Below are 115,343 nucleotides of genomic sequence, written 5' to 3'. Positions count from 1 at the left end.
AGTGTTAATTGGTTTGCAGTATCGGACGCGGGCACTGAAGTTTGTGCTGAGCTGATACTTGAGCTGATACTTGAGCTGATACTTGAGCTGGTATTTGAGTTGCGCTGCGAGCTGACGGTAAGCGGCGCAAGGGCGTTTATTGTGATACTGCCAAGGCTCACATCGGCATGTTTAGCCGCATTGTTATCTTGAGCGCTGAGCTGTTTAAGCTCGCCCACAGTGAACTGCAGCGTGTCGCCGGCATTTTGCTGTGTTTGGGTGGCAGCGCCGATAGGCGTGGTAATGAATTGCCAGTCGGTTGAGCTTGGCGTTTGATTAAAGCTCAATTTGCCCGCAGTGGTCAACTGGCTGATATTCCAGCTGAGATCTTGGGGCGTATTCGCCCATAATTCAGATAATTGCAGTGAGCTGGTTTGTTTAGCGTTAAGGCGCCAATCTGTATTGAAGGACAGCGCTTCGGCGGACTTGACCACTTCAACATTGGCCAAATCGATTTGAGTATCGAGTTTACTGCCTAAGGTTTTTAGCTGAATTCGGGGAAGCTTGAAGCTAAGCGGCTTATTATCAAGCGGCTCATTCTTAAGCGGTTGACTCTGTGCATATTGCTGGATTGGTGTCAGCGGATAATGCAGGGCTTCAGTTAATGTCAGTGCGATCCCCACTGGTGCATCTGTGCTTTTGAGCCCTGACAGAAGCTTAGCGATTTGACCTGCTGTTTGACTTGCAACTTGTTCCTGCACTTGCTCCGAAGCGGGCTTGGCTGCCGAGTTGGATGGAGGCTGAGTTAAAGGTTTAGCCAGCGTCTCATCGAGCAGCTGCATCAATCGCTGTTGCTGCGCGGCATTGGGGCTCACAGCTAAGGTAAAGGGCTCAAGGTTTAGGTCAAGTTCGGCTAAATGCCCAGCAATCTTAAATGCGAGCTCAGGTTTAGGCGCAAGTTCTAGCGCCGCCAACTGATTAAAGGTCAGCTTAGGGTCAATTAACTGGTGCTGGCTGATAAGCTCGCCCGAAGTTAATGTAATACGGCTGTCGGACACTAATTGACCTTGCAAATCAATCGCTAACGCTTGCCACTCTTTATCAAGCTTAGTTAACGGACTTAGCACACTGTCTTGCGCTTGCCTCAGGCTGATTTGATGCAAGCTTGTAAGCAGCGGCGCGAGTGCAATTTGACTTGCCAGTTGCCACTGTTGGGCTGCGAGTGTGGCTTTGAGTTTGGCGATGCTTTCACCTTCGTGGCTAAACTCGCTGTTGATTTCCCCCGCGCCGTTAAGGCTCAACTTGTCCATCACCAAACGATAGGCGGGTAAATCATTTTGGGTGTCGAGATGGTGAGCTTTGAGAATAAGGCTGGTTTTGCCGATATCGATGAGGGGTAATGATTTGATATCTAAGGCCAAGGCGGGGCCTTGTTCATCGATGGCATTTCGATTGGGTAAAAATAGCGATTGCCCTAACTCGACTTCAATATCACCCGTGGAGATTTGGATGATTTTTTGAGTGAGGTAAGCGATTTGGCTGAACTGTTTCAGCTCGGCAAAGCTCTGCGGCCAGTCAAGTTTTAGCTGGATACTCACATCATTAAGCGTGATATGGCTGTCATGCACCCTAAGGTTGGCAGAAGTAATGCACCAATGTTCTAACTGACTTTCCCCTAATTCAATGTCAATCAGTTCGCTGTCCATGCCTACGAGGGCAAAGTTTGCCGCCTGCATGATCAGTTTTTCAGCCTGGGTATTCACAATCCAAACAGTTAACGCCACCCCCGCCAAGATGCCCGTTAAGCTGGTCGCCAATAAAGTCTTTTTCAGGGGGAATTTACGGCGGCTTTGTGTTGCAACATGAGTATCCGTCCCAGAACCTGCAGCACCTCTGTGAGGGCCAGCGGATGTCTCCGTTGCCTCGTGTTGAGGTGCCTTGCTATCAGAAGCACTGCTACGGCTTGGCTTGTTGTGGATTGGCATTGGGTTCGACTTCTTTCCTTATTCACTGAGCCCTGATCAAACTCGTGCCTTAGCATTGCACAAATACACTCACGCCTGCTTTGCATCGGTATCTTGCTGAGGTACTTTTTTAGTCACTGACTCTAGGAGCCGTCTTCTTAGCCGCTATCGCAGTGCGCATGAGCATCAGAGGCAGTTTAACACTCAAGGGCTTAGCTGACTAATGTGAAAGGATCATCGAATAGACAAGAGCCTGCTGTCAATAGTTGAAGCTTTACAGGCTCTTGTACCTAATCTTTTATTCGAGCTAGCTAACTTTTAGTTAACTCACTCTTGGTGAGTGAATTGGAGCTAGCTAAACATCTGCGCGGCGATCACCACGATTCCGCAAAGTGTGGCGAGCAGTAGGGCAAACTTACCGCCCGCGACCCGATATCCCGTCGGCAGATTGGCAGCATCTCGCATCTTGCGCTGTGTCCACACCATGGCCACAGGTAAAAAGATGGCGAGGATCACCAGCGCAATCGCCGCGTAACCTAGGGCTGTGATAAAACCTTGGGGGTAGAAGAGGGCAAAACCTAAGGGCGGTAAAAAGGTGATGGCAGCGGTTAGGCTACGACCAGAAAAATTATCCTCTCGTCTTAAGGTTGAGGCCATAAAATCAAACAAACCTAAACTCACCCCTAAAAACGAAGTCGCAAGAGCGAGATCGGCAAACAGACTAATCGCGCTGCTTAAGTATTCGCTGTGTAGTACGCTTGCCAGTTGATTGATAAAGCTCGATAAACTTTGGTTTTCGAGCAATTGGCTTTGGCTCAGTACGCCTTGGCTACCTATTTGCCACAAAAGGTAAATGACCAGAGGTAAGGCCGAGCCGAGCAGCATGATCCTGCGCAGGGATTTGACCTCAACGCCTAAGTAGCGCACCACTGATGGAATCGAACCGTGGAAACCAAAGGAGGTAAAAATCACCGGAATAGCCGTGATAATTAAACCTTGGTTAAGTGGGAGTTCGAGTAAATGTGGGCTTTCTACCTGCGGCAGTAACAAGGCCAACATAAGCAGTAATGCCAATAGCTTAAGGGCAAACAAACCGCGGTTGATAAGGTCCACACAGTGAGTTCCCATGCCCACAATCGCCCCAATCAGCAGGGTAAACAGGATGGCGCCCGCCTGTGGTGGCAAACTTAGTCCTAGCCAAGTGCTCAGCTTTTGGTTCACTTGCTCACCGCCACCGGCTATGTAGGCGGCGCAGAGGGCGTACAGTAAAAACATCAAGGCGCTATTGGCGATCAACTGGCCTTTACGGCCCAATAAGCGTTGTGCCAAGTGATTAAGGCTGGCATCGCTGGGGGCGAATTGATGGATTTCCACCATAAGCAGTGCCGTGTAGGCCATTAGCGCCCATAGGATCAACATGATGGCGGAGGACGTACCAAAACCAAGTCCCGCCGAAGCGATAGGCAAAGCCAGCATACCCGCGCCGATTGTGGTGCCTGCGATAAGCAGCAGACTGCCGAAAATTTTATTCTGTGTCATAACATGATCTCAAAAGCGTGTTGCAATAAAATGAGCTAAAGATTTGATCCTAAAGCAACTGTCTTAAAGGATTTTGATGCGATTCAAGCACAAAATGATTTAAGCAAATGAGACAGTGGCGTTCAGTGGATCCGAAAGGATATGGCCACAATGGAAGGTCAGGCGAGGGAGCCTATCTATGCCATTGCGGCTACAGATAGGGATAATAAAAGGGTGTGAAACACATAAAACTTGCCTTAGCGTGTGTTGAGTAAAAACGGATAAGTGTTTTCATGCCTTGCCTTAATAACCTAACGGCAACGGAGGCTACCATAGGGAGTTGAAGTGTACTTGTCAACCATTACAACAGTATTTTGTCACAGGATTAAGGTGCAAGATATTCATTGATCACATTGCGGCAATGGCACTTGAGGGAATCGCGTGATAAAAAATGCCGCAGACTTGGCTTAAGTGTGCGGCATTGCTTGGTGTAAGCGACTAGCTTGAAATCAGAGACAGTGAGACGTTTATGCTTTGCTCTGCAGTGCCTTTTGATGTCTTGCCAGCAGGTTTGCTGTGATGTCACTGAGGCTTAAGTCTTGATCTTCAAGCAATACCAACAAGTGATAGATAAGATCTGAGGCTTCGTTAACCAGTTCTTCTTTATCGTGGGTCGCAGCGGCAAGGGCGGTTTCAAGACCTTCTTCCCCGACCTTTTGGGCTATACGTTTAGTGCCGCGCGCAAATAAAGACGCTGTATAGCTTGAATCGGCACTTTGCCCTTTACGCGAGGTGATTAAGCTGGCGAGATTGTTCAAGAAAGGGTGTGCATTGTCATCTAACCAGCAACTTTCGGTGCCTTTGTGGCAGGTTGGGCCGTTGGGGATCACTTGCACTAAAAGGCTGTCGTTATCGCAGTCTTTATCGATAGCCACCAACTTTAGCGTATTCCCCGAGGTTTCACCCTTGGTCCATAAGCGCTGTTTTGAGCGGCTGAAAAAGGTCACATCACCTGCGCTTAAGGTTTTTTCTAGCGCGGCTTTATCCATATAACCGAGCATTAATACCTTGCCCGATAAGTGATTTTGGATAACGGCAGGAATAAGCCCATCCTGTTTGTCCCAATCCAGTTCATTAACTTGAAAAGGGCTAAAATCCGACTTAGTGTTTGTTTGCGTTGACATAGTGTTCACTCTTAATCCGTTTGTAGAACCTAGAACTGCTCTAGCGTCTAATCGCGATCCCTTCGGCCGCTAAATAGGCTTTTAATTCACCAATGTTGATAATCGCCTTGTGGAATACGCTCGCTGCCAGCGCCGCATCGACCTTGGCTTCAATAAACACATCGCGAAAATGCGCCATAGTCCCAGCACCGCCCGAGGCAATTAAAGGCACGTCGCAGATGGCGCGAACAAGGCTTAACTGCTTGATATCGTAGCCGCCGCGCACGCCGTCTTGGTTCATCACATTGAGCACGATTTCACCACAACCTCGTTTTTGTACTTCTTCAACCCAGTCTTGGGTGAACCACACCGTATCCTTAGTCGCCGCTTCATCGCCGGTAAATTGCTTTACCTTATAGCTGTTGCTGGTGGCGTCGAAAAAGGAGTCAATGCCAATCACAATACACTGGCGGCCGAACTCGTCCTGCAGGCGCGAGATCAAACTCGGATCGGTTAAGGCGGGCGAGTTAATTGAAATCTTATCCGCCCCAAAGGCTAATAATTCACGGGCATGGCTAATGGTTTTAATGCCACCTGCCACGCAGAAGGGAATATCAATCTGCTCGGCCACGCGGCTCACCCAAGATTTATCGACCACACGTTCGTGGGCGCTGGCGGTAATGTCATAAAATACCAGCTCATCGGCGCCTTCTTCGGCATAACGCGCGGCTAAGGGCACGATATCACCGACAATTTCGTGGTTACGAAACTGCACGCCTTTCACTACTTTACCGTCTTTCACATCTAAACAGGGGACTAGTCGTTTGGCCAGCATTGGATTGCCTCCACCACGTTAAACTGATTGATAAGCAAGGCTTTGCCTATAATGATGCCCGCCGCGCCGCAGTCACGCACGGCGGCAACATCCTCAAGAGTTGCAATACCGCCGGAGGCTTGCCAAGCGATATCGGGATAGGTTGCAGCAATTTCTTGATAAAGCGCGGTATTTGCGCCCGTTAAGGTGCCGTCACGGCTAATGTCTGTCACTAGCGCATGCTTTAAGCCGACAGCGCTAAAGGTTTCCACGAGGGATTCTAAACTCTTACCGCCGCCACTTTGCCAACCGGATACGGCGACAATTTTCTCACCGTGCTGGTTGATATTGACATCGAGTGCGAGGCAAATTGCCTCGCTGCCGTACTTGATAAACCATTGTTTAACTAACTCAGGTTCTTTCACCGCCAGTGAGCCAATTACCACACGTTTTACGCCGATAGCTAATAATTCAGTGACTTGCTCTTCTGTGCGAATGCCACCGCCCACTTGAATATTAGCGTTTAGTCCCGCCACGAGTTCACTGATGAGGCGAGTTTGGCGTTTAGCGGGATCTTTCGCGCCTGTTAAATCAACGATATGCAACCACTTCGCGCCTTGAGCCTCGTAGGATCGCAGCTGCGCCAAAGGACTTAAATCAAAGGTGGTCTGCTGGCCGTAATCACCTTGATAGAGGCGGACGACATTGCCATCAATTAAATCAATTGCAGGAATAATCATAAGCTTAGATCCTTGATTGATTTGTTTATAAGTGATTTATTAATAACTGGTTTTTTAATGAGTAATTTATTCATTGGTCTGCCTTCTTTGCACCCGCTTGGTTATCAGCAGAGCTGCTTTGCAGCGCTTTGTTCATCAGAGCTTCGGTCATCAGAGCTTTGTTCATCTGTAACTCGTCCATCTGTAAAAAGTTACGCAGAATTTGCGCGCCCACGGCGGCACTTTTTTCGGGGTGGAACTGCACGCCCATAAAGTTGCCTTTGCCAATGGCGGCGCTAAAGCCTTCACCATAGGTACATTCGGCTAAGGTAAATTCGCTTAACGGCGCGCGGTAACTGTGGACGAAATACACATAGCTGCCATCTTCAATATCCGCAAACAGCGGGTGAACGTTAGGGCTGTTGGCGCCTTGTGAGTTTGTCGTTAGCTTAAGTTGGTTCCAGCCCATGTGCGGCAAAGGTAGGCTTTCAGCTTTGAGTAACTGCGTATCCAGTTCACAAATGTCGGTTGGGATTATGCCTAAGCACTCGCAATCTTGACCTTTTCCGCCGCGCTCCTTAGAAATTGCCGCCAACATTTGCATGCCAAGGCATACGCCCAGCACAGGTTGAGTCAGGCCTTGGATGAGTTCGACTAAGCCTTTTTCATGCAAGGACGCCATGGCGGCACCCGCTGTGCCCACACCCGGCAGTACCACACGTTTTGCCGCTTTGATTTTGGCTTTATCGTCTGTGACCAATACCTTAGCGCCTAAACGCTCGAAGGCGAAACGTACTGAGCTTAAATTGGCGCAGCCCGTGTCTATGATGACTGTTTCAGCATCTGGCGATTCATTTGCTGTTAATTGCGGGCTAGCTGTTAATTGCTGACCAGCTGTTAATAGAGTGTCTTGTTGCATCCTAACCTCTTAAACGATTTATGCTGATGCCTTAAAGTACGCCTTTGCTCGATGGCAGAATATCGCCTTCAACTTTAACTGCTTGGCGTAGCGCGCGGCCGAGCACTTTAAACAGGGCTTCAACCTTGTGGTGGTCGTTATCACCTTCGGTCGACACATGCAGCGTACAGCGCAGGCCATCGGCAAAGGAGCGGAAGAAGTGTGGCACCATTTCTGTGGCCATTTCGCCTACGTGCTCACGCTCAAAATCGGCTGAGAACTTGATAAAAGGACGGCCAGAGATATCCAGCAGGCATTCGCCCTTGGCTTCGTCCATCGGCAGACTAAAGCCGAAACGGGCAATGCCGCGTTTGTCACCGAGCGCTTGGCGCAGGGCATCACCTATGGCCAACGCAGTGTCTTCGACGCTGTGGTGATCGTCGATTTCTAAATCGCCATTGACTTTCACATCCATTCTAAAATTACCGTGGGTGGCAATTTGATCGAGCATGTGGTCGAAAAAGCCAATGCCAGTGTCGATTTTGCCTTTAACGGGGCTGTCGAGATCCACCGTCACACGAATATCGGTTTCTTTGGTGGTGCGCACGACCGTCGCGGTGCGGCCTTTATTGAGCAGCGCATCGGCGATGGCGTTCCAGCCTAACATGTCGCGTTGATATTTCAGGCTTTTAATGCCCATGGCATTGCCCAGTTCCACATCAGTTTCGCGATCGCCAATCACAGCTGATTGGGTGAAATCGATACAGCCTTGGGTGAGATAGTCTTTTACTAGCCCAAGCTTAGGTTTACGGCAGCTGCAATTTTCATCGTTAAAGTGCGGGCAAATCACCACATCTTCAAAGTTCACCCCTTGGCTTTTGAGGATTTGCATCATCATATTGTGGGGGGCGTCGAAATCTTCCTGCGGGAAAGACGGTGTGCCAAGGCCGTCTTGATTGCTGACCATGACTAAGCGAAACCCAGCCTTTTGCAGACGCAGCAAAGCGGGGATAACCTGTGGCTCAAACACTAATTTAGCCAGACTATCGACCTGTTTGTCGGTGACGGGTTCTTCAATCAAGGTGCCATCGCGGTCGATAAACAGAATTTTTTGTGCAACGTTCGGGATAAATTGTGGGTTCATGGCTCTACCTTCAAATTCAATTCGTTTAGCTAATGCTTAACCTGATGTTACCTTCAGCGAGGCATTCGCTTTTTATTGGTTTTATTAGTTTTATGTTCAGTTACTTATTATTCGTTTCTGGTGATTGCTCAGTGTGTTGCGATTCAAATAAATTCACTAACACATCGGTATCCGCCTTTGAACTGAAGCTAAAGCGGATAGCCTTGGCAAGCCTTGGATCTTTGTAGGCGCGAGCGACAACGCCGCTGCCTTGCAGTAACGCCGCGACCTTGGTGACATCATCAAATTCAGCCAGTACATAATTGCCGTTAGGCTTAAGCACGCGGGCGCGAGAATCTGAGCTATTCGATTTTGAACAATAAGCGCTGATCGCCGCTGTGAGTCTGGCGCCTTGCTCATTTAATTCAGCAACTTGCACTTTCATCCGTGCAACGCCAGCACTTGATAGCGCCTGTGTGGCGACCTCACTCACTGGCAGCGGCACAGGATAGGGCGCTATCACGCGCATAATAATTTCGACTACGGCCTCGTTTGCTAGCATAAAACCACAGCGTGCGCCGGCGAGTGCAAAAGCTTTTGATAGGGTGCGCAGTACCACCAGATTCGGATAGCTTTTCAGTAAATCCGCCACACTGTATTCAGGGCAAAACTCAATATAGGCCTCATCGATAACCACAAGCGAATCGGGCAGGGCTTTGATTGCTTGCTCGATAATGGCTTTGTCGATCACTGTGCCAGTCGGATTATTGGGATTGCAGATAAACACCAGTTTTGCGCTGCGAACGTCCTCGGCATAGTTTGTCGGCAAGCTATATTCCGCGCTGAGATTTAACGCTTTAACGCCCACATTAAAGGTGTTCGCGCTGATGGCATACATGCCGTACGTCGGGCCAAAGCAGGCGATGCTGTCGACACCTGGAATACAAAAGGCGCGAATTAACAGTTCAATCGCTTCATCGGCGCCGCGGCTGGCGACTATCTTGCTGGCGCTCACGCCGCTGTATTCGCTGTAGGCATTGATAAGCTGCGGCGGTTGGCATTCTGGGTAACGATTCAATTTCGATAAATCGAGCGCTGCCGTATCGACATTATTGAACGGCGATTCGTTGGCATTGATCCAAATATCACCACGACCGCCCAGTCTGCGGGCACTCTGGTAGGGCGTTAAATCCAGTAATTCAGGGCGCGCTAGGCGCTCAGCTAAATTTAGCGGCGCCGATTGCGCTACCGTTAATGGTGCTAACGTCGATGCTAATGCTGCGGGTTCTGCTGTCTTTTCCATGCTGCTCACTTGGCTCATTTTCTTCACTCACATCTCATTAAGCGGATCATTTCTCAAGGCTAGCTAAACGTACTGCGACGGCATTTTTGTGCGCATCGAGCAATTCGTTACTGGCTAACGTCATGACCGCTTGCCCCAATCCGATTAAGCCCTTAGCGCTGAGTTCCTGCACGGTAAAGCGGCGGCTAAAGTCTGCTAATGACAGGCTCGACACGGCGCGGCTGTAACCGTAAGTCGGCAGCACGTGGTTGGTGCCACTGGCATAATCGCCAACAGATTCAGGTGTATAGGGGCCTAAAAACACTGAGCCAGCGGCGCGAATGTTTTTCAGCACCTCACGGGGTAAGCGCGTTTGAATGATCAAGTGCTCAGGCCCATATTGATTGGAAACCTGCGCGGCTTGCAGCATATTGCCCACAACCAAAGTACGACTGCTCAGTAGCGCCGTTGCCGCGATATCACAACGCGGCAGGACGGCGAGTTGTCTCGTCAGCGCATCATTCACACTATCGGCGATAGCTTGCGAATCCGTCACTAAAATCACTTGTGAATCAGGGCCGTGCTCCGCTTGTGAAAGCAAATCGGCGGCGATAAATTCGCAATTGGCGTCGCTATCGGCAATCACTAACACCTCAGAAGGGCCAGCGGGCATATCGATACACACAGTGCAGCGACCATCCTGTGACACTAAGCGTTTAGCTTCAGTCACATAGCGGTTACCTGGGCCAAAAATCTTATCGACCGCCGGAATCGTTTCCGTGCCAAAGGCCAGTGCTGCAATCGCCTGCGCGCCGCCCACTTGATAGATTTCAGTGATCCCACAGGCATTGGCGGCATAGATAATGGCATCGTTGATGGGCGGTGGGCTGACTAACACTCTTTGTTCGCAGCCGGCAATTTTGGCGGGCAGGGCAAGCATCATCACGGTCGAAATCAATGGCGCGCTGCCACCGGGGATATATAAACCCACTTTTTCAATCGGTTCGCTACGTAGCTCGCAGCGTACTCCCGCCTCGGTTTCCATATCAATCGGGCGAAATTGCTGGGCGCTGTGAAACACATCTATGTTCGCCATGGCTTTGGATATCGCCGCTTTCAGCTCTGGCGATACCCGTGCGCTTGCCGCAGCTATTTCGGCTTCGCCCATACGGAGTTCACCAATCTTAGCGCTATTGAAGCCATCAAATTTTTGATTAAATTCTTGAATGGCGGCATCACCCCGCGTCGCCACCGCATCGAGAATGGCGCGAACGCTTTGCTCTAAGCCACTGTCACCGATTAAGGGTGAGCGTTTCAGCGCCGTTTTTTGCTCGGCGGTTGATAAGGTTGACCAAGTTAGGATTTCCATACATTACCCCATCATTTTTTCGATTGGCATCACCAGAATCGAGCTGGCACCGAGTGCGGTTAGCTGTTCCATAGTATCCCAGAACAAATCTTCAGTACTGACGGCGTGGATAGCGACGCGGTTAGTATCATCATTTAATGGCAATACGGTGGGGTTTTCAGCACCGGGCAGCAGGGCGACGATTTGGTCTAAGGTTTCGGTTGGCGCGTGCAGCAGGATGTATTTGCTCTCACGGGCGCGGATAACGCCGTTGACGCGGGATAGAATTTTGTCGATGAGTGCTTGTTTAGTCGGCGTTTGGGTTTGGGTCGACTGAATGATGCAGGCCATAGAGCGGTAAATCACTTCGGTTTCGTATAAACCGTTGGCTTCTAAGGTGGCGCCCGTCGACACGAGATCACAAATTCCATCGGCAAGGCCAGCGCGTGGGGCGACTTCAACCGAGCCTTTTAACATACAGTCGCGATAATTTATGCCTTTTTGTTGCATAAAACGGCGCAGCAGGTTCGGGTAAGACGTGGCGATGCGTAATCCTTCTAAAGAGGAGGCATCCGCGTAACTGAATTCTGTGGGTACGGCTAACGAGAGGCGACATGAGCCAAAATCTAGCTGACGCAGTTTGAGGCAATCTGCGGGCTTGTTAAGTGTTTGACGCTCGATTTGTTCTTCTTCGAGCACGTTTTCACCGATAATCCCCATATCAACCACACCATCCATCACCAGTCCTGGGATATCATCATCACGAACGCGCAGTAAATCGATAGGCATATTGTCAGCGTGAGCGATAAGACGTTGTTCATTAATGGAAAATTTAACACCGCAGCTTTTTAAAAGTTGCTGAGAGTCAGTAGAAAGGCGGCCAGATTTTTGGATGGCGATGCGTAAACGGTTCGATTCAGTCATAGTGTTATCTCGCTCAAAAGTATCAAAATTAAAAGATTCAAAAGTGTGTTGTTTAATCGGTTTAATACGCCTGCCGTTCAATGGGCTCTAGTTAAGATCTCTAGTTAAGTGCTCTAGCTAACGTATTGATAATTTATAAAATATCTAAAATTTATTATTAAATTAAAATCAAAATTAAAATTAAAATTAAAATCAAAATTAAAACCAAAATTAACGTCTAAAAGCAAAAACCCCCGGAATTCCTTCCAGGGGTTTATGATCATCTTGAATCAGTCCGCCAGAAGGATATAGTCCTCCGGCAGTGAGCGTCCGAAGGCTACCGCATATGGTGGTGATGGTGGTGGATAGCGTTCAGTAGTGGGCTCATTTTACTCTCTCGGTATTTAACTTTATTGGCTCAGCTGCTCGAAATACAGTGAAGCGTTGAATGCGTTGTTACGGACGTCTATCCGTATAAGTGTATTTAAACTAACCGCTTTTATGAGCCTTTGCAACAGCAATTTTGAATTAAACGAGAATATTTATGCGTTTTTGTGAAAGGCAGAGGGTTATCGCTAAATAAAGCGATTGAGTCTATTTGTTGGCGGAATGTTGAAAGTGGGCCGAAATGTGTTGGTAAGTCGTGCCGAACTAGCATCAGCGTAATCTGTTCCAATGACCGAGAAAGTCGTGAAGTCAATGTGTATGTAATCATTAAGCACAGTCATTCCAGTAACACGCCGTGAATATATCCATATATGCCGCCGTCGAGCCTTCAGCGACGAGTTTATGGCGAGTCACTGGGGAAACAATGGCAATTAATGCTGCGCGTACTCAAGTATTTTGTTTTGGGAGCTTTGTATCAAAACTGACGATCCATAAAATGAACAGCTTGAAATGGCGGCTCATGTATGGCGCGAGGGAAAGAACCCGAGAAATTATTTTTGCTAACTTGTAGTCTTATCTTAAATCAGCATAATGCTTCGAGCCGTTAAGCTTAACGCTATCGTTTACGGCCGTGGTTTGCGGTACTAACCAGTGCATGTGGCTAAAAAAACATCACAATGCACTCGCTCAGCAGCCTAGCAGCAGCTTATAGTGTGGCCTTACTACATGGTTTCTATAACATTTCCTAACACCTTGATAAAGGATTGATTCTCCCTTTGACTCGCTCCCGCCAACCGACATCAAAGCATGCTCCCTCTAAAGAAATAGTGGCTAAGCCTGCTGCCGCAAAAGGCGCTGCTGCGGTGAGCCGACTTGCGTCTGAAGTGCAACGCGCATTTTTGCCCGATGGAGTATTGTCTAAGCACATTCAAGGGTTTAGTGCGCGAACAAGCCAAATGCAAATGGCGCAGCAAGTGAGTGAGGCGATAGCGGCGAAGAGTAATGTGGTGATTGAGGCGGGCACAGGGGTGGGTAAAACCTTTGCGTATTTGATCCCTGCGATATTGAGCGGCAAGCAAGTTATCGTCAGTACGGGCAGTAAAAATCTGCAAGAGCAGTTGTTTTTTAAAGATTTACCCGCGCTGGTTGCCATGTTGGGAATTGAGCCCAAACTGGCGCTGCTAAAGGGGCGCAATAATTATCTGTGCCAGTGGCGACTCGATAAGCAAATGAGCGAGGCGACGCATATCGATGCGCGTTTATTGGATGATTTGTTGAAAATAAATCAGTGGGCGAGCACCTGTAAAGATGGCGATATTGGCGGCTTGACCTCAGTACCTGAGAATTCCTCGGCGCTGCCGCTCGTGGTCAGTACCAAAGAAAGCTGTATTGGCAAGCGTTGCGATTTTTATGATGCCTGCTTTACTCGCAAGGCGCGCAGCCGAGCCATGGATGCCAAAATCATTGTGGTTAACCACCATTTGTTTTTCGCCGATAGCGTACTCAAAGACACGGGCTTTGCTGAGTTACTGCCCGATCCCGACGTAGTGATTTTCGATGAAGCGCATTTATTACCCGATATTTGCGTTAACTATTTTGGCCAGCAATGTTCTAGTCGCACTATCGATGATTTTATTCAAAAGCTACTCGCTATTTATCAGACCGAACTCAGCGATACGGGGCAACTCGCCCAATTTTGTCAGCGTTGCCTTACCAAATTAAGTGACTGGCATAATCAGTTATATTCCTGCGGTGAATCCGACTGGCGTTTAGTGCTGGGCAATAAAGCGCTCGCGGCGGCGTCATGGGATTTATTAGCGGAATTAACTGCGCTGCAGAATTTATTAATGGCCCATATTGGCCGCAGTGAATTGTTAGATGATATCGCCATCAAGTTGGCGGAGCTGAATAACAAGCTCAGTGTGTTTTTTAACTGTGATAATAATCTGGCTGCCTACAGCATTGAATTTGGTAGTCGTTTTGTGGTGCTGCGAATTTCACCCATCAATATTGCCCGTGAGTGCCAGCAGTTATTTGTGCCTGAAACCAGCTGGATATTTACCTCGGCAACCTTGCAGGTTAATCGCAGCCTTACCCATTTCGCCCGAGAAATGGGCATCGTCGATGCGCAGCAAAGCATTCTCGATAGTCCCTTTGATTATCCCCGCCAAGCGGTATTTTGTGTGCCGAGACAACTTGGCAGCGTGACCAATCAACAGCAAGCATTAAAACAGCTGGTGGAGGTGTGCGTGCAAGCGATAGACGCAGCGCAGGGGCGGACTTTTATTTTATTTACTAGCCATAAAATGCTCGAACAAGCAGCGTTGGCACTGCGAACTCGCACTCAGTATCCGCTGCTGGTACAAGGCCAAGCGGGTAAACAGAGTCTGCTGACGAAGTTTCGCCAACTCGGCAATGCGGTGTTGCTCGGCACCAGTAGTTTTTGGGAAGGGGTGGATGTGCGCGGCAAATTGTTAAGCTGCGTGATCATCGACAAATTACCTTTTGTGTCGCCCGATGAGCCCCTGTATCGAGCCCGAGCCGATAATGTGAGTCGTCAGGGACTCGATCCCTTTACTGAAGTGTCGTTACCTCAGGCAATTATTGCGCTGAAACAAGGGGTTGGCCGTCTTATTCGCGATGAAAAAGACCGCGGTGTGCTGATCCTTTGTGATAATCGCATTGTGAATCGCTATTACGGTCAAGCCTTTCTAAATTCACTGCCGCCAATGGCGCGTACCCGTGACCTAGATAAAGCGCTGGAATTTTTAAGACAGATCCCTTAAAGCCGATCCCATAAGACAAATCCCTTAAGGCTGCTCGCTTGAGGAAGTGTTCTAAAAGTTCGACAGCTTAAAACTGAATTCATAAAAAACGGGCTGGCGATAGTTTCGCAAGCCCGTTTTTACCTAGATAAACCCATGTGTGTGGCTGATTGCTATTAGAAACTTGCCGTCACGCCCGCATAAATACTGCGGCTCTTTTGAATGTAATCAAGATCGGTAGCCACTTGGTCGCGCTCAGCATCCGTTAGGTTAGTGACGCCGAGTTTGACTCTGAACATAGGATTAATTTGGTAATTTGCCCCTAGGTCGAGTGAACCATAACCCGTCGATTTTACATTGGTGCGCAAATACTGATCGCCAGTATAGTGGTAGGCGATAAAGGTAGATAAGCCCTCCAATGCCTGCCATTGCAGTTTCAGGTTGTAGCTGTCATCCGGCGTTAGGGTAAAAGGCGCGCCATTTTGCTTATCTTCGGCATCGGTTTTACTGTAATTACCGCTAAAGCTGACCGTGTCGGTTACATCGTACCAAGCCTGTAGTTCCCAGCCGGTGATCTTGGCTTCGTTCACGTTTCGGTAAGTTAACACTGCGCCTGGCGTTCTATCCCAGGTTTCTGTGATGATTTTATTTTCTACATCATTGTGGAAGTAGGTGATTGAGCCGCCAAAATCAGTGGTTTGATATTGGGTCGATAACTCGTAGTTCACTGAGGTTTCGGGCTGTAGATCGGGATTCCCCGCAACGGTGCAGGCGCCGCGACAAGCTGGGATAATATAGTCGGCTTGGGACTGCGACATATTTGGCGCTTTAAAGGCTTTGCCACCGCCACCTTTGATTACCCATTCAGAGCTTAAGTTATACACTAAATACACGCGTGGGCTAAATTCGGTGCCGTACACATCGTGGTGATCGACGCGCCCGCCTAAGGTGATATTGAGTTCGCCTAAGCTAAATTCATCTTGCAGATACAAGGCCGATTGACTGTCGTCTAAGGTGCCATCGCCCAAAATGTTGCGGCTGTTTTCAAGCTGAGTCCAACGGTATTCTGCGCCGCTGGTTAACATGTGATCCCCAAGTAGTACTGTGGTTTGTCCGTCGAGATTGTGGTTGGTTTGGGTGATATTACCAATTTCGGCGATTAACGCTGAGTCGTCAGTTACCTCAACATTTTCATAGTAATAGCGCAGGCGAGTATCGCCCCAATTCCAGTGGCCATTGTGGGTTAAACCTGAGCTTATCCGCTCGGCTTGTTGGTTATTGGTGAGAATCGTGCCGTAGTTATTCCAATCTGATTCACGTTCGTCATTGGCGTAACTTAAATCAAATTGCAGATCTTGCTGACTATCAATCAACCATTGCAGGTTAGCGAGGGCGCTGATTTCATCCCTGTCTTCTAACGCATCAATGGTGGGTTTTAAGTCTGAACGCCATGCATCGCGTTTATTGCTGTCGATGATTAAGTTTGCCAGTAATTTATCTTTGATCAGTGCGCCGCTGGTGTAGAAATTGTACTTAGTGCTGTCTCCACCTTTGCCGCTGGTGGGCGTATCGTATTGCACGCCAACACTGGTCTGCCAGTCGTCAGTGGGTTGGCGCAGTATGACGTTAACCACACCGCCTAAGGCTTCGGAGCCGTAGAGGGATGACATGGGCCCGCGCACGACTTCGATACGCTCAATTGCAGACATTGGAATGGATGATAAGTCAAAATCGTTGCCATAACCGGAGGTTAGTGCTTCGCGGGAGTTGACTCGGCGGCCGTTGATTAAGATCAGCGTGTAGTCCGAATCCAGTCCGCGCAGGCTAATTTCATTGCGACCATAGGGCGTGCCTTCGCTGATGTTCACACCCTGTAAATAACGCACTGCGCTGGCCAGATCGTCAATCACTAGCGCTTCAAGTTCACTGCGGTTTATCACAGACACAGATGCGGGCGCCGACAGTTCCGAATGCTGAGTTTGCGTTGCTGTGATCACCATACGTTCCATTTCTGCTGTGGCATCTTGGGGAGCTGCGGCAGTTGCCCATGCAGCGGGTAACAACAGGCTTAAGCCAATGGCGCGCGATAGGCGGTTCAGCGTAAGAGTCGATTTTGTGGCAGATGCGTGACAGATTAGGCGAGTACGGCGGATAAATCGGGACATATCATTCTTCCTTGGGTAATTTCGGCGAATGATAATTATTCTTAAATAGTGCATCAAGAGCGCAGATCCCGCTTTTGTGTAAAGACTATGTAAATTTTACTCTTTAATAACAGTATGATAGCGGGTATGTCTGTTGAGGGGGCTGCTTGCACTACCAAGCTGATGTTGCTGAGAAACAAATATGAGAAAGCGAGTGTGATCAGCGAATACGAAATAGCTAATGCGAAAAGGCTAAACGCTGAGGTGGGGTAAATCGCGAAAAGATAGTGAAACTAGCCATAAATTGTCTGCAGATGCTGCAGGCAAATTCAAGTTTTAATTATATTGTTCTGATTTAAAAGGATAATAAAATTGGCATACGCTTTGCTGATACTTCTACTGCAGATGTGTGGCGCTATGCAGGTTTGTGATGTGGAGCGTCGCCATAAAAATTTACAGCCAACATTCACGGAGAGAATATGAATCCAGCATTCTATAGCCTAGCCACAGTCGCCGTTTTAACTTTGTCACTCGCCACTACCGAACCCGCTGTTGCCACAGATGCGCCCGCATTAGCTAATGCAGTATCAGTTAAAACCGCTGAGGCTGCACATGCAGGCACTGTGCAACCCGCTGCCTTAGAAGATACCTTATCGACTCAAATTGCAGCAGTGGATTTTGCCGTGTTCGACAGTTTCAATAAGTGCGCAGCCCCCGCTGAACTCAAGAAACACGCAGCGTTTTTCACTGAAGATGTTGAGTTCTACCACGATACAGGTGGCGTAACATGGAACCGCAAGGACATGATCGCCAATACCGAAAAATACGCCTGTGGCCATTACCGCCGCGAGTTAGTTGCGGGTACGATGAAAGTGTTTCCGGTGAAAGAGTTTGGCGCGATAGAGCAAGGCGTTCACCGTTTTTGCAGCTTTGAAACCGGCAGCTGCGATGGCCTAGCCGACTTTGTGATTGTATGGCGCAAACAGGACGAGCAGTGGAAGGCCACCCGAGTGCTGAGCTATGGACACAGAACCGCCGAGGCCAAAACGGACTAAACCATTAAACTAAAGCTAGCTTTTAACAAGAAACGAGCCTTTAACAAAAACTAGCCCCTAACAAAATGCTAGCCTCTATAAAAATGCAGCAGTCGATTATTGGCGGGCATAGCCACATCTTGCTTCAGTGTTAAACCTTGCTCGCTGGCTAAACTGCAAATCCATTCAATATCGCGAATGCCGCTGGCGGGATCGCGCTGTTTTAAAAAGGCATCGAATTGGCGATTGCTGTCACTGCTGAATTCGCCTTGGTAGTTGAAGGGGCCGTAAATGCACAGTGTTTTGAGTTGGGGGAGATACAGACCAAGGCCAGTAAAAAACGCTTCAACCATATTTTTGCTCATAATATGCAAAGTGTTCGCAGTAAATACGCCATCAATATCAGGTGTTAATTCCTCCACTGGCCATGGCGCGGTAACATCAAGGATAAGCGGTAAGCCTAGATTTGCCGCTGCATTGGGTAGCTTGCCTTCATGCATACACCTTGCGGTAATTACCTCAATATATTCAACTTGATCGCTGGTTTGCCAGATTAAATGGGGAAGATTGGCTGCAAAAAATACGGCATGTTGGCCCGTACCACTGCCGATCTCGAGTACATGTTGGTTGAGTGAGAATGCCTGCGTTAATACGGCTAAAATCGGTGCTTTGTTGTTTTCGCACGCTTGGGAAAACGGCAGTTGGCTAAGTGGCTGGGCAATGGGTAATAGTGACATAATGGACTCGAGGTTGCTGAGATTAAAAGAGGATGACGCTGCACAAGCCTATCTTAAACCAGCAAAAAGCATAAGGCTTAAAAGATAAAATGAGCCCGCCTTAATATTCGGCGCCTAAGCTCATGTTCTTAATCTCTGGCTCCTTAATCTCTAGCTCCATAATCACAGGGCCGCCATTTCAGATACTTTCATCTCAAGCTTTTCGATTTCAGGCTCGTCAAGCAGGAGCCAGCCCAACTCCCTTTGTTATGTCCAGCAAGCGGTTAGCACAATCCGCTGTTGACCTCGATCTCAACTCAGATATACTCTCAAATTCTGAACACTTGTAAAAAATATAAAACAACATCGACGGGTAACGTGTTAACGCTAGCGCTCATAAACTAAGCCTTAATACCCATTACCAGCACACAGCTTTTAGTACTTAACGTTCAACACTCAACTTTTAATATTTAACTTTCAACACTTAACTTTCAACATCAAGGAATGACTATGCCAGCAGAGCGTTGCGCCTCCTACTACAATGCCACCATTAACCAAGAGTCGGATTATCCTGCGCTTGAAGGCGACATTCGCGTCGATGTGGCGATTGTCGGTGGCGGGTTTACCGGTGTAGCAACGGCGCTTGAATTATCCGAGAAGGGCTACAAGGTGGCACTTATTGAGGCTAATAAAATTGCGTGGGGCGCAACCGGACGCAACGGTGGGCAGGTGACCGGCAGTTTGTCCGGCGATGCCGCGATGACAAAACAACTGCGCCGCCAAATCGGCACTGAAGCTGAAGATTATGTGTGGAATTTACGTTGGCGCGGTCATGACATTATTAAAAATCGGGTGGCCAAGTACGGCATAGAGTGTGATTTAAAGTTTGGTCATATCCAAACCGCTTACCAGCCAAATCACATGCACGAGCTTAGGGCTATGCATGATGAAGCGCAGCGTCGCGGCATGGGGGAGTTTATGACCTTGGTCTCCGCCGATGAAATGCCCGCCTATTTAGGCTCGCCCTTGTATCACGGCGGTTTAGTCAATCGGCGCAACATGCATTTGCACTCAGTCAATCTATGCCTTGGTGAAGCTCGCGCCGCAGCAGGTCTTGGGGCGTTGATCTTTGAACACTCGCCCGTGCTCGATATTGAGGAGGGCGATCTTGCTACCGTTGTCACAGCCAAGGGGAAAGTGCGCGCCAATAGCGTGCTGATCGCGGGGAATGCCTACCATAAACTTGCGCGTCCTCAACTACGTGGCATGTTATTTCCAGCGTCCTTAGGCAATTGTGCCACGGCGATTCTGCCCGATGAGATCGCTTCGCAAATCAATCCGCAGGATTTAGCCGTGTACGATTGTCGCTTTGTGCTGGATTACTATCGCCTGACCGCAGATAAACGGTTGATGTTCGGCGGCGGCACTAACTACAGCGGCCGCGATCCTAAGAATGTGGCGGCGGAACTGCGGCCCGCGATTGAGCGTACGTTTCCACAATTAAAGGGCATTAATATCGAATTTGCCTGGGCCGGAATGGCGGGAATTGTGATTAACCGTATCCCGCAGCTCGGCAAAGTGTCGCCTAACGTATTCTATTGCCAAGGCTATTCTGGGCATGGAGTGGCGACATCGCACATTATGGCCGAGATCATGGCCAATGCGATGGACGGACAATTGCGTGAATTTGATCTGTTTGCCGGCATGCGCCATATCCGTATTCCGTTAAATGAATGGTTCGGCAATCAAGCGTTGGCGTTAGGCATGTTGTATTACACTTTACGGGAAAACTGGCGCTAGTTTGCGGCGTCTTGTCTGTTATCGCTTTGTTTGTTCGAACTGAGTAATCCGCTCAACAACAGGCGGCTCCAGAATAAACCTCTCAGCAATAGATTTTTTAGCAACAGACTGCTCCACAAAATACTGCTCAACAACCAGCTGTTCAGAAAAAGATTAGTCCTGTTCGACGAGTTTTTCGGCGAGGTAATCGACCAATACGCGGATCTTGGTCGATAAATGGCGGTTTTGCGGATAGAGCGCCCAAATGCCTTCTTTGGCTTCGCGGTGACCGTCGAGTAAGGACAGCAAACGTCCCGCATTTATATCATCTTCAATATAATAATCAGGCAGTTGTACTATACCAATTCCCTTTAGCGCCGCATCCCTTAATGCGTAGCCGCTGTTACAATTGAGATTGCCGCGCACTTTGATATTGCGCTCGCGGCCATTTTCCACAAAGCGCCAGTAATTGTGATTACCAATCAAGCAATTGTGCTGGCTAAGTTCAGATAAGGTATGGGGCTGGCCGTATTTTTCAACATAACTCGGTGAGGCGGCCACATAGTGAGTACGGCTGCTTAAGGGTTTGGCCATTAAACTCGAATCGGCGAGTTTGCCGAGGCGAATCGCTAGATCGTAACCGCCTTCAATCAAGTCCAAGGTACGATTGGTCAAGTCGACGCTAAATTCAACACTGGGATATTGCACCATAAAATCATTGAGTAACGGCATGATAAATTTTTCGCCATAGGCCACGGGAGCCGTGAGTTTGACTAAGCCTTGGGGTGAGTCCTTTAGGTTTGAGATGGCGCGCTCGGCTTCTTCTAACCCGGTTTGTAATTGGCGGCAATGACGATAATAAATGGTGCCTTCTTCGGTTAGCGACACTTTGCGAGTAGTGCGGTAAAACAGCTTAGTGCCGAGGCGATTCTCTAAGGCGCTGACTTGGCGGCTCACGTGGGCGGTGGAGATATTCAGCCGCTGCGCCGCTAAGGTAAAACTTTCGGCTTCGGCCACTGCGACAAACTCAGAAATGCCATCCCAGAGATACATTGTTGTTACTCAGTAAAAATGAATTGCTTGAATACTAGATTGTCTCTCGCTGAGAAACAAATACAATCTTACTATTCATTAGCATCAGTGCAGTAGCATCAGTGCTATCGGTATCAGGGTATGCTGAGTCGGTATGTTTGAGCCAATATGTTTGAACCAAGATGCTTTAGCTTAAGTAGAAGCGATTACAACAATAATTTTCTCCTATTACCTATCAAGGGACGGTAACAATGTCGAACGAAAAACCGCAGTTTATTAAATCAAAGGCCGCTGTTGCTTGGGGACCAGGACAACCACTGAAGATTGAAGAAGTGGATGTGATGTTACCTAAAGCAGGGGAAGTCTTAGTGCGCATTGTGGCCACAGGCGTGTGTCACACGGATGCGTTTACCCTTAGCGGCGACGATCCAGAAGGGGTATTTCCAGCGATTCTAGGCCACGAAGGCGGCGGTATCGTTGAGCAAGTGGGCGAGGGCGTGACCAGCGTGCAAGTGGGCGATCATGTGATCCCACTTTATACCCCAGAATGCGGCGAGTGTAAGTTCTGCCTATCGGGCAAAACTAACCTGTGCCAAAAAATTCGCGCGACCCAAGGTAAGGGCTTAATGCCCGATGGCACCACGCGTTTTTATCTCGATGGTAAACCTATTTTCCATTACATGGGTTGCTCGACTTTCTCTGAATATACTGTGTTGCCTGAAATCTCATTGGCGAAAGTCAATAAGAGCGCGCCATTAGAAGAAATTTGTCTGCTGGGTTGCGGTGTAACCACAGGCATGGGCGCTGTGATGAATACGGCCAAAGTGGAAGAAGGCGCGACCGTAGCGATTTTCGGCCTCGGCGGTATCGGTCTATCGGCAATTATCGGTGCTACTATGGCCAAAGCCAGTCGCATTATCGCGATTGATATCAACGAATCTAAGTTCGAGTTAGCCAAAAAGCTCGGCGCGACTGATTGCATCAACCCTAAATTACTCGATAAGCCCATCCAAGAGGTGATCGTTGAAATGACCGACGGCGGCGTAGATTACTCATTTGAGTGTATCGGCAACGTCAATGTGATGCGCAGCGCCTTAGAGTGTTGCCATAAGGGCTGGGGTGAGTCGGTGATTATCGGTGTTGCCGGTGCTGGTCAAGAGATTTCAACTCGTCCATTCCAATTAGTGACTGGCCGCGTGTGGCGCGGTTCTGCCTTTGGCGGTGTGAAAGGGCGTTCTGAACTACCCCACATTGTTGAGCGTTACTTAGCTGGTGAGTTCAAGCTCGATGATTTTATCACCCATACTATGGGACTTGAGCAAATCAATGAAGCGTTCGAGTTGATGCACCAAGGTAAAAGCATCCGTAGCGTGATCCATTTTGATAAATAAGCGATTTTGCACGCTAAGTTGATGCTTCAGCTTGATGTGACAAACCGGCAGACAGGTGCAAATCTGTCTGCCGTGTTGCCAAATGATCAGATAACTAACGCTAAAACTAACTCTAAGACAAGCGTTATGACCAAGCGCTAAAAGATTGAGCTTAAAAGGACTTGTATGACCATAGAAAATATCAGTTGTAACAAGAGTTTCGGCGGTTGGCATAAGCAGTATCGCCATCAATCTCAGTCGTTAAACTGCGAGATGCGCTTCGCGATTTATCTGCCGCCCGAAGCGGTGAATAAACCTGTGCCTGTGCTGTATTGGCTCTCAGGCCTAACCTGCACCGATGAAAACTTTATGCAGAAGGCGGGCGCACAGCATATGGCGGCTGAGCTTGGGATGGCGATTGTTGCCCCTGATACTAGCCCTCGCGGTGACGATGTGCCCGATGCGGCGGACAAAGCCTACGATTTAGGCTTAGGCGCGGGGTTTTACCTCAATGCGACCAAAGCACCATGGAACCGTCATTATAAAATGTACGATTACATAGTCCACGAGTTGCCAGCCTTGATTGAAGCCCATTTTCCTGTGACTACACAGCGCGCCATCTCTGGCCATTCGATGGGCGGCCATGGTGCTTTGGTGATTGGCCTGAGTAATCCGCACAGATATAGCTCAATTTCGGCCTTTAGTCCGATTTCGAATCCGAGTAATGCGCCTTGGGGCATTAAAGCCTTCAGTGAGTACTTAGGTGAGAATCGTGAACATTGGCGCCAGTACGATGCCTGCGAGTTGCTTAAGCTCGCGATTAGCGAAGTGCCAGTACTGATTGACCAAGGTGAAGCTGACAGCTTTTTAGACACCCAATTGATGCCACAATCGCTGGTGGATATCGCCCATACCAAGGGTTATCCCTTGGATGTGCGGATGCAGCCGGGGTACGATCACAGCTACTACTTTATCGCGAGCTTTATTGAAGAACACCTTAAGTTCCATAGTTTGTACTTTAAGCCCTGAATCGTCGATTCAGCATTCATGCCGATCAGCTAAAACAAAAATGCCGCAACTCAGTGAGTGGCGGCATTTTTTATTGTGTAGTTTAAGCGATTAGTGGGAGTGAATTAACACTCAAAGCGGTTATCTAGAGTGAATTAGCACTCAACTATGTTGACCGCTAGACCGCCTTTGGCGGTTTCTTTGTATTTGCTGCGCATGTCTCTGCCGGTATCCATCATGGTTTTGATCACTTTATCCAGTGAAACCTTATGGTTACCATCACCACGTAGAGCCATACGAGAGGCGTTGATCGCCTTGATCGCGCCCATGGCATTACGTTCGATGCATGGCACTTGCACTAGGCCGCCCACAGGATCGCAGGTTAAACCTAAGTTATGTTCCATGCCGATTTCAGCTGCGTTTTCAACGTGCTCAACCGTGCCGCCCATGATTTCAGTCAGGGCGCCAGCAGCCATAGAACAGGCTACGCCGACTTCACCTTGACAACCCACTTCGGCGCCAGATATTGAGGCATTTTTCTTGTACAAAATACCAATTGCGGCGGCGGTTAATAGGTAACGGGCGCAGACATCAATATCCACTTCTTGTACGAAAGTATCGTAGTAGCATAATACTGCTGGGATAATTCCCGCTGCGCCGTTTGTGGGTGCTGTCACTACGCGATCGCCGGCTGCATTTTGCTCGTTGACCGACAGGGCGAATAAATCGACCCAATCCATAGCGGTTAATGGATCGACATTGTTACGGCCTTCGGCTTTCAAACGACGGTACAGGGCAGGGGCGCGGCGACGCAGTTTTAAGCCGCCAGGTAAAATGCCTTCTTTTTGATAGCCGCGTTCGATACAGGTTTTCATGGTCTGCCAAATGTTCCACAGCTTGGCTTTGACTTCATCTTCGGTGGCTAAACTCAGTTCGTTCGCCATCATCAAAGAAGAAATGCTCAGACCTTGTTCGCCACACAATTCTAATAATTGCGCTGCGCTGCCAAAATCAAAAGGTGCCGCTTCGATTTGTGATGCAGGGGATGCGTTACGTTGGCTGATTTCGTCTTCATCTAAGATAAAGCCGCCGCCGACAGAATAATAAGTGCGCTCAAAAATACACTCATCTTTACAATAAGCGTATAAGGTCATGGCGTTGGCGTGTGCTGGCAAGGTTTTGCGTCTGTGGTAAGTAATGCCTTGCTCGCGGGTAAATTTAACCACTTTGCCACAGTGCAGGGTTAAGGTTTCGTCCTTAGAGACGTGCTCTAAAATGCCGTCGATACTGTCAGTGTCTACGGTTTCTGGATCTTCACCCATTAAGCCTAAAATCACTGCTTTGCCCGTGCCGTGGCCTTTGCCTGTTTGGCCTAGGGAGCCAAAGAGCTCGGCTCTTAATTCATCAATCTGGGTCACGAGTCCTGAGTCAGTCAGGTTTTGCATAAAAATTTTGCCCGCTTTCATTGGGCCGACAGTATGTGAACTCGATGGACCTATGCCGATCTTGAACATGTCAAATACGCTAATCATGATAGAAGTCCTGTTGTGTCTTGTTTATTATTTTAGTCTGAGTGCATGGGATTGCTCGCTCTGCAGATTGAAGCACGCTAATCTTCAACGTGAACTCTGGTCAATGGCGGCGCTCTTTCATGCGAAATCTGCTTGTGTGATACTCTAGCTTCAGTATCCCATAGATTAGCGTGACAATTCACATTAGTTTTTTTAATTCATTATAGTTCGGATAAGCTGAACTTAATTGGGACTTTTTTGTTGACCATTTTATGGCCAAGAATACAGGCTTTAAAAGCGCTACAAGGGCAGATGGTTCGCTTTTTTGGGCTTTTTTGTGAGCGCGACCCACTTATGGCTTGAGTGGTTATTTTTTGAGTATTAATGAAAATTTTTAGGGAGAAGTATGAGCTATTTAATGTTGGACCTACTGTCGTTGGACGTCAGTGAGGCAGAATCTGAGATGCTACGCCATCCACAGGTGGGTGGTTTAATTCTATTTTCCCGCAATTTTTCAAGCCGTGATCAGTTGATCCGTCTGGTACAACAGATACGCCAAATCCGCCCTGAACTATTAATTGCCGTCGATCATGAGGGCGGTCGAGTACAACGCTTCCGCGATGGCTTTACCGTTATTCCTGCCATGGGCGACATTTTACCTGCGGCAAAAGGTGATATAGCGTTAGCCAAACGCTGGGCCTGTGAACTGGGTTTCTTAATGGCGATTGAACTACTGGCCTGCGATATCGATTTAAGTTTCGCGCCCGTGTTGGACTTAAACGGCGTTAGTCAAGTCATAGGTAAACGCAGCTTTAGCCCAGAGCCTGCCGAGGTGATTACACTGGCCGAAAGCTTTATTGCGGGCATGGCCGCCGCAGGCATGGGCGCCGTAGGTAAACATTTCCCCGGACACGGCAGTGTAGTGGCGGATTCGCACTACGAGAAACCGATTGACGAGCGTGATGCCGAGGCGATTTTTGCAAAGGATATTCTGCCGTTTAAAGAACTGATCGCAAAAGAGAAGTTATTAGGCGTGATGCCCGCGCACGTGGTTTATCCTAAAGTCGACCCCAACTCTGCGGGCTTCTCAGAATACTGGCTAAAACAAGTGCTGCGCAAAGAGCTTGGCTTTAACGGGGTGATTTTCTCCGACGATCTCGGCATGCAAGGCGCAGGATTTGCGGGCGATTACCGTGCAAGGGCCAGCGCTGCCTTAGCCGCCGGTTGCGATATGATTTTAGTGTGCAATGACAATGCGGGCGTGATGTCGCTACTCGATGGCTTTACTTGGCCAGAGAGCGCGCCGCAGTATCCTGCAAGTTTACTCAAGCCCAATGCCGCACAAACGGCCGCAGCGCTCGATAATACCGCCCGTTGGGAAAACGCGAAACAGCTTGCGGAGCAAATTTGTTTGGCCCAACAGGCGAAAGTTTGATGTAGCGCAAGGTGTGAGATCACTCTTTTGCTAGGGTTAGTTAATTCACTGTAATCAAAAATGATTAAAAGGCCTTGATATGATTTTCTATCTTCATGGATTTGATGCGACTAGCCCAGGTAATCACGAAAAAATGCGTCAGTTGCAGTTTATCGACCCTGACGTACGTTTGATCAGTTACAGCACCTTGCACCCTAAGCACGACATGCAACACTTGCTCAAGGAAGTCGCTAAGCAAATGAAGCATAGCGACGATCCCGTGCCGTTAATGGTTGGCGTAGGACTCGGCGCTTATTGGGCCGAGCGCATTGGTTTTTTAAATGGGCTTAAATCTGTGCTGATTAATCCTAATTTGCACCCAGAAGATAATATGCAGGGCAAGATTGATCGCCCAGAAGAATATGCCGATATTGCCAATAAGTGCGTGTCGCAATTTCGTGAAAAGAATACCCACAAGGCCATGTGTATATTTTCAGTGAATGATGAGATGTTCAATAATCAGCAACTCGCTAGTGAATTAAGCGCCTATTATTCGATTGATTGGGATGACGTTCAGCCCCACAAATTCCACCAACTCGCCGCCCATCTCCCCAAAATAAAAGCCTTTAAATTGGCTTAATTGATATCGATTGAATAAAAGTAACACTCCTCTTTTTATATATAAGGGGGAGTGGATTTATCTTATCGGCTATTCCGCCTTATGGTTTTGGCTTTCGTACTTCATGTGGCGCACATTGCGACTTTGAATATGACTGTGGCTATTAGGAATATTTTTAAGTAGAGCATATTGAGGGCTCTAGATTATAAAATCGACTGTATTGGTTTTGAACTTAAATGTGTAGGAAAGTAGTCTCGAGTGGCTGCGACTTTTGGTTTTTTTTTAGGGGATTAGTGTTGGCTGGTATCTACTTGCATAGGCTTACCATGGCATTGACTCACCGACACGCAGCCAGTCCGTCCGTGGATGCTCGACCGCCCCGTCCATGGGGCGGACGGTCGTCTCGCTAATCACCATGGCTCGCCTTTCGAGCGCATGCGTAACCTCTAGGTTTTAAAGACTAGATCTAATCTTAACGATTATTAGGCACCACTCTTATTGGACAAAAACGTGCTATGTTTTGCGCGGAATTATCTTCATTTCGGATCAACAAAAATAATTCCAAGCGCTGAATCGTGGACAATAATGAACTTAAGGATGTAACGCTTGGCTTGAGGCTTTACCTTTACACCATTTGCCGCTGTTGTGCTGCTTTTTAAACTCGCACATACTATCCCATCGACCACTTATGCCACTGTATTGACGTCGAAACTCTTTAGCTGAAGTGAGCCACGCATCGGGCGAAATTCCTAATTCATTGAGTAGTTTTGGCCGTTGATTATCGATATAGCCTTTTTTATCAAGGCGTATAGCTCGTCCCGTCCAATCTATCAACTCAAGATAATCTGCAAAATGAAACGGAATGCCTGTTTGCTGGCTCAGAAGTGTTGAACCATCAAATTTTGCGAGGGCTTTAGATAGGACTGGCTGTAGGTTATCTGCGGTAGTTTTGACCAGTTGGGGCGAGTTGATATGAGGATTAAGCGCATTCACGCGCTCCTGAATCGATGTAAAATCAGAGGATTGCACGGAGTCGGCAATCCCTGCTCGAATAGGATTTAAATCGACATACATCATGCACGCCAGCAGTGCTTGCTCATCTAACAACGCTTGTGACTTAAAACGGCCTTCCCAAAAAGCGCCTTTACACTCATCTTCACGATTGGCCTTACGGGCAATTTCTTCATTTAAACAGCGCATAAACCAAGAGATACTGCTCAGTCGCTCATGCCACTCGGCGAGTAATGCATCAAGTAACATCACTTCACCGTCGATTAAATCATCACCATTTATATACTTAGTGGCGACAACATGGCCCTTAGTGATTTGACACCAGCAACTAATAATATCTTTTTGCGTTAGCGATTTCGCCTTGTCGACATCAATTTTAAGCACTAAATGATAGTGATTACTCATCACCGCATAGGCGCAAATATCAATGCAGAAAATCGCAGATAATGCCTTGATTTTATCAACAATCCAGCCGCGACGATGCTCATAACTGCGGCCCGTGAGTTTATCCTCACCACACAAAAAAGCCTTCTAACACAGCGATTTATCACATGATAGAAAGGCGTTGTATTGGCATCAATTAACTGTCTTCTGGCTGAGGTCATAAGACACTCCGAAACGACAAAAGCAAGATAATGTAAAGCCTAGTCAAAGAAGCTAAAAAACACTAAAAGATATGGCTGTCCTTTAGATTTCACTAAAATCTGTAAAAAAGTCTTTATGGGTGACATAAAGACAATGGCTGAGATGGAGTTGGGTGGCACTTAAATGTCTAAGCGCTATGATAGGCCTTTAATAGCAACTGATATATTCTTCCCACCGTTTCCAGCCAGAACTTACTATTTTTTTGTTGGATAAGTCGGCTACGATTCGCATCGTATCAGTAAGTATCACCCATTTTAACGATTCTAATTCGCAAAATTCATCTATAAATAAATGTTCCCAGTATGTACCACTAAAGTTAATTGTTTTAAGTTTTGTAGAACCATGGAATGGCAGTGAATGGAAGTTACCTATATCGTGACAATACACAGCACAAAGTAATTCTAGATTCTGTGCCATTTCGACTGAAAAATTTAGTTCACAAGCCGGTAAGCCTTTTAAAGAGAGCTCTTTAAGGGTTAAGTGCTCTAACTTGGATAACTCAAAATTAACTATGTTTCCTGAAATAGTTAATTTTTGTACACTAGGAGGTAGGCACTCGAGCGATAAGTCCGTTTCGCTACTGAACTCAACTGTTACATTTACCAGCTTTTTCAAACCAACAAGTTTTTTAAATAAATCGCTCCCTCCTATAAAGTAAATAACAAGTTTTTCTAAATCCGAGTCTTGTAATACTGAAAAATCTAACTCCTTATCTGTTGTTAAATGAAGTTCTTTCAATGTCCGACATTTTCCGATATCGTTCAAATTTTCTTGAGTTAAATATAACGATTTGTGAAAAATAATTGACTCTATGTTTTCAGAGCAAGATAGATTCGATAGATTAAGTTCAGTTAAATAATGTTGAGAATTAAATTCTTCATTGTCGAGTCTAAGAACTCGTGTTTTTTTCGTGATACTTTTTTTGTACTCACAACCATCATTTAACACACCTGTAATATATGGCATAGTTTCTCTTATTCCGCTTATGTAAATATTTTCTAATATAGAGAATATCATTATCATTAATCGTACACTTGTTCGACACTCAAGGTCAGTCAACGCTTACAGCTAACTAATTATACAATATATTCATTTACATTCAAATGGTTAGGTGCCGATTCCTAGCGGGTAGGGACACTTTTTTATTAAATATAAGGACGACGAGTCACTGGGGAAACAATAGCAATGGATGCTACACATGTGATTAAGGATGATTTAAAAGATGTTGCTAGCCGAGCCATGATGAATTTCCTATGAACTCCTTATAAATTATGTCCGCGCTGGCATGGGGGGATATCACCGTAAAAGCGGTAATCCTGTTGTGCTGAACTGGCATAAATAGCAAAGCATTTTATTTACTGGGCATGAAAGGGCATAATGCGGCGCTTACTATTTGTTTGAGATACAAGGAATAACCATGAAGTACTTGGTTAGCGTAGTTGCATGCTGTTTATTATCGGCCTGTTCTTTTGGGGATGCAGATGTTGAGTTCACACCTGAGAAAGGGGAGGAGCGCTCGTATCAGCTTTATAGCACCACCAACATTACTGTAGATAATGGTCAGCGTACCGAAACGGTGAACACTAGCTCACATCAATTGCTGCGTTATAAAGTCCTCGAAACGGGCAATAACAGTCGGTTTCAAGTGTACGTCGATTACATGAACATGCGCGATGGCCAAGGGAGTGGCGTCAGTAGTGGTCAGCGAGCCGATCGTAATCCTGAAATGCACGCTATTTTCTCGCAGGGGTTTGAATTTACGTTAAATCTAGACGATGGCAGCGTTAAAGAATTCAGTGCATTAAACAAACCTGTGTGGCAGGCGCTGCTGGCTGAACGCGGCGCAGAGCTGGAGCAGGAGCTGAAAAAGCTCTTTAGCTCATCGGCCTTTCTTAACACTATACCCGCCAAAGCGGGGGCGGTCGTCGCGCTTCCTGCTTATCAAGGCCACGCCAATGCCAAACTTACTGTATTGCAAGTCACTGATACGCATGTGTTAGCCAAAGTTGAAAGTGACGGCGAGCAAGCCAAAATATACGGTCAATTGATGTTAGAACGTGAGCGGGGTTGGTTAGCGCAGTTAGCTCTAGTGGCAGAAGCGCCGTTTGAGCGCTACGGCTATAAGGGCACGTTGCGCAGCAACGTTATTATGTTGCCGCAGCAGCGCCAGTTGGGCGATCTGACGCAGCGTTTAGGTTTTGATTATGATTTCCCAGCCTTTGAGTATCAAAAACAGCCTGACTTTGTGCTGGATGAGATCAATAAGACCTTAGCCATTGATGCCGTATTTGCCTATGATGCGGGTTACTTTTACCAGCAAGATGACCTATTAAATCTAACCTATCAGCATGACTTTTCAGGTTTTAAACCCGAAGGCGGGTTTAGCTTAACCGATATCACGGCACACAGCGCGGATGGTACTGTGCTGCCGCTGCAACTAAGCAAGGTGGGCAGTTACAGTTATCCAGAACAGGATGGTTTCCATCAATCTGTGCAGCAAAATTTGCTTATTGGCTGGAATGCACCAAATGACCTCTTAGCTCAAGTCGCTGAGTTTCGCGCGACGGCCCATTACCACGCTGCAAAACTGGTCAAACTTAACCTGACACCCGATCCCAGTAAAACCGTGAGCGTGCAGTATGAAGATTTACAGCTCGAACTCTCGCCAATTCCTGACAAGCCATTCAGTTATCTGCTGAAATCGCGAGGCGGCGCTGACAAAACGTGGTTATACCGGCGCTATGATGGTGCCGAAGGCGCTATGGTGCACTATCTTTCACCGCCAGCCACTGGACCGGATTGGTTAACCCCAGCAGAGCAAAATATGCTGGCGCTGACTTCATCGGCGCAATATGAAACGATTACACAGTTTACCTTTGCCGCCGCGTCGTTGACACTGACACTCTATGTGAATACTGAGACTGACAGCGGCGAACTGACTAAGAATATTCGTTTTATTCCGACCCTAGATTACGCGCAAAATATGGCTTATCCGCCGGCGCAGCAGCAACTGCTTTATAGTGATGATATGTATGCGTCCTATGATAATCAGCCGCAACCTAGCACAACCGTCGATCCCGCCTTACTTGAGCCGCAAATCGTCGCCAAATACGGCGTCAGTATGCTGTTAACGTCTGAGCAGGCAGCGGTGTGCACCCTTAGTGTGGTCGATGCCCCTAAGGTCAACGGACATACACTGCAATGGACAAACACCAGCGCAAGCAACAACACGGGTTTTGGTGCTGGGCTAGATAAGTTTGTGCTGCACCAACTGAGCAGCGCCGATGGGATCCGCCGCAATTTTTACGACATCAAGGTCAGCAGCACCTTGGCCTGTACTGGTACGCCCAAATGGCAAGCGCTAGCGTATCAACCTGAGCAAAGCTGGTTGATTGATATCAGTCAGCTGCCGAATCTTGATACCACTCAAACCGTGGCCGAATTTATGCGGCGCTATCGTTTTTTAAATGCGCAGAATTTACCCCTTGCGCCTGCTATGCAAGGTGACAGTGACTTTTATCAGCGTCCGTTGCAGCAAGTATTACGTGAGCAACGCTGGTTTGTATTGGCGGGGCGCGCAGCACAAATAGAACAGCTTTCGATAAGCGGAAAACCTGTTAATAAACAGTGGGTTAATATATTCCCTGCGTTACCTTAAGGAGCAGAAAATGCGAGTCTTATTACTATTATCTGCGCTACTTATGTCGTTTAATTTGTTGGCTGAGCGAATTTTACTCGACCAAGAATGGCGGCTTAACGATGTACCTGGCGAAGCCATTTATTATCTGGAGCAAGCGCCGACAGAACAAAATGGCGAGTGGCCATTGCAGCTATTTTATTTAGAAACGGATAAACCGGTTTTTAAGGGCAGTGTCAACAATCCCAATTTAGTCGAGAGTTTTATCGTTGGCGATTTCGAGTTTTTCTACCCCAACGGTCAATTGTCTCGCAAGGGCAGTAGCGATGCGCAAGGACATTATCAGGGCACGCATCTGCATTATTGGGAAGACGGAGCGCTTTCGGGAGAGTACCACTACCAGAATGGCCAGTTGCATGGAGATCAGAAAAGTTACCATACCAATGGTCAATTGCGGGAACTTCAGCATCGCGTGGATGGGGCTGAATTAGGCTTATCGCAAAGTTATCATGCCAACGGCCAGCTGGCATCGCGCGCAAACTATGGCGCAAACGGTATGGAAGGGCGATATGAAAGCTTCTATGACAATGGTAAGCCAGAACAAAGCGTGAATATGGTGGCGGGAAAATACCAAGGTGAACGACTGTATTGGGCCAAAGAGGGCTGGTTATACACCAAAGAGTTTTACCTGAATGGAAAAATGCACGGAGAAGTGTTGATTTATCAGGCCGCAGATATTCTGCAAGAGCTTAAACATTATCAGCATGGCAAGCAGGTGGGTTTACAGCAGCGTTTTAAAGGGCCAGGGCTGTTAGCCATGCAGCAAGAGTACGATAATGCTGGCCGCGAAATACAGAATATTACCTATGATAATGCTGGCAATGTCGCCACTCAAACCGATACTCAATATCTTGCAAAAGGCCGGATTAGCACTGAACAGCGCTTCGATGGCACTGGAAAGTTAACCCATCAATATCAGCGTGATACTGCGAAAAACTGGAGTTTACGTCAGCGCTTCGACTCTGCAGGTGAATTGATTGAACGCGATGAACAACTCAAGGGGCAATACGATGGCTTGTATATTGGGATTGGCTGGAATGGCGCTGTCCAACGTGCGAGCTATAGCAAAGGTCAAATGCACGGTGCCTATCGGGAAGATAATGTAGAGGACGGCAGTTTTGTCAGCGGCCAATACCACTTAGGTTTAAAGGTCGGCAAGTGGGTCACGCAAACCCGTGACACGACGCGCAATGAGCAGTTTAACCAACAAGGTCAGCTGAGTGGCGAACAAATAGAAATCGCAGTCGATGGCACGATAATGCGCCGAGAATTTTATAAAAACGCTAAGTTACATGGCGCGTATTTACTGCGTGGCTTTGATAAACAACTGCAAGCCCAAGGTCAGTATGTTAACGGTCAGCGCGAAGGCCAATGGCTGCTGCAAGATGAAAGCAGCTACAGCATGGTTAAGCTCTGGCATGGTCACTATAAAGCAGGACACGAAGTGGGTCACTGGCAAGCCTTTTCCGCCAACGGCCATTTATTAGGGCAGACGCAATATGATGATAAAGGTCAATTGCAGGGCAAAGGCTATAGTTTTAACGAAGATGGCAGCCTGCTGCAAAGTGATGAGTATCTTGATAATCAACTGCACGGCAGGTCGGTGTATTACTTTAATGGCGAACCCTCATCCGAGTATCGCTATCAAAATGGTCAGATGATCAGCGAGTAGCAGGTTATCGCGTAATCAACTTATCGCGCAATAAAACAGAAACCGGCAGACTATGCCGGTTTTTTGCTTTTGTCTTTTGAATGTTTGGCTGGTATATTTTTGCTTGTCTTGCTGTAACGCTTCGCCATACACAGTACCCGTTATTAGCGTGGCATAGCGACACTTCAATTCTACAACCCTCACTTCTCCCTTACTTCCCAAACCCTCGTTTCGCAATTGCGAGCTGGCCTGAACAAGCACAATCTCAGCGTTGAACGTCAATGCGCCCTCATGTTTCTGCGATTTTCACAGGGGTGTTTTTTTTAATGAACAATGCAGGCAGAGGTAGGAGCCGATTTTCAGCTAAAAGCATTATATTCGCTGGGGAGGGATAGTTTTACTTTTCAAACTCTTGAAAATAATTATTTATTGTGTAAAGTAGCCAGTCTTGCTATTTTGTAACAAAATGATACAGAGTTGCTGTTGTATTTGTCCATTTATTGGATATCCCTTTGCGTATGTCGCCCGACACAGCTAACTGCAGTCTTGTTAGCTGTTTTTTTTGCCTAAAATAAAATATCGTTTGTTTTTTGCTCTATAGATCCATAGGTTAACACTTAGCCTTCGGATAATTGCGGCTATGCTTAATCCAATAACAGGCTTGTGTGCAAAAGGGGCGTGAGATGAAGCGTGTATTGATAAGTTTAACGGGTAAAGTGCAAGGTGTGGGTTGTCGGCATGCGACCTTGACTAAGGCCAGAGCTTTGGGCGTGACAGGCTATGTCACCAATTGCCGTGATGGCAGTGTCGAAGTGTTAGCCCAAGGCAGTGATATTGCGGTGAATAACTTGATTGCTTGGTGCGAAGTGGGCGTGCCTTGTACCGAGGGATTAACTGTAACTGTGGGAGAAGACGAAGCCGATGATATCTACCTCGACTTCTCCATAGTACAGTCTTAAACAGCTGCACAGTCTAAGTCATTCATTTTAGAGTACGACTCAAGTCTTTTGTTGTTTACTTGCTGACTCAGTATTGCCCAACCGTTTGTATCGATTCGGCATTCTGACTTTTTTGCTGTGCACTAGGTTGTGCCATCTTACGAATTTGGATCACCATGCCCATTTCGGGGTGATCTAAATAATGGATTTCCTCACTCTTCACCCGGCGGTTTTGCTCCAAAGGCACTGACATTAAAAACGGTGTCATGACTTTAGGCGCCGTGAGTGTTGCGCTGGTATCGGCGGCATCGCTTGGCATTGCTGGTAATAGCTTTCTACCTTCTTTGCGCATATTCAGTGCGGTTTCAATATACAAATAGTGGCTCAAGTAGATATTTAACGTGCCATCTAATTCCCAAACCGGCGAGACCACAGGCGAAAGCATAGGCGTGCCATCGGCATTGATCATAGGTTCAGTTTGAGTTGGCGTAACGATTTTTCTGCCATCAAAATGATAGGTATCCGAGAAATCTTTACCCGCAAATAAACGAATAGGCACTGAACCACTTTTGCCGCGCATCGGTTGTTGCCACGCCATGTGCAGTAAACTGCGCGTGCCGCGTTCACGGGAGATGCTATTGATAATGCTCGCGAACTGGCTTTGGCTGCGTGCTAATAACACTGGGCCACCATTGGCGCTGGCATAGCTGGTCGTTGCGCTGCTGATTTCTGATGGGATCACTGGCGGATAGCGATATTCGACACTGGTCGGCGCGGCGGCTACAGGCTCAGACGTTGGATCACCGTTTAAGCTTTCAGCGCAATGGCTATTGGCATCGGCATCAAATACTAAGGTACAAGGCGCCGACTCACTCGCCATTGGGGTAACGACTTGTGCAACCGCTGGAGAGATCAAGTCTATCGCTTTATCGGTTTTTGTCTTGATCGGCGTATCTGGCCATTGCTCAGTTGACTGACTTTGGCGTTCAAATACATAGACTTCAACTTCGAACCAAGCTTCAGCTTGGACCACCTGACTGTGCGATAGTGCAATGAGGGTAGCGATAGAGACCGCGAGTTTACGTAACACTATTTATTATCTCCAAGACGATGTTGCGATAATTGTTCGAGCAAGAGTTTCACTAAAGCGAGCCTGTCTTTGCTGGTTTCGGCCGCAAGGCTGAACTTTAACTTATTCGGTCCTTCCATTCGATAGATTTGTGGCTGGCTTTGGAGTAATCCAATAATAAACATAGGATCGATGACGTGATCATGACTAAATTCGATGCTGCCACCTTTACTGTGCACTTCTATTTTAGTCGCCCCTAAGCGAGTCGCCTCATGTTTATAGAGGGTCATTTCCATTAAGTTGCGCGTCGGTTCGGGCAATAGGCCAAAACGGTCGATCAATTCGACTTTTAACTCATCCAGCGCCGATTCGGTTTCGCAACCTGCGATGCGTTTATAGAGCGATAGACGAATATTGACGTCGCTCACATAGGCCTCAGGCAGCAGGGCGGGGATACGCAGTTCAATTTCACATTGTTGATTCAGCATTTGCGCCAGCGATGGCTCTTTGCCTTGTTTTAAGGCTTTGACTGCCGCTTCGAGCATTTCCATGTATAAGCTAAAACCAATTTTCGAAATATGGCCGCTCTGCTCATCACCTAAGAGTTCACCTGCACCGCGGATCTCTAAATCTTGGGTCGCCAGCATAAAGCCTGCACCGAGATCCTCAAGGGCATCAATGGCTTCTAAACGCTTACGCGCATCGGGAGTCATACGTTTAGGATGTGGCGTCATCAAATAGGCATAAGCCTGATGGTGCGAGCGTCCGACGCGGCCGCGTAATTGGTGTAACTGCGCCAGACCAAAGGTATCGGCGCGCTCGATAATAATGGTGTTGGCACTCGGAACGTCGATACCGGTTTCGATAATAGTGGTACAGACTAACACGTTGAATCTTTGGTGATAAAAGTCAGACATCACCCGCTCAAGGTCGCGTTCACGCATTTGACCGTGGGCGACGACTACCCGCGCTTCTGGCAGTAAATCGATAATGCCTTGGGCACATTTCTCAATACTTTCAACATTATTGTGCAGGTAATACACTTGGCCGCCACGGAGGATTTCCCGCAAAATGGCCTCGCGCACGGTTGCAGGATCGGATTCGCGCACAAAGGTTTTTACCGCTAAACGTTTGGCGGGCGGGGTGGCGATAATCGATAAATCGCGCATGCCCGACATGGCCATATTTAAGGTACGCGGAATGGGCGTCGCGGTTAGGGTTAAGATATCCACGTTGGCACGCAGCGCCTTGATTTTCTCTTTTTGACGTACACCGAATCTGTGTTCTTCGTCGATGATCAGCAGGCCTAAGTTTTCAAACTTGGCCTCAGATTGCAGTAACTTGTGAGTACCGATAACGATATCGACTTTGCCTTCTTCCAATTGCTGCAGCACTTGAGTCTGCTCTTTAGCGGTGCGAAAGCGTGACATCACTTCGGTGACCACGGGCCAGTCGGCAAACCTGTCTTTAAAGTTTTCATAGTGTTGCTGGGCAAGCAATGTGGTCGGGACCAGCACGACCACTTGCTTGCCGGCGTTGACGGCCACAAAGGCGGCGCGCATGGCCACTTCGGTTTTACCAAAGCCCACATCGCCACAGACTAATCTGTCCATTGCGGTCGGCGATTGCATATCGGCTAACACGGCGATAATGGCGCTTTCTTGATCAACGGTTTCTTCGAAGGGGAAGCCGCGGGCGAATTGAGCGTATTCTTCTTCGTCAATTGCGCAGCTTTCGCCGGGACGCGCTTGGCGACGGGCATAGACATCGAGCAGCTCGGCTGCGACGTCGCGGATTTTTTCAATCGCCTTTTTCTTGGCTTTAGCCCAGGTCTCGTTGCCGAGTTTATTTAAGTGGGCGTCTTCATCGGCGCCAACACTGTAGCGGCTGATAAGGTGCAATGAAGACACTGGCACATACAGTTTATCGCCGCCGGCGTATTCCAATTGCAGATATTCGGCGATCAGTCCACCCGTATCTAAGGTGACTAAGCCTTTGTAGAGGGCAACACCGTGTTCTAAATGCACAATGGGCTGGCCGACTTTGAGTTCGGCCAAGTTTTTAATCAGGGCATCGTTGCTGATCTGGCGCTGTTTTTCACGGCGACGTTGCTGGGAAATACGATGGCCGAAGAGTTCAGTTTCACAAATGATACTGATGCCATCTTTGGCGCTGATCTGCAGCAAACAACCGCGTGACAGCGGCGATACGATAAGGCCTAACTTGGCATCACTTTGAATAAATTCATCAAAATGGTTAAACAGCGCAGGTTTAAGCTGAATTTTAGCGAGCAATTCAAGCAGCGCTTCGCGGCGACCCTCGGACTCAGCGCTAAACAACATGCGTTTGGCGCTGCTGGCGTAATCTTGCAGCGCTAACAGTGGTTGCTTTAATTTATGGTTGGCGCTGATATCGGGCAGGGTGCTGGCAGGAATCACCACAGCTTTCGTCGTTCCGGTGCCATCTGTCGGCACGTGCATTTGATAACGTGGCAGCGGTTTAAAGGCGGCAAATAACTCTTCGATGAGTAGATACAGCTCTTTAGGCGCCAGTAGCGGCCGCAGTGGATCGACTCGTCTGTCTTGATAGCGATGTTCGACTTCTTGCAAATGCGCGCGCGCCGACTTTTCGATATCGCCTAAGGTGACGAGTTGAGTGTCCTTGGGCAAGTAATCGAATAGGGTGGCTGTGTCATCAAAAAACAGCGGCAGGTAGTTTTCGATTCCCGCCGGCATCAAGTTACGGCTCACCAGCTGATAAACTGACTCTGGCTCTTTGACTATGACCTCAAAACGGCGACGGTATCTTTGTCTAAAGCCTTCGATGGCCGAGCTGTCGGTCGGAAATTCCTTCGCGGGCAATAAGCGAATCGAGTCAACAGGTTGCAATGAACGTTGGGTTTCGGGATCAAAATGGCGGATGGTCTCCACTTCTTCATCGAATAGCTCGATGCGCAGCGGCATATTCATTCCAGTTGGGAAGATATCCAGAATCGAGCCGCGAATGGCAAACTCGCCGTGTTCATACACTTGTTCAACTGAATGGTAGCCTGTGTCGGTTAAATGCTGGCGTACATCGTGTAATTTGTAGCTATCACCTTTTTTCAGCACAAACACGTTAGCGCTTAAATAGGCCTTAGGTGGCAGGCGCATCATTAAGGTCGTGACGGGCACGATAACAATGTTTTGCTCAATTTGAGACAGCTGCGACAGGGTTTCGAGTCGCTGGGAGATCAAATCCTGATGGGGCGAAAAACTGTCGTAGGGCAAGGTTTCGCGGTCAGGGAATAATCTGACCTTAATGCCTGTTTTACTGAGCAAATAACTCAGTTCTAGCTCTAAGCTTAAGGCGCTCGGCGTATCACTGGTGACAACTAAGGTCGTCCCCTTATGTTGACGCGCTAAACTGGCGAGTGTAACGGCTTGGCAAACGCCGCCTACGGTGGACAGAGTCTGAATTTGATTGCCATTTTTGACGGCTGGCGGCGTTAGGGCTGATATGTGAGTCATTGGCGTGCGATAAACTGATTCATTCACAAAGAGTTGCAGACATTGTAGAGACTTGATGGCGCAGGTGCCAGTGAAAAGTCAGCGGCTATTGACGCTCGTCTCTGGCGAGTTTACGTAACTTGAGTTGTTTCTGCTGCACATTGAGGCTGGCTTTGACTAATTGCTCCACGTCAGCTTCGAGAATTTGACTGAATTCAAAGTCGGTTTGCCATTGCGGGGCAGGAGAGTGAAGTTCCGCCTGAGTATGTTGTTCGGCATTTTGTGTGTCGCCGCTATTTGTATCGCTATCGGCGCTGCACTCGGTGGATAGCGTTTTTTGCGCGGTAGAGGCGGTCACTTTGCCAAAACAAAGAATGGCGACTAACTCGTCATGAATAAACAGGGTGATTTTATAGTTTGAGCCGATGTCCAAGGCTGTGGGTGTGAGTAGTCTTAGGCCACTGCCACCAAACTGATTGCCAATGCATTTTTCGCCTTCTTGGGTTTCTTTCTCTAATACATGCTGCAGCACTAAATCCACTTTGCGGGATTGCAGCTTTAAAAAGTCCACCACCACCTTAGCGTCGTTGTCTAAATGGCGCAGTTGCAGCAAGCAATTGGCTTCGAGCGTTTTCACTTCGCTGAGTAGCTGAATACCCAATGATTGCATTGATCTTAATGCCATTTCAGAGGGTAATGGCTCGGAACTCGGCCACAGACTTAAGTAGGCGGTAAAAGGGTGAGGCACACTAAAATACGGATTGGTGTCAGTGAACAAGGCTTGCCTCTTTATTTATAGGACCAATACCCCTATTATCGTGCCCATCTTCATGATTTAGCAAGTTCAGCACACAGGACGCAACCCTCTTTCAATGAATCCAGGATTTCCTTTCTATATTGGTTACCGTTATTGGCGGGCCAGAAAAGCGAACGCGTTCGCGTCGTTCATTACTCTATTTGCCGTTTCAGGCATTTTTTTAGGCGTTGCCGCGCTCATTGTCGTGAGCTCTGTGATGAATGGTCTCGAAGGCCAACTCAAGCAACGTATCTTAGGCGCAGTACCGCAATTAACTCTTTATAGTGAAGCGCCTTTAGTCGATTGGACTGAGCAGGCGAGTGCGCTTAAAGCCTTACCTGGCGTATTAGGCGTGACGCCGAGCGTGTCGACGCAGGCCATGGTGCAATCGGCGGCGAGTATTCGTGCTGTACAGGTTTATGGCGTGTTCCCCGAGTTAGCGGAAAAGTTATCTTCGGTTGCCCAGCACACTTACTCAGGTGCATTTGAGCAGCTGACGAGCGGCGACTACAAGGTGATTTTAGGCTCTGAGCTGGCAAGGCAACTTAAAGTCGCCCCTGGTGATACGGTGCGATTATTGAGTGGCGATGGTGTGGTGTATTCGCCCTTAGGCCCAGTGCCGAGTCAACGTAAGTTTTTAGTCTCAGGGATCTTTGAAATGGGCTCTCAGGTCGATGCGGGCGTGGCGTATATCCATTATCAAGATGCGAAACGGCTGATGCGCCAACCCAGTGAGGCTATTGATCAGCTCAGACTCTATTTAGCCGATCCCTTTAGCGCACCGGCTTTAGCGCTTAAAGTTCAGGATATATTGGCTAAACAAGGTGTAAAGGCGACAACCAGCGATTGGCGTGATACCTATGGCCACTTATTTGGTGCGGTCAAAATGGAAAAGAACATGATGTCGCTGATGTTGAGTCTGATTGTGGCCGTGGCCGCATTCAATATCGTCTCGGCGCTGGTCATGATGGTGGTCGATAAAACCACAGATGTGGCGGTACTCAAAACTCAAGGCGTGACCACACCCGCCGTGATGGGCATTTTTGTGGTGCAGGGGTCGCTCAATGCGGTACTTGGTTTAGTACTAGGGCTGGCGGTCGGGATACTCATTACCTTGAATCTGAATGGCATTATGACCACCTTAGGGATTTCCATTTTAGGCGTAGGGCAAAGTTTGCCGGTGAAACTGGAATTGATGCAGTTGTCTGTGATCGTGATTGGTACGTTATTGGTCACCCTGCTGGCGACCTTATATCCCGCACTGCGCGCCGCCAATGTGCAACCCGCGACTGCGCTCAGATACGAGTAACGGGATACGAATAAACCTGTCGCTGCGACTGAGCGGCGATGGAATAGCGATTTCAATATACGAATAATTAAATGCATTGATTTGATGACATAAATCGATGCCAATGCCTGTTTAAGAGAGAACTTCAATGCAAGACGTGTTACTGCAAGTGCAGAGTGTCAGTAAGAGTTATCATGATGGCGCCGTGACCACGCAAGTGTTGTCTAATGTCGATCTGCAAGTGTTTAAGGGCGAGCAGTTGGCGATTGTTGGCAGTTCAGGCTCAGGTAAGAGTACCTTGCTGCACATCATGGGCACGTTGGATGAACCAACAGCGGGTAAAGTCTTGCTGTTAGGCGAAGATTTATATCAAGTGTCCAGTGCGCGCCAAGCGCAGATCCGTAACCAAGACTTAGGTTTTATCTATCAGTTCCATCATTTATTGCCTGAATTTACCGCGCTAGAAAACGTCGCTATGCCAGCATTTATTCAAGGTAAAGATCGTAAACTGGCGCTCGCCGATGCTAAAGCCTTATTGGAGCGGGTCGGGTTAGGGCATCGGATGACGCACATTCCCGCCGAGCTATCGGGCGGCGAACGTCAGCGTGTGGCTATCGCAAGGGCCTTGATTAATAAACCTAAATTAGTGCTGGCCGATGAACCTACGGGTAACTTAGATGCCAACAGCGGCGATGCGGTTTATGAGTTGATCCGCGAACTCGCCGAACAACTGGGTACGGCGTTTGTGGTGGTGACCCATGATCATAAATTGGCTGCCCGTATGGACCGTCAGCTGATGATGAAGAACGGCTTCCTGCAATTAGCGGCGGAAACCCAAGTATGAAAGGACCGTTAGCCTTATCCATTGGTTGGCGTTTTTATCGCGCCCGCCAATCCAACAGCTTTATTAGCTTTATTTCCTTCGCATCGACAGCGGGCATCGCCTTAGGCGTGGCGGTATTGATCATCGTTCTGTCGGCGATGAACGGTTTTGAGCGCGAGTTAGAACATAGATTGCTTGGCGTCGTGCCGCAGGCGGACATAGTCGGTGTGAGCGAGCCTATCGCGAACTGGCAGAGTGTTGCAGAGGGTGCGCTATTAATTGAAGGTATTCGCGGCGCGGCGCCTTTTATCCGCATGCAAGGTTTAGTGCAAAAGCCCGGCGGTTTTCAAGGCTTAGCTGTCGTGGGGATCGATCCAAAAGAAGAAATCAAGGTCTCGGCACTGGCGCAATTTATGAGCGATGCAAGCTGGCAGAGTCTAGGCCAAGATGAAAATCACATCGTCCTTGGGCAGAGTTTATTGACTAAGTTGGGGCTTGAGATTGGCGATACGTTGGCCTTATATGTGCAGGATATGGATCCAGAAGCGGCGGGCAGTTTACGCGCGGCGAAGAGCCATCGTTTTGTGGTGTCTGGCGCCTATAATCTTGGCGGCGAGCTTGAGCTGACCACGGCTTATATTCCTATTCAGTATGCGGCGCAGATCTTGAACATGAAGAGCGGCGTGACTGGCGTGCGTATTAGCGTCGATAAAGTGTTTGATGCACCCGTCAAAGTGCGTGAACTTGGTTATGCGCAAAAGCAGTCGGTGTATATCAGTGACTGGACCCGTACCCAAGGGCATTTATATCAAGACATTCAGTTGGTTCGCACAGTCATGTACTTAGTGCTTGTGCTGGTGATTGGTGTCGCCTGCTTTAATATCGTTTCCACCTTAGTGATGGCAGTGCGGGATAAAGCCTCTGAGATTGCGATTTTGATGACTATGGGCCTGAGTCGTGTTGCTGTGATGGGGATTTTCATGGTGCAAGGCGCCTTGAATGGTCTGCTTGGCTGTGGTCTTGGTGGGATTATTGGCGTGAGTGTGGCACTAAATTTAAGTGCGATTGCCAGTACTATGGAGCAGTTACTTGATATTCAACTGCTGTCAGCCGATGTGTACTTTGTCGACTTTTTACCGTCTGAGTTACATGGCTCAGATGCAGTGTTGGTGATTGTGATGGCGTTTGTGATGAGCTTAATCGCCACACTCTATCCTGCTTGGAAAGCCAGTCAGATTGCGCCAGCGCAAGCCTTAGCGGGTAGATAACGCAATCAGTGGTTGTGCGTCCTGTTAGCCGATTGGTGCTGAAATCAGTACTGACGCTTGCAGGACACTCCTTTTATTCTTAAGCACTATTTCTCAGATACTATGTTTTGGCGACTGAGGATGTGAGGACTTGATGGTTCGAGTACTGAAGGCTTTAGAATGAAAGCCACATAAACAAAAAGGCCAGTGGGCGCTCTTAGAAGAGACTGCCACTGGCCTTTTTTCTGTCTAACGTTTTGTATCTATGCGTTTTTGAATCTAGGCGCGATAGAAAGCTAAGTTCTAAAGCTAAGTGTTAGTCGAGACTAACGCTTCGAGACTAACACCTACAATTAACGCTTTAAACCTTCGTTCAATAATGGACGCATGATTTTAACTAATTCTGTGGTCACTTTAGGTGAGCCTGCAACTATGTTACCAGAAATCAAATAGTTATGGTTGCCAGTGAAATCGGTAACTGTACCGCCCGCTTCGCGGCAGATAAGATCGCCAGCAGCGATATCCCATGGCTTTAAGCCGATTTCGAAGAAACCGTCTAAACGACCCGCAGCAACATAGGCTAAATCTAATGCGGCAGAACCTGCGCGACGTAAGTCAGCACATTGGCCGAAGACTTCGCCGAAAATAGCCATATAAGTTTCAGTGTGTTGACGCGCCTTGAATGGGAAGCCAGTACCAATCATGGTAGGCGCTAATTCATTCACGTTGGTAACACGCAAACGGAAATCATTGAGTTTTGCGCCTTTACCACGGACGGCGGTAAAGAGTTCTTCACGGACAGGATCGTAAACAACCGCAACTTCAGTTTTACCTTTATGTTGCAGAGCGATAGAAATCGCGAAGTGGGGAATGCCTCTAACAAAGTTGTTAGTGCCATCCAGAGGGTCAACTATCCAAACGTAGTCGTTATTCTCACCGCGGTTTTCGCCTTTCTCTTCACCCACGATAGTGTGATCAGGGTAAGATTTACGAATTTGGTAAGTAATAGTCGCTTCTGCTTCCTTGTCTACACTGGTAACAAAATCGTTGATACCTTTTGAACTGACTTCAATACGGTCAAGTTCGGTATAGGCGCGCATAATATTTTGGCCGGCCGCGCGGGCAGCGCGTACAGCAATCGTCAGCATCGGATGCATTGCAATCCCCTGGATGTTAAAGAACGTTAAAATAGCGGGCGGCATTATACTCGATTTGATAGTTATATCAAATACCGATTTTCATATAAGCATTCGGCAATGGCTGTGATAATATTCGTCCCCAACGTTTTATGAATTAAATTAAGTTGTTTCATGCTAAGTAATATTCGAGTGGTTTTAGTGGGGACTTCGCACCCCGGCAATATTGGTTCCACTGCCAGAGCGATGAAGACTATGGGTCTGTCAAATCTGTACCTTGCAGAACCGCGTGTTGAACCCGATGGGCATTCCATTGCATTAGCCGCGGGTGCATCGGATATTCTGAAACATCTTGTGAAAGTGGATTCACTCGCTGAAGCGATTGCTGATTGCAGTCTCGTGATTGCAACCAGCGCACGCAGCCGAACCTTAGACTGGCCAATGTTAGAGCCAAGAGAAGCAGGGGTTAAATTAGCGACCGAGGCACTTAAAGGCCCCGTTGCCATAGTATTTGGCCGTGAGAACCACGGCTTAAGTAATGAAGAGTTGCAACAGTGTACTTATCATGTGGCGATTCCTGCGAATCCTGAATACAGCTCGCTCAATCTTGCACAAGCCGTACAAATCATTTGTTATGAAACCCGTGTTGCCCACCTCGCACAAAAAGAAGTGGCCGAAGAAGAGCTAACCGAGTATCCCTTGGCCGCCGATCAGGAACGTTTCTTTGCACACCTTGAGACGACGCTGCTATCAACCGGATTTATCATTAAGAATCATCCCGGACAAGTGATGATGAAACTGCGCCGCTTGTTTAGTCGTGCGCGGATTGAGAGTCAGGAGATGAATATCCTCAGGGGAATCTTGACCTCTATTGATAAAGTCACTGGTTCTAAAGATAAATAGCCAAATCCTCATCATCAATAATCACCGTATAGAATGACTGCAAAGGGATAAACAATGGGCGTGATAGCTAGGCTAAAAGAAGACATTGAATCTATATATCACCGTGATCCTGCGGCGCGCAGCGCGTTTGAGATCTTGGTTAACTATCCGGGCATGCATGCCATTTGGTTGCATCGGATAAGCCATAAGCTATGGAAGCGCGATTGGCGCTTAACGGCACGTTGTTTATCGACTTTTTCCCGTTGGTTGACGGGTGTAGAAATCCATCCCGGCGCCACCATAGGTCATCGATTTTTTATCGACCATGGCATGGGGGTGGTGATTGGTGAAACGGCTGAGATTGGTGATGATTGCACTCTTTATCATGGTGTCACGCTTGGCGGAACCACATGGCAGGCGGGGAAACGTCACCCGACGTTAGCCAATAACGTGGTGGTGGGCGCGGGGGCAAAAATCCTCGGTCCTATTACCATGCACGACGGTGCGCGTGTGGGTTCAAACTCGGTTGTGGTGAAAGATGTGCCAAAAGATACCACAGTAGTCGGTATTCCTGGGCGCGTGGTGGCATCACCGTCACCGCAATCGAAAGAGAAAACTGAACGCCGCAGCGCGATGGCGAAAAAATACGGTTTTGATGCATACGCAGTATCACCGGATAATCCCGATCCTGTTGCCAATGCGATAGGGCAGATGCTGGATCATATGCATCTGATGGACTCGAAAGTTCAAGAGTTGTGTCAAGCCATTCAAGGGCTGGGTGGTAATGTCTGCACCGAAAAACTACCAGAGCTTGATATGGGCGAGTTTAATGATGCAGAAAAAGCGGCAGCGGAAAAACGCCATAGTGCATTAGATGAGTTTGATCCGAGTATCTAAATTTTAACGAAATGGTTCAAGAAATGGTTCAACGAAACCATTTAACTTAGTGGCCTAACTTGCTTAAGGGCTGACCCTCGCAAGGGGCTCGTTTAGCGTTTTACTTTAGCTTATCCTGTTGTAAAGGCGCATGTTGCGATCAAACCTGAGTTTGATCGCGTCACAGTGCAGCGATGACTTTTATTGTGGGTTTATATCGTGCTAGAAGTCGATTAATTGGCGCTCTAGCATTGAATCTTAAGCTAGAAAAAGGTTAAATACCCCACCAAGATGAAAGGGTATTGGTTATTTGCACACTCATATACTTGAGTGTTTTAGTAGGTTTTAATACTTGACTGAATTACTCGGGTATGTTGAAATAATGCATACCTGTTCGGGAGCTATGGTAGTTATGAAACTTACATCAAAAGGTCGTTATGCAGTAACCGCTATGCTAGATGTGGCAATCCACTCAGCATCGGGACCAGTTCCCTTAGCGGATATCTCTGAAAGACAAGGGATTTCGCTTTCCTATCTGGAACAACTCTTCGCTAAGCTAAGAAAACACGGCTTAGTTGCCAGTGTACGTGGACCGGGCGGTGGTTATCGCTTAGGCCTAGAAGCCAATGATATTTCAGTCGGCATGGTTGTCCATGCTGTAGACGAGTCTGTCGATGCGACTCGTTGCCAAGGACTTGGCAATTGTCAGAGTGGAACTCGCTGCTTAACCCATTCACTTTGGGGCGATTTAAGCAAACAAATTTCAGATTTTTTAGATGGTATCAGTCTTGCTGGCTTGATGCAGAAACGAGATGTGCAATTTATCTCGCTTAAGCAAGACACTATGCAAAAGGAACAAAGAGTCAGTTTATAACGGCCTTTGTTATATATAAAAATAATTTTTGTACGTTGTATGTAGCCTCTACCAGAGACTGCTCAGTACGGAGTGTGTTATGAAGCTTCCTATCTATTTAGATTACGCCGCCACCACGCCTGTTGATCCAAGAGTCGCGGAAAAGATGTTCCAATGTATGACAATGGACGGCATCTTTGGTAATCCGGCATCACGTTCACACCGCTACGGCTGGCAAGCTGAAGAAGCGGTGGATATTGCTCGCAATCAAATTGCTGAGTTAATTAACGCCGATCACCGTGAAATTGTGTTTACTTCTGGTGCAACTGAATCAAACAATCTTGCGATCAAAGGTGTTGCTCATTTCTATCATAAGAAAGGCAAGCACATCATCACCAGTAAGACTGAACATAAAGCGGTTCTCGATACTTGTCGCCAATTAGAGCGCGAAGGTTTCGAAGTGACTTATTTAGAGCCTGCGGCTAACGGCATCATTCCGATGGAACGTTTAGAAGCGGCAATGCGTGACGACACTATCCTTGTCAGCATCATGCACGTGAATAACGAAATCGGTGTGATCCACGATATCGATGCAATCGGTGAGTTATGCCGTTCAAAAGGCATTATTTTCCACATGGATGCAGCGCAAAGTGCAGGCAAAGTGCCTATCGATGTGCAAGCCACTAAAGTGGATTTGATCTCGATTTCTGGTCACAAAATGTATGGCCCTAAAGGTATCGGCGCGCTATATGTTCGTCGTAAGCCACGCATTCGCTTAGAAGCGCAAATGCACGGTGGTGGTCATGAGCGTGGTATGCGTAGCGGTACGTTACCAACGCATCAAATCGTAGGTTTAGGTGAAGCGGCTGCAATCGCAAAAGCGGAAATGGCCTCTGATGACGTCCGTATCGGTGCATTACGTGACAAATTATGGAATGGCATCAAGCACATTGAAGAAACCTATATCAATGGTGATGCGATTGACCGTGTTAGCGGTAGCCTCAACGTCAGCTTCAACTATGTTGAAGGCGAGTCGTTAATGATGGCACTGAAAGATTTAGCGGTTTCATCGGGTTCGGCTTGTACTTCAGCCAGCCTAGAGCCTAGCTACGTATTACGTGCACTTGGCTTAAATGATGAAATGGCACATAGCTCGATTCGTTTCTCTATCGGCCGTTTCACCACCGAAGAAGAAATCGATCACGCTATCGAAGTAATTACTCAATCTATTGATAAATTAAGAGAAATGTCTCCTTTGTGGGAAATGTTTAAAGATGGGATCGACCTGAACCAAGTTCAATGGGCACATCATTAATTCTGACCTTTACAATAGATAATTTTGGAGCAGTACCATGGCTTACAGTGAAAAAGTGATAGATCATTATGAGAACCCACGTAACGTTGGTTCTTTTGATAAAAACGATCCTTCGGTCGTGACCGGTATGGTAGGCGCGCCTGCTTGCGGTGACGTGATGAAACTTCAGTTGAAAATTGGTGCTGATGGCATCATTGAAGACGCTAAGTTTAAAACCTACGGTTGTGGTAGCGCGATTGCATCTAGCTCACTGGTAACTGAGTGGGTTAAAGGCAAAACTATCGAACAAGCTGCGGCGATTAAGAACACAGATATCGCTGAAGAATTGGCATTGCCACCGGTGAAAATCCACTGTTCAATTTTGGCTGAAGATGCCATTAAAGCTGCTATCGACGAGTACAAATCGAAACAAGCTAAGTAACATCTGGAGTTAAGATGGCGATTACAATGACCCCAGCGGCAGCCGATCGTGTCAGATCTTTCTTAGTCAACCGAGGCAAAGGTGTAGGCCTGCGTCTCGGCTTAAGAACATCAGGCTGTTCTGGTATGGCTTATGTACTTGAGTTCGTTGATTCTTTAAATGATGATGATGAAGTGTTTGATATCGATGATGTGAAAATTATCATCGATGCCAAGAGCCTCATCTATCTTCAAGGGATCGAGCTGGATTTTGTTAAAGAAGGGCTGAATGAAGGCTTCCAATTTAATAATCCTAACGCAAAAGGTGAGTGTGGTTGCGGTGAGAGTTTCACTGTTTAACCGCTAAAGTTGACGCATGAATTATTTCGAGCTGTTTAAATTTTCCCCTGCCTTCGATATTGATACCGCCTTACTTGCAGAACGCTATCGCGAACTGCAACGGGCGGTTCATCCCGATAAATTTGCCAATGATACTGAGCAGCAGAAATTGTTGTCGGTGCAGCGCACGGCGCAAGTCAATGATGGTTTTCAAACCTTAAAAGATCCCATTCGCCGCGCTGAGCATATGTTGTCGCTGCGTGGCATTGAATTAAGCCATGAAACTACGACAGTGAAAGATACTGGCTTCTTGATGCAGCAAATGGAATGGCGCGAGGCGTTGGAAGATATACGCGATAGTGCCGATCCTCAAGCGAGTATTGACGAGCTATATCAATCTTTTGCAGAGTACCGCGCGCAACTCACTCAGCAATTGACTCAACTGTTAACCAGTGAGCAGGCTGAAGATGCATTGTTAGCGGCGGATCAAGTTCGCAAACTCAAATTTATGGCAAAATTACACGACGAGTTGACCAGAGTCGAAGACGCTCTGTTAGATTGATTTTCCGTGTTTATGTTACTTTGCTGACTCAAGCACGCTTGAGTTGGCATTACTAAGTTGGATATATATGGCCCTTTTGCAGATAGCTGAGCCCGGTCAAAGTGCCGCGCCGCACCAACATAGACTTGCCGTTGGCATCGATTTAGGTACGACCAATTCTTTGGTGGCGGCTGTTCGAAGTGGAGAGACGGCAACCCTGCCGGACGAACTTGGACAGCATTCATTACCTTCTATCGTGCGTTATACCCAAGATTCAGTCGAAGTCGGCGCCCTTGCGGCGTTGAGTTCGGCGCAGGATCCGCAAAACACGATCGTTTCGGTTAAGCGTTTTATGGGCCGCAGCCTGGCTGATATCAAAGCCGGCGAGCAATCATTCCCCTACGAGTTTGCCGAAAGCGAAAACGGTTTACCTTTATTCGTGACTCCCCAAGGCCAAGTAAATCCCGTGCAAGTGTCTGCGGAGATTTTACGTCCGCTGATTGCCCGTGCTGAAAAAACCTTAGGTGGCGAGCTGCAAGGTGTCGTAATAACCGTACCGGCCTATTTTGATGATGCCCAGCGCCAAGGCACGAAAGATGCCGCAGCTTTGCTGGGTGTTAAAGTGCTACGTCTGTTGAATGAACCGACGGCTGCTGCGATTGCCTACGGCTTAGACTCTAAGCAAGAGGGCGTAATTGCCATCTATGACTTAGGCGGCGGCACCTTCGATATTTCTATTTTGCGCTTGAATCGCGGCGTATTCGAAGTGTTAGCCACCGGCGGTGATTCTGCGCTTGGCGGCGATGATTTCGATCATTTACTCCAAGCACATATGCAACAAGTGTGGCAGCTTAGCGACATCGACTCGCAATTAAGCCGTCAACTGTTGATTGAATCGCGTCGAGTCAAAGAGGCCTTAACGGATGCTGTAGAAACTGAAGCAAAAGTGATCCTTGCCGATGGGACTGAACTGACGCAAATCGTTACTAAAGCTGAATTTGATGCCATGATTGCGGCGTTGGTTAAGAAGACCATTGCCAGCTGTCGCCGTACCCTGCGTGATGCGGGCGTGACAACGGATGAAGTGCTTGAAACTGTGATGGTTGGCGGTTCAACGCGCGTGCCATTAGTGCGTGAACAGGTCGAAGCTTTCTTCGGCAAACCACCGCTGACATCTATCGATCCCGATCGTGTTGTTGCCATTGGTGCGGCTATTCAAGCCGACATTTTAGTGGGTAATAAACCTGAATCGGATTTGTTATTGCTTGATGTGATCCCTTTGTCATTAGGCATAGAGACCATGGGCGGCTTAGTGGAAAAAGTGGTATCGCGTAATACCACGATTCCGGTTGCGCGAGCACAGGAATTTACCACCTTTAAAGACGGTCAAACGGCCATGGCATTCCATGTGGTGCAGGGCGAGCGTGAGCTGGTTGACGATTGTCGCTCACTGGCGCGTTTTACTTTAAAAGGTATTCCGCCGTTAGCCGCTGGCGCTGCGCACATTCGGGTGACATTCCAAGTGGATGCCGATGGTTTACTTAGCGTGACCGCTATGGAGAAATCCACCGGCGTGCAGTCAAGTATTCAAGTTAAGCCATCATTTGGTTTATCGGATACTGAAATTGCCACTATGCTGAAAGATTCGATGAAGTATGCCAAAGACGATATCACTCGTCGTATGCTGGCCGAACAGCAAGTGGAGGCGGCGAGGGTACTCGAGTCTTTACATGCCGCGTTAGCGAAAGATGGCGACTTGCTGAATGCCGATGAGCGTGGGCAAATTGACGCCATCATGGCCAATGTGGCGCAAGTGGCCGCGGGTGATGATGCCGATGCAATTAAACTCGCGATTGAAAAACTGGATGAGCAAACCCAAGATTTTGCTGCCAGACGTATGGACAATTCTATTCGAGTGGCATTTAAAGGCCAGTCGATCGACAACATATAGGTGATGTAATGCCCCAATTAGTCTTTCTTCCCCATGCCGAGTTGTGCCCAGATGGCGCAGTGCTTGAGGCGAATGTTGGTGAGACCATTCTTGATGTTGCGCTGCGTAATGGCATCAATATCGAGCATGCCTGTGAAAAGTCCTGTGCTTGCACCACGTGTCACTGTATTGTGCGTGAAGGCTTTAATGATCTTGAGCCAAGTGATGAGCTGGAAGATGACATGTTAGACAAAGCTTGGGGACTTGAGCCCGAAAGCCGTCTATCTTGTCAGGCGAAAGTGGTCGACACTGACATGGTGATTGAGATCCCTAAATACACGGTTAACATGGTCAGCGAAGGCAATTAATGCTGCCGCGATAATTGTTAAAACCAGTCCATGTGACTGGTTTTTTGCTTTTGGCGTTGAGCATTTGTGCAACTAATCTTGTCTATGCCTCTAGTTGTTTGATTTATCCCTGCGCAGGCGTATTATGCGCTCAAAATTAATGGTTGCCGGAGACCAAATGAGAATAGCGATCTTATCGCAAGGGCCTGAGCTATATTCAACGAAGCGACTCGTTGAAGCGGCTCAATTACGTGGTCATGAAGTACACGTAATTAATCCCCTTGAATGTTATATGAATATCAACATGCGGCAATCGAGTATCCACATTGGTGGGCGAGAGTTACCCGCATTTGATGCCGTGATCCCCCGTATTGGGGCGTCGATTACCTTTTATGGTTCGGCGGTGTTGCGTCAGTTTGAGATGATGGGCGTCTATGCTTTAAATGATTCTGTAGGGATCTCGCGCTCACGTGACAAATTGCGTTCTATGCAGTTGATGTCACGCCGCGGCATTGGCTTGCCCATTACTGGATTTGCCAATAAACCGAGTGATATTCCCGACTTAATTGATATGGTGGGTGGCGCGCCTCTGGTGATTAAATTACTCGAAGGCACCCAAGGTATTGGCGTGGTATTAGCCGAGACCCGTAAAGCGGCTGAGAGCGTGATTGAAGCCTTTATGGGCCTTAAAGCCAACATTATGGTGCAGGAATATATCAAAGAGGCTAATGGCGCAGATATTCGCTGCTTTGTGCTCGGCGATAAAGTGATCGCTGCCATGAAGCGCCAAGCTATGCCCGGAGAGTTCCGCTCTAACTTGCACCGTGGTGGCACGGCAAGTTTAGTCAAATTAACCCCAGAGGAACGCTCAGTCGCCATTCGTGCGGCTAAGACTATGGGGCTTAATGTGGCTGGTGTTGACTTGCTACGCTCAAACCACGGTCCTGTGATCATGGAAGTGAACTCCTCACCCGGTCTTGAAGGAATTGAAGGCGCCACCACGAAAGATGTGGCGGGTGCTATTATTGATTTTGTTGAAAAAAATGCGATAAAAGTAAAAAAGGTGACGCAAGCACAGGGTTAATGCTCTTGCTGTCGAGTATTGACTGCGGAATATCAACACTTGATTCACCTCCTTATGGGTAACGCCGTTTAGCAAGAACTTACCCATTAAAGCGAACTGAATAGGGGTAAACGATGACATTAACTTGGATAGATTCGTTAGATATTGCGTTGGAATTACTCGAAGCACACCCAGAAGTGAATCCCACTCAGCTGCATTTCACCCAATTGTATGAGTGGGTGTTAGCCTTGGATGATTTTGCCGATGATCCTAAGCACTGTAATGAAAAAATACTGGAAGCGATTCAGCAGTGTTGGATTGAGGAAAAGTAGTGAGCACAGTGGCGATACGGTTTTTTATGTGAGGCATCTTGTCCTTTTGACGTTTAACTAAGGTGATTTACCTCACGTATCTGCAGCGGCGCAGAGAATATTTGGCGAGAGTTTGATCACAGTCAAGTTCATTTTTAGCGGATATCGTACCTTGCTGTATATTGGTTAAGGCATTTAAATGGCTTAACTTTGTTATCGCAACTGCAAGGATGTTCACATGAAACTTTTGCTTGTATTGTTATGTATGCTTGTCCCTTCAATGGCTTGGGCTCATCCAGGGCATGGCGGTGTCGGTTTATTCCATCACTTGTTAGATCTTGCTCCCGCAATCATTTTAGTCGCTTTGATTGCTTGGGCAGGTATTTGGGCTAAAAATAGAAAATAATCCCATTTTTTAACGAGTTAATGAACCCTGCTGAGGATTTATTTTCCTAGCGGGGTCTTTTGCGTGATCAAGCTGATTACGAATAAAGCGAATGTGCGCAATATCTCAGACTAATTTGCTATAAAGATAGGATTTAGCTTTTAAATTTCGTATAATCCGCGCGAATTTTTTAAACTTGCTGACAAAGGAAGCTAGTTATGGCGATCGAACGCACATTTTCTATTATCAAACCTGATGCTGTTGCAAAAAACCACATCGGTGCTATCTACAATCGTTTTGAAACTGCTGGTCTTAAGATCGTTGCATCAAAAATGTTACACCTGACCAAAGAACAAGCTGAAGGTTTCTATGCTGAGCATAGCGAGCGCGGCTTCTTCGGTGCTCTGGTTGCATTCATGACTTCTGGTCCTATCATGGTCCAAGTATTAGAAGGCGAAAACGCTGTTTTAGCTCACCGTGAAATTTTAGGTGCAACTAACCCAGCTCAAGCGGCTCCTGGTACTATCCGTGCTGATTTCGCTGAAAGCATTGACGAAAACGCGGCTCACGGCTCTGATGCTGTTGAATCTGCTGCACGTGAAATTGCTTACTTCTTCAGCGCTGAAGAACTGTGTCCACGCACTCGTTAATTCGATGCTAAGACTGAAAAAGGAGCCCTAGGCTCCTTTTTTATTGGCTGCAATTTAGCGAATACAGATTGCCGTGCGCAATGAATCTAATGCCGCGATACCAATTACATCTCGATTCACCGTTTTAAAGCGGTATTAGCGTTTGTTTTTATTGCTCTTTTAAAATTCTGCACATTTTTTTAATTTTCTTGCTTGAAATTTTCTCTCCCGTCCTTATATCTATTTCAGGATCGCTCGATGAGGGTCCTAGTGTGAATTCTGTGCCGTAAGGACAGAAGATTTAATTCGGCAGACTCTACAAACGTTTTCATCCTGAAAACAGTCCGCCAATTCTCCATATTGCTTAAGACAAGGATATGAATATGCGTACTTATGATTTAACACCACTTTACCGCAGTGCCATTGGTTTTGACCGTTTAGCGCAATTGGCAGAACATGCCGCCGCCAATAATGGCAACTCAGGTTATCCTCCATATAACATCGAATTACTCGGCGAAAATCGTTATCGCATAACGATGGCCGTAGCCGGATTCTCAATGGATGAACTTGAGATCAGCAGTGAAGGTGAAAAATTACTGGTGAAAGGCAATAAAGCCGAAAGCCAAACCGAGCGTAAATACCTATATCAAGGCATAGCTGAACGCGGTTTTGAGCGTACTTTCCAGCTGGCAGACTATGTCACTGTGCTCGGTGCAAGTTTAGAAAATGGCTTACTCAATGTTGATTTAGTGCGTGAAATTCCTGAAGCATTGAAACCACGCAAAATTGAGATCACCTCATCGCGCTTGTTAGACAGCCAGTCATAATTGACGCTGTGATAACCGCCTAAAAATAAGGGGAGCATTATGCTCCCCTTGATGTTTTGTATTGATGCGAATAATGTCCGCGAGATTTCCGTGAGAAAGCTAGGCCTTCATGGCCTTTTCGCCGCGGGCCAAACCCACCACGCCGGAGCGTGAGACTTCGACCAATTTGGTGACTTCCCCCAGCGCATGAATAAACGCATCGAGTTTATCTGACGTGCCCACCATTTGGATGGTGTATAAATTCGCCGTCACATCGACAATCTGTCCGCGGAAAATATCCGCCATACGTTTTACTTCTTCCCTAAATTCACCTTGGGCACGGACCTTAACAAGGGCGAGTTCGCGTTCAATATAAGCAGACTCGGTAATATTCGATACTTTTAACACATCGATTAACTTATGTAGCTGCTTCTCTATCTGCTCTAACACCATTTCATCGGCAACGACTGTGATGTTAAGCCGCGACAGGGTGATATCGTCCGTTGGCGCCACCGTTAAACTTTCAATGTTATAACCGCGCTGTGAAAACAAACCGACCACACGAGACAGGGCGCCGGACTGGTTTTCTAATAATACAGATATAATTCGACGCATTAGCATTTCTCCGTCTTGGTCAGCCACATTTCATTCATCGCACCACCGCGGATCAACATGGGGTACACGTGCTCAGTTTCATCCACCATGATATCGATAAAGACCAGCCTGTCTTTCATCGCCAGTGCTTCAGCCATTTTTGACTCAAGTTCGGCGGGATCGCTGATCGTCATTCCAACATGACCATAGGCCTCGGCAATTTTGGCAAAATTTGGCACTGAATCCATATAGGAATGTGAGTGACGGCCAGAGTAAATCATGTCCTGCCATTGTTTTACCATGCCAAGGAAACGATTGTTTAAGTTGATGATTTTTACTGGCGTATCATATTGCAGTGCGGTCGAAAGCTCTTGAATGTTCATCTGGATAGAACCATCACCCGTGACGCACACAACGGTGGCATCCGGCATCGCCATTTTAACGCCCATTGCGGCGGGCAGGCCAAAACCCATAGTCCCTAAGCCACCTGAGTTGATCCAGCGGCGCGGCTTATCGAACGGATAGTACAAGGCGGCAAACATTTGGTGCTGGCCAACATCTGATGCGACATAGGCATCACCATTGGTTAGCTTATACAAGGTTTCAATCACTTGCTGTGGTTTGATACGGCCACTGTTTTTGTCATAGGCCAGACAATCGCGGCTGCGCCATTGTTCAATGTCATTCCACCAAGTGGCAATGGCATCGTTGTCGTTGTGTTCGTTCGATTCATCTAACAGTGCCAACATGCTGTCTAAAATACTGTCGGCCGAACCCACGATAGGAATATCTACGTGGATAGTTTTCGAAATAGAAGAGGGATCGATGTCGATGTGCAAAATGGTCGCGTTCGGACAGTATTTTTCCACATTATTGGTGGTTCTATCGTCGAAGCGTACACCAATACCGAAGATCAAATCGCAGTTATGCATTGTCATGTTGGCTTCGTAGCGACCGTGCATCCCAAGCATGCCTAAACTGTTTTTGTGAGTGCTTGGAAAAGCGCCAAGCCCCATCAGCGTGCTGACGACGGGAATATTTAATCTCTCAGCTAATTGCAGAATTTGCTTATCACAACCTGAGATAATTGCGCCGCCACCGACATAAAGTACCGGTTTTTTCGCGGCTAATAGAGCTTGAAGACCACGGCGGATCTGACCTTTATGGCCTGATGTCGTTGGATTATACGAGCGCATTTTGACGCTTTCTGGGTAGCAATATTCGTGCAGCAGGGCGGGGTTTAAACAATCTTTTGGCAGATCGACAACCACAGGGCCGGGACGGCCAGTAGAGGCAATGTAAAAAGCCTTTTTAATAATTTCAGGAATTTCAGTCGGATCTTTAACTAAAAAGCTGTGTTTCACCACAGGGCGAGAGATACCTATCATGTCGCATTCTTGGAAGGCATCGTTGCCGATAAGATTGCTCGGGACTTGACCCGATAACACCACAAGGGGAATAGAATCCATGTAAGCGGTAGCAATACCGGTAATCGCGTTGGTCGCGCCTGGGCCTGAGGTGACTAATACCACGCCCACTTTACCCGTGGCACGGGCGTAGCCATCGGCCATGTGTACGGCGGCTTGTTCGTGGCGAACGAGTATGTGTTCAATACCGGGGATAACGTGCAGGGCGTCGTAGATATCTAAAACTGAACCGCCAGGATAGCCAAAAATGTGCTTTACGCCTTCATCGATCAAAGAACGCACTATCATGCTGGCGCCGGATAACATCTCCATGTGGAACTCCTATTGCATAGTACCGTTACGGTAAACAGTATCTTGTTACAGCGACGGTAATCGCTCTAAAAATTAAGCCTGAATGGTAATTCAGACTCCGAAATGCTGAACTGACTTCGTCGAAGACAAGTGACTCATCCCTTAGGATGCAGCAACTGTTGCAATGAACAGAATTTCATCATATTCAAAAAAAACAACATTTCAAGCCTTTTATGTAAAAAATAACCAACTTGAAACAATTTCACGTTTGAATGACTCGATAACTTGCTTGAATCGCCAAGTAACCTAGGCTGGTTTATGGGCTTATCTTATATTTTTCAGATTGTTAGATGCTTAAAAAGCAAAAACGGCACTAAAAGTGCCGTTTTGGTGTTGGAGGTTAGATAAGCAGATACTTAACTGTCGCGATTAAATATTACTTATTTGCTACATCTGTGAAAGCCAATGCGCTGTTTTATGCGATCAAACATGTGTTGCCTATGTGGCATTGGTATCCATGGCTCTTAGAAATAGACCCTTAAAAATAGATCCTTAAAAATAGCTCCTCAAACCGTCGGCGGTATTTGATGCTTTGGACGATTGAATTGGCAAATACCGACTAACACAATAGAACCTAACATGAGGGCAGAGAAGGGCACGGCTGTGCCATCGTAAAACACTGCCAATAACGGGCCCGCCAGTGCGCCACAGCCAAATCTTAAGGTGCCAATAACTGCGGTTGCGGTTCCTGTTTCTTGTTTAAACTTCATCAGTACTATCGCATCGGCATTGACTGACATCACCCCTAGGCTACCCATCAAAGGAATAAGCATGATCACGGTAAAGTGATAGCTCATATCCAGCAGGTTTACGGTTAATAAACCGACACCAGCAATCGCCCCGAAAAAGGTCGACACATGCAACATACGTAGCGAACCATAACGGCCCACGATGCGCGTATTAATGATATTGGCCAACATCAACGCGCCGACGTTAGTGCTAAACAAGATAGCAAAATAGGATTTATCTAAGGCAAAGACTTCCATGTAAACGAAGGGCGATGCGGTGAGATAACAGAAAAATGAAAAAGACGTTAACACGCCACTGGCAATGTTTAACTTAACGCCAGGGCGGGAAAATACGGTCGCATAGGCGCCAAGAAACGATTTTTGGCTGCGGGTATCCATATCTTTATCGCTGGGCATTTTTAGCGCAAATAGCACCAGTAATAACAGGGTTGCGGCATAGGCGGATTGAATGAAGAAGATTAAATGCCAATCACCGAGTTCGAGGATCACGCTGCCAATGCTAGGTGCGAGTAATGGTGCTAACATCATGATTAAACTCACGTATGACATACCCTTGGCGGTATTGTCACCATAGACTTCTTTGATGTATCCCGGCACCACCACAGTCGCAGCCGCGCCGATAAAGGCCTGTAAAAAACGTAGTCCAAGAAAGACTTCGACTTGACCCGCAAACCCAATCAGTAAGCTGGTGAGCATAAATCCACTCAGTCCCAATATCACCATAGGGCGACGACCAATGCGGTCGGCTAGGGGGCCGAAACATAACATGCCCAGTGCGTAACCCGCTAAGTAGATACTCAGGGACTGTTGTACTGTCGTGACATCGGTATGAAAACTGAGTGCCAATGTCGACATCGCAGGTAAGTACATGTCGATGGCCAATGGCGTGATCGCGACAATCGCCGCAAGCATGGGAATAAGCAGCGCTAAATTCGGTATACGTCTGCCGTTATGGGCAGAAGGTTGTGATTGTGGGTCCACTGTTACCTCGGGTGGCGAAAGAATTGAAAGCGTATTTCACAGGTTTATGCGGTGTGGTTTAAATTGTACTAGGACAATTCACGATTAATCCGCCATTTTTAAGCCAGTTCCTGCGCTACCAGTTTCTACACTAAGCGCGAGAGCACATGATCAAGATCATTGGCGGGGTTTAGGCAAAAGTGAATTGCGGTATTGTCTATTTGCACAGTTCAGACAGTAAGCAATAGCATAGTAAAGTGCTCGGACAAATAAACCAATCTTTGCGCTGATTTCTTTACTGTATTTTACCGATTAAATTGTAACTAAGTGGTAAGTTTGATTATCGAGGCATCACTTTAGTGGATTGAGCCGTTATCTTCACAAGATTCTTCATTTAAATCTTTCTTATCAAGTCTTTCTTATCAAATCGTAGCCCTTTGTAACTCTGTTCTTTACACCTTAGTCCTTCACATCCTTATGGTTCAAACTGACTCATTCTAAAGTGCGAGCTGTCATCTGAGTGTCACGGCTTTGTCATCCCAGCGTCTTTTATGCTGACTAGTTTAGTGGGCTTTAGCTTCACCCTACTAAAAATAAAATATTCAGGAATGACACGATGAAAACACAACGACTTCCGCTAGCCGCAGCCATTATGGCGAGCTTATTACTTGGAGCCTGCAGCGGTGATGATGGCGCAGCAGGTGATAAAGGCGACAACGGCTTAAATTCACTGGTTAAAGTGACGGCATTGAATATCGGTGATGCACATTGTCCCGCCGGTGGTCAGCGTATCGATACCGGATTAGATGCTAACAATAATGGACAATTAGATGACAGCGAAATTGCAGCAGCGCAAACCCAATATGTTTGCCAGCCACAAACTGCAGGCTTAAAAGCTGAGTTAATTGGTCGTCATCAGACTGGCGTTTATGGCTTAAGTGCCGCCGAAATCGTTGAATATCACAGTGCATCTAACCGTATTTTTGTGGTCAATGCCATTAGCGGTAAAGTGGACATTATTGATGGCAGTTTATTAGCAACGGCATCCAATGCCGCTGATCCGTTAGCATTGAATAATCTCGAAAAATTTGGCGAACTTGATGTGGCTAAAGACGTTGGCCAAACCTTTATGGGTAGCGTTAACAGTGTGAGCATTTCAGGCAACTTGTTAGCGGCTGCAATTGAACGTGGCGATGCTGCCGGCAATAAAACCCAAGCCAATGGTTTTGTCGCTTTTTATCAGCTTAACGGCACAGATGCACCACAGTTTATCAGCGCGGTAGAAGTCGGCGCTTTACCCGATAACGTGGCATTTACCCACGATGGTAAAACCTTATTAGTGGCCAATGAAGGCGAGCCAAATCCAGTCTATACACTAGATCCTGAAGGCAGTGTGGCGCTGATTGCAATTACTGACGGTAAGCCAGCAGCCACTGCGACTATTATCGGTTTTAGTGAATTTAATCAGGGCGGTGCACGTGCCAGTGAGATCACGCCAGACATTAAAATCAATGGTCCAATGGCGAGTGTGGCGCAGGATTTAGAACCTGAATATATCGCGATTAGCCAAGATAACCGCCGTGCGTTTGTCAGTTTGCAAGAGAACAATGCCATTGCCGTAATTGATATCGCCAATGCCAAAGTCGCCAAGATTTTACCACTAGGCCTTAAGGATTATGGACTTGAGGTGAATAAAATTGATGCGAGTGACAAAGACAATCTTGTCAACCTGCAAAGTTACACAGGCGTCTACGGCATGTATCAACCCGATACTGTCGCGACTTACCGTTGGAACAATACCGACTTTATCGTTACGGCCAACGAAGGTGATTCCCGTGATTATGCAGGCTTTTCTGAAGAAGCCCGCGCAGGGGATTTAGTGCTCGACCCTAATCACCCACAATTTGCCGCCGCAAAAGATAAAACGCAGTTAGCCCGCCTTAAAGTGACCACTAGCATGGGGGATGACGATAAGGATGGCGACTACGACAGGATAGTCAGCTTCGGTGCTCGCTCATTCTCGATTTGGAGCGCAGACGGTCAGCAAGTCTTTGACAGTGCGAGTGATTTTGAACGTATTACCGCGGCACTTTTAGGCAGTAACTTCAACAATAATAACGAAGAAAATAAAGGTGATAGCCGCAGCGATGATAAAGGACCAGAGCCAGAAGCCTTAGCTCTGGGTCAAATTGGCCAACGACTATATGCCTTTATTGGCTTGGAGCGCACTTCAGGCTTTATGATTTATGACGTGACCAATCCCTTCGATGTGCATTTTATCGACTATGTTGTGAATCGTGATTTTGATGCCGACTTTGTTATCAATACAGATACGGGTGAAGTCAAAGGGGATGCAACATTGGCGGGTGATTTAGGGCCAGAAGGGATGAAATTTGTCAGTGCCGATAAAAGCCCTAACGGTAATCCTTTGCTAATCATAGGCAATGAAGTCACCGGTACGACGAGTGTTTACCAACTAAAGATTAAATAATGGTGCGTTAGTGATTTATAGCTAATTGCTCCTTCATCATGCTTGTCAGTTACCTCAGCGCCACTAGCATACATGCTACTGGCGCTTTTTTATGCTCTCTAATTTTATAAATTAGCCATTTAGTGTGAATTAACTTCATCTGACATGGCGCATAAAAATTGGCTGAGTTCGGAGGTTTTTAAGCGCAATTACACCACTGAATAGGCATTTTGTACCAGGGAGTGAATCGTCGCCTCGATACACTCAATCGCATGTTGAAATTGACTGTCGTTTTCGGCGCCGCCAAGGCTCAAGCGAATAAAATTGTCATGGCAATTAAAGTCATCTCCATTACGGATCAAAATGCCTTTAGCGGCCAGTGCAGTGACGAGGTGATGGGCTTTGATATCTTCTGGCAGTTGCAGCCAACCGTTCAGTCCTCGCCAAGTTTGGGTTAATCCCAGTCGTTCGCCCATGGCGATACAGAGACGTTGCCGTTGGCGAACTATGGTATCGCGATCGGCAGTGATTTGGCCTTTCTTAATCAACTGACAGGCTATTTCAATGTTCAGCGGCGATACCATCCAGCATTGGCTATGAATCGCGAGTCGCACTTGGGCGATAAGTGGTTCAGGCACCAGAATAAAACCTTGCCTTAGGCCGCCAGAAAACAATTTGGACAGACTAGAAATATAAATCACCCGTGGGATAGCCAGCTGTTTTGCTAATTGCCACAGGGGCGAATGCCACTCTTCGGGTAAACAATAATTCACATCATCTTCAATGATATAAAACTGATACTGCTCGGCCAATTCGAGGAGTTTTTGCCGCTGCGACTCACTGTATTGAATACAGGTAGGGTTTTGATTATTCAGGGTTAGATAGACTAACTTGGGATGATGGATTTGCACTAACGCCTCAAAGCGGGCGAGATCCACACCTTCATGGGTGAGGGGCACACCAATGCTGGTCACGCCGAGTTGCTTAGCGCAAATTCTCACGCCTGGATAACTGTATTGCTCGTGCAGCAGCACATCACCCGTCGATAAAAATGCACTCAAACAGGCAAAAATCGCTTGCTGGCCGCCATGGGTAAAGATCAGTTGCTCAGGCGTTTGTTGTATGCCGCGTTGGTTAAGCCATTGGTGAAACACTTGTTGGTGTTGATCTAATGGACTGGCGCGATAACCCAGTAACTGGCTGAGCTTTGTCGGGTCTTTTGCTAATTGGCTGAGGCAATCACTGAGGGTGCTAATTTGATCTGTGAGTGGCTGCTGGCAGGTCGCCATATTCAATTGTACGTTACCTATCTCTGGTACTGGGGAGGCGTTGACATAGGTGCCATCACCGACGCGTGCTTCAACGTAACCCCTTTGTTCCGCCAATGCATAGGCGCGGGTTACAGTGCCAATAGTGATGCCTAAGGCATCGGCTAAACGGCGCTGCGGGGGCAGTTTACTGCCTTGGGTTAACACTTTCTGCAAAATGCCTTGTTCTATCGCACTGACTAAGCGCTGATATTTCGGGCCTGAAAAAGCAGTTAGGTCTGGCGTCCAGATTGTACCCATGACAATAAATCCATTGATCTCTAATATTCTCCGTATATTATTTATTGCATCTGTTTATGTCAATAAATGTATGCATACAATTTAAGGTGAATATGAATACTGCATTACTCTACGATCCACAATTATGGACTTTGATGGCCTCGACTGCGCTGTTTTGCGCCACTATGTCTATGACGCCCGGACCAAACAATGTGCTATTGGCCAGTTCCGGTGCGCATTTTGGTGTGCTGCGTACCGTGCCGCACATTGCAGGGATCCGCTTGGGTTCGACCTCTTTACACCTTGCGGTGTTATTCGGGCTCGGAACCTTGTTTGAAGCATTACCGGTATTGCACCAAGTATTGAAATATTTCGCTTTGGCATATTTACTGTATCTTGCGTACAAATTAGTGACGTCCCCAGTGCAGAGCACGCATCTTGATGACGGCCGAAAACCTATGACCCTGATAGAGGCCGCCTTATTCCAATGGATTAACCCTAAGTCTTGGATGTCGACAATTACCCTGTGCAGCGCATTCACATTAGGCGGCGATGGTTTTTGGCTCAGTGCCTTTCTTGGGGTATTAACCTTTAACTTAGTGGGTTTTCCTGCGTCATTTACTTGGGTGTTTGTCGGTGCGGCGATCAGTAAGAAACTCAATACGGATAGACGTAAGCGTCATTTTAATTGGTTTATGGGCAGTTTACTTTTAGTATCTCTGCCGATGATATTGCGCTAACTTAGTGTTTATTCAGCGCCTAACTCCATAAATATTCTGAGGAAAATATTCGCGTAATGATTGGCTTTATGCCATAACCAACATACTATTGCTGGCTTTTAGGTAATGACCTTTTCGCTGAATATTTTCAGTCTCGGTTATACTGATTAGTGCTTATCTTGATGGTGTGAATGGAGGTTGCCGAGTGAAGTTCCCTAGTTTGATTTCGTTTATGCCGGGATTGGCGCAATTATTACAATATGAAAAGCAATGGCTTAGGGATGATGTGCGCGCAGGCTTGTCCGTTGCCGCCGTGGCATTACCCGTCGCTATTGCCTATGCCCAGCTCACAGGCGTCAATGCTGCTGTGGGTTTATACTCCTGCGTTTTGCCTATGCTGGTATACGCGCTATTTGGCACCTCAAAGCAATTAATCGTGGGTCCAGATGCGGCGACCTGCGCCGTTATCGCCGCCGTTGTTACGCCCCTTGCTGCGGGCGATAGTATGAAGCATTGGCAGTTAGTCATGACCATGACAGCCATGACAGGCTTTTGGTGCTTGATCGCGAGCCGTTTTAAGCTGGGTGTGCTCGCTGACTTTCTGTCAAAGCCGATTTTGATGGGATTGCTTAATGGGGTCGCGATCACCATTATCGTCGGACAATTTTCGAAGATTTTTGGTTTTACCTTTGACGAGCGCTATTTAATCGAACGCCTCAGCGGCGCCCCTTCTTATTTATCAAAAACCCATTGGCCGACCTTGACTATGGGGATGGTGACGCTGGCGACCTATGCCTTAGTGAAACGGTTTCGTCCACAATGGCCCGCATCTATGTGCGCGATGGCGATGGCAGCGCTCCTTGTTTGGGTATTTAACCTGACGAGCTTTGACATTAGCGTTGTCGGAGAGGTGACCTCTGGTTTACCTTCATTCCAAGCACCGGCTTTTGATTTGGGGATCGCCCGTGAGTTGGTGGTGCCAGCGCTCAACTTAGCCATGGTGAGCTTTGTGAGCATGATGCTGACGGCCCGAAGTTTTGCTGCAAAAAATGGTTACGATATAGATGCAGATAAAGAATTCAGGGCATTAGGTTTAGCCAATATCGCATCTGCCATCTCCCAAGGGTTTGCGGTGAGCGGCGCCGATTCCCGCACTGCGGTGAACGATGCTAATGGCGGCAAGAGCCAGTTAGTGTCCATCATTGCTGCGGTATTGATTGGCGTTGTGGCGCTGTTTTTTACTGCGCCGTTGAAGTACATCCCTAGCGCAGCATTAGGGGTGGTATTGGTGATTGCCTCTATTTCGCTTATCGATCTTAAGTCGCTGTGGAATCTGCGTGTGCGCGATAAGTCAGCTTTCTTGCTTGCGTGTATTACCTTGTTCTCCGTGCTGTTCATTGGGGTGATTCCTGGGATCACTTTGGCCGTGTTACTGGGGTTATTCCAGTTCCTTGCTACGGTAATGCGCCCCACGGATCAAGTACTTGGCTTAGATCATAAGGGCGTTATCCGTAGCGTCGATGATTCGGGTAAAGCCAAATCTGTGCCTGGCGTGTTTATGTATCGCTTTAATTCACCGTTAACTTACTTTAATGCGACGTATTTTAAGCGCCGTTTACTGGAAAAGTTTATTCGGGAATCTGAGCCTGTCGATTGCATCATTATTGATGCTGTGCCTTGCTTTACCCATTTAGATTTAAGCGTGATGGCCATGCTGGCAGATTTACATCAATTGCTTAAAAAGCGTGGAGTACGCTTAGTGCTTGCGGGACGTAAACGACAGATGCTGAGTTGGTTCGAGCAAGCGGGCATGCAGACAGGGGAAGGCGGCATTCTGATCCGGCCAGATTTGTATCTCGCCCTTAAAATGAATCAAAGCTATAAACAAGCCTTGGCAGAAGGGCAAGCGCCTGTAATCCAAAAAGTCCCCGATGATGCTGTGCTGTTGCATAGCCATTTATAGCGAATGATTTAAATTTTAAGGTTGTGTAAAAGAGGAATCATTAAAATAGCGCAGCCTAAGCTTGCGCTATTTTTTTGCGTGTTTCAGTACTTGTTTAAGTGCTTGTAAGTATTTATTTAAATGCTTATTTATGTGCTTTGACTCGTATTGAAATGAGTCTTTGAATTAGGCGGGTCAATGATGCCGTAGCAAGTTTTATCGCCCAATGTGATGGTGTTTGACGGCTTAGTCTTTGAGAATTCTATCGAGGGGAATAAAACCGTGATAACCGTAATATCCCATTGGGCCGAGGATCAGACTCAGAAAGCACCATAACCATTTTTTGTTGGTGCTGAGATCCACTTTACTCTTGAAGGCTCGAAGGGCGAAAAGAAAATGCAGTAGCATCAGGCCCCCAAGCATAATAATGATATTGATATCCATATGTTCCAACTGCCTTATCCTTGTGTTCTATCATTCACGCCTTTGAAAGATATTAAGCGCGGTTACATTTATCTTGAGAAGCTTGCCTAGTGATCTGTAGCTAAATTAGCGACCTCACTAACTGTCAAATACCTTACTCGAATATTTTACCGATGGCTATAACATAAAATAAAAATAATCTTTAAATCTTATTGGCTTACATGTCTCCTAACAAGCAAGTTGGAGAATGGCTAGCGTCCCAGATCACATATTTTTCCATCGCACGAATAAATATTTCACTCGAAATGAGGTTTTCTAGCCAAGCGGCGAGTCGCGGAAAATCATCGCTCAGTGCACGTTTAAGATCCACTGCGGCAAATTGGCGTATAAAAGGCACGATGGCGTAGTCCGCAAGACGAGGTGTCTCGGCGACTAAAAAGGAGTGTTGCCCTAAGCATGCTTCAAGTTGCGTGAGGAAATGGCTCGCTTGCTGGTAATAGTCGGCTTGCGTTTGTTCAGGGTAACGGTCAGCATATTTATAGCGGTCGAGCCATGGCTTAAATTGCTGATCATTTTGCGCAATAAGTTGCGCCATTTTATCTGCAATTACAGGGCTTTGCTGACATAGCAGATCTAAGGGATCAGCTTGCGTTAGTGCCCAGCGCATGATCTCAATACTTTCGGCAATCACTTCGCCATTGGCTAGCACTAATACCGGCACTGTCCCTTTGGGCGAAGCGGCCAGCATTTGCGCTGGTTTAGCTTTAAGGGTGATTTCGCGGACTTCAACATTGCATTGGGCGAGTAAGAGTCCCAAACGCGCTCGCATGGCATAGGGGCAACGGCGAAAAGTGTATAAGACGGCTAGAGCCATTAGGATTTCCTCTACTGTGCGGCGCTAATGCGACGCAAGTTAGTGCGATGTACGCAGATGTCGGCTTGTGTCCTCTACATGTACATGCTTATTGACGACGCGAGTGTGCCAGTACGAATGCCGCGTGCCAATCAGGCAGTGTGCAAAGGGCGCAGATGGTAACGCTTTCATGTTGAAATTTCTGCTTAATTTGCCAGCAGAAAATGATTTTTCTTACCTCCGTGCGTAAAGAATTAAAGACCCTGTATTTTATCTGTGTTTATCTTGCTGTGACTCAGGTAGAATTCCGCGCTATTTTGGGATCTGTAGCCAGTCTACAGATGATTAATGTGTTTATGCACTGGAAATTAAGTTCCAGCCAGCAAAGAGGGTGTTATGGCTAAAGTTGTCGTGTGTGCGTTATATAAATTTGTGTCTTTACCGCATTTTGAATCTATCCGAGCGCCATTGCTCGCTATGATGGAACAGGCCGAGATCAAAGGCACTCTGCTCCTCGCAAGCGAAGGAATTAATGGCACAGTTGCCGGTACCCAAGAAGCGATCGAAGCATTATTGGTTTGGCTTAATAGCCAAAACGGCCTAGACAATATCGTGCACAAATTGTCATTCGACGATGAAATGCCGTTCTACCGCACTAAAGTCAAACTGAAAAACGAAATCGTGACTATGGGCGTTGAAGGTATTGATCCACTTAAAGTGGTTGGCACCTATGTGAAGCCTCAAGATTGGAATGCGCTGATTTCTGATCCGGATGTGATTTTAGTCGACACCCGTAACGATTATGAAGTGCAAATCGGCACTTTCAAAAATGCCATTAATCCTGTGACTGAAACCTTCAGAGAATTCCCGGAATATGTGAAGCAAAATCTTGATCCTGCTAAACATAAGAAGGTCGCCATGTTCTGTACCGGTGGTATTCGCTGTGAAAAATCAACCGCGTATTTGAAAGAGCAAGGCTTCGACGAGGTGTATCATCTTGAAGGCGGTATTCTTAAATACCTTGAAGAAGTCAAAGCGGAAGAAAGTTTGTGGGAAGGCGAGTGCTTTGTATTTGATAACCGCGTTGCGGTAAATCATGACTTGAAGAAAGGCCAATACGATCAATGTAATGCTTGCCGTATGCCAATCACTGAAGCTGAAAAACAGAGCCCTGCCTATGTGCAAGGTGTCAGCTGCCCACATTGTATCGATAAAATTTCTGATGAGCAGCGTAAACGTTTTGTTGAGCGTGAGCGTCAAGTGAATCTGGCAAAAGCCCGTAACGAAGCGCATATCGGCAGCGATGTAAATCAAGTGATTGAAGCGCGCCGCGAGAAAAAAGAAGCGCAGCGTCGACTCGCCGCCGAGAAAAATAATGCGAAAAAATCGCAAGTGCTTTAACTTTATATTTCATTGGATTAGCTGCGAGTTAGTCATGAGTTCTCACTGAGTTCGTTTCTCGCTCAGGCAGCTCATACATTGCTCTCGATTTGAATATGGTTGCACTATGGCCCGACTCGTTCGGGCCATTTTTTTATGCCGATTTTAGTTTTAGTGTGAATGTGCATTAACCCATTATTTAACTCATTATTTATCATAGCGCTATGCCGAAAATCTTAAATTTATGATAACTTTCAGTCGCTAGTATTAAAAAACGCGAGTATTACTAGTATTGAAAAATGAAGTCGAGTGCCATTAAACGACAGGGAGCGATTCAGTGCAAGGTAGGCAAAGCGCATGAGCATTTGGAAAGAGCTATACGATATTTTCGATAAGGAACGCAGTCGCTGGCAGCAATCGAGCGCCAGTAAGCAGGCGATTGCCTTTGAGTTAAAAGCCAATTTGGGCTTTCTGGCCGATGCGTTAAGCAGCGGTTTATCGCAAAGTGCGATCGCCAGCGGTTTAGAATGCAGTATTTTTGAGGCAAAACTGAAAGAGGGCGCCGCACTCACTGCGTTAAATCGCCGTAAAGTGACCCTGACGTTTATTGGCGAATTTGCCGAGTTTGCTAAGTATGTCGGTAAAGAGAACGACGCTTTAGTCGAGAATGCTTACGCTAGAATTAAATCATTGCAGAAGTTAGTCGCGGCTGAGCCGAATAAAGATCATGATCTTAAGATTAAATCCCTGTTTCGCTTCTTAGTCTTTTTAGTGGCGCACCTTGAGGAGCAGCCATTGAGTCGCACGTCAGCGAAAAAATCTTAAGGCTGATGCGTGGACGAGCTTGTGATTAATATGATTGGTATAAGAGGTAAAAAAGGCGCTTATGGCGCCTTTTCTATGCTTGCTAACATCATTGCTCAGCTTTTTAGCGCAGTCTTTAAGAGGCGTGTTTACGAGTCATCTTCAGACTCACTCTTTAAAAGCCACTATTGAGTTTAGCGCTTAGGTGGCTCATCAGCTTTATTGGCTTCTGAGTCAGTAGTACAGGGCTTATTTGAAGCCGTTTCTGCGTCATTCTCAGCTGTCGAAGGCTTGATCTGCTTATCTTTACTATGTTGGCCGAATTGTGGCAATTTGAACTTAGCACTGTATTTCAACGCGGCAAGATTGCTGGCGATAACACCGACGATCAAAATAATAATGATCCAGACTTCTAAGGTCGACATACTCAGCTCCTGTTTCGAATAGACTCGCGCGCAAGACTCTCGGGTGACTAATCAACCGCTAAACGTTGCTCACATTTACGAATGTCTTCTGGCGTATCCACTTCAATAGAATCAAAGGCGCTAATGGCGATTTTGATTTTATGACCATATTCTAAAGCACGCAATTGCTCGAGTTTTTCCAGATCTTCTAGACGACCTAATGGTAGGGCGGCGAAGGCCTGAACGAATTTGCGGGTATAAGCATACACACCTAAGTGCTTATAAACGGGGTAATCTTGGGTGTCGCGGCCAAAAGGAATACGCGAACGAGAGAAATACAAGGCATAGTTGTTGTTATCAAACACCATCTTCACATGCATAGGATCGTCAAGCTCGGCTTTATTGACGATTTCAAAGCCTAAGGTGGCCATTTCAAACTCCCCTGGGTGACGCTCGAAGAGGCTGATGACTTGCTCGATGGAGGTTGGGTCAATTAGAGGTTGATCGCCCTGTAGATTGATCACTAAGTCGTCATCTTTCAGTCCCAGTTGGTTTATCGCATCATTGATACGATCTGTACCCGATGCCGCTTCTGGGCTGGTCATGACCACTTTGCCGCCAAAACCTTCAACGGCCGCTTTAATGCGGTCATCATCGGTAGCGACATAAATATTGGTGAGGCCTTTGGCTAACGACGCGCGTTCATACACGTGTTGGATCATTGGCTTGCCGTTAATCGGGGCTAAGGGTTTGCCCGGGAAGCGGCTTGAACCGTAACGAGCCGGGATTAACAGAGTCACATTCATCAAATTATCCTACTTTTATCAAAGATATACAGTGTAGATATACAATGCATATAGACAAAAGGGCTCACAATTGAGCCCTTTTAACATGTGTTAGAGCTTAGATGCGACGGAACAGGGCAGTCAACATTTCATCTGTGACTTTCTCTTCCCAACCTGCGCCGTAAACGTTAGCCCATAGTGGACCCATACTCTTAGTCACGGCAACCATTTTTGCTATGGTTTCGTCTGGCAGATCTTTACAGATGTTCTTCGGCAGTGTGATGTTATGTTTCTTCATCATCAGACGGAACTCTTCAACGCCTTCTGGATAGAATTCTTCTAACACATCAAAGGCGATACAGTTGCCAATACCGTGGTGGTAACCCAGGATGTAAGACAGACCGTAAGATACCGCATGACAGGCACCCACTTGGCTATAAGCTATGCTCATGCCGCCCATGAAAGACGCCATCATCAGCTTGTCGTCTTTATCTATATGGTCGTCTAAGTACACTTGGCGACATAAATCCATGGCTTTTTCAGCGTAGGATTTAGAGAACTCGTTTAAGAAGGTACCTTGTAACGATTCAACACAGTGGATATAGCAATCCATACCTGTGTAGAACCATTGGTCCGTTTCAACGCCTTCGATTAACTCAGAATCCATGATGATTTGATCGAATACTGTGTAATCTGAGTTCAGACCTAGCTTACGCACTGGACCACATAACACGGCGGTGCGTGACGCTTCTGCACCAGTACCAGAAATCGTTGGGATACCAATGTGGTGTACCGCTGGGTTCTTGATCAAGTCCCAACCTTGGTACATGGCAGAGCCACCTGGGTTCGTCAGCATCAGCGATACCGCTTTAGCCACGTCCATGGTTGAACCGCCACCTAAACCCACTACGCTGACAGGCAGTTTGCTATTAAAAGCTTGAACTTGCTCAGTTAACGTGTCGATTTGAATGGTGCTTGGCTCTTCATCAACGTTAACCCAAATCACCATATCTTGTGCTTTAGCTGGGATACGGCCTTCAAGGGCTTTGCCTTGATGCACGTCATCGACTAAAAATACCACGAAGTCGTCGGCGGTTTTACGTTCAGCAGCTAACACTTCATCCAATTGGACGAATGAGCCACGGCCGAAGATCATTTTTTCAACTACTTTAAAATTCTTAAAACTCATTGCAACAAACTCCCGTAGAATTATTGGGCAAATGCTTTCTTGATGTTTTCGATACGCTCAGCGATCTGAGCATCGGTCCAAGACAACTTGATGAGCATAGAAATGCTGCGGCTCATAATGGCATCGGATTTAGGCACAGAAACTTGAGTATAGTCAGGTCTGTCGGCGATTAATGTGATTGGCAACGCAGCAGATGCCTTAAGCTCCTGAATGTGTTTCCAGTTTTTCAAATAATGCCAGTTGTTTACATACCAGTAGAAGCAGCCATCGACGCCGTTTTCAGCAAGTTTTTTGCTGATTTCAATAGTACGCGCTTCGGTTGGCAACATAAAGGTTAAGAAGCCCGCTGAATCGCCTTCTGGATCGGGGATCAGGCGGAAGGTTACTTCTGGGATAGCTGCGGCCATCGCATCTTTAATGGTCTTTTTGTTTTTACGTTGGATATCGATAATGGTATCGAGTTTACGTAATTGCGCTAAACCTAAGGCGGCGTTCATTTCCGAAATACGGAAGTTCAAGCCAATGATAGGGTGTGACTCAGCGCCGCGGTCCTTACCTATGTGGTCATGGCCGTGATCAGAGAACATGTGCGCGTTGTTGTAGATTTCAGTGTTGTTAGTGATCACAGCGCCACCTTCACCACAGGTGATGGTTTTGACAGAATCGAATGAGTAACAACCCACATCACCGATAGTTCCGAGGGCTTGACCCTTGTAGCTGCCACCAATGGCTTGGCAAGCATCTTCTAAAATCTTGATGTTATGTTTTGCACAAACGGCTTTGATCTCGTCCATCTTCGCCATAGAACCACACATGTGCACTAAGTTAATCGCTTTAGTACGTGGGGTAATCGCGGCTTCAATACCTTCTGGAGATAAACACAGTGTCTCGTCGATTTCGGCAAAGATAGGAATCGCGCCTGCCATAAAAATCGCTTCAACTGAGGCAACAAAGGTAAAAGGTGGCACGATAACTTCGTCGCCAGCGCCAATGCCCGCAGCCATCATGGCCGTTTGCAGTGCAGCGGTACCGCTTGATAAAAGGTGAGCATGCTTCACGTTCATTTTCTCGCAGAGCAGTTGCTCCATATCGCGAGTCTTCCAGCGATCATTACGCATATGGTCGAAGTTGTAACGGAAGGTAAAACCGTTTTCCATAACGTCAGCGACTTCCTGCTTCTCTTCAGGACCAAATAATTCAAAACCGGGCATGGAAGGTATCTCCTTAGAATATGTCGCGCATAGGTCGCGCTGCAATTAACTGGCGGATTATAACTGGGGTAATAGACCCTTGCGATGTTTTATTGCTGAAAATTGCCATGGAAAAAGAAAAACCTGCACAGGTGCAGGTTTTATCTGAGCATAGATGACACTTAGCTAAGGGTTAAAAGCCTACATTCAGGCCGTTAGCGTGGATTGGCTAAGCCGTGTTCACGATCGACAGTGACATCTAAATCTGTCAGTAAACCGTTATCAATGCCGTAAATCCAGCCGTGTACTGCGACTTCTTGGCCGCGATCCCAGGCTTCTTGCACTATGGTTGAACTGGTCACATTAGCAACCTGTTCAATCACGTTGAGTTCGCACAGGCGATCAAAACGTTTAGCTTCATCCATCTGTTGTAATTCTTCCTGATAAATACGGTAGATATCACGTAAATGCCCGAGCCAGTTATCGATTAATCCCAAACGTTGCTGACCCATTGCCGCGCGCACACCACCACAGCCGTAGTGACCCACTACCATAATATGCTTCACCTTGAGTACATCTACGGCGTATTGCAGCACAGATAAGCAGTTAAGATCGGTATGGATAACCATGTTGGCGATATTACGGTGAACAAAGACTTCACCCGGCATAAGATCGATGATTTGGTTAGACGGTACGCGACTATCCGAGCAGCCAATCCACAGGTATTCAGGATGTTGCTGTTTCGCTAATTGCTCGAAAAAATCAGGGTTCTCTTGGCGTATACGTCCGGCCCAGCGGCGGTTGTTGTCGAATAAAGGTTTGAGTAGTTTCATTTTAACCTATTGTTTTATTGACATATAAAATGTCTTCTCATGCTCTAATTCATGCAAGCAGCACATTTTTAGCAAGAGTATACCAGCAAAATTGGATCTGCTGGTCTATCCAATTAAGGTTTGAATCGGGATATTGAGGAATCGAGATTATTTTTTATTAATAGTTCTGCAAATGAATTGGTTCCCTCTGTGGATCTAAGCGCCATTTGTTAGCGTGTTTGGGGGTGATATTGCACTAAAGCTGAGTGAACGCCTTGTCCGCTAAAAATTAAGGCGGACAAGGATGATGTGTTATGGGTTAGAACTTACTGATCACTTTTACGCTATCGTTCACCTCGCTGACGTCAACAAACCCGATCATATTCGGATTGGCGGCAATCAATGAGAGCATTTCAGCGCTCGAGTCGACGACTTTGGGTGGTTGACCTTGGCCTGAAAAGACCAGTTTTGACCAATAGGCTTTGAGCTGACTCTCAGTTTTATTGAGGATTTGCTTCACGAAGGCATCACGAGCGGGTGAGCCTTCGGGCTGATCGAGCGCAACCACAGTCCCTCCATTGGGGAAAGACTTGAGTTTACCTAAATAGATACGTGAAATATCCGCAGCACTAATTTCGGATGTATTTGAAGGATGTACCACGACGGCAACTTCGGCTTGCACATAGGCACTGCCAAGTAAAAGTGCACTAGCAACTAAGGTTTTCATCATCAACCGAGATCTTATTAATAGTTTCATGTTTAACTCCTTAAAAAACTAAGTCTATTGCCATACTCAGCAACTGTTCATCGGAGGACGGTTTGTCATTGCTGTAGTTGGTGTACTCCAGTTTTAGTGCGGCCGAGGGATGGAAATCCCAGCGTGTTCCTATGATGTAGTAGGCGCTGTCTTCTTGCTGTGCTTCAAGCGCTGCTTTTGTACCGAAAACCAGAGGCGCTAACGCAGCTTGGTTTGCTGGTGGCAGACTATTGTATAGCGGTAACATGCCGTCATAGGCATCGTATTGTGGATCGTTTTTATCAATACCGTAGGTTAAGTGAAAAGTGAAATCTTTATAGCGGATCCCGCCGGAAACAAAGGCTGAATCTTGGATGTTAAAACTGCTAGGGTCGACGTCAATTCGGGTGTATTCAGCCAAGATAAACCATTTACCCGCATCATATTTAACGTTAGCGCCTATGAGTAACGCGCTGTCGTTAATGGGTAAAAGATCATCGACCACTTGCTGACTAAATAACCCAGTTTGGGCAATCGCATCGCCTAGGCCCAGCAGAGCAGGTAACTCGTAGGAGAAATCGGTCACTATGCCGATATTCAAGCCGTACTCAAACCCTGAGGTCACAAAGTTAAAGTTCATTATGTGGCCCTCGGCAGAGAAGGGCGCGGGAGGTGTTGATGAACCTATAGGCGCATAGTCAGAAACAGAAGTCGTAATATACTTATAGGTCAAACCGACTTCGGTATCGCCCCATAAATCGGAATACACTAAACCGACACCTTCGCCTGAATTAAACGGCAACGAATAAACGCCGCGGGGCGGGGTGATCCAATGATAGGCATAGCCTACGTCAATATAATCAGAGTATTTATACAGGTTAAAGCGCTGGCGGCCCGCCATGAGCATCAGTTTGTCGCTGATGTCATAGGAGATATAAGCCCATTCAAATTCGGCACTGTAATCGTTATTGCCTCGGGATAGCACTTGCGCCGTAGCTCTTAAGCCACTGCCCAGATCGGCGGTAAATTGTAAGGCAACTTTTGAATCGTTATTAAAGTTGAGCTCTTTGTCATAGTCATAATAGCTTTTATCGTCACTGAGACTCGAACCCGCGACAATAGAGGCGAATCCATTTATTTGAACATCGGCATAAAGAGACGGCATATAAAGTGTGCTGAGCACGCAGAGGGCAACTGTACTTTTTCTCATGGCAGAATACCTTGTTGAGGGAATACAGTAATAAAGGTAGTTGATAAATGGTAGATTTCACCTTTATGCAACATTTTTTGAGGCGCTGACGACAAAATGATGATTTATACTTGTTAATGCTGATTTAACGGGGGATTCTTAGGAAACTAGGCGAGTTAACCTGTGGTGCTAAATCAAGTAAAGCCTAATATATTCATGGGTTAAGCAGAGGCTAAATGTGGATTTGGTATTGAGGGTATGGGTTAAGCTGAATAGCCATCTTCAAGATGCACATGCCCACACCTTGAAGATTTATTTAGCGACGGTATTTAGTGACGGTATTTAGTGACAGATTAGTGATGTTTAGCGAGAAAATCGGCTAAGTGTTGATTGATAAATTCGGCTTGTTCAAGGGTCGAGATATGTCCCGCCGCAGGAATGTGCACCAGTTGACTGCCATCGATGGCATCGCTCATTAGGTAGCTTTCTAGCACACTGCGTGCTTTATCCTCAACGCCCGCCATGATGAGGCAGGGGAGTGTCAACTGCTCCGCACATTCCATGGTATCGCGGCGACCAAAAATCATTCGTCCAAGTTTCACTATTGTGGGGATTTTTTCTGCAGAGATTGTGGTAAGGGAGTGTTCAAAGCCAGCGACCAGTTCAGGTGTGTTATGCGCGGCATTGTTTGCGAAGAACAAAGGTGAAATCGCACTGATAAGCGGCGCAGGAATCGCCTTAGCGGCGGTAATCATATCCAGCATGCCATCATATTTCGCGCGGGTCACTTCGGGTTCAAAACCGATAAAACTGTCGATCATGACTAAGGTTTTCACCCTTGCTGGCGCCTTGAGTACCAGTTCGGCCCCCCACATTGCACCTACTGAAAGTCCGATAACATTAAAGTCAGTGATGTCGAGATCATCCATTAAGGCCAACATGTGATCGGCAATATCGAGCAGGGTTTTACCATTATCGGGCAGTAAATCTGACTGACCATGACCCCACAGTTCTGGCACGATACAGCGGTAATGGGCGCTTAATGCGGCAATTTGAGGCGCCCACATGGCGCTATCCCACAAATAACTGTGACCAAACAACAATACAGGGCCTGTACCGACATCAAGGTAACTTAATTTACGATCGGCAATAATGAGCTGCTGACGGTGTGCAGAAAAATCCATAAAACCTACTTAATTAAATATATCATTATGTTAAGCCGTATTTTGGCGCCCATTTTGGCGATAGAGCGCTGGGCTTAACCTTTACAAAAATCTGCGGCTATTATTCCACAGCTAAGGCTGAGCGATACGCAATACGTATTCATCCACTAGATAGTCTAATCGTGCGAGTACCGCATCTTTGAGCAACATATCACTGTTTTCTAAAAGGATTACCAGTTCGGCACGATCGAATTGCGGCAACAATAATTGCGCAATAGGGAAATAGCTGATGTGCCAAGGCTCAGGACTGACCGCGCTTTGTCCCTGTTGAAACGGGAAATAAAAGCCAAAATCATGGGCATTCTCCACTAGCCAAGCATGCAGTTTGGCGCAGGGGCCAGCTTGGACATATTCAGCTTCAACAAGGCGCAGGGCTTTGACATCAATTTGATTCGCATCGAACACATCGAGATCTGTGCCCCAGTGGTGACGTGAAGCGCCGGGCAGCGCCGACCAGAGCAAAATCAAGTCGACGATGGCATCGTCACTCAATCCCTTAATACTTACCGCTTGCTCGTTGGCATCCAATACCGCGCGTTTACCGCTGGCCTTGGCATTCCAAATCGCCAGTTGTCGCTCAAAAGGGCGGTGGGCAGAGCAGATGGCGAGTGCTATGCCCGCATCTTTGGCTTTTTCCGCCATCGCATTAAAGGCGATGGCGGTGTTCGCTTCGAGCCAAAAGCTATGATACCCAAGGTGATACGGACTTAAATATTCCACCAATTCAGGGGAGTTTAAGCCGTAAAGCTTTGCGGTTTCGGGACGGATCTTAAGATGTGCTAACACAGTAATTGTTCCAAAATCACTTCATAACACAGGGCTAGCTGCTCAAGGTCATCCACTTTAACGCATTCATTCACTTTATGAATGGTGGCGTTCACTGGGCCAAGCTCTAACACTTTGGCACCCGTTGGCGCGATAAAGCGTCCGTCCGATGTGCCGCCTGTGGTTTGTGGATCTGTCTCATAGCCTGTGACTTGGCGAATAGCAATACGGGTCGCATCAAGCAGTGGACCATCGCCGGTTAAAAATGGCAGACCATTGAAAATCCAGCTGATATCGTAGTCTAGCTCGTGAGCTTTCAATAAGGCTTCAACCCGTTCAATCAATATTTCGGCGGTCACTTCGGTGGAGTAACGGAAGTTAAACATCACGTCCAGTGCGCCGGGGATCACATTCGATGCGCCGGTGCCGCCATTAATATTGGCGATTTGGAAGCTGGTGGGCGGAAAGAACTCATTGCCATTATCCCAGTGCATCTGACTCAGCTCTGCTAAGAAAGGCGCGGCTTTGTGGATTGGATTATCGGCAAGATGTGGATAGGCCACGTGGCCTTGAATGCCTTTCACGGTTAAGTTGCCGGTTAAACTGCCGCGGCGACCATTTTTGACCACATCGCCCAGCTTTAGGGTTGATGAGGGTTCGCCGACTAACGCCCAGGTGATCTTCTCGTTGCGCGCTTCTAAGGTATCAATGACTCGCGTCGTGCCGTTGATGAAGGGGCCTTCTTCATCGCTGGTGATCAAAAAGGCGATTGAGCCATTATGATCGGGATGTTTAGCCACAAAACGTTCGGCGGCAATGACCATAGCCGCCAATGAACCTTTCATGTCCGCCGCGCCGCGGCCATATAAGTAGCCATCGATAATGGTGGGCACAAAAGGCGGCGTGTGCCAGCGGCTCACATCACCCGTTGGCACAACATCTGTGTGGCCGGCAAAACAAAAGACCGGACCTTCATTACCACGGCGAGCCCACATATTGGTGGTGTCTTCAAAAACCATAGGTTCGATATTAAAGCCGATGGCGCTGAGTCTTTCAGCCATTAAGGTTTGGCAGCCTTCATCAAGTGGCGTCACCGAAGGGCGGGCGATCAGCGCTTTTGTTAGTTCCGTTACGGGATAATCATCGGCTGGCATCATAGTGAAAATACTCTTTTATAGCCGGCTTCATCAAAGCCAATCAGCACGTGTTCACCGACGACCAAGACGGGGCGTTTGATCAGTGTCGGTTGCGCCAGCATAAGTTGAATGGCTTTGGCTTGATCGATATCGGTTTTATTTGCGTCACTGAGGGCACGAAAGCTCGTGCTACGCTTATTGAATACGGTTTCCCAGCCTGAGGCTTTACACCAGAATTCGAGGTCTTCTTGACGTAGGCCGTCATCTCTAAAATCATGGAAGTGAACTGGAAGTTGATGATTTTCAATCCATTTGCGTGCTTTACGCACTGTATCGCAATTCTTAATACCGTAGAGGGTCAAAATGATGCTCCAGTGTGGATGGACGCTTGGCTGGCAAGCATTGATTTTGCTGGCATTGTGGCATTGTGCGCCGCATGTCACAAGTGGGATGTGTTGCCGATATCTGGTGAGTAACAAAACGCTAATTTTCTAGGGATAATAATCGCTATTGCCTTGCTTTGGCTTGACTTTTTAACACTTGTTTAACTTAAGTGCCTTGTATATATTGTTTTTTCATTAAAATCAGTTTGATATCTGGCGTTGACTCTAGCGCGACTTTTAAAGGATTAAAATGCACAGCGATGTTTCTTTGCAGCGATTTAAGCAATTTCCGCGCTTGATGTGGATATTTTTGTTTGGGTCGTTTATCACCCGTGGCAGTTATTACATGGTATGGCCATTTTTAGCTGTTATTTTATATGAGAAATTTGCGCTAAGTGCCACAGAGGTCGGCATGGTCTTGTCCAGCGCCGCGATTATTTCGGTATTTACCAGTTTTGTTGGTAGCTCATTATCCGACAGGATTGGTCGTCATAAGCTGATGTACCTGACGGGTATCCTCTATATCATTTCGTTTTCATTATTGGCTGAAGCCAATTCTGTCGAAGGGTATGTGGTTGTGATGACATTGTGCTCTATGGCCACTTCACTGTGGCGACCGCTGACATCGGCGGCTATTGGCGACATTATTGCCGATCCTAAAACACGCGAATTGGCGATGCAGTCACTGTATTTCATCGTCAACGTAGGCTGCGCCGTTGGCCCTATGCTGGGGGTATGGCTTGGTCTTACGGGCAAGCAGTCCAGTTTTTACCTTACTGCAGTGGCCTTTGCCGTGCTGTTAATTATGTTGTACTGGGGATTTAACCATCAAAACCGTCAGGATGCGGCTTTGGCGGCTGGCGCCTCATCGAATGACAATTTAAGTGACGCTACGAGTGGCACTGAAAGTGATGGTGCAAGTGAGTGTGCATGTGACTGTGTAAATGGCTGTGTAAATGGCATAACAAGTGACGGTGTTAATCGTGGCGTGAATGGCTTATCGAGTGATACTGAGACGAGCACGAAAAAAGCGGCTGTCGTGAGCCGTAAGCAAATTGTCGCCATTCTATTGCAAGATAAACTGCTGCAATGTTTAATTGTCGCCAATATTTTATGTATGTTCATTTACGCTCAAATGGACAGTTCGTTGATCCAATATCTCACTCGCGCTGGCGCGCCTGATTTACTGACGTTAATCTCTGGCATGATTTTCACTAATGCTATGGTGATTATCTCCACTCAATTTTTGCTATTGAAACTCATGGCCCGTTTTCCGCTCGTCAAACGGATTCAAATCGGATTGCTGTTACTGATCTGCTCACAGATCTGGCTGGCATTTAATCCGCTGGATCTTTTTTGGGGCTGGATAGGCGCAATTGTGGTGATGAGCGTCGCCGAGACGATTTTGTTCCCCACTATGAATGTGCATATCGACCGCTTAGCCCCTGATCATCTTCGGGGTGCTTACTTTGGCGCCGCCTCATTCTATGACTTAGGCTTTGCGCTCGCGCCCCTTGGCGGCGGTATTATATTGGATCATTTTGGCGGTCAGTGGCTGTTTTTGACGGGCGCGGCACTCTCGGTATTGGTGATTTATCTGTACAGTATTTTAGATAAATTGCCGCGACCTGATTTTGCTATGTTCAAAGTAGATTAGTTTACTAGAGTCATGTAGCCGTTATTTACAAGTAACGTGATGCTTAGCGTGAGAACGGCCGAAATAGATTCTCCTAAGTGCTGTGTATCGAGACTGCTACAGCTTGGCGAATGCAAATACCGTTTTAGGCTCGGTTTTCAAAAGCACAAAAGGCTGGCTCATGATGGTGAGTCAGCCTTTTATTATTCAACAAACAACCGATAGACGATGCAATATTTTAAATTAGATCTGCACTGTAAAAATCACATTTTTACCTGCGGTAACACTGCCCTGGGCCTTGTCTAGGTATTTGACGTCTTCCATGTTTGCCAAAACGACTGGGGTGAGTAGGCTGTCGACTTGATCTTTAAGATAATCAATGTCGAATGACAAAATTGGATCGCCAACTTTCACTTCTTGGCCTTCTTGGGCTAAACGTTTAAAACCTTTGCCTCTCAGTTCGACTGTGCCGACGCCAAAGTGAACAAATAATTCTAATCCTTGGGGAGACTCAATGCTGAACGCATGATTTGTCTCAAAAATTTTACCTATGGTGCCGTCGATTGGCGCAAGAATTAATTCGCCTTTAGGGGCGATGGCGATGCCATCACCGACAATCTTTTCAGCAAAAACCACATCGGGGACTTTTTCAATGGCGACAATATCGCCGGAAACGGGGGCATATACCATGATACCGCCAGCTAACTGAGTCTGACCCGATACCAAGCGCCTAATTCGGCTTAAAAATCCCATAATCTAGAGCCTCTTTTGCTTGTTTTTGTCATTGTTTTTGTTCTGTAATGCAGCATAACGAATAAATGTCTCTATTTATAGCTTGTTATACACTGCTGTAGACCTGCAATTCTATCTTGTTGTAATGCAGTGTGCGCCAGCGCCGAAAATTGTTGGATGTTACCTTGGCAAATGGCGGCCTTAACTTCTAACAGTGAACTTAGGTTAACACTGAGTTCGTCCAGCCCCATGCCGATTAACAGCGGTGCAATTTGTGGTGAACTGGCCAGTTCGCCGCACAGCGACACTTTTACATTGGCCGCTTTTGCTTGGACTATTGTCATGTTAATTAACGCTAAAATGGCCGGCGAAAGGGACGGATAGTCACGGGTAAGCTGTGGGTTTGTTCTATCGGCGGCCATTGCATATTGGGTTAAATCATTGGTGCCAATGCTAACAAAGTCGAGTCGTGGCAGCATAGCATTGAGGTTGAATACTGCTGCGGGGGTTTCGACAACGATACCGTAGCTGAGTTCACCGTAGCCTTTCTCTTCTTCTTCCAAGGCATCTTGGCACTGGGCAATGAGTGCAAACACTTCATCCAATTCTTCGACTTGATTGACCATAGGGAACATCAAGCGGATTGGACCATGGTTTGCAGCGCGCAGAATGGCCCTTAATTGGGTTTTAAATAAGTCTGGGTGTGCCAAGGTATAGCGAATGCCGCGCAGCCCTAAGGCGGGATTGTCTTCTATTTCTTGGCACAGGCAGGGCAGTTCTTTGTCGGCACCGATATCTAAGGTGCGGATGGTAAAGGTTTTACCGCCTAGTGCATGTAAGGCATCGCAATATAAGCTGTATTGGGCTTTTTCATCGGGCAGGGTACTGACGTCCATCAACATAAATTCGGTGCGAAACAAACCTATACCATCGGCGCCAACATCACTGACATGGGTGATGTCGTTGAGATTACCCACGTTGGCCATAAGCCCTACGATGTGGCCATCTTGGGTTTGCGCTGGGCCATCCTTATAGGTTTGCAGCGCTGCCCGTCTTGCCTGTTCGTGGTGAAAGGTGACGGTAAGTCTTGCCTGTTGATCAGGATTGGGATTAACGCAAAGCTCACCATTGAGCGCATCGAGTACTAAGGGCGTGCCATTGGGGATAGAATCGGCATCAAACTGGCAACTTAAGATGGCAGGAATACCGGCTGCTCGGGCTAAAATCGCAGTATGACTGGTTAAACCGCCAGTTTTGAGCACAATACCGCAGAGGTTTTCCCTTGGCAGCAAGGCAAATTCAGCGGGGGTTAAATCCTGCGCCAACAAGATAGTGGGTCTGTCGAGTTTGTCGAGTCCTTGGCCTAAATGGCCGTTGATCGCCGCGACAACGCGTTGGCCTAAACAGCGTACATCTTGGGCTCGATTGGCTAAATAGGGATCATCTAGGGATTGTAGCTCGTTGGCTTGATGGGCAAATATGCGCTCAACCGCCACACTTGCCGACAGTTGTAAGGTACGAATCGCATCATTTACTTGCTCGATTAACTCATCGTCTTCCAATAATAATAAATCGGCTTCGATCAACTGATAATTTTCGGAGTCGCTATCGAGTGTGGCTAGGCTGTGGGTCAGTTGTGCCTGCAACTCTTGTAAGGCTTTGGCAAACTTGCCCTGTTGTTGGGGAATTTTCGACAGGGGAATAGGGCGATAATCGAGGTGGTGTTCGGTGTGAATAAGGTGAAGAGCCTGACCAAAGGCAATTCCCGATGACACTATAATCCCCGTTATTGACATATCCCTTCCTAAATTAACCACTGAACTGAATGCTTGTTAGCGCTAGCGAGTCTAGTTGAGTGGCGTTGAGTTTGTAAAGCGTTGGCGTGTAAACTATTGGCACGTACAGAACCCGTTTCGACTTATCCCTCGTCGGTAAGTTATATATGCAGTCTTAGATATTGGTGCGCTAATCAATACACTGGTAAATAGGACAAAGGCCTAGCTAGCTTAGCGTGATCAGCAGTTCGGATACTTTCTCAACTGCGGCTTGTGCCTGTTCACCTTCGGCAAACACTCTTACCGTAACGCCAGAATATAGCCCTAAAGTTTGTAGCTTAAACAGACTTTTAGCACTCGCTTGTTTGCCATTGCATTCAACCATGACATCGCAATCAAAGGTTTTGGCTTCTTTAACCAGTAAAGCTGCAGGACGAGTGTGGATGCCATGTTTAGCGGTAATGGTGACTGTTTTTTCGTACATAGTGGATGAGCTCATATTTAGAGGGGTATTACACTTCGTCTTTCGATTCTATGATGTGGTAGCCCTGTTTTTTCAAGGCAGCGATGGCACTGTTGAGGCGATTCTTTTTCACTAAAATGTAGTCAGTATCAAAGGTGGAAATTGCAAAAATACTGATTTGTTCGTCCGCTAAGGTGCCTGATACTTTAGATAAAATGCCTGTCATCGAGAATCCGAGTGGCCCAAGCACTTCAAAACAACACCAGCCCGGTTCTTGTTCTAGGCTGTCAAGTTTCACTTCACTGGAAATAACTAAAGATAAACCTTCTTGGGTTTTTCCAATGAAATACATGTCCTGTACAAAAACCTCACTGGGCAATACGGCATTCGGGCTAAAGCTATGAATAGTGTACTGTTCAGGGTGAACGGCTAAGGTCATTCGCATGGCAGTGTCTCGGTTGGATTTTTAAGGCTAAAGCATACCGCATATCAAACGTTAGCGTGACAGAGAATTTGAGGTTAATGGGACTTTTTCATTAGTATTCATCGTTGCTGAGATAGTCGTAACTCGGGTTACTGGAAATGTGAGCAAAGAAAAGGGCGCCCTATGCGCCCCCCTGTTGGTAAGTTATACAGCCAGATTCTAGTTAGATTTTAAACTGGCCTAAGGTGCGGGACATGTCTTGGCTAATGTCTTGCAGTGACTGAGCTGCATGGCTATTACTTTCGTTAGCTTTGACTGAGACTTCGGTTAATTCTGAAATATTACAAATATTTCGATTAATTTCTTCGGTCACCAGTGATTGCTCTTCGGTGGCGCTCGCTAGTTGGGTATTCATATCACTGATATGGGCAATCAATTGCAGAATCGCCGCCATGGCTTTACCCGCTTCGTGGGCTTGGGCTTGCAACTCATCGGATTGCAGTTGAGTTTGATTGTTGCTCTTCATTACTGAGCCAACGCCGGATTGGATCTCGCTAATGATTTTTTGGATCTCATTGGTCGAGTCTTGGGTGCGAGTAGCAAGGGCGCGAACTTCATCGGCAACCACGGCAAAACCGCGGCCGTGGGTCCCAGCTCGCGCAGCTTCAATGGCGGCATTAAGGGCGAGCAAGTTGGTCTGCTCGGCAATGCTGCGGATCACATCGAGAATGCTACCGATCTGCTGTGAGGCGACGCCTAGTTTTTGGGTAATCACTTCAGAGGCTTTTAATTCAGCTACCAGCTTTTCAGTATTGCTGACCGTGTTATCAATCACCACTTGGCTTTGCTGCGCTTGTTCTTTTACGCTATTTGCCGCATCGGCCGCTTGCTGGGTGTTGCTCGCCATTTCATGGGTGGTCGACAGCATTTGATTGACTGCGGTGGCAACGCTGCCCGTTTCTCTGTGGATATGCTCAGCACTTTGATTGGACTCTTCAACTGCAATCATGAGCTGTTTTGCGTCTGTGTCTAACGCTTGGCCTAAGGGCTGTAAATGGCCGACCATGTCGCCAATTTTTTGTGCAAACATATTAAAGGCGCGGGCAAGGTGGGCAATTTCATCTTTACCTTGGGCATTAATCCGCTGACTTAAGTCGCCTTCGCCTTGGGCAATATCTTCAAGGGCATCAATAGCATCATTCAATGGCGAGGTGATGGAATGATTAAGCACAAGGAAGAAGGCAAAAATCGGCACTGAAATCAAAAACATGATAATCAGGTAATCGATAATAACTGATTTTAAACTCGCTTTAACATCGCTGAGATAAGCACCTGTCATCACTGTCCAGCCCCATTGTGGGTAGTAACGGGCTTCTGCGAGCTTATCTTCGATGGCACGTGTCATAGGATCGGCGATAGGGTATTCGAGGGTCGTTTTCGATTTAGCCCGCGCTAAAGGCAGCATAGTGGCTAAGGGATTTGTACCATTAGGTAATTTAAACGTTAATGCTGAGGTGCCAATAAGACTTGCATTGTCACCGTGGGCGAGGATTTGATTATTATCATCAATAACAATGAAATAGCCTGAGCCAGAATAGCGAGTCTGATTGATTAACTCCGCGGCAGCTTTCTTGGCGTCTTCTTCGCTATATTTACCTTTGAGCGCATCCTGACGATGTACATCTATCACGCTCAACATGCTGGCGAGTTGACCGTCTATTTGTAGCCATTTCTGCTCAATTAAATTGCTGTACTGTTCTTTAATCGAAAAACTGGCAAAACACACAGTCCCTATCGCGGCCATAAGAAGCATCATCATTAAGCGTTGCAATATGGTAAATCGGCGCAAAAACGTGATCATTTAGGTTTCTCAAAGGCTAATAATTGTTGCTTAATATACCTGCGAATCAATCTCAATTGAATCGTCTGTGACATAAATTCAGCAAAAGCCGTTATAAAATATGAGTTTCTTTGATCTAAAGCAGGGAATCATGATAGGGAATTTTAATCTGTTGCATTATGGGGCATGTTCTTATTAAGTTAGACCGTTTTATAAGTCGTTTCATGTTGAAGGTTTTATCTGATCTATTAAATATCAATAAGTTAGCATTATGTTAATTTTGTCATCTTGCTATATTAGGCTAATCAATTGTTTTAATTTTGATTTTTTACGCTTTTACGCGCAAGATTAATTCATTATTCAGTTTGAGAATCGATTATGACCACAAATACTATCGTAACGTCGGATGATATTTTACTGAAGTTATGCCACTCAGTCGCCCACGTCCTTTCTAGCACCAGTGCCAGCAATGTTACCCATGCGGGTATGGTACAAAGTATTGCGCGTACTCGTCTTAAACCTGATCTCGGTTGTTTCTCGATTTTTGATGGTGGTTTTTCAGGCCTAGTGGTGATCAACTTTTCTGCATCAGCGGCGATTGAAATCTACCGTCGCTACATGCTGAACATGGGGATGCCTGAATCTGAATTAGCGTTTTCGCACACGTCAGATGAAGTGGGTAACGTGATGGGTGAGTTGATGAACCAAATCTTAGGGGATTTTATTAATAAAATTTCAAAAGAATTACAAACGTCAATCAGCCAAAGTCAACCAAAAATGTTGACGATTAATAAAGAGTTAACTATTTCAATCGATGCTAACTTAGATGATGCTGTGGCCCGTAGAGTGTCGTTTAGAACTGAAAACAATCATATTTTCTACCTCGAATTTGCCATGGATAAAACCGAATTTATCCGTTTAGATGAATTTGTTTACGATGAAGAGTTCGACCCCGATAGCCTGTTAGAGCAGCACAGTACGATTGGGGGAAACAACGACTCAAATTCGAATGTTTCGCCTTGGGTGAAGATGGCCGATAAACCTGCTATTGCGACTCGCGCCATTGATAATGAAGCCGATGATTTGCTCGATCAGCTTGGCATTTAAGCAGAAACCCCAGTGTAAGACGGATGTTAACGCATTCGTCTATACAAGTTAGCGTAACTGTTTTAGTATCGACGCAAAATAATCACTAAGGTTACCTCCTCTCTATGGCATCGAAAGCGACCTCGATTGATATTGCTTATCGTGCTGGCGTATCCCAGTCTACGGTTTCCCGTGCCCTTAGAAACAGTCCGTTAGTCAATTTAGAGACCCGACAACGCATTCAAGCTATTGCTAAAGAGCTGAATTACAAGGTCGATAAAAACGCCAGTAATCTTCGCACCCAAAATAGCCATACCTTAGCGCTGCTATTGTGTGAAGACCCTACTAATGATGACTCGTTAATCAATCCTTTTTTCCTGTCTATGCTGGGCTCCATCACTCGAGCAACAGCGCAGCAGGGTTATGATTTACTCGTTTCTTTTCAGCAATTATCCAACGATTGGCACGCCGATTATGAAGACAGTAATAAAGCCGATGGCATTATTCTGCTCGGTTACGGCGACTATATGGATTACGAGCAAAAGCTAGAACGACTATTAGCGCAGAATACCCATTTTGTGATTTGGGGCGCCGAGCATAACAACAAGTCTGTGCTATCGATTGGCTGTGATAATCATCAAGGCGGCTTGATTGCGACAGAGCATTTAATTTCTCTGGGCCGCAAAGCGTTTGCCTTTTTGGGCGATGCTTCGAGCCACAGTCCTGAGTTTAGGGACAGATATTTAGGCCATGTAAAGGCGCTGCAAACGGCGAATATTCCCGTTGATCGCACTAAGCAAGTGTCGGCCATTAGCACAGAAAGTTCTGGCTACGATGCCGCTATGGTGTTGATTTCACAAGGTGCTAAGTTTGATGCGATATTTGCCGCCAGCGATTTGATCGCCATTGGCGCGATTCGGGCGCTGAAGGAAAAGGGTATTTCAGTTCCAGAGCAAGTGGCCGTTGTGGGATATGACGATATTCCGGTGGCGAGTTTTGCCAATCCGCCATTAACGACCATTAAACAGAATACCCAATTAGCCGGAGAAATCTTAGTCGACAGTGTACTCAAACTTATCCGCGGACAAGAGGTGAGTGCGCAGCTTATTCCGACAACCTTAGTGGTTCGCAGCTCCTGCGGCATTGATAGCGCGCCGCTTAAGCCGTTATCGCTAGCATAATATTTTTGTCGGCAACCGATTGAATCGTTAATTTTACCTGTTGAAACTAAGCTGATGGAACAAAGCCGATAATCCTAGGATATATCGGCTTTTTACTATCATTTAGTGGCGTTATTTTTAGATCACTTGCCTGCGTATTGACGCAAAAATTTTGGTACGTCTGCTTTGGTTTTCTTAGCGATTTTTTGCAGTAACTCGAAGGTGGGGGCATTGACGCCGAACTCTTGTTGAAGGTCTGCCAGCATAGCTAGCCACAAATGGCCGGTCATTTCGGCATCGGCTAAGGCGCGGTGAAAAGTGCCATCGGTTGGTAACTGTTTATAGCGCACTAAAGTACCTAACTGATGATTGGGTGCCGCTTGATACAAACGTCTCGCCACCAGCAAGGAACAGCCAAATTGCCCAAGATAACGATGGCGAATTTGGGCAAACTCCGCATCTAAAAAGCGCTGATCGAACGCCGCATTGTGGGCAACTAAATTGTGATCGGCGATAAAGTCCGCAAAACGCGCCATCACTTCATTGCAGGGCGCCGCGTCCCTGAGCATTTGATTGCTGATCCCTGTGTAGTCCTCAATAAAGCGACTTATTCTAAATCCTGGGTTCATTAACTCAGAAAATCTTTGGGTGATCACGCCGCCTTCAATCAGCACAGCCCCGATTTCAATCGCGCGATCCCCTTGATTGGGCGACAGCCCCGTAGTTTCAAAGTCGAGCACGACCAAAGTGTTAGCAGCTGATGTAGGCATAGATCTTACATGGACTCAATTAATGATGTGTCAGCATTAGCGCTGTTTGTGGCGAAATGCTTTTTGATAAGCCGATTGTAATTCAATACGTTAGTAAATTCACTATCACATTGATGCTGACAAAAGACTTAATGCTTTGTTGATCCGGTCGAGCTTTCTTGGTTTCGCTTCCTGTTAGCATTTGCTGCTATGAATAACAGTTTGGTTTGTGAGCAACCCATGCAACTCGATATTAACGGCTTAACGCCCGCGCAATTTCTAGCAGAGTATTGGCAGAAAAAACCCTTGGTGATCCGCCAAGGATTCAAGCATTTTCAAGATTTAGTTTCGCCCGAAGAATTAGCTGGCTTAGCCATGGATGAGCTGGTGGAATCTCGGCGGGTGTACCAACAAGCTGGTCAATGGCAGGCGGAATTTGGTCCCTTTGATTCCTACGATCATCTCGGTGAACGGGATTGGACTCTGATCGTGCAAGCCTTGAATAACTGGGTGCCCGATGCGGAGGCCTTGATCCAATGCTTTGATTTTATTCCGCGCTGGCGTTTAGATGATGTGATGGTGAGTTTTGCGACGCCAGGTGGTGGCGTGGGGCCGCATATCGATCTGTATGATGTGTTTATTTGCCAAGGCTCGGGACGTCGCCGTTGGCGTGTGGGCGATCTGGGGCCGCACAAAGAGTTTGCCGCCCATCCCGCTTTGCTGCACACCGAAGCCTTTGACCCGATTATCGATACTGAGTTGTTGCCTGGCGACATCCTTTATATTCCCCCTGGATTCCCCCATGACGGCATAACCTTAGAACAGTCGTTAAGTTTTTCAGTGGGTTATCGCACCGCCTCCGCCAAAGATATGATAAGTGCTTTGGCCGATCATTTGTCTGAGCAGGATTTAGGCGCACAGCAAATTAAAGATCCAGACCGTGAGCTGACCACCCGTAGTGGCTGTGTCGATAATGGCGATTTAGCGCGATTACGCACCCAACTGACTAATATGTTGACCGATGAACTGGTGAGCGAGTTTTCGGGCCGCTATTTAACTCAGTCAAAATGCGCCTTAGATTTACCCGATGAGCCATTGGACATCACGCAAGACGAAGTGCTCGCTTGGCTTGATGAGCAGCCGCTTATTCGCCTCGGCGGACTGCGCTGTTTGTATTTTGATATCAATGTGGCACAGGGTGTTGTCTATATTAATGGTGATAAGTATCAGCTTTCAGCCGAATTGGCCGCAGTGATCCCATTACTATGTGATAGTAATCAGTTGGATAAAGCTGCCTTAGCCCCTTGGTTAGCCCATGCTGATTTGGTCACGCAACTTACCGAGTGGGTGAATCTAGGCTACTGGTACTTTGAAGATCTCAGCGATGAGGAGTGTTAAGGCGAAATGAGACAAAGCTTGGTATATGTTAATAGCGCTTTAGCGTTAACGCCCGACGGGGCTTAGCGCTATATATTTTTTAGATCTAGATGGGTTTTAGTGCTATATGGATTTTAGAGTTAGTGTAGAGTTAGGTGGGGTCTGTAATTCGCAGGCGGCCATTTAGCAACTGGATTTGTTGATTATTTCACTATGGGCAATTGTGCCCATTGGGTGGTGTAACGAGGGGAAAGCTGCTCACGCTTCATTCCCCAAGTCGGGTCAATACCTTGTCCTGCAAACCAAATTTTTCCATGACCGCTGTGGTTCACTTTATCGAGTAACTGCATCAACTCTTTGCTTTTAGGCCTAGGCGTGACGTCATCGAATAATCCAAGCTGAAACACGCCAGCACCAAAAAAATCCCCTAACATGACACCGGCCTTTGCATAGGCATGACCTTCACGCCAAATGCGTTGCAGTAGGCTTTGGCCAAGGGTGACAAAATCCCGCGTATCATTGCTGGGGCGAACTAAACTGCCCGACAGCGATTTGCTGTACTGGGGAGTTGCATCGCTAAAAGGGCTAGTACGGACAAATACTGACATCGCTTTAGCGTATTTGCGCTCGGAGCGCAGTTTTTCACAGGCCCTAAAAGTGTATTCATTGATTGCCTGTTGCATCGCTTCTAAATTATCAATACGGCTGCCAAAGGAGCGGGAGCTGATAATTTGTTGCTTAGTTGCGGCGACCTCTTGTATGTCATTACAGGCAATGCCGTTAAGTTCGCGTACCGTGCGCTCGACGGTGACAGAAAAGGTGTCGCGGATAAGCTTGGGATGCGCATCCGCCAATTGCAACGCGGTATTTATACCCATGATGTTCAAGCGTTTTGTAAGCCTACGGCCTATTCCCCAGACTTCGTCGACAGGGATAAGCGCCATCAGTCGTCGTTGGCGTTCACGGTCGCGCAAGTCAACCACGCCCCGCGTCGCGGGATAACGTTTCGCGGCATGGTTTGCCAGTTTAGCGAGGGTTTTTGTCGGTCCAATGCCGACGCAAACGCTGATCCCAATCCACTGCGGTATTCGGTGATAAATATTAAGTGCAAGCTGATGAATATCAGTGCATTTATCGAGACGAGAAAGATCTAAAAACGCTTCATCAATACTATACACTTCTACTTTCGGTACCATTTGTTCTAAGGTGGTCATGACTCTATTTGATATGTCGGCATAGAGTGCATAGTTGGAGGAGAATACCGCAACGTGATGCTGGCGGAGTTGGTTTGCGATTTGATACACAGGCACCGCCATCTTGATGCCAAGTTGTTTTGCCTCTGCCGAGCGGGCGACGACGCAGCCATCGTTGTTGGATAACACTACAATCGGCCTGCCAGCTAAATCTGGCCTAAACATCCGCTCACAGGAGGCATAAAAATTATTGCAATCGACGAGTGCGAATAGTGAGGGCGTCATTTGAGCTTTTTCACCACGTTGGTTACCACCCCAAAGATGTTTAACTCAGACTCATCATTGATGGCAATCGGGGAGAATAAGGCATTACGTGGCAGTAATTGCACCACAGGGCGCAGTTGCAATTGCTTTACGGTAAACTCGCCGTTGACTGCTGCGACAACGGTATCCCCGTGGGCCGGCTGTAATGAGCGATCCACCACTAAAATATCACCGGAGAAAATCCCCGCGTCGATCATCGAATCCCCTTGGACTTTGACAAAAAACGTGGCGGCTGGGTGCTTGATGCATAACTCATAGAGATCTAATGTTTGTTCTACATAGTCTTGGGCTGGTGACGGAAATCCTGCGGCAATCAAGGAGCTAAATAGCGAGAGCCGATATTGGGTATGTTTGGCGAAGCGGCCTAGGATCATCATAATAAATCACAATATACTGTACGTATGAACAGTATAGTCTAACAATGAAACTTATCGAAAGAATTTATGTGGAGACAGTTGTGTTATCGACCCAAGCGCAAAGATGCACTTGTTGTAAGCTGTGTGCTGATTGTATGCGCTGTCGAGCGATGAGTGTCGAGGTGCTGGGCAATTGATGATGCCTGCTCTAAAGCACCCTTGGCGGCGTCAATACCGCCAAGGGTGAGTGTTTCGTCAATTTAATTTAGTTAACCCGCTTTAGCTAACGCAATTTAGTTAATCCAACCGAGCCATAGCCACCACAGATAATCCAGTGGGATAAGTGCAATTAGAGTGATTGCCGCCAGCGGTAAGGTGATGTTAAGTAGTTTGCTTAAGGGCTCTTGGGATAATTGCATCGCCAAAATCAACGGGGCAACCTGATAAGGAAAAATCACGGTTGAGAAACCGATCACCTGCGTCATTAATACCGCAGGGGTGGAGAAGCCAGTTGCATTGGCAAAATCTGCCGCCATGGGGGACAACACTGTCGGCACACCTGGAACCGTTGCCACTAATCCCGTCAGCGTCCCCATCAGCGATAACGACATGAAATTCAGGAACGATGCCCCTTGCTGCAATGGTAGCCATTCACTGAACAGTTGACCTAGCGCAGTGCCAAGTCCAGATTGATTGACCAATGCTCCCAGACCTAAGGCCGCCGCGACAAAAATGACGGTCGCAAAATCCACCGAACTATTAAAACTCTTAGGCTCAAGCACTCCCCATTTGGGGAGCAATAACAAGATAGCGGTGGTCAGTCCAACCCACGCCGGATTGATCCCATGCAGTGAATCTGTCGCCCAAAACAGTAAAGTTATCGCAAGTAATACTGTGACTTTCTTTTGCATACCAAGATTATAAGCTTCTGTTTCAATGACGCTTTCAGGCCGATTTTCATCTATTTTTGCAGGAAATAGGAAGACGACTAGCGCCACAATCAATATCGATTTGAGCAAACCAAGGATTGGAAAATGCAGTAAGAGATACTCGGTATAACCAAAATGGATATTGAATAGATTCTCGCTGGAACCCGCCAATATCATATTGGGAATATTCGCGGGCAACACGGCAAAACTGGGCATGTTACACGCCAGTGCCAAGGCGGTCGCAATGCCTATCCGCCCATGACTACCACGAGCAAAACCGACTTGCTCAGCTAACGCCATACCAATTGGCACCATGACCACCGCACGGCCAACGGATGAGGGCATCACAAAGCCAAGCAGCACGGCACTAAAGACCAAACCCGCAATCAAGCGTGGATAACTTGAGGTCAGTATGGGGGCAATCAAACTGGCCATTCTGCGACTTAAACCAGACTGAGTGATGGCACTGCCAATCACAAACCCTGAAATGATTAACCACACCGCAGTCGAGCCGAATCCTGAAAAAAGTACACTCGGCTCAATGAGTTTGAAAATAGTCGCAAGGGCAAAAAATATTAATCCCGCCATAAAGGGCGGGAAAAAACCTGTACTCCAAAACATTAAGGTCACTAATACTACGCCACCGCTATAGGAAAACACCGCGGGATGCTGACTCAGCGGAAAAAGTGCAAGTAAAGTAGCGATCAACAGTGCACTGAAAAACGCTAGCGGTTTAACGTCAATAAAACGTTTCATGTTTACCGACCTATTGGGTTGAATACGTAAAAGATGCCAACTAAGATAGCTGACTTAGTTTGGCGTTTTAAGAGGGTAATATGTCAAAACCTGTTCCTAAAGCGACATTATTAACGCCCAGTGACGTGGCGTTTATCACAGATGCCAATCGACCTGTGCTAACCCATACTCGCAATATGGCGGCGGAAGCGGGCATCGAGCCTCATTCTCATCCGCGGGGGCAGCTACTTTGGGCCGCGAAAGGCTTGTTACGTGTCCGCAGCGACAATGCCGTCTGGGTGGTACCTTCAACCCATGCGGTGTGGATCCCCTGCAATTTGCCCCATCAAGTGAACAGCGAAACCCACGCCCACACTCGCAATATCTATATTGATCCTAGCTATGATGTTAGGCCACAGGATACAAAAGTGGTGATGGTGACGATGACAGCGCTGATGCGCGAACTGGTGCTCAAACTCTGTGAGAGTTCACACCTTTTAGGCAGTGGACAACTGCATCGGCTGGGTTTGGTTGCCATTGATGAGCTCGAAACTCTGGACAGCCTAGATGCTCATTTACCCGCAGGCTCAGATCCAAGACTCAGCCGCTTGATCCAAAAGTTGATCCGGCACCCAACAGTGAATTACACCCTGACCGAGTTAGCCGAAATGGGCGGCGCGAGTGTGAGAACGATTGAACGACTATTCAAAGCTGAAACTGGGCTCACTTATCGACAATGGCGGCAAAGGTTTCGTTTGTTAAATTCGCTTGAAAGCTTAAGCCAAGGAGAGAGCACGACTAGGGTGGCACATAGTCTAGGTTATCTGAGCGTCAGCAGTTTCAGTGCGGCTTTTAAAATGCAATTTGGTTGCACGCCGCAAGATTATCCGCAGCATAAGCTGATGAAAAACAGGAAAAATCAGTTTACTCCCGCGCAAGAATAAACTGAGTCAGCCATAACAAATATCTATGTTTTGTATATCGATTCTTATAATTGGCCAGTCAGAGTGGAGTTAATATTCGTGCTATCTTGTGGGAGTCGAGTAACAAGCTCCGCTCGTTGATGCTCAAGTCTGTTAAACCTTTCTTGGTAAGGGGTTAATGAAATAATGCCAGAGCAGAGTATGAATTTCCCTACGGGGTTATAGATGTATTGGCTGAAAGTATCGATTGATAAATTGCTAGGACATTCATTCAGGGGAGCCGTGTCGTTTAGGAGCGCGGCATAACGATTGGCGGTATCTTGGTGTTGCATCAATGGTAGCAGTAACCACTCTATTAGCTTTGTATTTATGTCAGTATCACTAGTGACCTGTGTCGCTCTGGTTATCTGGGTAAAGTAATACCATTCGCCCCTTTTTACATTGTCAAACGAAAGTACTTCTGGTGACAGTGCATGCTTCCAGCTTGGTGGTAACGCCTCGATTAGTTGTGAATGCGGCAATTGACTCATTACCAACTCTCCAAGTTTCATATTCGCTTCCATTCCAGCATTACTCATCATCTTACCGATAAGCATATGAGTGCTTGCTGATAGCCGTTGCCAAAATAGCATATCTTGGTTGATTGCCTCGGCGACTTGTAGGGGATCCATAGTGCTGGCATCGGTCAGTACATTAAACAGATAGAGTTTTTGTGCTGCTAACAGATGGGTAAAGGGCATACTATCTGTAAAAACATTAAATTGGCTGCCATCCTGCCAAGTACCGATATTAAGCAGCTGCTGGTAGCGGACGATTAACCAATTATATTCATCGAGTAAGGCGTTAAGATTGTTCTCTTGTTTAAGCATTACATTACAGCTGGAGAGAAAATCATCTTCTTTGATGCATTGTTCAAGCGGTAATTGGGGCTTTTCAAAACGGATTTGTTGGTTATCTTGAGGTTTATCCATAACCCCGAGGTGTTGTAACTTCTTGAGGCGTTCTAGTCCAACATCCATTGGCGAAGCAGTATTGCTGACATCAAAACCGAGTACAAATACATAAGCATTATCGTTAAGGTGATTTGATAGTGCATTATCATTTTCCGCGATGTCGGCTAAGTAGTTTTGTGCCAGTTCAGAAGGTGGACTGTCTCGAAAATTTATAAGCAGAAGAATGAAATATAAACTGACAGGAATACATAATAGAGAGATTAAAATCCATTTCATTACCCGCAAAAAACGTCGCATTAAAAATCCTGTTAACAAATTAAACCGCCATTAATTACATAATGTAACACGATTTGGTTGCTTGGGAAGTCAGCCTGTGAAGGGATTTGAATGTTAAAAAAATATATGTAAAAGATCACCGCAACTTTCATCAGGTTTGATGGATGTTGTTAGCATAACAGGGCTATTCTTCGTCTGTTTTTTGCGCACTGTACACTGGTTGTGAATGAACTCGGTGATATGCATCTTTAATTCAGTATGAAAAGGGCATTAATTCTATAAAATGAGTCTGACAGGTCACAGCCAGATATAAAAAAGGCTAGAACAACATTTGTGAGTTGTTCTAGCCCTTAATTTATTAAAGCTAAAGCATCGTTAAGCTCATGCGCTGTTTTAGTGTGTTATTTCAGCACATTTTTTCAATGCGCTATTTCAATACACTATTTCAAAAAGCCACTTCAACTCGTTATTTCAATGCCGCTGGGACGATAGGGTAGTTATCCCAGACTTGGCCGTCGGTCATTGAGCGCACCAGTTTAATGTATTCGGCATGGGTCCAGGCTAGCGGCGTGGCTGAGTTAGTGCCTTGTCCGAGTTGGTAATGGTAGCGGGTGGCATCGCCGACACCGTCCCACGCTTGCTCGGGTAACATCATGCCCGCATTCGCAAACGTTTCCATGCCTTGCACATAGGTGTTGATCAACTGCTGCTTGGTTTGCTGCGAGTTATTGCCTGTTAGCTCGCCTTTTTCTTGGGCGAGTGCTAATTCAAAATGACCGCGCTCACCGGTGAAGAAGGGCCAGACGCGGCCACGTTGATCGGCGCTGTTGCTGCCCGACTCCGCATAGTTCTTGCCAGAAACCGTATCCTCACCGTAGCCATCGTTGCCATAACGTCTAAAGCCTGGGATTTTGCTGCCATCTTTAGCGGTAAACTCATATTTAAGGCGCAAATTAGAGTCAAGTTCAGTGTTATCAATCAATTGAAGGCTTTGATTGATCAGCTTATCAGTTGCACCGCGCACGCCATAACGTACTAGTTCTAAAAATCCGCCATCGAGGATCTGACGCTGATCTAAACCTTGCTTACCGTTATTCGCCGCCAGTGTATCGGCGGTGTTTGGCTCGCCATTCGGGCTTAAACGTAAATAGTAAGGCGCGCTGACGCCTGCGCTGTTTTTTAGTAGTCCTTGGGTGGTGACTAAGTGTTTTTCTAAACTATTACTTAAGTCTTTGGCGGCTGCAAGATAACGGCTGCTGGAGTCGGGATCCTTGGCTTCTTTGGCTATTTCACTCGCGGCAACAAGACCTGCGATCACTGCGGCCGTGGTCGAGGGTGAGTAACCCGCTTGTTCTTCCCAACGCTCTTGCTGGGTTTTTGGCGGGGCGATTTGAGTGTGATTCCAATCCAGATTGACCTCACCGCCACTGATCAAGAAGTCTGCAGCACCTTTGAGCATCTCTTGATACCAGTGACTGATCTCATCAGGGGTGAGCACACCCGCTTGCCAGAGTTTCCAGCCGAGCATGATAGGCATGGCGGTTTGATCGAGCTGCACACCAACCCACTCAATTTGGCCATCCACATGGGTCTTTTGCAGGAACCAACCCGGCGTACCCGTAAAGCCGGGCGTCATTTCGGTCACTTGCACTTTTTTCAGGTATTCGAAGGCCACTTTGGGCGTTTGGGTGTCACCCATGGCGAGGAATGCCATGGCACATTGGTAAAAGTCACGCGGCCATACCGCTTTATAGCCAGTACTCGGCACGGCTGCTGAAACCGTATCGCCCCAAGGATTGGATAACGAGGCGATAAGTGCGCCCGCATAGGTTTTATCTTCCTGCGCTTTCAAGACCATAGCACTGGTATACAGCAGCTTACCGCTATCTGTGGTGTTGTTGGCCATGTTTGCGATGGCGGGCAGCGAGCTTAAGTAATCGTGCCAGCCGACATGGGTGGCATCGCCTTTATAGGCGCTCAGCACAGCATCATAACCTGCGGCCAAAGTGGCATCGGCATTGGCTAAACTCTGTGCTCCATCTTTACCAAAACCGATGACGAGATTAAAAGTGACGGGTTTGGCTTTGATGAGCGTAGGGTAACTCGCAGTAAAAGCTATATTGCCAACGGTCGATTTATCTTGCGTACTGGTCGTTTGATAGGGTGTATCGAGTTTGCCGTTATCGGCCAAATCGGCTAGACCATCGGAGACACCGACAAAGCCTGTCGTTGCCTGCACAAAATTCAGCTCGGATTTGACCGTCATCACGCTGCTGTCTTTGGCGGCGGTATAGGCCACCAGCGCCTGATTGCCAGCATGTGTGTTGGTATGATTGTCTGTATTAGTGTCGATGCGGCCGATATCATTGGCGCCCGCGTTATCGATATGCGGATTGACATACAAATGCGGCGTAATGCCGTCTTCAAAGGCGGTAAAGGTGACGCGCATCATTAGGGTGTCGCGGTCAGGATCGGTAAAGATATGCTTTTCAATCTGATACTTACCTTCAATATCTTTATTGATAATTTTATAGGCAAGGGATTGTGGGCGACCATTAGCATCGGTATCTAAATATTCTATGCTGCTGATGGTGTTATCTTTTTCTGTATCGACAAAGCCATTTCCCGTGATCACAAATTGCAGTTCTTTGAGCTGCGCATTGTGAATAAGACCATACATGGTTTCGGTTAAAATACCTTGGGCGAGGGAGAACCAAACGCGGCTAATAGGATTCTGCTTGGCATCTTGGTATTGACCTTGGGTGTAAGGCTCGTACGACGTTCCAATACCGGTTTTACCCGAAAATGCCCAAGTCGGTGCTTTACCCGGTGCGCCGGGCGCAACCAGCTGCACATTTGATGCGGCATTGCCACTCATGCTTGGTGTTGCTGAATTCGATGTGGGTGAACAAGCAGTGAATCCTATTGTCCCTAATAGACTTGCGGCGACGGCAAGCGCTAGGCGGCTGCGCCTTGTTAACGTTTGTGCGTGACGGGTTTGGCTAGTGTGCAGATCCTGCTGCGGCGTAGGACTCGATTCCATCTCGTTCTCCCCAAATAATGGTTATATTTTTATAGTGATTGAATTGATATAAAAGCTTCATGCTGCGGTGAATCGCCAACAGGCCAAGTTCACCTTGCTTAATGTATCTGGCTATATGCCGACTAACTACCTCTTATCTAAAGACCTAGCATCTAACTGACTGTTATCTAACGGCCTGGCATCTAAAAGAGCCTCACTTAAGGAGATGGCACTTAATTGAGTGCCATCTTATTCAGCGCCACAGCACTTAGTGAACTGTCAGTTAACTTTGTCTGCGTCTTTTGTGGTTAAGTTGGTTTTGCTATTTACGGCGGCGCTTTGGCCATTTTGATCCACAATCTCTTGCTCAACAAAAAGTACGGCAATACCAGCGCACATCATCAAGATGCCACCTGTGATTAGCGCATAAATAGGTTGACCATCGAACAGACCATTGAGCACTAAACCCAGCACACTGGCGGCAAGAAGCTGCGGGATCACAATGAAAAAGTTAAAAATCCCCATGTAAACGCCCATTTTTTGCGGGGGTAACATGCCCGACAACATAGCGTAGGGCACAGATAATATTGACGCCCACGCGATACCGACACCTATCATAGGCAGCCATAACAGGCTTGGGTCTTTAATAAAGAAGAAGCTAATCAAGCCGATACCGCCACAGAACATATTGACTGTGTGCGTCAGTTTGATACCGATACGCTTAGCCAGCATAGGAATAAAGATCGCGGCAATGGCGGCAAAACCATTGTAGGAGGCGAACAGCACGCCGACCCAATCTGCGCCGTCGTTGTAGGCTTGGGACAACACATCGCTACTGCCAAAATGGTAAGACGTCACGGCAGCTGTGGTGTAAATCCACATGGCAAACAACGCAAACCAAGAGAAAAACTGCACAATCGCCAGTTGATGCATGGCTTTGGGCATATGGAATAAGTCATCGACCACGCTAAATACCATGCCGAGCTTATGGCGTTCAGCGGGGTGTGAATTACCTAAACGCAGCGCGCAATACAGTTGCAATGGACCAAAGGCAAAAATCCCTAGGCTTAAGATATACAGTTGCTTGTCTAAATCCTGCGCCCAAATAGCGAAGGTGAGCAGGGCACCGAGCCCCATCCACACGAAGGACGCAAATTGATATTTTTTTGCGCTGCGGATTCGGGATAAGGTTTCATCCTCAGCATCGATTTGTTTAGCATTAAAGGCGGCTAACTCTTCGGGAGAATATTCCCTTGTCGATACGACAGTCCAAGTGACCGCGAGCAATAACACTGTGCCACCGAAATAGAAGGCATAACGCACTGAGTCGGCAATCTCACCCGCTGGTGCGGTATTAGCGACATTAAAAAAGTGAGTCAAAATATAGGGTAAGGCCGAAGCGACCACAGCGCCAATGCCGATAAAAAAGCTTTGCATAGCATAGCCTTGGGTACGCTGGCTTTTCGGTAAATTATCACCGACGAAGGCGCGAAATGGCTCCATGGCGATGTTGATCGAGGCATCCATGATCCACAACATGCCCGCGGCAATCCACAGGGTAGGCGAGTGCGGCATGATAAAAATGGCGAGAGTGGTAAAAATCGCACCAATCAAAAAATAAGGGCGGCGGCGGCCAAGGCGTCCCCAGGTTTTATCGCTTAAATAACCAATAATAGGTTGAACCAACAAACCCGTCAGCGGCGCGGCAATCCACAGAATGGGGATTTCATCGATAGATGCACCTAAGGTTTGAAAAATGCGGCTGACGTTAGCATTTTGCAGGGCAAAACCAAATTGAATGCCTAAAAAACCGAAGCACATATTAAAAATTTGCCAGAAATTCAGCTCAGGTTGTTGCTTGAATGAATGCGGCGCCTGAGGCACGAGAGCTTGATGGCTATCTTGTTGATTCGCCTGTTGATGATTCGAAGACATTGAACTTCCTTTCTGTTGCCGGCAGTATGTCTGCCTTGAGTGCTTATTGTTTTAATTGTTTTGCCGAGCAATGGATGGTTTCGCACATATTATGAATGCGTCTGCTCTGTGAAAAAATGGCGAATATACCTCTCCCTCAGAAGCATATTCGCCGATAAATTCATTTCACATTTGGACTTAACACCTTAATGAAAACGAGTCAGTCCAAAAGAATGGCTCAAAGCCAGTCAGCAGAAAGAACTTAAGCCTGATAGTAATCCTTGTATATAACCCTATCAGAAACGACCTCACACATCTCAAACCCCACAAGCAGAGGGTGAAACGAGCGGATTTATAGTAGCCTTGCCTTGGTTTTAGGTACAACCGCTTACATACGTATTCATCATGGGTTGATAACCACACGTAAACAGAGGTGCAACCTGCTGTTGACTGTTTTTAACTTTGCTGGAGGCTTAGTTCATTTGACACTTGAGGACCGCACTATATAGTCAGCTGGGGGAACCCTATGCCCCAAACTTGTGAATAAGAGGATACCTATGTTTGTTGTTTCGCTCACCTATAAAAAGCCTATTGCCGAAGTGGAGTTACATTTAGCCGCGCACATTGCCTACCTTGAGCAGTATTATGCCGCAGGGACTTTTATTGCCTCGGGTCGCAAGGTGCCTCGAACCGGCGGCGTCATCCTCGCGAAGGCTGACAGTCGCGCGGCGCTAGAGGCCATTTTGCAGCAAGATCCGTTCTGCATTGCCGATGTTGCCGAGTTTGAGGTGATAGAGTTTGTGCCAACTAAAACCGCGCCCGGATTAGAGTCGTTAATTGAAGTGATTTAATGACCTTTTAGGCCGTCGTGGAGGCTAATATCGGCAGGTTAGATTTCATCGTTAGATTTCATCGCTAGATTTCGTAGCTTGAACGGAAGGTGCCTAGTGGCTGAGATTGGTGCGATTGAATCCGTTGAACTAGAAAATTGGGACGCGATAAGTAGGATTTAATGGATCAAATTTGGACTGAATTACAACAGGCTAAGGTTTTTAAAACCTTTTCTGATACTGGTGAAAGCGTACATTTCTACCATGCCAATGGTTTTCCATTAGGTGTTTATGCGCCCTTATTGGCCAAGTTGCAGCAAGCCTTTAGCCTTAATGCACTCGAGTTAAGGCCGACATGGCCCGATGTAGGTTTGCCGCCTAAGCGCCGAGATTGGCAGCTATATGCCGATGATTTGATCTTGCATATTGAGCGGCATTGCAGTGCGCCAATTGTCGGAATGGGTCATTCGATGGGAGCAACCAGTACCATTCTTGCCGCTAACAAAAGACCCGATTTGTTTAAAGCACTGATACTTATTGAACCTGCAATGGTGTCGCGCCCTATCGCTTGGTTTGCCAAGTTAATGCCTAAATCATTAATGAATTTGACCGCGCCCGCCAAAAACACCTTAAAGAAGCGCGATGTGTGGGAAAGTCGTGAGCATTTCCTTGAATATTGCAAAATGAGTAAGCTATACAAACGCTTTGATGATGAGGCTTTTGCTGCCTTAGCCCAATTCGGGGTTTATCAACACAATGATGGCCAATTCACGTTGAAGTTTCCTAAACGGTGGGAAGCGCATAATTACACCCAGCCGCCCAATGTATTATCGATATTGCGGCAGATAAAGCTTCCCTGCGTCGCCATTCGAGGGAAACCGTCAGTGTTCTTTTCTGAAGCGACTTGGCAGCGTTGGCAACAGCTCACACCGAATACGGTATTTTTAGAAGATCAGCGATATGGGCATCTGTTGCCGTTAGAAGATCCCTCCGCCTGCTTAAGCCTTATCCATCAAGGACTCAGTGAATTGAATCGCAAACGGGAGGCATAAGTGAGTTTGAGCATGCATTGAGCCGTAACGACTAAAGCCAAAAAGTGAATGAACCCAATCAAGCTAGGTCGTTGTCCTAGTATGCACTTTTTAAAGCCTGTTTTTCGCACTGGCAGGGTGAATTTATCCGATATTCTGAGTGCTAGTTTGCTATCATGCCGTTTTCCTTATTGAAACCTTACGCAGGTTTCCGCTGCGCGAGTCCCGCTTTTTATGTCTATTCAAACGCTGTTATCGACGGCTCTGGCGAAACGCCATGATTTTTTACAACAAGCAGAACAGGATCAAACCGATTGTTTTCGGGTGTTCCATGGCACAGTCGAAGGCGTGAGTGGCTTGAATATCGACCGTTACGGCGATACTTGGCTAGTGCAGAGTTTTCATCAGACCTTAACCGACGAAGAGTTAGCCGATGTGAGTGCCGTTTTGCTGCAACAGGCCGATTTGCCGATTGTGTATAACGACCGCTCATTAGGCAATTCCCGCGTATTGAACGCGTTATCACCGTCACTGACAGAGATTGCGAGTGCTGAGCGAGTTATGCAGGAAAATGGCATCAAGTTCAGCACTAAATTGCGCCACGAAGGGCAAGATCCGCTGCTATTTCTCGATATGCGTATTGGCCGCGAATATGTGCGGGCAAATAGCCAAGATAAAACCGTGCTGAATTTGTTTTCCTACACCTGCGGCATTGGCACTGCGGCAGCCATCGGCGGTGCGACTCGGGTGATGAACGTCGATTTTTCTTCTTTTGCTTTAGCCACGGGCAAGGCGAATGCGGCGCTAAATCAGGTGTCCAATGTGTGTGAGTTTGTCCAGAGTGATGCGTTTCCGGCCCTGCGCCAATTAGCTGGTTTAAGTGTGGGAGGGCGCCGCAATCAAAAATTACCGAGCTTCCCAAAATTACCGCAAACCCAGTTTGATCTCGTGTTCCTCGATCCACCGCGTTATGCCAAGAGTGCTTTCGGTATTGTCGATTTGATCAATGATTATCAAGGTTTATTTAAGCCTGCATTAATGGCTACTAAAGTCGGTGGCACTATCGTTTGCTGCAACAATGTGGCGAAAGTTGAGCGCCAAGCATGGTTTGACAGTTTAGTACGCTGCGTTGAAAAACAAGGCCGTACAGTCACAGCGCACACTTGGCTCGATCCCCATGAAGATTTCCCATCTTTCGATGACAATCATCCACTTAAAATTGTCGCGCTGACCTTAAGTTAACGACATAGCGATACGAACGGCATAGAAATACCAACAAACAGGGCACCGTATTAGGTGCCCTTTTTATTGTTCATTTATTTGCTGCTATATGGGTTGCAAGTGGAAGGCAATCGCGATGCGGTTCCAGCCATTAATGGCAATGATTAAGCTGGTGAGGTCGACAATTTCTTTCTCGGAATAATGCTCTGCAAGCGCCGCATAATGACTGTCATGCACTGGTGCAGTAGCAACTTGGGTTAAGGTTTCAGTCCAGAGCAGCGCTGCACGTTCCCGTTCATTAAAGATTCCATCGACCTCATGCCAAGCGGCAAGTAAATCTAAACGCAGCTGTTCTTCACCGTCGCTTCTGGCTTCTTCGGCGTGCATTCGCTGACAAAACGCGCAGCCATTGAGTTGCGATGCTCTGAGCTTGACTAAATGCACCAGTAATGGCGTAAAGTGGGAGTCGCCGGCTGCTTTGTCTAAGCTTAACAGTGCCTTGGCGAGTGCGGGTTGTAGCTGATAAATTTGCTGGCGTGGTATACGTTCTGACATAAAAGCCTCCTATAAGCTGAGGCTTCAATCTAAGCGGTTAGCGCGACCTAGGATTGGAGATTTGCGACATTTTACGCTTTTTGTATTGCCCTGGAGTTTGCTGTGTCACCCGCACAAAGTGTTGATGTAGATGGGCTTGATCGTAAAATCCGCAATCGAATGCAACCTGCACTAGGCTGAGGTTAGGTGATTGGCTGAGTAGGTTACGGGCGACTTTGACTCTGTTTAATTGCAGTAACTGCGCCGGCGACAATCCGGTTTCTTGTTTAAATCTTCGTTCAAACTGGCGGCGACTTAAGGGCAGTTGCTTATAGAAATCCTCTAAACTGGTTTGGGTTTGAATAAGCTTTGGTAAATTCGCCTGCACTAAGCCAACCATAGCGCTTTTATGTCGAGTTAACACCGCAGTAAATTGCCGCAGGGAGAGTTGCAACAACCAGTGCTCAAGTAGGGCGATGCGTTGGGCCGGCTGATTAGTTTCCGCCAGTTGTGATAACAGTTGCTCCAATCCAGTTAGCTGCAATTGCGTCGCATCAATAGTCGTCACTGATGAAGTAGACAGAATATCTTGCAGTTCAATGCCGAGTAAATGAAACGCGCCGCCGGGGTGAAAGCGAACTGTCATCAGCTCGATTCCTGGCAAAAAGGCGTGGGAATGTCGGCTCTGACCACAATGAAACAATACTTGAGGCTCTTCGCCGCTGAGCGTTTGAGTCAGTGTTTGTGTTGGCGTTGGGAAATAGAAATGCAGGCTAGTGCCGCCGTCTGGATAAAATGTCTGTTCAATGCTCTGGGGTAAATCCGTCGCTACGCGCAAATGAAAGTAGCGCTGCACCCAAGGGCGAAGTGGCGCTAAGGGTTGAAAATGGCTAAAGCCTAAGTGCGCGAGTTCAGTTTCGAAACGCTTAAAGCTGCGCATTTCTAATAAATTTGCCCGATATCGCAAGCTGAGCACCATAAGCAAGTAAAGTAAGGTCAGATTAATCTAACTGAGGCATTTTTGCACCTGTGTTGCTTGTACGCATTCGCCTTGGACTGGCATGGTCTGTCTACGATGTGGGTGAGTTTGCGAGGGCATCTACAGCCTGTTTATTCGGTTTATACCGATTTGTCGGCCAATGAGCACGAACTGAATTTACGCCAACATCAGCTAAGACGCTTCGAGGGGGATTAACTTTTACGTTTTGTATTGGGATAAACAGGTGCTATTTGGCAATAAAAAGTCACCAAGGACAAGGTACATCCTTGGTGACTTTCTGTTTTTTACTCTGTATTTTTACACTCGCTCAAACACTCAGTTAACGCGCTAACGTTAACATGCTGAATTTAAAACGCGAAACCTAAGATGCTAAATTTAAAATACTAATTCTAAAGTACTTTGAATCTGATTGCCGTACCGCCACTGCTGGCAAGTACGAGGTTGAGGCTATCTTTAGCGCTCACTTCTTTAGTCTCAATCACATAATCATAGGGATTAGTTTTCCAATCGGCTTTTGCGCCATCGCGGTAAATCTGCGCTTGATAACGTTTATTCGGGGAGAGGAAATCCAGTTTGACCGTGACCTTGCGCGCGGTTTCATCCGTGAGTGCACCTAAGTACCAATCACCTTGATCCTTCGCTTGGCGGGCAAAGACCACATAGTCGCCGACTTCACCGGCAAGCGCGACACTCTGATACCAATCTGTGGGCACATCGCGGATAAATTGGAAGGCATCTAAGTGCTTTTCATAATTGCGCGGCAGATCGGCTGCCATTTGGATTGGGCTATAGAGCACAACGTACAAGGCGAGCTGTTTGGTCAAGGTGGTTTGCACACGGTTTTGTGCATCCAACCCCTTAGGTGCTAAGTCAAAAATCCCCGGGGTAAAGTCCATTGGGCCTGCGAGCATACGGGTGAACGGTAACATGGCCGTATGCTCAGGGCTATTTGGTGGGCTACCCCAGGCATTGTACTCTTGGCCGCGGGCACCTTCACGGGAGATCCAGTTTGGATAGGTTCGGCGCAGACCCGTGTCTTTGATTGGCTCGTGACTATTGATGCTGATATGGTGTTTCGCAGCCTCTGTGACGCTGTGCAGATACTCGCCCACCATAAACTGGCCGTCGTGCCACTCGTGACGGGTAATGCCTTTGTCATCGATACGCTTGATTTGGCCACCATCAGCGACATAGCCCGTCTTGACTTGGGTCACCCCCTGCTTCTCATACAGGGCAAAGGCATCAGCCATTTGATCGCGATAATGGGTGACTGATCCTGCTGTCTCGTGGTGGCCGATTAAACGCACCCCTTTTTTCGCCCCGTAGGCTGTGATGGCGGGCAGATCGAAATCGGCATAGGCCTTAGTAAAGCTAAATTGATCGCCATTATGGAACCAGTCGCCGTCCCAACCTTCATTCCAACCTTCTACCAATACACCATCAAACTGATATTTAGCGGCGAAATCCATGTAGCGTTCGGTTTCGCTGGTGGTGGCGCCGTGGGTTGGGCCCGAACCCCAAGTATTTTCATTTAAGTGCATTCCCCACCAAATACCGACGTATTTCCCCGGTTTTACCCAAGCAACATCGCCGAGTTTATTGGGCTCATTGAGGTTAAGGATAAGGTGCGAATTGAGCAGCCCAGTCGCGTTGTCGGCAATTTGAATGGTGCGCCACGGCGTATAAAAGCCCACTTGAGTTTTGACGCGAATGCCATCGGACCAAGGCGTGAGATCGGCCTTAAGCTTGCCATCGCGCTGCTGATCTAAGGTCATGGCGGCAAAGTCCACCAAGGCGGCCTCGTGAATACTTAAGTGCGTACCGTTCGCGAGTTTAAAGGTGAAGGGCGTGTGGACTCTATCGACTTCTTTAAGCGCTGTGGTGCGATACAAATATTCGTAGCGATTCCAGCCACGGGCAGGGATCCACCAAGCGGTGGCTTTATCGGCTTGGCCGACATTGAACTCGGTTAACTCGTCTGTGATTAAGATCGGCGAATTAGCGGGAAAGGAGGCTTGTTGGGCTAAGTGATAGCGAAAGCCAATACCATCGTCAAAGGCTTTAAACTCGACTTCGAGCTGCACCTTGCCGTTGCTTAATACTGCGGTCAGTTGATTGTGCTGATCGCGGATCCATTCCTGTTCGCCCCAAGGTTGTTGCCACTTGTCATCGGCACTTTTTTTCTCGCTGCTGTTAATCTGCAATCCTTGACCAAGTTCGCCAAGGGATTGAAAAACTAAGCCTAAGCGGCTCGGTTCTATGACTGTCTTGCCGTGAAAATCGATTTTATATTCGGGGCGGCCAGTATCGTCACTCAAGCTGATTTGAATTTGTTGGTTGGGTGAGCTGACGGTAACGGTTTTGGCAAATACGTTGGCACTAAAGAGACTCGTAACCGCAAGAGCGATAAGTGTAGGACTTAATCGCGCTTGCGATAGCTTTTGGCGTGATGAGCTCTGGCGAGCGTGACTCTTTGTTAAGTGACGGCCAGTAAACTGAATAGGGTTGGTCTTGATGAACATTCCTTGATCCTTGTTTTTATAATGAATGTGACTCACAGCATACTAGTGGCGATGGCTTTTTAACCGCAACGGCCTGCATACGTATTCACCACATTAAGGCGTGGCGTAACAGAAGTGACGAGAAGCACTGCGAGGGCACGAACAAAAGATGTGGTTTGCTTTTGACTCGGGTAATATGCGCGCTTTCTTTTTGCTTAAAAATGCAATTTAGCGTGGGATTTACAGTGGGATTTATAGTATTTGGAGCCACAGCAGTAAGGTCAAACCGTGAAAATTAGCCAACGTTTACAACAGATAAACAGCATGATCAGCGGTCATTACGACCATATTTGGGATTGCTGCTGCGATCATGGTTTGCTCGGTATGCTGTTGCTAGAAAGGAGCGCTGCCCGCCATGTACACTTTGTCGATTGTGTCCCTTCGCTGATGCAGGCGCTTGAACTGCGTTTGCAGCGTTTCTTCCCCGCTGACATATCAGGCCTAAATCCCAACTTAGCGCCACACTCAGATCCAGACTTAAACCCAGACATAGACCCACACTTAAACCTAGGCATAGACCCAAATTTAAGTTGTCATACTCAGTGGCAAGTGCATTGCCTTGATGTTGCGGCTTTACCGCTCGTGCAAACCAGTGACAAGGATAAACAGTTGATCATCATCGCTGGTGTGGGTGGTGAACTGCTGGTGGACTTAGTGCGGGCAATTCTAGCCCTGCACCCACAGCGGTACCTCGAATTTATTTTGTGTCCCGTGCATCATAATTACTATGTCAGGCAATCACTCACTGCCTTAGGGCTAGGGCTTAAGTCGGAACATTTATTGGAAGAGAATCAACGTTTCTACGAAATCCTCCATGTCAGTACAATAGCGGCTCCAAATGGTCTGCCTATCAGTGCTACGGGGTCGTTAATGTGGCTGACGTTAGATGAAACAAGTTTGCCGCGAGCGCAGCGTTATCTGTCGCAGGTGATTGGTCATTACCTACGCATGCCCACGCATAAGCAAACACCAGAGATTATTGATGCCTATCAGCAGCAATTGGCCCAGCTCTTAAGTGAGCATAGTGAGTTTGAATGCTCTTGAGCATTTTTCCGCTTGGACATTACGATGGGCACCAAAGATGAGCAACTACGATGAGAATCAGGCGAAATAAAGGATACATCGCGATCTCGTTGTTAATATCATGGGTAAAACGATTTTAGCTTAAGCCGTTAATAATCAAGAGTCTAATCGCTAAAACCTATCAATCACTCGGACGGGACTGAGTGTGATTATTGCCTCTGCTACAGTTTTTGATCTGCATTTGGCACATTTTCGTTTATGCTGCGACTCCTTTTCGGCAAATGGCTAAGACTATGCGTTTATTGAGAACCACCCAAGATCCAGCGGTTAACCTACAGACGGCACGCGTTTTTTATCGCAGAGCTGCCCGCGCGATTGTGTTATCGGGTGAAGACATTTTGCTGCTGTATACTCAAAAATACCGCGACTACAGCTTACCCGGCGGCGGAATTGACGACGGCGAGAGCCTCGAAGACGGGCTGATCCGTGAGCTACAGGAAGAAACCGGCGCCCTAGACATTCAAGTGTTAGCCCCCTTTGGTCGTTACGAAGAGTTTCGTCCTTGGTACCGTGAAGGGGCGAACGTAGTGCACATGGAGTCATTTTGTTATGTGTGCCGTATCGACACCGCACTGGGCGAGCGTGGTTTAGGTGAGACTCGATTAGAAGCCCATGAGATAAAAAATGGCATGCGGCCTGAATGGCTCAATATTCATCAAGCCATCGCTCATAATGAAGATATTCAGCGCAATCATCCCCATAAAGGCCAATCAATAGAGCGTGAAACTTTTCTGCTAAAAAAGATAGTGTTGGAGTGTTTGTAAGTTTTATAGCTTTAAAATCATATCATTAATCTATGATTTTATTTCACACATAACTGAGTGAGCAGGGTTTGGTTAGCGATTAAACGTCGTTATTTCAACCTGATCTTTTAAGCGGATTCACTTCGGTCTTCTGTATGATTAAGTTGATGAACAAGGCTATTTCTCATTCTTTTGCCGCAGCAAGGAAGGCAATGAAGATTATTTTATTGACCCACGAACGCGAGTTAACCCGCAAAACAAATACCGGCCAACTCGCGTTAGCCGCATTCCCTGAAGAGGTGAAAAGCATCGTCTGGTCGAGAACTACACCTGATAACGATTTAGTGGCTATGCTGGCATCGCAGCAGGCTAAATTGTTGTTTCCTGCAAGTGATACTGAGCCCGCTGTGCCCATTGATCATAATGCCTTAGATACGGATTTAGCTGAGCCAGCACTCTCGAACGCACAAATGTTGTTAGCGCCTGCGCAATCTACAGTGATAGCAGAACAGCGAATGCCGAGCCAAGTGGTGATTTTAGATGCGACCTGGCAGGAGGCACGTAAGATGCTGCGCCAGAGCCCCTATCTTAAAACGGCTGCACGAGTCAGTTTGCCGCCACTTATGCCTGAATCCGCCTTTATATTGCGGCGTAATCAGCAAGAAGGGGGCTTGTGCACTGCAGAATGTATTATTGCGCTTTGGCGCCAGTGTGGTAGAGCAGAACAAGCGACGCTATTAGCGTCGCTATTTACTGAATTGAATAGCCGTACTTGATTGCGATGTTTGAGAGAGCGTTCGAGGAAGTGCTTGAATAGATAATTAACGACTTTTAGCTTTGACCCACAGATAAATCACCGTCAGTTAAATCATAGCCATTTAAAGAACAGTCAGATAAATACACAGAAAGTGACTCATGGCACCGCCAAGCACGAACAAATGCCAAATGGCATGGTTAAATGGAATGCGTTTCCCGACGTAGAACACCACACCTAAAGTGTAAAATAATCCACCTAAGATCAATAGATTAAAACCTAACTCCGACATGGCCGCCGTTAAATCGCCCATCACAGTGACACATAGCCAACCCATGGCGAGATACAAGACTAAGCTTAACTTTTTGAATTTGTGAATAAATAGCGTCTTAAATAGGATCCCACCAATCGCAAGCGACCAAATCGCCGTTAAAATCACTATCGATTGCGTCCCCTGTAGGCTTATCAGCATCAAAGGTGTGTAAGTTCCTGCAATCAAGCAGTAAATTGCGCAGTGATCGGCGATCTTAAGTTTATGTTTCCAGCCTGAATGGCTAACGCTGTGGTATAAGGTCGAGCATAGAAAAAGCACTATGATGCTCGCACCATAAATGGCAACGCCTGTTAGTTGAATTGGCGTTAGATGATCTTGCCCTTTGAGTAACATCAGTACCAATGCCACTATGCCTGCTATGACGCCTAAGCCATGGGATACGCTATTAGCGATCTCTTCTTTAATACTATAAGGCCCAGAATTAGCAGGGATTTTAGCTGGGTTTTGTTGTTCGATAACACTTTGACTCGACATGGTAGATACACACTCGCAAACGATAATGACTAAGTCTATCAGTTAGGAAAATAAATCACCATATTTAAGCGCACACTTGTAAGCTTAAATTTCGTGATTGGCTTCTATTGTTTTCACCTTTTATCTTTTTTACGCCGTCTTGCATTCCCGTCAGCGTATCGCATTGATGATGTTATCCGCTTCAAGACGTAAGAGTTAACAAGCCATTTCCCATCAATTTAGCGCGATTGTGATCTCAATTCCCAGCCTTATTTGTCTCGACTGACAAGTGTCTTACTAAGCATTAGCGTAAGCACTGCGCTTGTAACGTGTTGCATTCGCGTTGAACTTTACCCTGTTTGCCTCCTCTAATCTGCGTTGAGTACTCGCAAGTAAATGCAATCATTGGATAATTCTCTTTCAATATTCAGCAACTCGATATTGGATTGATATTGGATTTGAGTGTAATTGTTCCACGTTAAGCATCATCGAAATCAATTGAGACTACACAAAACCTAAGGATGGATTTTGCCTTTTCAACGTCAACCCAAAGCCGTGCCTTTATTGACAGTATCTCCTACAGCAATAGCGATTGGAGATGATACTGATAGTGCTTTGCTTTTTTCGGTCACATCGCCAGAAGGCGAGACTTTTATTGCATTTGATCATCACTTCGTTGATCTGGATACTGCACAAACGCCTGTTTTTACCACTGCTGCCGAGCCGTCAGCGTTCAATCGCGGTGCAGGCCTTTTAGTCACTGAGCATGACATCAAAGGCATCGCTCAAGTTAAAACCCGAGATTTGGTACTGCAAGAAATCCATACTGAACATCAAGATCAAGATAAATTGGTTTCTGAATCTGAATCCAAACTTGAACTGTCTAGGACAATACAAACCCGTGCTCAAGGATTGGGGTTACGTACTCGTCAGCCATATTTCAAAGGATTAAGCCTGCTATTTTTTGTGCTCTTAGTGCATACGTGTTTATTTTTACTTATCTGCATTTTGTGGCGCCCACAGTTAAATCCCTTTGGATTAACGGAAACGGAAAGTCGGGGCCCTAAAGTGACGGCGCTTAAAGCTTACTTTATTTATGCTCCCGCGGTAGAGAAGGCTGAAAGCGCTGCGCTAGAAACAGAGAGCAAGGCCGTGGATAAGACTGAGATGACAAGTTCTGTTACGCCTACAACTGTTCCCACGCCTCAAACTCAAGTTAAGCCTCTGCCAATACTTGAAAAGGTCATGCCTGAAAAAGTAGATCAGGGAAAAGTGAAGCCAGATACGGTTAAACCGGACATCACTCAATCGAGCCAATCTCAATCAAGTGCCCAAAGTGAAGTACAGTCCGCGGAAGTGACGGCAAAAAAACCAACTAATACGCTTGATACCACAGAAATAAAGCCGCAGCTTGGCGCTAAGAGCTCGCCCGCAGCAGAAGGTGAGAGCACAATAGCGACAAGCTCAAGCATGAGTTTATTCACCCAGCAATATTTTGAACGTCAGCGCGAGCAAGCGCTCGATGATCTCGTCATTGAACAGGCCGATAAATTCACCCGGAAATCGAATATGAGTGAAATGAGCCCTGAGATGGAAGTGTTATTTGTCCCTAACGCCGATGATTTCGGTGGCACAACGAGCCTAGATTTACCCTTAGATCCAAATCGTATTGTGCGTAAAGGGGATACTTGTTATCGCGTGGTACAAGTCGGCACTCAAGTTAATCCTTACGCCGAAAATTTAGGTTTCCCATTTGACTGCAGTGGCAAAAAAATCAATCAAGCTATTGATGATGCCATTCAATCTCGATTAAACAAAATGATGCTCAAACCCCATAAATAGTGACTTTCTTTTATGATTTATTTTCACGCCAATTATAAATTTTTTAGTTTTACTTAATTTTTTTCAATTAAAAACAATAGATTGTGAGTCTTTATTTTGGATTGGTAGTTAAGGTTTTTAATTACTTTTTTCCTTGTTTGTTGCTGCCGCTTCTGTCTATACTGCGCACTCATCTTGTCGGAGTGCCTCTTGGCTGAGACCGTTTATTCGGGATCCGTTGAACCTGATCAGGTTAAAACCTGCGAAGGAAACAAGCGTAATAACACACATTAAATCGCCAAAATAGACGGCTTGAACACCTGTTTACTCAGCAGAGTTTTAAGCCTTAATGTTTAGATTTAATTGTTATTGAGCAGGGTAACTCAATTTTTGAAGCCAGTGTTGGCCACAAAAATTGATTGCCATGTCCAGCTATCAACAACTCAATTCTCCAGACAAGCAACTCCATTTTTTAACGTGAGATTGCTTATGTCCAGTTCAAACCAAAACCCAGCTGTAGCTGCCAATGCAATAGAAATCACAGCGCCAGAGTCGACAATCCCTAATAAATCGACAGTGCCTAATAAATCGACTGAGTCTAGTCAATCAATCGTGCCTAAGGCGCCGAGTCGCCGCGAAACCCGCGCGCAGGCCCAAGCCTTTATCGATACGTTAGCGCCGCTGCAACATCCTAATTCACAAAAGATTTATCTCGAAGGTTCCAGTGTCGATATACGCGTTGGCATGCGGCAAATCCTGCAGACTGACATCCTTGTCGGCGGTACAGATGATGCGCCTATCATGGAAAAAAATCCGCCAATTCGCGTGTACGATTGCGCCGGACCTTATTCCGATCCTGAGGCCGACATCAATGTGCGTCTAGGCCTTGGTAAATTAAGACAAAACTGGATTCTAGCCCGCAACGATACAGAGCAATTACCCTGCGCGACCTCAGACTTTACCCAACAAAGACTCGCTGACGACGGTTTAGACCATCTACGTTTTGAGGCTGGCTCGAGTGCCATTGTCCGCCCACGTAGAGCGCTGCAGGGCAAACGAGTCAGCCAATTACACTATGCCCGTCAAGGGATTATCACGCCCGAAATGGAATATGTGGCGATCCGC

Annotated in this window: 97 protein-coding genes, 1 pseudogene and 1 riboswitch (2 of these 99 only partly in view); of the genes and pseudogenes, 45 read left to right on the top strand and 53 right to left on the bottom strand. The window is 47.0% G+C overall.

Annotated elements, in window-relative coordinates:
* The 10 genes from Q4Q49_RS01720 to hisG form a co-directional block, all read right to left on the bottom strand.
* Positions 1-1,964 carry the 5' portion of a YdbH domain-containing protein gene (locus Q4Q49_RS01720; protein WP_311998472.1) on the bottom strand. It extends 1,528 nt beyond the left edge of the window, so the window shows 1,964 of its 3,492 coding nt (coding positions 1-1,964); it begins with the start codon at positions 1,962-1,964; the stop codon falls past the left edge of the window.
* Between the two features lie 330 nt (positions 1,965-2,294).
* Positions 2,295-3,482: an aromatic amino acid transport family protein gene (locus Q4Q49_RS01715; protein ID WP_220776342.1), complete on the bottom strand. Its 1,188-nt coding sequence runs from the start codon at positions 3,480-3,482 to the stop codon at positions 2,295-2,297.
* Positions 3,483-3,988: 506 nt separating this feature from the next.
* Entirely contained in the window at positions 3,989-4,645 is a 657-nt protein-coding gene (hisIE, locus tag Q4Q49_RS01710; RefSeq protein WP_311998471.1) for a bifunctional phosphoribosyl-AMP cyclohydrolase/phosphoribosyl-ATP diphosphatase HisIE, read from the bottom strand.
* Between the two features lie 40 nt (positions 4,646-4,685).
* A complete protein-coding gene (gene hisF, locus Q4Q49_RS01705) occupies positions 4,686-5,459 on the bottom strand; it encodes an imidazole glycerol phosphate synthase subunit HisF (protein WP_311998470.1) in 774 nt (257 codons plus the stop codon).
* Positions 5,441-6,178 (bottom strand): 1-(5-phosphoribosyl)-5-[(5-phosphoribosylamino)methylideneamino]imidazole-4-carboxamide isomerase, encoded by a 738-nt coding sequence (gene hisA, locus Q4Q49_RS01700; protein ID WP_311998469.1) that lies wholly within the window; start codon positions 6,176-6,178, stop codon positions 5,441-5,443. The genes hisF and hisA overlap by 19 nt, the downstream gene beginning before the upstream one ends.
* A 70-nt stretch (positions 6,179-6,248) precedes the next feature.
* Positions 6,249-7,076 carry an imidazole glycerol phosphate synthase subunit HisH gene (gene hisH, locus Q4Q49_RS01695; protein WP_311998468.1) on the bottom strand — a complete coding sequence of 276 codons (828 nt, stop codon included), beginning with the start codon at positions 7,074-7,076 and terminating at the stop codon, positions 6,249-6,251.
* A gap of 31 nt (positions 7,077-7,107) precedes the next feature.
* A complete protein-coding gene (gene hisB / locus Q4Q49_RS01690; RefSeq protein WP_311998467.1) occupies positions 7,108-8,199 on the bottom strand; it encodes a bifunctional histidinol-phosphatase/imidazoleglycerol-phosphate dehydratase HisB in 1,092 nt (363 codons plus the stop codon).
* Positions 8,200-8,299: 100 nt separating this feature from the next.
* On the bottom strand, positions 8,300-9,499 hold the full coding sequence (gene hisC / locus Q4Q49_RS01685) for a histidinol-phosphate transaminase (RefSeq protein WP_311998477.1): 1,200 nt from the start codon (positions 9,497-9,499) through the stop codon (positions 8,300-8,302).
* A gap of 28 nt (positions 9,500-9,527) precedes the next feature.
* Positions 9,528-10,829, bottom strand: coding sequence for a histidinol dehydrogenase (hisD, locus tag Q4Q49_RS01680; RefSeq protein ID WP_311998466.1), 1,302 nt, complete (start codon positions 10,827-10,829; stop codon positions 9,528-9,530).
* A 3-nt stretch (positions 10,830-10,832) separates the two neighbouring features.
* Positions 10,833-11,732, bottom strand: a complete 900-nt coding sequence (gene hisG / locus Q4Q49_RS01675; RefSeq protein ID WP_106651832.1) for an ATP phosphoribosyltransferase — start codon at positions 11,730-11,732, stop codon at positions 10,833-10,835.
* 1,142 nt (positions 11,733-12,874) lie between these two features.
* Here hisG and Q4Q49_RS01670 point away from each other — a divergent pair.
* Complete coding sequence (locus Q4Q49_RS01670; RefSeq protein WP_311998465.1) at positions 12,875-14,884, top strand: ATP-dependent DNA helicase; 2,010 nt, start codon at positions 12,875-12,877, stop codon at positions 14,882-14,884.
* A 155-nt stretch (positions 14,885-15,039) separates the two neighbouring features.
* On the opposite strand, the gene Q4Q49_RS01665 is transcribed toward Q4Q49_RS01670, so the two are convergent.
* Positions 15,040-17,028 (bottom strand): TonB-dependent receptor domain-containing protein, encoded by a 1,989-nt coding sequence (locus tag Q4Q49_RS01665; RefSeq protein WP_311998464.1) that lies wholly within the window; start codon positions 17,026-17,028, stop codon positions 15,040-15,042.
* 458 nt (positions 17,029-17,486) lie between these two features.
* On the opposite strand from Q4Q49_RS01665, the gene Q4Q49_RS01660 reads away from it, so the two are divergent.
* Positions 17,487-18,062, top strand: a complete 576-nt coding sequence (locus Q4Q49_RS01660) for a DUF4440 domain-containing protein (protein WP_311998463.1) — start codon at positions 17,487-17,489, stop codon at positions 18,060-18,062.
* A gap of 68 nt (positions 18,063-18,130) precedes the next feature.
* Here the strand turns inward: Q4Q49_RS01660 and Q4Q49_RS01655 are convergent, their stop codons facing one another.
* On the bottom strand, positions 18,131-18,778 hold the full coding sequence (locus tag Q4Q49_RS01655) for a DUF938 domain-containing protein (RefSeq protein ID WP_311998462.1): 648 nt from the start codon (positions 18,776-18,778) through the stop codon (positions 18,131-18,133).
* Positions 18,779-19,267: 489 nt separating this feature from the next.
* Here Q4Q49_RS01655 and Q4Q49_RS01650 point away from each other — a divergent pair, with 489 nt between their 5' ends.
* On the top strand, positions 19,268-20,557 hold the full coding sequence (locus tag Q4Q49_RS01650; RefSeq protein WP_311998461.1) for an FAD-binding oxidoreductase: 1,290 nt from the start codon (positions 19,268-19,270) through the stop codon (positions 20,555-20,557).
* Between the two features lie 153 nt (positions 20,558-20,710).
* On the opposite strand, the gene Q4Q49_RS01645 is transcribed toward Q4Q49_RS01650, so the two are convergent.
* Positions 20,711-21,589 carry a LysR family transcriptional regulator gene (locus Q4Q49_RS01645; RefSeq protein WP_311998460.1) on the bottom strand — a complete coding sequence of 293 codons (879 nt, stop codon included), beginning with the start codon at positions 21,587-21,589 and terminating at the stop codon, positions 20,711-20,713.
* A gap of 230 nt (positions 21,590-21,819) precedes the next feature.
* On the opposite strand from Q4Q49_RS01645, the gene Q4Q49_RS01640 reads away from it, so the two are divergent.
* Both Q4Q49_RS01640 and fghA read left to right on the top strand, forming a co-directional pair.
* A complete protein-coding gene (locus Q4Q49_RS01640; RefSeq protein WP_025007830.1) occupies positions 21,820-22,959 on the top strand; it encodes an S-(hydroxymethyl)glutathione dehydrogenase/class III alcohol dehydrogenase in 1,140 nt (379 codons plus the stop codon).
* Positions 22,960-23,124: 165 nt separating this feature from the next.
* Positions 23,125-23,967 carry an S-formylglutathione hydrolase gene (fghA, locus tag Q4Q49_RS01635; RefSeq protein ID WP_311998459.1) on the top strand — a complete coding sequence of 281 codons (843 nt, stop codon included), beginning with the start codon at positions 23,125-23,127 and terminating at the stop codon, positions 23,965-23,967.
* 134 nt (positions 23,968-24,101) lie between these two features.
* On the opposite strand, the gene Q4Q49_RS01630 is transcribed toward fghA, so the two are convergent.
* Positions 24,102-25,478 carry an L-serine ammonia-lyase gene (locus Q4Q49_RS01630; RefSeq protein WP_311998458.1) on the bottom strand — a complete coding sequence of 459 codons (1,377 nt, stop codon included), beginning with the start codon at positions 25,476-25,478 and terminating at the stop codon, positions 24,102-24,104.
* Between the two features lie 385 nt (positions 25,479-25,863).
* On the opposite strand from Q4Q49_RS01630, the gene nagZ reads away from it, so the two are divergent.
* Together nagZ and ycfP are read left to right on the top strand one after the other, a co-directional pair.
* A complete protein-coding gene (nagZ, locus tag Q4Q49_RS01625; RefSeq protein ID WP_259510444.1) occupies positions 25,864-26,892 on the top strand; it encodes a beta-N-acetylhexosaminidase in 1,029 nt (342 codons plus the stop codon).
* Positions 26,893-26,971: 79 nt separating this feature from the next.
* Positions 26,972-27,511, top strand: a complete 540-nt coding sequence (gene ycfP, locus Q4Q49_RS01620) for an alpha/beta hydrolase YcfP (RefSeq protein ID WP_311998457.1) — start codon at positions 26,972-26,974, stop codon at positions 27,509-27,511.
* 570 nt (positions 27,512-28,081) lie between these two features.
* Here the strand turns inward: ycfP and Q4Q49_RS01615 are convergent.
* Together Q4Q49_RS01615 and Q4Q49_RS01610 are read right to left on the bottom strand one after the other, a co-directional pair.
* Positions 28,082-29,106, bottom strand: a pseudogene (locus Q4Q49_RS01615) (transposase).
* A 187-nt stretch (positions 29,107-29,293) separates the two neighbouring features.
* A complete protein-coding gene (locus tag Q4Q49_RS01610) occupies positions 29,294-30,112 on the bottom strand; it encodes a hypothetical protein (protein WP_311998456.1) in 819 nt (272 codons plus the stop codon).
* Between the two features lie 451 nt (positions 30,113-30,563).
* Between Q4Q49_RS01610 and Q4Q49_RS01605 the strand changes: the two genes are divergently transcribed.
* From Q4Q49_RS01605 to Q4Q49_RS01595, 3 genes are all read left to right on the top strand, one after another.
* Complete coding sequence (locus tag Q4Q49_RS01605) at positions 30,564-32,804, top strand: hypothetical protein (protein ID WP_311998455.1); 2,241 nt, start codon at positions 30,564-30,566, stop codon at positions 32,802-32,804.
* 10 nt (positions 32,805-32,814) lie between these two features.
* The gene (locus Q4Q49_RS01600) at positions 32,815-34,515 is read left to right on the top strand and encodes a hypothetical protein (protein ID WP_311998454.1); all 1,701 of its coding nucleotides are present in this window, start codon (positions 32,815-32,817) and stop codon (positions 34,513-34,515) included.
* A gap of 662 nt (positions 34,516-35,177) precedes the next feature.
* Complete coding sequence (locus Q4Q49_RS01595; protein ID WP_011846955.1) at positions 35,178-35,453, top strand: acylphosphatase; 276 nt, start codon at positions 35,178-35,180, stop codon at positions 35,451-35,453.
* 67 nt (positions 35,454-35,520) lie between these two features.
* On the opposite strand, the gene Q4Q49_RS01590 is transcribed toward Q4Q49_RS01595, so the two are convergent.
* The 3 genes from Q4Q49_RS01590 to Q4Q49_RS01580 form a co-directional block, all read right to left on the bottom strand.
* Complete coding sequence (locus Q4Q49_RS01590) at positions 35,521-36,522, bottom strand: peptidoglycan binding protein CsiV (RefSeq protein WP_311998453.1); 1,002 nt, start codon at positions 36,520-36,522, stop codon at positions 35,521-35,523.
* Positions 36,522-40,010, bottom strand: coding sequence for a transcription-repair coupling factor (mfd, locus tag Q4Q49_RS01585; protein WP_311998476.1), 3,489 nt, complete (start codon positions 40,008-40,010; stop codon positions 36,522-36,524). The genes Q4Q49_RS01590 and mfd overlap by 1 nt, the downstream gene beginning before the upstream one ends.
* An 85-nt stretch (positions 40,011-40,095) precedes the next feature.
* Entirely contained in the window at positions 40,096-40,767 is a 672-nt protein-coding gene (locus Q4Q49_RS01580; protein WP_311998452.1) for a hypothetical protein, read from the bottom strand.
* Positions 40,768-40,861: 94 nt separating this feature from the next.
* Here Q4Q49_RS01580 and Q4Q49_RS01575 point away from each other — a divergent pair, with 94 nt between their 5' ends.
* From Q4Q49_RS01575 to lolE, 3 genes are all read left to right on the top strand, one after another.
* Complete coding sequence (locus tag Q4Q49_RS01575) at positions 40,862-42,094, top strand: lipoprotein-releasing ABC transporter permease subunit (RefSeq protein WP_311998451.1); 1,233 nt, start codon at positions 40,862-40,864, stop codon at positions 42,092-42,094.
* Between the two features lie 127 nt (positions 42,095-42,221).
* Positions 42,222-42,917 (top strand): lipoprotein-releasing ABC transporter ATP-binding protein LolD, encoded by a 696-nt coding sequence (gene lolD, locus Q4Q49_RS01570; protein WP_006081863.1) that lies wholly within the window; start codon positions 42,222-42,224, stop codon positions 42,915-42,917.
* A complete protein-coding gene (gene lolE, locus Q4Q49_RS01565) occupies positions 42,914-44,164 on the top strand; it encodes a lipoprotein-releasing ABC transporter permease subunit LolE (RefSeq protein WP_311998450.1) in 1,251 nt (416 codons plus the stop codon). Before lolD ends, lolE begins: the two co-directional genes overlap by 4 nt.
* 332 nt (positions 44,165-44,496) lie before the next feature.
* On the opposite strand, the gene suhB is transcribed toward lolE, so the two are convergent.
* Positions 44,497-45,300 (bottom strand): inositol-1-monophosphatase, encoded by an 804-nt coding sequence (suhB, locus tag Q4Q49_RS01560; protein ID WP_259510423.1) that lies wholly within the window; start codon positions 45,298-45,300, stop codon positions 44,497-44,499.
* Between the two features lie 153 nt (positions 45,301-45,453).
* On the opposite strand from suhB, the gene trmJ reads away from it, so the two are divergent.
* The 14 genes from trmJ to Q4Q49_RS01490 all read left to right on the top strand — a co-directional run bounded on the left by trmJ (position 45,454) and on the right by Q4Q49_RS01490 (position 55,976).
* Positions 45,454-46,182 carry a tRNA (cytosine(32)/uridine(32)-2'-O)-methyltransferase TrmJ gene (gene trmJ / locus Q4Q49_RS01555; RefSeq protein WP_263167246.1) on the top strand — a complete coding sequence of 243 codons (729 nt, stop codon included), beginning with the start codon at positions 45,454-45,456 and terminating at the stop codon, positions 46,180-46,182.
* 54 nt (positions 46,183-46,236) lie between these two features.
* The gene (cysE, locus tag Q4Q49_RS01550) at positions 46,237-47,058 is read left to right on the top strand and encodes a serine O-acetyltransferase (RefSeq protein WP_107404634.1); all 822 of its coding nucleotides are present in this window, start codon (positions 46,237-46,239) and stop codon (positions 47,056-47,058) included.
* Positions 47,059-47,449: 391 nt separating this feature from the next.
* A complete protein-coding gene (gene iscR, locus Q4Q49_RS01545) occupies positions 47,450-47,911 on the top strand; it encodes a Fe-S cluster assembly transcriptional regulator IscR (protein WP_006081858.1) in 462 nt (153 codons plus the stop codon).
* Positions 47,912-47,990: 79 nt separating this feature from the next.
* Positions 47,991-49,205 carry an IscS subfamily cysteine desulfurase gene (locus tag Q4Q49_RS01540; RefSeq protein WP_311998449.1) on the top strand — a complete coding sequence of 405 codons (1,215 nt, stop codon included), beginning with the start codon at positions 47,991-47,993 and terminating at the stop codon, positions 49,203-49,205.
* 37 nt (positions 49,206-49,242) lie between these two features.
* Positions 49,243-49,626, top strand: coding sequence for a Fe-S cluster assembly scaffold IscU (iscU, locus tag Q4Q49_RS01535; protein ID WP_011072277.1), 384 nt, complete (start codon positions 49,243-49,245; stop codon positions 49,624-49,626).
* 14 nt (positions 49,627-49,640) lie between these two features.
* Positions 49,641-49,964, top strand: a complete 324-nt coding sequence (gene iscA, locus Q4Q49_RS01530) for an iron-sulfur cluster assembly protein IscA (RefSeq protein ID WP_107947761.1) — start codon at positions 49,641-49,643, stop codon at positions 49,962-49,964.
* A gap of 16 nt (positions 49,965-49,980) precedes the next feature.
* Positions 49,981-50,505: a co-chaperone HscB gene (hscB, locus tag Q4Q49_RS01525; RefSeq protein ID WP_071939411.1), complete on the top strand. Its 525-nt coding sequence runs from the start codon at positions 49,981-49,983 to the stop codon at positions 50,503-50,505.
* Between the two features lie 67 nt (positions 50,506-50,572).
* On the top strand, positions 50,573-52,435 hold the full coding sequence (gene hscA / locus Q4Q49_RS01520) for a Fe-S protein assembly chaperone HscA (protein WP_220590371.1): 1,863 nt from the start codon (positions 50,573-50,575) through the stop codon (positions 52,433-52,435).
* Positions 52,436-52,443: 8 nt separating this feature from the next.
* Positions 52,444-52,782 carry an ISC system 2Fe-2S type ferredoxin gene (gene fdx, locus Q4Q49_RS01515; RefSeq protein ID WP_006081852.1) on the top strand — a complete coding sequence of 113 codons (339 nt, stop codon included), beginning with the start codon at positions 52,444-52,446 and terminating at the stop codon, positions 52,780-52,782.
* 157 nt (positions 52,783-52,939) lie between these two features.
* Positions 52,940-53,845: a 30S ribosomal protein S6--L-glutamate ligase gene (gene rimK, locus Q4Q49_RS01510; protein ID WP_006081851.1), complete on the top strand. Its 906-nt coding sequence runs from the start codon at positions 52,940-52,942 to the stop codon at positions 53,843-53,845.
* Between the two features lie 113 nt (positions 53,846-53,958).
* Positions 53,959-54,156: a Fe-S cluster assembly protein IscX gene (iscX, locus tag Q4Q49_RS01505; RefSeq protein WP_063883516.1), complete on the top strand. Its 198-nt coding sequence runs from the start codon at positions 53,959-53,961 to the stop codon at positions 54,154-54,156.
* 217 nt (positions 54,157-54,373) lie between these two features.
* Entirely contained in the window at positions 54,374-54,541 is a 168-nt protein-coding gene (locus Q4Q49_RS01500; protein WP_106650660.1) for a hypothetical protein, read from the top strand.
* Between the two features lie 197 nt (positions 54,542-54,738).
* Positions 54,739-55,170: a nucleoside-diphosphate kinase gene (ndk, locus tag Q4Q49_RS01495; RefSeq protein WP_006081848.1), complete on the top strand. Its 432-nt coding sequence runs from the start codon at positions 54,739-54,741 to the stop codon at positions 55,168-55,170.
* Positions 55,171-55,532: 362 nt separating this feature from the next.
* Entirely contained in the window at positions 55,533-55,976 is a 444-nt protein-coding gene (locus Q4Q49_RS01490; protein WP_006081847.1) for an Hsp20 family protein, read from the top strand.
* Positions 55,977-56,075: 99 nt separating this feature from the next.
* Here Q4Q49_RS01490 and ilvN read toward each other — a convergent pair whose 3' ends face one another.
* From ilvN to Q4Q49_RS01475, 3 genes are all read right to left on the bottom strand, one after another.
* Positions 56,076-56,570 (bottom strand): acetolactate synthase small subunit, encoded by a 495-nt coding sequence (gene ilvN / locus Q4Q49_RS01485; protein WP_006081846.1) that lies wholly within the window; start codon positions 56,568-56,570, stop codon positions 56,076-56,078.
* On the bottom strand, positions 56,570-58,288 hold the full coding sequence (locus tag Q4Q49_RS01480) for an acetolactate synthase 3 large subunit (RefSeq protein ID WP_006081845.1): 1,719 nt from the start codon (positions 58,286-58,288) through the stop codon (positions 56,570-56,572). The genes ilvN and Q4Q49_RS01480 overlap by 1 nt, the downstream gene beginning before the upstream one ends.
* Positions 58,289-58,833: 545 nt before the next feature.
* A complete protein-coding gene (locus Q4Q49_RS01475) occupies positions 58,834-60,057 on the bottom strand; it encodes a multidrug effflux MFS transporter (RefSeq protein WP_006081844.1) in 1,224 nt (407 codons plus the stop codon).
* 595 nt (positions 60,058-60,652) lie between these two features.
* Between Q4Q49_RS01475 and Q4Q49_RS01470 the strand changes: the two genes are divergently transcribed.
* Positions 60,653-62,527, top strand: coding sequence for a choice-of-anchor I family protein (locus Q4Q49_RS01470; protein ID WP_311998448.1), 1,875 nt, complete (start codon positions 60,653-60,655; stop codon positions 62,525-62,527).
* Between the two features lie 188 nt (positions 62,528-62,715).
* On the opposite strand, the gene Q4Q49_RS01465 is transcribed toward Q4Q49_RS01470, so the two are convergent.
* Positions 62,716-64,074 (bottom strand): PLP-dependent aminotransferase family protein, encoded by a 1,359-nt coding sequence (locus tag Q4Q49_RS01465; RefSeq protein WP_311998447.1) that lies wholly within the window; start codon positions 64,072-64,074, stop codon positions 62,716-62,718.
* 92 nt (positions 64,075-64,166) lie between these two features.
* On the opposite strand from Q4Q49_RS01465, the gene Q4Q49_RS01460 reads away from it, so the two are divergent.
* Both Q4Q49_RS01460 and Q4Q49_RS01455 read left to right on the top strand, forming a co-directional pair.
* A complete protein-coding gene (locus Q4Q49_RS01460) occupies positions 64,167-64,793 on the top strand; it encodes a LysE family translocator (protein ID WP_311998446.1) in 627 nt (208 codons plus the stop codon).
* 184 nt (positions 64,794-64,977) lie between these two features.
* Entirely contained in the window at positions 64,978-66,735 is a 1,758-nt protein-coding gene (locus Q4Q49_RS01455) for a SulP family inorganic anion transporter (RefSeq protein WP_259504032.1), read from the top strand.
* Between the two features lie 225 nt (positions 66,736-66,960).
* Here Q4Q49_RS01455 and Q4Q49_RS01450 read toward each other — a convergent pair whose 3' ends face one another.
* Positions 66,961-67,158 (bottom strand): hypothetical protein, encoded by a 198-nt coding sequence (locus Q4Q49_RS01450; RefSeq protein WP_126493490.1) that lies wholly within the window; start codon positions 67,156-67,158, stop codon positions 66,961-66,963.
* 196 nt (positions 67,159-67,354) lie between these two features.
* Positions 67,355-68,011 carry a glutathione S-transferase gene (locus tag Q4Q49_RS01445; RefSeq protein ID WP_311998445.1) on the bottom strand — a complete coding sequence of 219 codons (657 nt, stop codon included), beginning with the start codon at positions 68,009-68,011 and terminating at the stop codon, positions 67,355-67,357.
* 375 nt (positions 68,012-68,386) lie between these two features.
* On the opposite strand from Q4Q49_RS01445, the gene Q4Q49_RS01440 reads away from it, so the two are divergent.
* The gene (locus tag Q4Q49_RS01440) at positions 68,387-69,391 is read left to right on the top strand and encodes a rhodanese-related sulfurtransferase (protein ID WP_311998444.1); all 1,005 of its coding nucleotides are present in this window, start codon (positions 68,387-68,389) and stop codon (positions 69,389-69,391) included.
* 336 nt (positions 69,392-69,727) lie between these two features.
* Positions 69,728-70,195 carry a hypothetical protein gene (locus tag Q4Q49_RS01435; RefSeq protein ID WP_311998443.1) on the top strand — a complete coding sequence of 156 codons (468 nt, stop codon included), beginning with the start codon at positions 69,728-69,730 and terminating at the stop codon, positions 70,193-70,195.
* Positions 70,196-70,368: 173 nt separating this feature from the next.
* Here Q4Q49_RS01435 and Q4Q49_RS01430 read toward each other — a convergent pair whose 3' ends face one another.
* The 11 genes from Q4Q49_RS01430 to Q4Q49_RS01380 all read right to left on the bottom strand — a co-directional run bounded on the left by Q4Q49_RS01430 (position 70,369) and on the right by Q4Q49_RS01380 (position 79,965).
* The gene (locus tag Q4Q49_RS01430) at positions 70,369-70,599 is read right to left on the bottom strand and encodes a DUF2897 family protein (protein WP_106650647.1); all 231 of its coding nucleotides are present in this window, start codon (positions 70,597-70,599) and stop codon (positions 70,369-70,371) included.
* 47 nt (positions 70,600-70,646) lie between these two features.
* A complete protein-coding gene (kdsB, locus tag Q4Q49_RS01425) occupies positions 70,647-71,384 on the bottom strand; it encodes an 8-amino-3,8-dideoxy-manno-octulosonate cytidylyltransferase KdsB (protein WP_006081834.1) in 738 nt (245 codons plus the stop codon).
* A 97-nt stretch (positions 71,385-71,481) separates the two neighbouring features.
* Entirely contained in the window at positions 71,482-72,552 is a 1,071-nt protein-coding gene (kdnB, locus tag Q4Q49_RS01420; RefSeq protein WP_006086829.1) for a 3-deoxy-alpha-D-manno-octulosonate 8-oxidase KdnB, read from the bottom strand.
* A gap of 20 nt (positions 72,553-72,572) precedes the next feature.
* Positions 72,573-73,763 (bottom strand): 8-amino-3,8-dideoxy-alpha-D-manno-octulosonate transaminase KdnA, encoded by a 1,191-nt coding sequence (gene kdnA / locus Q4Q49_RS01415; protein ID WP_311998442.1) that lies wholly within the window; start codon positions 73,761-73,763, stop codon positions 72,573-72,575.
* A gap of 194 nt (positions 73,764-73,957) precedes the next feature.
* Positions 73,958-74,575 carry a carbonate dehydratase gene (can, locus tag Q4Q49_RS01410; RefSeq protein WP_028760064.1) on the bottom strand — a complete coding sequence of 206 codons (618 nt, stop codon included), beginning with the start codon at positions 74,573-74,575 and terminating at the stop codon, positions 73,958-73,960.
* A 298-nt stretch (positions 74,576-74,873) separates the two neighbouring features.
* The gene (locus Q4Q49_RS01405; protein WP_311899266.1) at positions 74,874-75,311 is read right to left on the bottom strand and encodes a phosphate ABC transporter substrate-binding protein; all 438 of its coding nucleotides are present in this window, start codon (positions 75,309-75,311) and stop codon (positions 74,874-74,876) included.
* 10 nt (positions 75,312-75,321) lie between these two features.
* Positions 75,322-76,500, bottom strand: coding sequence for a porin (locus Q4Q49_RS01400; RefSeq protein ID WP_311998441.1), 1,179 nt, complete (start codon positions 76,498-76,500; stop codon positions 75,322-75,324).
* Positions 76,501-76,832: 332 nt separating this feature from the next.
* The gene (locus tag Q4Q49_RS01395) at positions 76,833-77,663 is read right to left on the bottom strand and encodes an alpha/beta fold hydrolase (RefSeq protein WP_259586518.1); all 831 of its coding nucleotides are present in this window, start codon (positions 77,661-77,663) and stop codon (positions 76,833-76,835) included.
* 111 nt (positions 77,664-77,774) lie between these two features.
* Complete coding sequence (locus tag Q4Q49_RS01390; protein ID WP_311998440.1) at positions 77,775-78,488, bottom strand: M15 family metallopeptidase; 714 nt, start codon at positions 78,486-78,488, stop codon at positions 77,775-77,777.
* Positions 78,482-79,621: a succinyl-diaminopimelate desuccinylase gene (gene dapE / locus Q4Q49_RS01385; RefSeq protein WP_259579051.1), complete on the bottom strand. Its 1,140-nt coding sequence runs from the start codon at positions 79,619-79,621 to the stop codon at positions 78,482-78,484. Before dapE ends, Q4Q49_RS01390 begins: the two co-directional genes overlap by 7 nt.
* Entirely contained in the window at positions 79,621-79,965 is a 345-nt protein-coding gene (locus tag Q4Q49_RS01380; RefSeq protein WP_310795535.1) for an ArsC family reductase, read from the bottom strand. Before Q4Q49_RS01380 ends, dapE begins: the two co-directional genes overlap by 1 nt.
* A 271-nt stretch (positions 79,966-80,236) precedes the next feature.
* Between Q4Q49_RS01380 and Q4Q49_RS01375 the strand changes: the two genes are divergently transcribed.
* Positions 80,237-81,643 carry an MFS transporter gene (locus Q4Q49_RS01375; protein WP_311998439.1) on the top strand — a complete coding sequence of 469 codons (1,407 nt, stop codon included), beginning with the start codon at positions 80,237-80,239 and terminating at the stop codon, positions 81,641-81,643.
* A gap of 222 nt (positions 81,644-81,865) precedes the next feature.
* Here Q4Q49_RS01375 and crr read toward each other — a convergent pair whose 3' ends face one another.
* From crr to Q4Q49_RS01350, 5 genes are all read right to left on the bottom strand, one after another.
* The gene (gene crr, locus Q4Q49_RS01370) at positions 81,866-82,375 is read right to left on the bottom strand and encodes a PTS glucose transporter subunit IIA (RefSeq protein WP_311998438.1); all 510 of its coding nucleotides are present in this window, start codon (positions 82,373-82,375) and stop codon (positions 81,866-81,868) included.
* A 71-nt stretch (positions 82,376-82,446) separates the two neighbouring features.
* Positions 82,447-84,150 carry a phosphoenolpyruvate--protein phosphotransferase gene (ptsP, locus tag Q4Q49_RS01365; RefSeq protein WP_311998437.1) on the bottom strand — a complete coding sequence of 568 codons (1,704 nt, stop codon included), beginning with the start codon at positions 84,148-84,150 and terminating at the stop codon, positions 82,447-82,449.
* Between the two features lie 205 nt (positions 84,151-84,355).
* Complete coding sequence (locus Q4Q49_RS01360) at positions 84,356-84,613, bottom strand: HPr family phosphocarrier protein (protein WP_028760055.1); 258 nt, start codon at positions 84,611-84,613, stop codon at positions 84,356-84,358.
* 28 nt (positions 84,614-84,641) lie between these two features.
* On the bottom strand, positions 84,642-85,037 hold the full coding sequence (locus Q4Q49_RS01355) for an ACT domain-containing protein (RefSeq protein ID WP_106650632.1): 396 nt from the start codon (positions 85,035-85,037) through the stop codon (positions 84,642-84,644).
* A 202-nt stretch (positions 85,038-85,239) separates the two neighbouring features.
* Positions 85,240-86,877 (bottom strand): methyl-accepting chemotaxis protein, encoded by a 1,638-nt coding sequence (locus tag Q4Q49_RS01350; RefSeq protein ID WP_311998436.1) that lies wholly within the window; start codon positions 86,875-86,877, stop codon positions 85,240-85,242.
* 357 nt (positions 86,878-87,234) lie between these two features.
* Between Q4Q49_RS01350 and Q4Q49_RS01345 the strand changes: the two genes are divergently transcribed.
* Both Q4Q49_RS01345 and Q4Q49_RS01340 read left to right on the top strand, forming a co-directional pair.
* Positions 87,235-87,963 carry a DUF3334 family protein gene (locus Q4Q49_RS01345; RefSeq protein WP_106650630.1) on the top strand — a complete coding sequence of 243 codons (729 nt, stop codon included), beginning with the start codon at positions 87,235-87,237 and terminating at the stop codon, positions 87,961-87,963.
* A gap of 104 nt (positions 87,964-88,067) precedes the next feature.
* Positions 88,068-89,123: a LacI family DNA-binding transcriptional regulator gene (locus Q4Q49_RS01340; protein ID WP_311998435.1), complete on the top strand. Its 1,056-nt coding sequence runs from the start codon at positions 88,068-88,070 to the stop codon at positions 89,121-89,123.
* A gap of 122 nt (positions 89,124-89,245) precedes the next feature.
* Here Q4Q49_RS01340 and Q4Q49_RS01335 read toward each other — a convergent pair whose 3' ends face one another.
* Positions 89,246-89,872, bottom strand: coding sequence for a 3'-5' exonuclease (locus tag Q4Q49_RS01335; RefSeq protein ID WP_311998434.1), 627 nt, complete (start codon positions 89,870-89,872; stop codon positions 89,246-89,248).
* Positions 89,873-90,091: 219 nt separating this feature from the next.
* Here Q4Q49_RS01335 and Q4Q49_RS01330 point away from each other — a divergent pair, with 219 nt between their 5' ends.
* On the top strand, positions 90,092-91,249 hold the full coding sequence (locus Q4Q49_RS01330; RefSeq protein WP_311998475.1) for a cupin domain-containing protein: 1,158 nt from the start codon (positions 90,092-90,094) through the stop codon (positions 91,247-91,249).
* 182 nt (positions 91,250-91,431) lie between these two features.
* Here Q4Q49_RS01330 and umuC read toward each other — a convergent pair whose 3' ends face one another.
* From umuC to Q4Q49_RS01315, 3 genes are all read right to left on the bottom strand, one after another.
* Positions 91,432-92,706, bottom strand: coding sequence for a translesion error-prone DNA polymerase V subunit UmuC (umuC, locus tag Q4Q49_RS01325; RefSeq protein ID WP_259544186.1), 1,275 nt, complete (start codon positions 92,704-92,706; stop codon positions 91,432-91,434).
* On the bottom strand, positions 92,703-93,122 hold the full coding sequence (gene umuD / locus Q4Q49_RS01320) for a translesion error-prone DNA polymerase V autoproteolytic subunit (protein WP_409373143.1): 420 nt from the start codon (positions 93,120-93,122) through the stop codon (positions 92,703-92,705). Before umuD ends, umuC begins: the two co-directional genes overlap by 4 nt.
* A gap of 272 nt (positions 93,123-93,394) precedes the next feature.
* Complete coding sequence (locus Q4Q49_RS01315) at positions 93,395-94,786, bottom strand: SLC13 family permease (RefSeq protein WP_311998433.1); 1,392 nt, start codon at positions 94,784-94,786, stop codon at positions 93,395-93,397.
* Between the two features lie 80 nt (positions 94,787-94,866).
* Here Q4Q49_RS01315 and Q4Q49_RS01310 point away from each other — a divergent pair, with 80 nt between their 5' ends.
* Entirely contained in the window at positions 94,867-95,709 is an 843-nt protein-coding gene (locus tag Q4Q49_RS01310) for a helix-turn-helix transcriptional regulator (RefSeq protein WP_012089319.1), read from the top strand.
* A 44-nt stretch (positions 95,710-95,753) separates the two neighbouring features.
* On the opposite strand, the gene Q4Q49_RS01305 is transcribed toward Q4Q49_RS01310, so the two are convergent.
* The 3 genes from Q4Q49_RS01305 to Q4Q49_RS01295 form a co-directional block, all read right to left on the bottom strand.
* Positions 95,754-96,938, bottom strand: coding sequence for a hypothetical protein (locus Q4Q49_RS01305; protein ID WP_311998432.1), 1,185 nt, complete (start codon positions 96,936-96,938; stop codon positions 95,754-95,756).
* 445 nt (positions 96,939-97,383) lie between these two features.
* Positions 97,384-99,960, bottom strand: a complete 2,577-nt coding sequence (locus Q4Q49_RS01300; RefSeq protein WP_311998431.1) for a glycoside hydrolase family 15 protein — start codon at positions 99,958-99,960, stop codon at positions 97,384-97,386.
* A gap of 258 nt (positions 99,961-100,218) precedes the next feature.
* Entirely contained in the window at positions 100,219-101,874 is a 1,656-nt protein-coding gene (locus Q4Q49_RS01295) for an MFS transporter (RefSeq protein WP_311998429.1), read from the bottom strand.
* 536 nt (positions 101,875-102,410) lie between these two features.
* On the opposite strand from Q4Q49_RS01295, the gene Q4Q49_RS01290 reads away from it, so the two are divergent.
* The 3 genes from Q4Q49_RS01290 (at position 102,411) to Q4Q49_RS01280 (ending at position 104,956) form a co-directional block, all read left to right on the top strand.
* A complete protein-coding gene (locus Q4Q49_RS01290; protein WP_311890843.1) occupies positions 102,411-102,704 on the top strand; it encodes a YciI family protein in 294 nt (97 codons plus the stop codon).
* A gap of 161 nt (positions 102,705-102,865) precedes the next feature.
* Positions 102,866-103,735, top strand: a complete 870-nt coding sequence (locus Q4Q49_RS01285; protein WP_311890844.1) for an alpha/beta hydrolase — start codon at positions 102,866-102,868, stop codon at positions 103,733-103,735.
* A gap of 213 nt (positions 103,736-103,948) precedes the next feature.
* A complete protein-coding gene (locus tag Q4Q49_RS01280; RefSeq protein ID WP_311998428.1) occupies positions 103,949-104,956 on the top strand; it encodes a class I SAM-dependent methyltransferase in 1,008 nt (335 codons plus the stop codon).
* Between the two features lie 84 nt (positions 104,957-105,040).
* Here Q4Q49_RS01280 and Q4Q49_RS01275 read toward each other — a convergent pair whose 3' ends face one another.
* The 3 genes from Q4Q49_RS01275 to Q4Q49_RS01265 form a co-directional block, all read right to left on the bottom strand.
* The gene (locus Q4Q49_RS01275; RefSeq protein WP_311998427.1) at positions 105,041-105,490 is read right to left on the bottom strand and encodes a carboxymuconolactone decarboxylase family protein; all 450 of its coding nucleotides are present in this window, start codon (positions 105,488-105,490) and stop codon (positions 105,041-105,043) included.
* A gap of 37 nt (positions 105,491-105,527) precedes the next feature.
* A complete protein-coding gene (locus Q4Q49_RS01270) occupies positions 105,528-106,448 on the bottom strand; it encodes a helix-turn-helix domain-containing protein (RefSeq protein WP_311998426.1) in 921 nt (306 codons plus the stop codon).
* Positions 106,449-106,858: 410 nt separating this feature from the next.
* Complete coding sequence (locus Q4Q49_RS01265; RefSeq protein WP_311998425.1) at positions 106,859-108,991, bottom strand: glycoside hydrolase family 97 protein; 2,133 nt, start codon at positions 108,989-108,991, stop codon at positions 106,859-106,861.
* A 267-nt stretch (positions 108,992-109,258) separates the two neighbouring features.
* Here Q4Q49_RS01265 and Q4Q49_RS01260 point away from each other — a divergent pair, with 267 nt between their 5' ends.
* From Q4Q49_RS01260 to Q4Q49_RS01250, 3 genes are all read left to right on the top strand, one after another.
* On the top strand, positions 109,259-110,074 hold the full coding sequence (locus tag Q4Q49_RS01260) for a tRNA (adenine(22)-N(1))-methyltransferase TrmK (protein ID WP_311998424.1): 816 nt from the start codon (positions 109,259-109,261) through the stop codon (positions 110,072-110,074).
* A gap of 272 nt (positions 110,075-110,346) precedes the next feature.
* Positions 110,347-110,877 (top strand): NUDIX hydrolase, encoded by a 531-nt coding sequence (locus Q4Q49_RS01255; RefSeq protein ID WP_126491847.1) that lies wholly within the window; start codon positions 110,347-110,349, stop codon positions 110,875-110,877.
* Between the two features lie 146 nt (positions 110,878-111,023).
* On the top strand, positions 111,024-111,632 hold the full coding sequence (locus Q4Q49_RS01250) for a tRNA-uridine aminocarboxypropyltransferase (RefSeq protein ID WP_126493491.1): 609 nt from the start codon (positions 111,024-111,026) through the stop codon (positions 111,630-111,632).
* 102 nt (positions 111,633-111,734) lie between these two features.
* Here Q4Q49_RS01250 and trhA read toward each other — a convergent pair whose 3' ends face one another.
* Positions 111,735-112,418: a PAQR family membrane homeostasis protein TrhA gene (gene trhA / locus Q4Q49_RS01245; RefSeq protein ID WP_126491848.1), complete on the bottom strand. Its 684-nt coding sequence runs from the start codon at positions 112,416-112,418 to the stop codon at positions 111,735-111,737.
* A gap of 507 nt (positions 112,419-112,925) precedes the next feature.
* On the opposite strand from trhA, the gene Q4Q49_RS01240 reads away from it, so the two are divergent.
* Positions 112,926-114,239: a hypothetical protein gene (locus Q4Q49_RS01240; protein WP_311998423.1), complete on the top strand. Its 1,314-nt coding sequence runs from the start codon at positions 112,926-112,928 to the stop codon at positions 114,237-114,239.
* Between the two features lie 168 nt (positions 114,240-114,407).
* Positions 114,408-114,506: riboswitch (TPP riboswitch) on the top strand.
* 201 nt (positions 114,507-114,707) lie between these two features.
* Positions 114,708-115,343, top strand: the start of a protein-coding gene (gene thiC / locus Q4Q49_RS01235; RefSeq protein WP_311998422.1) for a phosphomethylpyrimidine synthase ThiC. It continues 1,488 nt past the right edge of the window; the window shows 636 of its 2,124 coding nt (coding positions 1-636); the start codon lies at positions 114,708-114,710; the stop codon falls past the right edge of the window.

This window comes from Shewanella sp. SP1S1-7 (genome assembly GCF_031932105.1).
Classification (GTDB): Bacteria; Pseudomonadota; Gammaproteobacteria; order Enterobacterales; family Shewanellaceae; genus Shewanella; species Shewanella baltica.
Note: the sequence above shows the minus strand (reverse complement) of the source record. Positions and strands in the feature narration are given on the sequence as shown.

Bases quoted from the DNA above. Each gene is read 5' to 3' on its own strand.
- Q4Q49_RS01715 (WP_220776342.1), bottom strand. From the start codon at position 3,482: ATGACACAGAATAAAATTTTCGGCAGTCTGCTGCTTATCGCAGGCACC.
- hisIE (WP_311998471.1), bottom strand. From the start codon at position 4,645: ATGTCAACGCAAACAAACACTAAGTCGGATTTTAGCCCTTTTCAAGTT.
- hisF (WP_311998470.1), bottom strand. From the start codon at position 5,459: ATGCTGGCCAAACGACTAGTCCCCTGTTTAGATGTGAAAGACGGTAAA.
- hisA (WP_311998469.1), bottom strand. From the start codon at position 6,178: ATGATTATTCCTGCAATTGATTTAATTGATGGCAATGTCGTCCGCCTC.
- hisH (WP_311998468.1), bottom strand. From the start codon at position 7,076: ATGCAACAAGACACTCTATTAACAGCTGGTCAGCAATTAACAGCTAGC.
- hisB (WP_311998467.1), bottom strand. From the start codon at position 8,199: ATGAACCCACAATTTATCCCGAACGTTGCACAAAAAATTCTGTTTATC.
- hisC (WP_311998477.1), bottom strand. From the start codon at position 9,499: ATGAGCCAAGTGAGCAGCATGGAAAAGACAGCAGAACCCGCAGCATTA.
- hisD (WP_311998466.1), bottom strand. From the start codon at position 10,829: ATGGAAATCCTAACTTGGTCAACCTTATCAACCGCCGAGCAAAAAACG.
- hisG (WP_106651832.1), bottom strand. From the start codon at position 11,732: ATGACTGAATCGAACCGTTTACGCATCGCCATCCAAAAATCTGGCCGC.
- Q4Q49_RS01665 (WP_311998464.1), bottom strand. From the start codon at position 17,028: ATGTCCCGATTTATCCGCCGTACTCGCCTAATCTGTCACGCATCTGCC.
- Q4Q49_RS01660 (WP_311998463.1), top strand. From the start codon at position 17,487: ATGAATCCAGCATTCTATAGCCTAGCCACAGTCGCCGTTTTAACTTTG.
- Q4Q49_RS01655 (WP_311998462.1), bottom strand. From the start codon at position 18,778: ATGTCACTATTACCCATTGCCCAGCCACTTAGCCAACTGCCGTTTTCC.
- Q4Q49_RS01650 (WP_311998461.1), top strand. From the start codon at position 19,268: ATGCCAGCAGAGCGTTGCGCCTCCTACTACAATGCCACCATTAACCAA.
- Q4Q49_RS01645 (WP_311998460.1), bottom strand. From the start codon at position 21,589: ATGTATCTCTGGGATGGCATTTCTGAGTTTGTCGCAGTGGCCGAAGCC.
- Q4Q49_RS01640 (WP_025007830.1), top strand. From the start codon at position 21,820: ATGTCGAACGAAAAACCGCAGTTTATTAAATCAAAGGCCGCTGTTGCT.
- fghA (WP_311998459.1), top strand. From the start codon at position 23,125: ATGACCATAGAAAATATCAGTTGTAACAAGAGTTTCGGCGGTTGGCAT.
- Q4Q49_RS01630 (WP_311998458.1), bottom strand. From the start codon at position 25,478: ATGATTAGCGTATTTGACATGTTCAAGATCGGCATAGGTCCATCGAGT.
- nagZ (WP_259510444.1), top strand. From the start codon at position 25,864: ATGAGCTATTTAATGTTGGACCTACTGTCGTTGGACGTCAGTGAGGCA.
- ycfP (WP_311998457.1), top strand. From the start codon at position 26,972: ATGATTTTCTATCTTCATGGATTTGATGCGACTAGCCCAGGTAATCAC.
- Q4Q49_RS01610 (WP_311998456.1), bottom strand. From the start codon at position 30,112: ATGCCATATATTACAGGTGTGTTAAATGATGGTTGTGAGTACAAAAAA.
- Q4Q49_RS01605 (WP_311998455.1), top strand. From the start codon at position 30,564: ATGAAGTACTTGGTTAGCGTAGTTGCATGCTGTTTATTATCGGCCTGT.
- Q4Q49_RS01600 (WP_311998454.1), top strand. From the start codon at position 32,815: ATGCGAGTCTTATTACTATTATCTGCGCTACTTATGTCGTTTAATTTG.
- Q4Q49_RS01595 (WP_011846955.1), top strand. From the start codon at position 35,178: ATGAAGCGTGTATTGATAAGTTTAACGGGTAAAGTGCAAGGTGTGGGT.
- mfd (WP_311998476.1), bottom strand. From the start codon at position 40,010: ATGACTCACATATCAGCCCTAACGCCGCCAGCCGTCAAAAATGGCAAT.
- Q4Q49_RS01575 (WP_311998451.1), top strand. From the start codon at position 40,862: ATGAATCCAGGATTTCCTTTCTATATTGGTTACCGTTATTGGCGGGCC.
- lolD (WP_006081863.1), top strand. From the start codon at position 42,222: ATGCAAGACGTGTTACTGCAAGTGCAGAGTGTCAGTAAGAGTTATCAT.
- lolE (WP_311998450.1), top strand. From the start codon at position 42,914: ATGAAAGGACCGTTAGCCTTATCCATTGGTTGGCGTTTTTATCGCGCC.
- suhB (WP_259510423.1), bottom strand. From the start codon at position 45,300: ATGCATCCGATGCTGACGATTGCTGTACGCGCTGCCCGCGCGGCCGGC.
- trmJ (WP_263167246.1), top strand. From the start codon at position 45,454: ATGCTAAGTAATATTCGAGTGGTTTTAGTGGGGACTTCGCACCCCGGC.
- cysE (WP_107404634.1), top strand. From the start codon at position 46,237: ATGGGCGTGATAGCTAGGCTAAAAGAAGACATTGAATCTATATATCAC.
- iscR (WP_006081858.1), top strand. From the start codon at position 47,450: ATGAAACTTACATCAAAAGGTCGTTATGCAGTAACCGCTATGCTAGAT.
- Q4Q49_RS01540 (WP_311998449.1), top strand. From the start codon at position 47,991: ATGAAGCTTCCTATCTATTTAGATTACGCCGCCACCACGCCTGTTGAT.
- iscU (WP_011072277.1), top strand. From the start codon at position 49,243: ATGGCTTACAGTGAAAAAGTGATAGATCATTATGAGAACCCACGTAAC.
- iscA (WP_107947761.1), top strand. From the start codon at position 49,641: ATGGCGATTACAATGACCCCAGCGGCAGCCGATCGTGTCAGATCTTTC.
- hscB (WP_071939411.1), top strand. From the start codon at position 49,981: ATGAATTATTTCGAGCTGTTTAAATTTTCCCCTGCCTTCGATATTGAT.
- hscA (WP_220590371.1), top strand. From the start codon at position 50,573: ATGGCCCTTTTGCAGATAGCTGAGCCCGGTCAAAGTGCCGCGCCGCAC.
- fdx (WP_006081852.1), top strand. From the start codon at position 52,444: ATGCCCCAATTAGTCTTTCTTCCCCATGCCGAGTTGTGCCCAGATGGC.
- rimK (WP_006081851.1), top strand. From the start codon at position 52,940: ATGAGAATAGCGATCTTATCGCAAGGGCCTGAGCTATATTCAACGAAG.
- iscX (WP_063883516.1), top strand. From the start codon at position 53,959: ATGACATTAACTTGGATAGATTCGTTAGATATTGCGTTGGAATTACTC.
- Q4Q49_RS01500 (WP_106650660.1), top strand. From the start codon at position 54,374: ATGAAACTTTTGCTTGTATTGTTATGTATGCTTGTCCCTTCAATGGCT.
- ndk (WP_006081848.1), top strand. From the start codon at position 54,739: ATGGCGATCGAACGCACATTTTCTATTATCAAACCTGATGCTGTTGCA.
- Q4Q49_RS01490 (WP_006081847.1), top strand. From the start codon at position 55,533: ATGCGTACTTATGATTTAACACCACTTTACCGCAGTGCCATTGGTTTT.
- ilvN (WP_006081846.1), bottom strand. From the start codon at position 56,570: ATGCGTCGAATTATATCTGTATTATTAGAAAACCAGTCCGGCGCCCTG.
- Q4Q49_RS01480 (WP_006081845.1), bottom strand. From the start codon at position 58,288: ATGGAGATGTTATCCGGCGCCAGCATGATAGTGCGTTCTTTGATCGAT.
- Q4Q49_RS01470 (WP_311998448.1), top strand. From the start codon at position 60,653: ATGAAAACACAACGACTTCCGCTAGCCGCAGCCATTATGGCGAGCTTA.
- Q4Q49_RS01465 (WP_311998447.1), bottom strand. From the start codon at position 64,074: ATGGGTACAATCTGGACGCCAGACCTAACTGCTTTTTCAGGCCCGAAA.
- Q4Q49_RS01460 (WP_311998446.1), top strand. From the start codon at position 64,167: ATGAATACTGCATTACTCTACGATCCACAATTATGGACTTTGATGGCC.
- Q4Q49_RS01450 (WP_126493490.1), bottom strand. From the start codon at position 67,158: ATGGATATCAATATCATTATTATGCTTGGGGGCCTGATGCTACTGCAT.
- Q4Q49_RS01445 (WP_311998445.1), bottom strand. From the start codon at position 68,011: ATGGCTCTAGCCGTCTTATACACTTTTCGCCGTTGCCCCTATGCCATG.
- Q4Q49_RS01440 (WP_311998444.1), top strand. From the start codon at position 68,387: ATGGCTAAAGTTGTCGTGTGTGCGTTATATAAATTTGTGTCTTTACCG.
- Q4Q49_RS01435 (WP_311998443.1), top strand. From the start codon at position 69,728: ATGAGCATTTGGAAAGAGCTATACGATATTTTCGATAAGGAACGCAGT.
- Q4Q49_RS01430 (WP_106650647.1), bottom strand. From the start codon at position 70,599: ATGTCGACCTTAGAAGTCTGGATCATTATTATTTTGATCGTCGGTGTT.
- kdsB (WP_006081834.1), bottom strand. From the start codon at position 71,384: ATGAATGTGACTCTGTTAATCCCGGCTCGTTACGGTTCAAGCCGCTTC.
- kdnB (WP_006086829.1), bottom strand. From the start codon at position 72,552: ATGAGTTTTAAGAATTTTAAAGTAGTTGAAAAAATGATCTTCGGCCGT.
- kdnA (WP_311998442.1), bottom strand. From the start codon at position 73,763: ATGCCCGGTTTTGAATTATTTGGTCCTGAAGAGAAGCAGGAAGTCGCT.
- can (WP_028760064.1), bottom strand. From the start codon at position 74,575: ATGAAACTACTCAAACCTTTATTCGACAACAACCGCCGCTGGGCCGGA.
- Q4Q49_RS01405 (WP_311899266.1), bottom strand. From the start codon at position 75,311: ATGAAACTATTAATAAGATCTCGGTTGATGATGAAAACCTTAGTTGCT.
- Q4Q49_RS01400 (WP_311998441.1), bottom strand. From the start codon at position 76,500: ATGAGAAAAAGTACAGTTGCCCTCTGCGTGCTCAGCACACTTTATATG.
- Q4Q49_RS01395 (WP_259586518.1), bottom strand. From the start codon at position 77,663: ATGGATTTTTCTGCACACCGTCAGCAGCTCATTATTGCCGATCGTAAA.
- dapE (WP_259579051.1), bottom strand. From the start codon at position 79,621: ATGCCAGCCGATGATTATCCCGTAACGGAACTAACAAAAGCGCTGATC.
- Q4Q49_RS01375 (WP_311998439.1), top strand. From the start codon at position 80,237: ATGCACAGCGATGTTTCTTTGCAGCGATTTAAGCAATTTCCGCGCTTG.
- crr (WP_311998438.1), bottom strand. From the start codon at position 82,375: ATGGGATTTTTAAGCCGAATTAGGCGCTTGGTATCGGGTCAGACTCAG.
- ptsP (WP_311998437.1), bottom strand. From the start codon at position 84,150: ATGTCAATAACGGGGATTATAGTGTCATCGGGAATTGCCTTTGGTCAG.
- Q4Q49_RS01360 (WP_028760055.1), bottom strand. From the start codon at position 84,613: ATGTACGAAAAAACAGTCACCATTACCGCTAAACATGGCATCCACACT.
- Q4Q49_RS01355 (WP_106650632.1), bottom strand. From the start codon at position 85,037: ATGCGAATGACCTTAGCCGTTCACCCTGAACAGTACACTATTCATAGC.
- Q4Q49_RS01350 (WP_311998436.1), bottom strand. From the start codon at position 86,877: ATGATCACGTTTTTGCGCCGATTTACCATATTGCAACGCTTAATGATG.
- Q4Q49_RS01345 (WP_106650630.1), top strand. From the start codon at position 87,235: ATGACCACAAATACTATCGTAACGTCGGATGATATTTTACTGAAGTTA.
- Q4Q49_RS01340 (WP_311998435.1), top strand. From the start codon at position 88,068: ATGGCATCGAAAGCGACCTCGATTGATATTGCTTATCGTGCTGGCGTA.
- Q4Q49_RS01335 (WP_311998434.1), bottom strand. From the start codon at position 89,872: ATGCCTACATCAGCTGCTAACACTTTGGTCGTGCTCGACTTTGAAACT.
- Q4Q49_RS01330 (WP_311998475.1), top strand. From the start codon at position 90,092: ATGCAACTCGATATTAACGGCTTAACGCCCGCGCAATTTCTAGCAGAG.
- umuC (WP_259544186.1), bottom strand. From the start codon at position 92,706: ATGACGCCCTCACTATTCGCACTCGTCGATTGCAATAATTTTTATGCC.
- umuD (WP_409373143.1), bottom strand. From the start codon at position 93,122: ATGATGATCCTAGGCCGCTTCGCCAAACATACCCAATATCGGCTCTCG.
- Q4Q49_RS01315 (WP_311998433.1), bottom strand. From the start codon at position 94,786: ATGAAACGTTTTATTGACGTTAAACCGCTAGCGTTTTTCAGTGCACTG.
- Q4Q49_RS01310 (WP_012089319.1), top strand. From the start codon at position 94,867: ATGTCAAAACCTGTTCCTAAAGCGACATTATTAACGCCCAGTGACGTG.
- Q4Q49_RS01305 (WP_311998432.1), bottom strand. From the start codon at position 96,938: ATGCGACGTTTTTTGCGGGTAATGAAATGGATTTTAATCTCTCTATTA.
- Q4Q49_RS01300 (WP_311998431.1), bottom strand. From the start codon at position 99,960: ATGGAATCGAGTCCTACGCCGCAGCAGGATCTGCACACTAGCCAAACC.
- Q4Q49_RS01295 (WP_311998429.1), bottom strand. From the start codon at position 101,874: ATGTCTTCGAATCATCAACAGGCGAATCAACAAGATAGCCATCAAGCT.
- Q4Q49_RS01290 (WP_311890843.1), top strand. From the start codon at position 102,411: ATGTTTGTTGTTTCGCTCACCTATAAAAAGCCTATTGCCGAAGTGGAG.
- Q4Q49_RS01285 (WP_311890844.1), top strand. From the start codon at position 102,866: ATGGATCAAATTTGGACTGAATTACAACAGGCTAAGGTTTTTAAAACC.
- Q4Q49_RS01280 (WP_311998428.1), top strand. From the start codon at position 103,949: ATGTCTATTCAAACGCTGTTATCGACGGCTCTGGCGAAACGCCATGAT.
- Q4Q49_RS01275 (WP_311998427.1), bottom strand. From the start codon at position 105,490: ATGTCAGAACGTATACCACGCCAGCAAATTTATCAGCTACAACCCGCA.
- Q4Q49_RS01270 (WP_311998426.1), bottom strand. From the start codon at position 106,448: ATGGTGCTCAGCTTGCGATATCGGGCAAATTTATTAGAAATGCGCAGC.
- Q4Q49_RS01265 (WP_311998425.1), bottom strand. From the start codon at position 108,991: ATGTTCATCAAGACCAACCCTATTCAGTTTACTGGCCGTCACTTAACA.
- Q4Q49_RS01255 (WP_126491847.1), top strand. From the start codon at position 110,347: ATGCGTTTATTGAGAACCACCCAAGATCCAGCGGTTAACCTACAGACG.
- Q4Q49_RS01250 (WP_126493491.1), top strand. From the start codon at position 111,024: ATGAACAAGGCTATTTCTCATTCTTTTGCCGCAGCAAGGAAGGCAATG.
- trhA (WP_126491848.1), bottom strand. From the start codon at position 112,418: ATGTCGAGTCAAAGTGTTATCGAACAACAAAACCCAGCTAAAATCCCT.